General features: G+C 72.2%; 87 protein-coding genes, 4 tRNA genes and 3 pseudogenes. 66 read left to right on the forward strand and 28 right to left on the reverse strand.

The window, feature by feature from the left end; all coding sequences use genetic code 11:
• A pseudogene (locus ACXR2U_RS10325) lies at positions 1-280 on the reverse strand (hypothetical protein); the annotation flags it as partial.
• A gap of 19 nt (positions 281-299) precedes the next feature.
• Here ACXR2U_RS10325 and ACXR2U_RS10330 point away from each other — a divergent pair.
• Positions 300-1,187, forward strand: a complete 888-nt coding sequence (locus ACXR2U_RS10330) for an alpha/beta fold hydrolase (RefSeq protein ID WP_458824935.1) — start codon at positions 300-302, stop codon at positions 1,185-1,187.
• Positions 1,188-1,197: 10 nt separating this feature from the next.
• Here the strand turns inward: ACXR2U_RS10330 and ACXR2U_RS10335 are convergent, their stop codons facing one another.
• Complete coding sequence (locus ACXR2U_RS10335; protein WP_458824936.1) at positions 1,198-1,551, reverse strand: nuclear transport factor 2 family protein; 354 nt, start codon at positions 1,549-1,551, stop codon at positions 1,198-1,200.
• 117 nt (positions 1,552-1,668) lie between these two features.
• Here ACXR2U_RS10335 and ACXR2U_RS10340 point away from each other — a divergent pair, with 117 nt between their 5' ends.
• Positions 1,669-2,457 (forward strand): helix-turn-helix domain-containing protein, encoded by a 789-nt coding sequence (locus ACXR2U_RS10340; RefSeq protein WP_458824937.1) that lies wholly within the window; start codon positions 1,669-1,671, stop codon positions 2,455-2,457.
• A gap of 4 nt (positions 2,458-2,461) precedes the next feature.
• Here the strand turns inward: ACXR2U_RS10340 and ACXR2U_RS10345 are convergent, their stop codons facing one another.
• Genes ACXR2U_RS10345 through ACXR2U_RS10355 form a run of 3 tightly spaced genes read right to left on the reverse strand, consistent with a single transcriptional unit; the run spans position 2,462 to position 5,884 of the window.
• Positions 2,462-3,748, reverse strand: a complete 1,287-nt coding sequence (locus ACXR2U_RS10345; protein WP_458824938.1) for a dihydrolipoamide acetyltransferase family protein — start codon at positions 3,746-3,748, stop codon at positions 2,462-2,464.
• Positions 3,741-4,721, reverse strand: a complete 981-nt coding sequence (locus tag ACXR2U_RS10350) for an alpha-ketoacid dehydrogenase subunit beta (RefSeq protein WP_458825013.1) — start codon at positions 4,719-4,721, stop codon at positions 3,741-3,743. The genes ACXR2U_RS10345 and ACXR2U_RS10350 overlap by 8 nt, the downstream gene beginning before the upstream one ends.
• A gap of 44 nt (positions 4,722-4,765) precedes the next feature.
• Positions 4,766-5,884, reverse strand: a complete 1,119-nt coding sequence (locus ACXR2U_RS10355; RefSeq protein ID WP_458824939.1) for a thiamine pyrophosphate-dependent enzyme — start codon at positions 5,882-5,884, stop codon at positions 4,766-4,768.
• 90 nt (positions 5,885-5,974) lie between these two features.
• On the opposite strand from ACXR2U_RS10355, the gene ACXR2U_RS10360 reads away from it, so the two are divergent.
• Together ACXR2U_RS10360 and ACXR2U_RS10365 are read left to right on the forward strand one after the other, a co-directional pair.
• Positions 5,975-6,463, forward strand: a complete 489-nt coding sequence (locus ACXR2U_RS10360; protein WP_458824940.1) for an Lrp/AsnC family transcriptional regulator — start codon at positions 5,975-5,977, stop codon at positions 6,461-6,463.
• A gap of 143 nt (positions 6,464-6,606) precedes the next feature.
• Positions 6,607-8,013, forward strand: coding sequence for a PhoX family protein (locus ACXR2U_RS10365; protein ID WP_458824941.1), 1,407 nt, complete (start codon positions 6,607-6,609; stop codon positions 8,011-8,013).
• Between the two features lie 5 nt (positions 8,014-8,018).
• Here the strand turns inward: ACXR2U_RS10365 and ACXR2U_RS10370 are convergent, their stop codons facing one another.
• The 4 genes from ACXR2U_RS10370 to ACXR2U_RS10385 all read right to left on the reverse strand — a co-directional run bounded on the left by ACXR2U_RS10370 (position 8,019) and on the right by ACXR2U_RS10385 (position 15,590).
• Positions 8,019-10,214, reverse strand: coding sequence for a hypothetical protein (locus ACXR2U_RS10370; RefSeq protein ID WP_458824942.1), 2,196 nt, complete (start codon positions 10,212-10,214; stop codon positions 8,019-8,021).
• Positions 10,215-10,323: 109 nt separating this feature from the next.
• Positions 10,324-10,638: an AzlD domain-containing protein gene (locus ACXR2U_RS10375; RefSeq protein ID WP_458824943.1), complete on the reverse strand. Its 315-nt coding sequence runs from the start codon at positions 10,636-10,638 to the stop codon at positions 10,324-10,326.
• Complete coding sequence (locus tag ACXR2U_RS10380) at positions 10,635-11,312, reverse strand: AzlC family ABC transporter permease (protein ID WP_458824944.1); 678 nt, start codon at positions 11,310-11,312, stop codon at positions 10,635-10,637. The genes ACXR2U_RS10375 and ACXR2U_RS10380 overlap by 4 nt, the downstream gene beginning before the upstream one ends.
• Positions 11,313-11,357: 45 nt before the next feature.
• Positions 11,358-15,590 carry a peptidase S8 gene (locus ACXR2U_RS10385; protein ID WP_458824945.1) on the reverse strand — a complete coding sequence of 1,411 codons (4,233 nt, stop codon included), beginning with the start codon at positions 15,588-15,590 and terminating at the stop codon, positions 11,358-11,360.
• Positions 15,591-15,684: 94 nt separating this feature from the next.
• On the opposite strand from ACXR2U_RS10385, the gene ACXR2U_RS10390 reads away from it, so the two are divergent.
• Complete coding sequence (locus tag ACXR2U_RS10390; RefSeq protein WP_458824946.1) at positions 15,685-16,683, forward strand: helix-turn-helix domain-containing protein; 999 nt, start codon at positions 15,685-15,687, stop codon at positions 16,681-16,683.
• A gap of 10 nt (positions 16,684-16,693) precedes the next feature.
• Here the strand turns inward: ACXR2U_RS10390 and ACXR2U_RS10395 are convergent, their stop codons facing one another.
• Positions 16,694-17,959: an MFS transporter gene (locus ACXR2U_RS10395; RefSeq protein WP_458824947.1), complete on the reverse strand. Its 1,266-nt coding sequence runs from the start codon at positions 17,957-17,959 to the stop codon at positions 16,694-16,696.
• A 59-nt stretch (positions 17,960-18,018) separates the two neighbouring features.
• Here ACXR2U_RS10395 and ACXR2U_RS10400 point away from each other — a divergent pair, with 59 nt between their 5' ends.
• Genes ACXR2U_RS10400 through ACXR2U_RS10420 form a run of 5 tightly spaced genes read left to right on the forward strand, consistent with a single transcriptional unit; the run spans position 18,019 to position 23,593 of the window.
• The gene (locus ACXR2U_RS10400; protein ID WP_458824948.1) at positions 18,019-19,296 is read left to right on the forward strand and encodes a competence/damage-inducible protein A; all 1,278 of its coding nucleotides are present in this window, start codon (positions 18,019-18,021) and stop codon (positions 19,294-19,296) included.
• A 53-nt stretch (positions 19,297-19,349) separates the two neighbouring features.
• The gene (mptB, locus tag ACXR2U_RS10405; protein ID WP_458824949.1) at positions 19,350-20,801 is read left to right on the forward strand and encodes a polyprenol phosphomannose-dependent alpha 1,6 mannosyltransferase MptB; all 1,452 of its coding nucleotides are present in this window, start codon (positions 19,350-19,352) and stop codon (positions 20,799-20,801) included.
• A gap of 27 nt (positions 20,802-20,828) precedes the next feature.
• A complete protein-coding gene (locus tag ACXR2U_RS10410) occupies positions 20,829-21,413 on the forward strand; it encodes a TIGR03086 family metal-binding protein (RefSeq protein ID WP_458824950.1) in 585 nt (194 codons plus the stop codon).
• 27 nt (positions 21,414-21,440) lie between these two features.
• Positions 21,441-23,351 carry a penicillin-binding transpeptidase domain-containing protein gene (locus tag ACXR2U_RS10415; protein ID WP_458824951.1) on the forward strand — a complete coding sequence of 637 codons (1,911 nt, stop codon included), beginning with the start codon at positions 21,441-21,443 and terminating at the stop codon, positions 23,349-23,351.
• Positions 23,348-23,593 carry a DUF5522 domain-containing protein gene (locus ACXR2U_RS10420; RefSeq protein WP_458824952.1) on the forward strand — a complete coding sequence of 82 codons (246 nt, stop codon included), beginning with the start codon at positions 23,348-23,350 and terminating at the stop codon, positions 23,591-23,593. Before ACXR2U_RS10415 ends, ACXR2U_RS10420 begins: the two co-directional genes overlap by 4 nt.
• Before the next feature lie 53 nt (positions 23,594-23,646).
• On the opposite strand, the gene ACXR2U_RS10425 is transcribed toward ACXR2U_RS10420, so the two are convergent.
• Both ACXR2U_RS10425 and ACXR2U_RS10430 read right to left on the reverse strand, forming a co-directional pair.
• Complete coding sequence (locus ACXR2U_RS10425) at positions 23,647-24,114, reverse strand: rhodanese-like domain-containing protein (RefSeq protein WP_458824953.1); 468 nt, start codon at positions 24,112-24,114, stop codon at positions 23,647-23,649.
• Positions 24,111-24,680, reverse strand: a complete 570-nt coding sequence (locus tag ACXR2U_RS10430) for a cysteine dioxygenase (RefSeq protein WP_458824954.1) — start codon at positions 24,678-24,680, stop codon at positions 24,111-24,113. Before ACXR2U_RS10430 ends, ACXR2U_RS10425 begins: the two co-directional genes overlap by 4 nt.
• Positions 24,681-24,913: 233 nt before the next feature.
• Here ACXR2U_RS10430 and ACXR2U_RS10435 point away from each other — a divergent pair, with 233 nt between their 5' ends.
• Genes ACXR2U_RS10435 through ACXR2U_RS10450 form a run of 4 tightly spaced genes read left to right on the forward strand, consistent with a single transcriptional unit; the run spans position 24,914 to position 28,622 of the window.
• Positions 24,914-25,129, forward strand: coding sequence for a hypothetical protein (locus ACXR2U_RS10435; protein ID WP_458824955.1), 216 nt, complete (start codon positions 24,914-24,916; stop codon positions 25,127-25,129).
• A 44-nt stretch (positions 25,130-25,173) separates the two neighbouring features.
• The gene (locus ACXR2U_RS10440) at positions 25,174-25,662 is read left to right on the forward strand and encodes an RNA polymerase sigma factor (RefSeq protein ID WP_458825014.1); all 489 of its coding nucleotides are present in this window, start codon (positions 25,174-25,176) and stop codon (positions 25,660-25,662) included.
• The gene (locus ACXR2U_RS10445; RefSeq protein WP_458824956.1) at positions 25,659-26,288 is read left to right on the forward strand and encodes a methylated-DNA--[protein]-cysteine S-methyltransferase; all 630 of its coding nucleotides are present in this window, start codon (positions 25,659-25,661) and stop codon (positions 26,286-26,288) included. The genes ACXR2U_RS10440 and ACXR2U_RS10445 overlap by 4 nt, the downstream gene beginning before the upstream one ends.
• Before the next feature lie 9 nt (positions 26,289-26,297).
• On the forward strand, positions 26,298-28,622 hold the full coding sequence (locus ACXR2U_RS10450; protein WP_458824957.1) for a SpoIIE family protein phosphatase: 2,325 nt from the start codon (positions 26,298-26,300) through the stop codon (positions 28,620-28,622).
• 48 nt (positions 28,623-28,670) lie between these two features.
• Here the strand turns inward: ACXR2U_RS10450 and ACXR2U_RS10455 are convergent, their stop codons facing one another.
• Positions 28,671-28,979: an STAS domain-containing protein gene (locus ACXR2U_RS10455; RefSeq protein ID WP_458824958.1), complete on the reverse strand. Its 309-nt coding sequence runs from the start codon at positions 28,977-28,979 to the stop codon at positions 28,671-28,673.
• 217 nt (positions 28,980-29,196) lie between these two features.
• Between ACXR2U_RS10455 and ACXR2U_RS10460 the strand changes: the two genes are divergently transcribed.
• The 17 genes from ACXR2U_RS10460 to ACXR2U_RS10540 all read left to right on the forward strand — a co-directional run bounded on the left by ACXR2U_RS10460 (position 29,197) and on the right by ACXR2U_RS10540 (position 48,685).
• Positions 29,197-30,477, forward strand: coding sequence for a geranylgeranyl reductase family protein (locus tag ACXR2U_RS10460; RefSeq protein ID WP_458825015.1), 1,281 nt, complete (start codon positions 29,197-29,199; stop codon positions 30,475-30,477).
• 117 nt (positions 30,478-30,594) lie between these two features.
• The gene (locus tag ACXR2U_RS10465; protein ID WP_458825016.1) at positions 30,595-30,942 is read left to right on the forward strand and encodes an NADH-quinone oxidoreductase subunit A; all 348 of its coding nucleotides are present in this window, start codon (positions 30,595-30,597) and stop codon (positions 30,940-30,942) included.
• Positions 30,943-30,953: 11 nt separating this feature from the next.
• Complete coding sequence (locus tag ACXR2U_RS10470; protein WP_458824959.1) at positions 30,954-31,493, forward strand: NuoB/complex I 20 kDa subunit family protein; 540 nt, start codon at positions 30,954-30,956, stop codon at positions 31,491-31,493.
• Positions 31,493-32,272 carry an NADH-quinone oxidoreductase subunit C gene (locus ACXR2U_RS10475; RefSeq protein WP_458824960.1) on the forward strand — a complete coding sequence of 260 codons (780 nt, stop codon included), beginning with the start codon at positions 31,493-31,495 and terminating at the stop codon, positions 32,270-32,272. The genes ACXR2U_RS10470 and ACXR2U_RS10475 overlap by 1 nt, the downstream gene beginning before the upstream one ends.
• Before the next feature lie 14 nt (positions 32,273-32,286).
• Positions 32,287-33,591, forward strand: a complete 1,305-nt coding sequence (locus ACXR2U_RS10480) for an NADH-quinone oxidoreductase subunit D (RefSeq protein WP_458825017.1) — start codon at positions 32,287-32,289, stop codon at positions 33,589-33,591.
• 77 nt (positions 33,592-33,668) lie between these two features.
• Entirely contained in the window at positions 33,669-34,607 is a 939-nt protein-coding gene (nuoE, locus tag ACXR2U_RS10485; RefSeq protein WP_458825018.1) for an NADH-quinone oxidoreductase subunit NuoE, read from the forward strand.
• 1 nt (position 34,608) lies between these two features.
• Positions 34,609-35,922: an NADH-quinone oxidoreductase subunit NuoF gene (nuoF, locus tag ACXR2U_RS10490; protein ID WP_458824961.1), complete on the forward strand. Its 1,314-nt coding sequence runs from the start codon at positions 34,609-34,611 to the stop codon at positions 35,920-35,922.
• A 3-nt stretch (positions 35,923-35,925) separates the two neighbouring features.
• Positions 35,926-38,373 (forward strand): NADH-quinone oxidoreductase subunit G, encoded by a 2,448-nt coding sequence (locus ACXR2U_RS10495; RefSeq protein WP_458824962.1) that lies wholly within the window; start codon positions 35,926-35,928, stop codon positions 38,371-38,373.
• Positions 38,370-39,758 carry an NADH-quinone oxidoreductase subunit NuoH gene (gene nuoH, locus ACXR2U_RS10500; RefSeq protein WP_458824963.1) on the forward strand — a complete coding sequence of 463 codons (1,389 nt, stop codon included), beginning with the start codon at positions 38,370-38,372 and terminating at the stop codon, positions 39,756-39,758. The genes ACXR2U_RS10495 and nuoH overlap by 4 nt, the downstream gene beginning before the upstream one ends.
• 171 nt (positions 39,759-39,929) lie before the next feature.
• Positions 39,930-40,472: an NADH-quinone oxidoreductase subunit NuoI gene (gene nuoI, locus ACXR2U_RS10505; protein WP_458825019.1), complete on the forward strand. Its 543-nt coding sequence runs from the start codon at positions 39,930-39,932 to the stop codon at positions 40,470-40,472.
• Entirely contained in the window at positions 40,472-41,353 is an 882-nt protein-coding gene (locus ACXR2U_RS10510; protein WP_458824964.1) for an NADH-quinone oxidoreductase subunit J, read from the forward strand. Before nuoI ends, ACXR2U_RS10510 begins: the two co-directional genes overlap by 1 nt.
• The gene (nuoK, locus tag ACXR2U_RS10515; RefSeq protein WP_458824965.1) at positions 41,350-41,649 is read left to right on the forward strand and encodes an NADH-quinone oxidoreductase subunit NuoK; all 300 of its coding nucleotides are present in this window, start codon (positions 41,350-41,352) and stop codon (positions 41,647-41,649) included. Before ACXR2U_RS10510 ends, nuoK begins: the two co-directional genes overlap by 4 nt.
• Before the next feature lie 79 nt (positions 41,650-41,728).
• Positions 41,729-43,669, forward strand: coding sequence for an NADH-quinone oxidoreductase subunit L (nuoL, locus tag ACXR2U_RS10520; protein WP_458824966.1), 1,941 nt, complete (start codon positions 41,729-41,731; stop codon positions 43,667-43,669).
• A complete protein-coding gene (locus ACXR2U_RS10525) occupies positions 43,669-45,237 on the forward strand; it encodes an NADH-quinone oxidoreductase subunit M (protein ID WP_458824967.1) in 1,569 nt (522 codons plus the stop codon). Before nuoL ends, ACXR2U_RS10525 begins: the two co-directional genes overlap by 1 nt.
• Positions 45,234-46,763 carry an NADH-quinone oxidoreductase subunit NuoN gene (nuoN, locus tag ACXR2U_RS10530; RefSeq protein ID WP_458824968.1) on the forward strand — a complete coding sequence of 510 codons (1,530 nt, stop codon included), beginning with the start codon at positions 45,234-45,236 and terminating at the stop codon, positions 46,761-46,763. Before ACXR2U_RS10525 ends, nuoN begins: the two co-directional genes overlap by 4 nt.
• On the forward strand, positions 46,760-47,770 hold the full coding sequence (locus tag ACXR2U_RS10535) for a polyprenyl synthetase family protein (RefSeq protein WP_458824969.1): 1,011 nt from the start codon (positions 46,760-46,762) through the stop codon (positions 47,768-47,770). The genes nuoN and ACXR2U_RS10535 overlap by 4 nt, the downstream gene beginning before the upstream one ends.
• A gap of 72 nt (positions 47,771-47,842) precedes the next feature.
• Complete coding sequence (locus ACXR2U_RS10540; protein ID WP_458824970.1) at positions 47,843-48,685, forward strand: class I SAM-dependent methyltransferase; 843 nt, start codon at positions 47,843-47,845, stop codon at positions 48,683-48,685.
• Positions 48,686-48,914: 229 nt separating this feature from the next.
• On the opposite strand, the gene ACXR2U_RS10545 is transcribed toward ACXR2U_RS10540, so the two are convergent.
• Together ACXR2U_RS10545 and ACXR2U_RS10550 are read right to left on the reverse strand one after the other, a co-directional pair.
• Positions 48,915-50,513 carry a solute symporter family protein gene (locus ACXR2U_RS10545; RefSeq protein ID WP_458824971.1) on the reverse strand — a complete coding sequence of 533 codons (1,599 nt, stop codon included), beginning with the start codon at positions 50,511-50,513 and terminating at the stop codon, positions 48,915-48,917.
• Positions 50,510-50,827 (reverse strand): DUF485 domain-containing protein, encoded by a 318-nt coding sequence (locus ACXR2U_RS10550; protein WP_458825020.1) that lies wholly within the window; start codon positions 50,825-50,827, stop codon positions 50,510-50,512. Before ACXR2U_RS10550 ends, ACXR2U_RS10545 begins: the two co-directional genes overlap by 4 nt.
• Before the next feature lie 340 nt (positions 50,828-51,167).
• Here ACXR2U_RS10550 and ACXR2U_RS10555 point away from each other — a divergent pair.
• A pseudogene (locus ACXR2U_RS10555) lies at positions 51,168-52,280 on the forward strand (DHA2 family efflux MFS transporter permease subunit); the annotation flags it as partial.
• A gap of 114 nt (positions 52,281-52,394) precedes the next feature.
• Here the strand turns inward: ACXR2U_RS10555 and yczE are convergent.
• Entirely contained in the window at positions 52,395-53,135 is a 741-nt protein-coding gene (gene yczE / locus ACXR2U_RS10560; RefSeq protein ID WP_458824972.1) for a membrane protein YczE, read from the reverse strand.
• Positions 53,136-53,193: 58 nt separating this feature from the next.
• On the opposite strand from yczE, the gene ACXR2U_RS10565 reads away from it, so the two are divergent.
• On the forward strand, positions 53,194-54,591 hold the full coding sequence (locus tag ACXR2U_RS10565) for an aminotransferase-like domain-containing protein (protein WP_458824973.1): 1,398 nt from the start codon (positions 53,194-53,196) through the stop codon (positions 54,589-54,591).
• 30 nt (positions 54,592-54,621) lie between these two features.
• Here ACXR2U_RS10565 and ACXR2U_RS10570 read toward each other — a convergent pair whose 3' ends face one another.
• Positions 54,622-55,299 (reverse strand): MOSC domain-containing protein, encoded by a 678-nt coding sequence (locus ACXR2U_RS10570; protein WP_458824974.1) that lies wholly within the window; start codon positions 55,297-55,299, stop codon positions 54,622-54,624.
• 54 nt (positions 55,300-55,353) lie between these two features.
• Here ACXR2U_RS10570 and ACXR2U_RS10575 point away from each other — a divergent pair, with 54 nt between their 5' ends.
• A complete protein-coding gene (locus tag ACXR2U_RS10575; RefSeq protein WP_458824975.1) occupies positions 55,354-55,776 on the forward strand; it encodes a VOC family protein in 423 nt (140 codons plus the stop codon).
• Position 55,777: 1 nt separating this feature from the next.
• Here the strand turns inward: ACXR2U_RS10575 and ACXR2U_RS10580 are convergent, their stop codons facing one another.
• Together ACXR2U_RS10580 and ACXR2U_RS10585 are read right to left on the reverse strand one after the other, a co-directional pair.
• The gene (locus ACXR2U_RS10580; protein WP_458824976.1) at positions 55,778-56,539 is read right to left on the reverse strand and encodes a sortase domain-containing protein; all 762 of its coding nucleotides are present in this window, start codon (positions 56,537-56,539) and stop codon (positions 55,778-55,780) included.
• Between the two features lie 83 nt (positions 56,540-56,622).
• Positions 56,623-57,090 (reverse strand): YybH family protein, encoded by a 468-nt coding sequence (locus tag ACXR2U_RS10585; RefSeq protein WP_458824977.1) that lies wholly within the window; start codon positions 57,088-57,090, stop codon positions 56,623-56,625.
• A 139-nt stretch (positions 57,091-57,229) separates the two neighbouring features.
• On the opposite strand from ACXR2U_RS10585, the gene ACXR2U_RS10590 reads away from it, so the two are divergent.
• Genes ACXR2U_RS10590 through ACXR2U_RS10600 form a run of 3 tightly spaced genes read left to right on the forward strand, consistent with a single transcriptional unit; the run spans position 57,230 to position 60,153 of the window.
• The gene (locus tag ACXR2U_RS10590) at positions 57,230-57,619 is read left to right on the forward strand and encodes a YciI family protein (RefSeq protein WP_458824978.1); all 390 of its coding nucleotides are present in this window, start codon (positions 57,230-57,232) and stop codon (positions 57,617-57,619) included.
• On the forward strand, positions 57,616-58,833 hold the full coding sequence (locus ACXR2U_RS10595; RefSeq protein WP_458824979.1) for an RNA polymerase sigma factor: 1,218 nt from the start codon (positions 57,616-57,618) through the stop codon (positions 58,831-58,833). The genes ACXR2U_RS10590 and ACXR2U_RS10595 overlap by 4 nt, the downstream gene beginning before the upstream one ends.
• 45 nt (positions 58,834-58,878) lie before the next feature.
• On the forward strand, positions 58,879-60,153 hold the full coding sequence (locus ACXR2U_RS10600; protein ID WP_458824980.1) for an FAD-binding protein: 1,275 nt from the start codon (positions 58,879-58,881) through the stop codon (positions 60,151-60,153).
• A 10-nt stretch (positions 60,154-60,163) separates the two neighbouring features.
• Here ACXR2U_RS10600 and rarD read toward each other — a convergent pair whose 3' ends face one another.
• The 3 genes from rarD to ACXR2U_RS10615 are packed head-to-tail and all read right to left on the reverse strand — an operon-like array spanning position 60,164 to position 64,037.
• The gene (gene rarD, locus ACXR2U_RS10605; RefSeq protein ID WP_458825021.1) at positions 60,164-61,123 is read right to left on the reverse strand and encodes an EamA family transporter RarD; all 960 of its coding nucleotides are present in this window, start codon (positions 61,121-61,123) and stop codon (positions 60,164-60,166) included.
• On the reverse strand, positions 61,108-62,163 hold the full coding sequence (locus tag ACXR2U_RS10610; protein ID WP_458824981.1) for a 2-oxoacid:ferredoxin oxidoreductase subunit beta: 1,056 nt from the start codon (positions 62,161-62,163) through the stop codon (positions 61,108-61,110). Before ACXR2U_RS10610 ends, rarD begins: the two co-directional genes overlap by 16 nt.
• A complete protein-coding gene (locus ACXR2U_RS10615) occupies positions 62,160-64,037 on the reverse strand; it encodes a 2-oxoacid:acceptor oxidoreductase subunit alpha (RefSeq protein ID WP_458824982.1) in 1,878 nt (625 codons plus the stop codon). The genes ACXR2U_RS10610 and ACXR2U_RS10615 overlap by 4 nt, the downstream gene beginning before the upstream one ends.
• Positions 64,038-64,461: 424 nt before the next feature.
• Between ACXR2U_RS10615 and ACXR2U_RS10620 the strand changes: the two genes are divergently transcribed.
• A complete protein-coding gene (locus tag ACXR2U_RS10620; protein ID WP_458824983.1) occupies positions 64,462-64,911 on the forward strand; it encodes a hypothetical protein in 450 nt (149 codons plus the stop codon).
• Positions 64,912-64,989: 78 nt separating this feature from the next.
• Here ACXR2U_RS10620 and ACXR2U_RS10625 read toward each other — a convergent pair whose 3' ends face one another.
• Positions 64,990-65,481: a YajQ family cyclic di-GMP-binding protein gene (locus ACXR2U_RS10625; RefSeq protein ID WP_458824984.1), complete on the reverse strand. Its 492-nt coding sequence runs from the start codon at positions 65,479-65,481 to the stop codon at positions 64,990-64,992.
• Between the two features lie 94 nt (positions 65,482-65,575).
• Between ACXR2U_RS10625 and ACXR2U_RS10630 the strand changes: the two genes are divergently transcribed.
• From ACXR2U_RS10630 to ACXR2U_RS10660, 7 genes are all read left to right on the forward strand, one after another.
• A tRNA-Tyr gene (locus ACXR2U_RS10630) sits at positions 65,576-65,657 on the forward strand.
• Positions 65,658-66,030: 373 nt separating this feature from the next.
• A tRNA-Thr gene (locus ACXR2U_RS10635) sits at positions 66,031-66,103 on the forward strand.
• 79 nt (positions 66,104-66,182) lie between these two features.
• Positions 66,183-66,256: transfer RNA gene (locus ACXR2U_RS10640), tRNA-Met, on the forward strand.
• A 66-nt stretch (positions 66,257-66,322) separates the two neighbouring features.
• Positions 66,323-66,487 (forward strand): 50S ribosomal protein L33, encoded by a 165-nt coding sequence (rpmG, locus tag ACXR2U_RS10645; RefSeq protein ID WP_458824985.1) that lies wholly within the window; start codon positions 66,323-66,325, stop codon positions 66,485-66,487.
• Positions 66,488-66,519: 32 nt separating this feature from the next.
• Positions 66,520-66,966, forward strand: a complete 447-nt coding sequence (locus ACXR2U_RS10650) for an FAS1-like dehydratase domain-containing protein (RefSeq protein WP_458824986.1) — start codon at positions 66,520-66,522, stop codon at positions 66,964-66,966.
• Complete coding sequence (locus ACXR2U_RS10655; protein ID WP_458824987.1) at positions 66,963-67,397, forward strand: MaoC/PaaZ C-terminal domain-containing protein; 435 nt, start codon at positions 66,963-66,965, stop codon at positions 67,395-67,397. Before ACXR2U_RS10650 ends, ACXR2U_RS10655 begins: the two co-directional genes overlap by 4 nt.
• On the forward strand, positions 67,375-68,883 hold the full coding sequence (locus ACXR2U_RS10660; RefSeq protein ID WP_458824988.1) for a M1 family aminopeptidase: 1,509 nt from the start codon (positions 67,375-67,377) through the stop codon (positions 68,881-68,883). The genes ACXR2U_RS10655 and ACXR2U_RS10660 overlap by 23 nt, the downstream gene beginning before the upstream one ends.
• A 115-nt stretch (positions 68,884-68,998) precedes the next feature.
• Here ACXR2U_RS10660 and ACXR2U_RS10665 read toward each other — a convergent pair whose 3' ends face one another.
• Positions 68,999-70,243 (reverse strand): pyridoxal phosphate-dependent aminotransferase, encoded by a 1,245-nt coding sequence (locus tag ACXR2U_RS10665; RefSeq protein ID WP_458824989.1) that lies wholly within the window; start codon positions 70,241-70,243, stop codon positions 68,999-69,001.
• 169 nt (positions 70,244-70,412) lie between these two features.
• On the opposite strand from ACXR2U_RS10665, the gene ACXR2U_RS10670 reads away from it, so the two are divergent.
• From ACXR2U_RS10670 to ACXR2U_RS10705, 8 genes are all read left to right on the forward strand, one after another.
• Positions 70,413-70,485: transfer RNA gene (locus ACXR2U_RS10670), tRNA-Trp, on the forward strand.
• Positions 70,486-70,578: 93 nt separating this feature from the next.
• Positions 70,579-71,115, forward strand: coding sequence for a preprotein translocase subunit SecE (gene secE, locus ACXR2U_RS10675; RefSeq protein WP_458824990.1), 537 nt, complete (start codon positions 70,579-70,581; stop codon positions 71,113-71,115).
• A gap of 57 nt (positions 71,116-71,172) precedes the next feature.
• The gene (gene nusG, locus ACXR2U_RS10680) at positions 71,173-72,054 is read left to right on the forward strand and encodes a transcription termination/antitermination protein NusG (protein WP_458824991.1); all 882 of its coding nucleotides are present in this window, start codon (positions 71,173-71,175) and stop codon (positions 72,052-72,054) included.
• A gap of 50 nt (positions 72,055-72,104) precedes the next feature.
• The gene (gene rplK / locus ACXR2U_RS10685; protein ID WP_458824992.1) at positions 72,105-72,536 is read left to right on the forward strand and encodes a 50S ribosomal protein L11; all 432 of its coding nucleotides are present in this window, start codon (positions 72,105-72,107) and stop codon (positions 72,534-72,536) included.
• Positions 72,537-72,654: 118 nt separating this feature from the next.
• Positions 72,655-73,368 carry a 50S ribosomal protein L1 gene (gene rplA, locus ACXR2U_RS10690; protein WP_458824993.1) on the forward strand — a complete coding sequence of 238 codons (714 nt, stop codon included), beginning with the start codon at positions 72,655-72,657 and terminating at the stop codon, positions 73,366-73,368.
• 156 nt (positions 73,369-73,524) lie between these two features.
• The gene (locus ACXR2U_RS10695) at positions 73,525-76,851 is read left to right on the forward strand and encodes a glucodextranase DOMON-like domain-containing protein (protein ID WP_458824994.1); all 3,327 of its coding nucleotides are present in this window, start codon (positions 73,525-73,527) and stop codon (positions 76,849-76,851) included.
• 209 nt (positions 76,852-77,060) lie between these two features.
• Entirely contained in the window at positions 77,061-77,387 is a 327-nt protein-coding gene (locus ACXR2U_RS10700) for a PadR family transcriptional regulator (RefSeq protein WP_458824995.1), read from the forward strand.
• Positions 77,384-78,331, forward strand: a complete 948-nt coding sequence (locus ACXR2U_RS10705; protein WP_458824996.1) for an HAAS signaling domain-containing protein — start codon at positions 77,384-77,386, stop codon at positions 78,329-78,331. The genes ACXR2U_RS10700 and ACXR2U_RS10705 overlap by 4 nt, the downstream gene beginning before the upstream one ends.
• Before the next feature lies 1 nt (position 78,332).
• Here ACXR2U_RS10705 and rraA read toward each other — a convergent pair whose 3' ends face one another.
• The 3 genes from rraA to ACXR2U_RS10720 are packed head-to-tail and all read right to left on the reverse strand — an operon-like array spanning position 78,333 to position 80,640.
• A complete protein-coding gene (gene rraA / locus ACXR2U_RS10710; RefSeq protein ID WP_458824997.1) occupies positions 78,333-78,818 on the reverse strand; it encodes a ribonuclease E activity regulator RraA in 486 nt (161 codons plus the stop codon).
• A 10-nt stretch (positions 78,819-78,828) separates the two neighbouring features.
• Positions 78,829-79,437, reverse strand: coding sequence for a hypothetical protein (locus ACXR2U_RS10715; RefSeq protein ID WP_458824998.1), 609 nt, complete (start codon positions 79,435-79,437; stop codon positions 78,829-78,831).
• Between the two features lie 18 nt (positions 79,438-79,455).
• Positions 79,456-80,640: a low temperature requirement protein A gene (locus ACXR2U_RS10720; RefSeq protein WP_458824999.1), complete on the reverse strand. Its 1,185-nt coding sequence runs from the start codon at positions 80,638-80,640 to the stop codon at positions 79,456-79,458.
• A 112-nt stretch (positions 80,641-80,752) separates the two neighbouring features.
• Here ACXR2U_RS10720 and ACXR2U_RS10725 point away from each other — a divergent pair, with 112 nt between their 5' ends.
• Positions 80,753-81,478 (forward strand): PP2C family protein-serine/threonine phosphatase, encoded by a 726-nt coding sequence (locus tag ACXR2U_RS10725; RefSeq protein ID WP_458825000.1) that lies wholly within the window; start codon positions 80,753-80,755, stop codon positions 81,476-81,478.
• A gap of 3 nt (positions 81,479-81,481) precedes the next feature.
• On the opposite strand, the gene ACXR2U_RS10730 is transcribed toward ACXR2U_RS10725, so the two are convergent.
• Entirely contained in the window at positions 81,482-82,690 is a 1,209-nt protein-coding gene (locus ACXR2U_RS10730) for a cysteine desulfurase-like protein (RefSeq protein WP_458825001.1), read from the reverse strand.
• A 267-nt stretch (positions 82,691-82,957) separates the two neighbouring features.
• Here ACXR2U_RS10730 and rplJ point away from each other — a divergent pair, with 267 nt between their 5' ends.
• The 12 genes and pseudogenes from rplJ to ACXR2U_RS10790 all read left to right on the forward strand — a co-directional run bounded on the left by rplJ (position 82,958) and on the right by ACXR2U_RS10790 (position 95,992).
• On the forward strand, positions 82,958-83,683 hold the full coding sequence (gene rplJ, locus ACXR2U_RS10735; RefSeq protein ID WP_458825002.1) for a 50S ribosomal protein L10: 726 nt from the start codon (positions 82,958-82,960) through the stop codon (positions 83,681-83,683).
• 109 nt (positions 83,684-83,792) lie between these two features.
• Entirely contained in the window at positions 83,793-84,182 is a 390-nt protein-coding gene (gene rplL / locus ACXR2U_RS10740) for a 50S ribosomal protein L7/L12 (protein WP_458825003.1), read from the forward strand.
• A gap of 438 nt (positions 84,183-84,620) precedes the next feature.
• Positions 84,621-85,748: pseudogene (locus ACXR2U_RS10745) on the forward strand (ABC transporter ATP-binding protein); the annotation flags it as partial.
• A 429-nt stretch (positions 85,749-86,177) separates the two neighbouring features.
• Positions 86,178-86,954: an MlaE family ABC transporter permease gene (locus tag ACXR2U_RS10750; RefSeq protein ID WP_458825004.1), complete on the forward strand. Its 777-nt coding sequence runs from the start codon at positions 86,178-86,180 to the stop codon at positions 86,952-86,954.
• Positions 86,955-87,120: 166 nt separating this feature from the next.
• On the forward strand, positions 87,121-87,978 hold the full coding sequence (locus tag ACXR2U_RS10755) for an MlaE family ABC transporter permease (protein WP_458825005.1): 858 nt from the start codon (positions 87,121-87,123) through the stop codon (positions 87,976-87,978).
• A 2-nt stretch (positions 87,979-87,980) separates the two neighbouring features.
• The gene (locus ACXR2U_RS10760; protein WP_458825006.1) at positions 87,981-89,330 is read left to right on the forward strand and encodes an MCE family protein; all 1,350 of its coding nucleotides are present in this window, start codon (positions 87,981-87,983) and stop codon (positions 89,328-89,330) included.
• Positions 89,327-90,355: an MCE family protein gene (locus ACXR2U_RS10765; RefSeq protein WP_458825007.1), complete on the forward strand. Its 1,029-nt coding sequence runs from the start codon at positions 89,327-89,329 to the stop codon at positions 90,353-90,355. The genes ACXR2U_RS10760 and ACXR2U_RS10765 overlap by 4 nt, the downstream gene beginning before the upstream one ends.
• 5 nt (positions 90,356-90,360) lie before the next feature.
• On the forward strand, positions 90,361-91,383 hold the full coding sequence (locus tag ACXR2U_RS10770) for an MCE family protein (RefSeq protein ID WP_458825008.1): 1,023 nt from the start codon (positions 90,361-90,363) through the stop codon (positions 91,381-91,383).
• Positions 91,380-92,651 carry an MCE family protein gene (locus ACXR2U_RS10775; protein WP_458825009.1) on the forward strand — a complete coding sequence of 424 codons (1,272 nt, stop codon included), beginning with the start codon at positions 91,380-91,382 and terminating at the stop codon, positions 92,649-92,651. The genes ACXR2U_RS10770 and ACXR2U_RS10775 overlap by 4 nt, the downstream gene beginning before the upstream one ends.
• 5 nt (positions 92,652-92,656) lie before the next feature.
• Positions 92,657-93,799 carry an MCE family protein gene (locus ACXR2U_RS10780; protein WP_458825010.1) on the forward strand — a complete coding sequence of 381 codons (1,143 nt, stop codon included), beginning with the start codon at positions 92,657-92,659 and terminating at the stop codon, positions 93,797-93,799.
• Positions 93,796-95,115: an MCE family protein gene (locus ACXR2U_RS10785; RefSeq protein WP_458825011.1), complete on the forward strand. Its 1,320-nt coding sequence runs from the start codon at positions 93,796-93,798 to the stop codon at positions 95,113-95,115. Before ACXR2U_RS10780 ends, ACXR2U_RS10785 begins: the two co-directional genes overlap by 4 nt.
• A gap of 91 nt (positions 95,116-95,206) precedes the next feature.
• Positions 95,207-95,992, forward strand: coding sequence for a hypothetical protein (locus tag ACXR2U_RS10790; protein ID WP_458825012.1), 786 nt, complete (start codon positions 95,207-95,209; stop codon positions 95,990-95,992).
• Positions 95,993-96,155: the final 163 nt, after the last annotated feature.

Consider the following 96,155-nt stretch of genomic DNA (forward strand, 5'->3'; position numbering starts at 1 on the left):
CGGCGCGGGCGCCGGCGCCGGCGCAGGCCCGCGAGCGGCCGGCCCCGAACGCGGCGGCGTGGGCGGCCGCGAAGCGGGCCGCCTGGTCGTCACCCCAACGGGACGGCAGGACCTCGACCCCGAGGCCCACCGCGACGCTCACGGTGGTGGTGAACGACAGGACGTCGACGACCACGACCGTGTCGGCGCCGGTGGCGACGACCGCCCCGCCGGTCGGACCCCACTCGAGACGCACGGCGTACGCCCCCTGGCTCCAGGCATCGGCCGGCCCCGGGTCCACGGGACGTAGCGTCTCGCACGTGACCGAGTACGACACGTTCGACATCCCGGTGCGTGGCGGCGGACTGCGGGTCGGGGCGTGGGCGAGCACCGACGTCACACGCGGCGCCGTGCCGACCCGGGTGGTGGTGGCCGCCCACGGCATCACCGCGAACCACACGGCGTGGTGGCCGCTGGCGCGGGAACTGACCGCGCACAGCGGCACCGTGTTGCTCGCCCCCGACCTGCGCGGGCGGGGCCACAGCGCCGACCTGCCCGGCCCGTGGGGCGTGGCGACGCACGCCGACGACCTCGCGAGCGTGCTCGACCACCGCAGCCTCGAACGCGTCGACGTCGTCGGCCACTCGATGGGCGGGTTCGTGGCGGTGGAGTTCGCGGCCCGGCACCCCGACCGGGTCGGCCGGGTCGTGGTGGTCGACGGTGGGGTACCGCTGCCGCGACCGGCAGGGGTGAGTGCGGAGGAGGCCCTCGCGGCGGCGCTCGGCCCGGCGGCCGCCCGGTTGTCGACGACCTTCGAGTCGGGGGAGGCGTACCGGGACCTGTTCCGCTCCCACCCTGCTCTCGGACCGCTGTGGAACGAGGACGTCGAGCGCTACGTCGACTACGACTACCACGACGGTCGCAGCCGGGTCGTCCGGGACGCGGTCGCGCAGGACTCCGCCGAGCTCGGCGAGGACGGTCCCGCACCGGCGGCGTGGGCGCGGATCGAGCAGTCGGTCCGGTTCCTGCGCGCCCCGCGGGGCCTGCTCGCCGAACCGCCCGGGCTCTACCCGCCTCCGGTGGTCGCGGCGTTCGTCGCCGACCACCCGAACCTGCAGGTCCGGGAGGTCGGCGACGTCGACCACTACGGCATCACGTTGTCCGAACGCGGCGCCGCCGCGACGGTCGCCGCGCTGGTCGAGGACTGAGGCCCGCAGCTCAGCCGGGCACGACGTCCAGGAAGCCGAGGACGGTCGTGATGCGCCCGTCGTCGTCGGTGAGGACGACGTCTGCGCCCTCCACCACGGGCGCGGAGTCGACCGGCCCGAGCCCCCAGCGGAACCGGGCCTGCCGGTGGTGGGCGTCGGTCGCGCCCAGCGGCGTGAACACGAAGCCCGGGAACATCCGTTGGACGGCCCCGATGGTCGCGTCGAGTTCGTCGCGGCCGTGGACCTCGGCGGTCGGGTCGACGTACGTGACGTCGGCGGCGAACACGTCGTCGAGCCGTGCGCGTCGTGCTGCGGCGTCGGTCTCGTTCCACGCGTCGAGGTAGGTGGTGGCGATGGTGGACATCGGTGGTTCCTCTCGTCGTCCGGTCGGTGACGGAGGAATCCTGGGGCGCGGCAGGCGGGTCGTCGATGACCTCGCAGGTCATGGTCGGACCGCGGCCCGGTCACTAGCGTTCGAGGCGTGACCACGACCGCGCCCGAACGTCCGGTGGGCGAACTCCTGCGCGGGTGGCGGGAGCGCCGGCGTCTGAGCCAACTCGAACTCGCGCTGCGGGTCGACGTCTCGACCCGGCACCTCAGCTACGTCGAGAACGGGAGGGCGCGGCCGTCGTCGGAGATGATCCTGCGCCTCACCGAACACCTGGAGGTCCCGCTGCGGGAACGGAACGAGGTCCTGCTCGCCGGGGGTTACGCGCCGGCCTACCCGCAGCGGGCCCTCGACGCCCCTGCGTTGGCCCGGGTGTCGGACGCGCTCCGGCGGGTGCTGGACGCGCACCTGCCGTACCCCGCGCTCGTGCTCAACCGGTGGTGGGAGATGGTCGACGCCAACGCGGCGATCACCCCGCTGCTGCAGGGGGTTTCTCCACAGTTGCTCGAACCGCCGGTCAACGTCCTACGGCTCACGCTGCACCCCGACGGCCTCGCCCCACGCATCGTCAACCTCGGCCGGTGGCGGGCGCACCTACTCACCCAGTTGCGCCAGCGCATGGAGACGACCGGTGACGACCAGTTACGATCGTTGCACTCCGAACTGATCGGCTACCCGGGTGCGGACGACAGCCGGGCCACGCCGCTCGACGTCGTGCTGCCGATGGTGCTCCGGGTCGGCGAGGTCGAGCTGTCGATGTTCACCGTCGCCGCCACCGTGGCGACCGCGGGGGACGTCACGGTCGAGGAACTGGTGGTCGAGTCGTTCTACCCCGCTGACGACGCGACGGCGACGATCCTGCGTTCCGCGAAGGGGTTCTGAGCGGTCAGAGGTCGGCGAGGGCGCGGACCGGTGACTCGATGCAGTCGGCGACGTACCGCAGGAACCCGCCGGCGGTGCCGCCGTCGCAGGCCCGGTGGTCGAAGGCCAACGTCAGCTCGGTGACCTTGCGGACCGCGAGCTCGCCGTCGACGACCCACGGCCGGTCGATGATGCGACCCATGCCGACGATCGCCACCTGCGGGTGGTTGATGATCGCTGCCGAGCCGTCGACTCCGAACACGCCGTAGTTGTTGACGGTGACGGTGCCCCCGGTCAGCTGCGCCGGGGTCAGTCGGCCGTCGCGGGCGCTGGTGGTGAGCTCGCCGAGCGCGGCGGCGAGTTCGGCCGTCGTCATGGCCTGGGCCCCGTGCACGACCGGCACGACCAGCCCCCGCGGGGTCTGGGCGGCGAACCCGACGTCGACGCTCTCGTGCAGCACCACCGCGTCGGGCTCGACGCGGGCGTTGAGTTCCGGGAACTTCCGCAGGCCGAGCACGACGAAGCGGGCCAGCAGCGCCACGACCGGCAGCCCGAGTTCGCGGCGCGCTGCGAGGAAGGCGGTGGCGTCGACGTCGACCCACACCGTGGCCTCGGGGATCTCACGCCGCGACCGCGACAGGGCGTCCGCCATCGTGCGGTGCAGCGGCGTGAACGGCACCCGCGTTCCACCCGATCCTGTGTCTTCGTGCGGCCTGGTGACGCGAGAAGACACAGGATTCGGCTGTTGCTCGAGGTCGCGGCGCAGGACCATGCCGTCGGGGCCGGAGCCGTGGACGGTCGCGAGGTCGACGCCGCGGTCGCGGGCCAGTTTGCGTACGAGTGGGGAGATGACCGGCCGTACGGTGACCGGGTGGCGCGCGGGGGTGTCGAGTGGCGCGTCCAGCTGCGCCGCTCGAGCGGTCGGTGCGCCGCTCGACGCGGGGGCAGTGGTCGCCGAGACCCGCCGGCGGCGGTGGGTCGGTTCGCGCGTGCCGTAGCCGATGAGGACGTTTCCCGAGTACTCCGACGAGTCGGCGTCGGCGGCGGTCGGGGCCGGGCTGTCAGCGGAATCGGCGGGGTCGGCGGCGACGCTGATGAGCGGGGTGCCGACGGCTACGGTGCCGCCGGGCTCGGCGTGCAGGGCGGTGACGACACCCGCGAAGGGCACCGGCACCTCGACCGCGGCCTTGGCCGTCTCGACCTCGGCCACGGGTTGGTCGACGGTGACCTCGTCGCCGACCGCGACCAGCCACGAGACGACCATCGCCTCGGTGAGGCCTTCGCCGAGGTCGGGCAGCCGGAAGTCAGGCACCGAACGCGCCGGGGGTGTCGTCCCACTGCAGCCGGGAGATCGCGTCGAGGACCCGACCGGTGTCGGGCAGGTGGTGCTCCTCGAGCATCGGCGGCGGGTACGGGATGTCGTGTCCGGTCACGCGCAGCACGGGCGCCTGCAGGTGGTGGAAGCACTGCTCGGACAGTCGCGCCGCGACCTCGGCGCCGTAGCCGCCGAAGCCCGAGGCCTCGTGGACGACGACGGCCCGGCCGGTGGCCCGGACGATCGGGACCACCGTGGCGTCGTCGAACGGTGCGAGCGTGCGCAGGTCGACCACGCCGACGTCGCGGCCGAGTTCGTCGGCGGCCGCCTGCGCGGCGTCGAGGCACACGTCGACCATCGCGCCGTAGCCGAGCAGCACAGCGTCGGTGCCGGGCCGGACGACCCGGGCGCGGTCGAGCGGGACCGGCTCGGTGCCGAGCGGCGCCTTGGCCCAGTAGCGGCGCTTGGGCTCGAGGAAGATCACGGGGTCGGGGGAGGCGATGGCCGCGCGCAGCAGGCCGTACGCCTCGGCGGGGGTCGAGGGCGTGACGACCCGCAGCCCCGCGGTGTGCGTGTAGTAGACCTCGGACGAGTCGCTGTGGTGCTCGACCCCACCGATGCCGCCGCCGTAGGGGATCCGGATGACGACGGGGAGTTCGATCGCGCCGCGGGTGCGGTTGTGGAGCTTGGCCAGGTGCGAGGTGATCTGCTCGAAGGCCGGGTAGGCGAACGCGTCGAACTGCATCTCCACCACGGGTCGCATGCCGTTCATCGCCATCCCGATCGCGGTGCCGACGATCGCCGATTCCGCGAGCGGGGCGTCGAAGACCCGTTCCTCGCCGAACCGTGCGGTCAGGCCGTCGGTGACGCGGAAGACTCCGCCGAGCGTGCCCACGTCCTCGCCGTAGACCAGCACGGTCGGGTCCTCGGCCAGGGCGTCGGCCAGGGCCAGGTTCAGCGCCTGGGCCATGGTCACCGGCGCCGACCGGTCGACCGTGGGCTGGAGAACCGCCGTCACGCGACGAACTCCGCGACATCGGCGGCCTGGGCGTGCAACGCCGGCGTGGGCTCGGACAACACGTGCTCGAACAGCAGTGCCGGGTCGAGCACGGGATCGGCGTTCATGACGTCGCGCAGTTCCGCGGCGCGGGCCTCGGCCTCGGCACTGATGTCGGCTGCAACGGTCTCGGTGAGCACGCCGCGGGCGGTGAGGTACGCGGTGGAACGTTGCACCGGGTCACGGTCGCGCCACGCCTCGACGTCGGCCTCCGTGCGGTACCGCGTGGCGTCGTCGGCGTTGGTGTGGGCCTGCATGCGGTAGGTCATGGCCTCGATCAGGGTCGGACCCTCACCGGCGACGGCGGACTCGATCGCGGCGCGGACGCTGGCGTGGACCGCCGCGACGTCGTTGCCGTCGACCCGGCGCCCCGGCATGCCGTAGCCGATGCCCTTGGCGGCGAGCGACGGGGCGGCGGTCTGCTTGGCGAGCGGCACGCTGATCGCGAACCCGTTGTTGACGACCACGAACACGACCGGCGCCTTCCACACCGCCGCGACGTTGAACGCCTCGTGGGTGTCGCCCTCGCTGGTGGCGCCGTCACCAACGAACACGACCGCGACGGTGTCCTCGCCGCGCAGCCGCGCCGCGTGCGCGAGCCCGACGGCGTGCAGGGTGTTGGTGGCGAGCGGCGTGCACTGGGGCGCGACGCGGTGCGCGTACGGGTCGTAGCCGCAGTGCCAGCTGCCGCGGAGCAGTTCGAGCGCGTCCGCCACCGGGACGCCGCGGTCGAGCACGGCGACGGTGTCGCGGTAGGTCGGGAACAGCCAGTCCTGGTCGCGCAGGGCGGCGGTCACGCCGATCTCGCACGCCTCCTGGCCGGCCGAGCTCGGGTAGACCGCGAGCCGCCCCTGCTTGGTGAGGGCGGTGCACTGGGTGTCCAGCCGGCGCCCGACCACCATCCGCCGGTGCAGGTCGAGCAGCGTCGCGTCGTCGGGGCGCCGGATGCCGTCGCCCGGTCCACCGACCTCGGGGTGGGCCTCGGTGCCGTCGGCCGCGACGAAGGCGAACGGCTCGTCGCCGGGCAGCAGGTGCTGGGCCGCGGTGACGGGGTGCAACGGCTGCGTGGTGGTCACGGGCTCAGTGTGTCCCCGTCTGGACGTCCGGAGTGGATCTCGCCGGATGTCCTGGACGAGTGGTCGCGCGAACCGCGCTAGCCTCGCCACGTGGCCTCCACCGACCCGCCCCGGCCGGACGTCCGTGGACGAACGGCCGGGCCCGCCGAGCTCGACGACACCGACCGCCGGATCGTCGAGGCCCTGCGGCACGACGGCCGGGCCTCCATGCGGGCGCTCGCCGAGCGGTTGCACGTCTCGCGGGCCGGCCTCTACGCCCGGGTGGAGCGCCTGCACGAGGCGGGCGTGGTCACGGGGTACCGCGCCGAGGTCGACCCCGAGCGGTACGGGTTCGGGCTGTCGGCCTACGTCCACGTCTCGATCAGCCAGCACTCGTGGAAGGACGTGCGGCGCCGGGTCGCCGAGATCCCCGAGGTGTGGCACGCCGCCCTGGTCAGCGGTCAGGACGACCTGGTGCTGCTGGTCCGCACGGTCGACGCCGCCCACCTGCGCGACCTGGTGCTGAACCGGCTGCAGACGATGCCCGACGTCCTCTCGACGAACACGGTGCTGATCCTCGACGAGATCCACGCCGGCTGAGCGGGCCGACGGCGTCGTCCCGGGTCGTCCCCTGTCGTCCCCGGTCGTCCCGGCTCGTCGCGCACTGTTCCCATCGCGTTCATCCCACGGGGCCGCGCCCGGTGCGACCGTTCTCGCCGTCGGTCACGAGGGAGGACAGCTCAATGGTGGTCAGTCGTCGGGAGATGCTCGCGGTGTCGGGTCTCGGCCTCATGGGGGCGGGACTGTCGGGCGCCTTCGCCGGGACGGCCGAGGCGGCGCCGTCGGCACCGGCACCGTTCGGGTCGCCCGCGGTGGACGGCTGGGGCCCGTTGGTACCCGCCGGTCCCGAGCTGGACCTCCCGCGCGGGTTCTCCTACCGCTCGTTCGGTGCGTCGGGTTCGACCATGTCCGACGGCCGCCCCACCCCGGGCTGCCACGACGGCCAGGGGTTGTTCGCCGCCGGGGCGAACCGCTACCGGTTGATCCGCAACCACGAACTCGACCTCGACATCCCGGGTGTCACCCAGAAGTCCCTCGCCGGACAGAAGGCCTACGACCGGGCCGCGCCCGCCGGGTGCACGTCGTCGCTCTACGACGTCAAGCAGGGCCGGCTGATCGAGAGTTTCCTCGTCCTCAACGGCACCCTGGACAACTGCAGCGGTGCGGTCACGCCATGGGGTTCGTGGCTCACCTGCGAGGAGACCACCGACGGCGTGGACGCCGGTTACGAGAAGCCGCACGGGTACGTGTTCGAGGTCCCGTACCTGTCGACCGGACTGGTGAACCCGGTGCCGCTCAAGGCCATGGGACGTTTCGAGCACGAGACCGCCCCGGTGGACCCCGCGACCGGGATCGTCTACATGACCGAGGACAACGGCGATCCCGGCGACGGTTTCTACCGCTTCCTGCCGACCCGCCCGGGGCAGCTCGCCCGCGGCGGTGTGCTGCAGATGCTCGCGGTCACCGGCGACCCCGAGTACGACACCGCGACCGGCCAGCGGGTCGGCGAGGTGCTCCCGGTGCACTGGGTGACGATCGACGAGCCGGACCCCAGCGACGCCGAGAGCAACCCGGGCGCGGTCTACGTGCAGGGACGCGCCAAGGGTGGCGCGAGGTTCCTCGGCCTCGAGGGTTCCGCCTGGTCCCGCGGCTGCGTCACGTTCGTCGCGAGTGAGGCGGGCGATTCCGAGAACGGCCAGATCTGGCGGTTCGAGCCCACCGGGACCGACACCGGCCGGCTGCGGTTGCTGTTCGAGTCGCCGAACCCGCGGACGCTCAACCAGCCCGACTCGGTGACCGTCGACCCGCACGGCCGGTTGTTCATGGCCGAGGACGGCGACGGCGAGGACGAGGCGGGCGGCGACAACTGGATCCGCACCCTCACCCCCACCGGCGGGATCGCCAACCTGGCGCGGATCGTCCCCTCGCTGGACCTGCACTTCTGGGATCCCGAGGACTTCCCCCGGCCCGGCCCGATCGGTGCGAGCGAGGCGGCCGGCCCGGTGTTCACCCCCGACGGCCGCTACCTGTTCGTCAACGTGCAGTACCCCGGCATCACCTGCGTGGTCACGGGTCCCTGGGCCGGCTGAGCGGCTCAGCCCGCGCGGACCTCCAGGACGCCACGACCGCCGAACGTCCCGACCGCGACGCACGAGGTGGCGTCCGTGCACGCGACGTCGCTCAACCCGCCGGCACCGGACGGGGTGACGGCCGCTTCGAGCGTCCACGTCCCGGGCGTCACTGAGCGGGCGACGAGTGCCTTGTCGGCCGTCCCGACCGCCGTGCAGGTGGCGGCGACGCAGGAGACGCCGGCCAGGAACGCGGTGCCGCCCGGCGTGGGGACCGACTCCCGTCGCCAGACCCCGCCGCGCAAGCTGGCGACGACGACCGCCTGCGCTCCCGGGTCGGCCCTGCCCACCGCGGTGCACCGGGTCGTGGTCGCGCAGCTGACCGCGTCGACACCGGGCACCGCCGGCCCGGACTTCCAGGTCGTGCCGTTCCAGACCAGGTCGACGTGGGCGATCCCGCCGCCGTCCTGCGGGCCGTTCCCCACCGCGTGACACGTGGTCGCGACGCACGACACCCCGGTCAGGCTGAGCCCGACCACGCCGGCCGGTGTCGGGACCGGCTCCGCCGTCCAGGTCGTCCCCCGCAGCACGTACGACAGCGAGCCGCCCGTGCCGAAGCGCCACCCGACCGCCACGCACGAGGTCACGGAGGTGCAGGACACCGACGTCAGCTGCCCCTCGACCGCGGGACCGGGTGCCGGGACCGTGGTCCACGTGCCGCCTTCCCACCGCAACAGGAGGGGTCGGACCCCGCTCACGCCGTCGGGGTCGTCGCCGTCGGCGCCGACCGCCCAGCACGTCGACGCGCTCGGGCACGCGACGTCGAGCAGATCGGTGAGCGGGGCGGTGTTGCGTGCCGGGACGGGTTGACGGGTCCAGGTCGTCCCGTCCCACCGCTCGACCAGGGCCCGGGTGGCACCGGCTGTGCGGAAGGTGCCGACGGCCGTGCAGGCCGACGCTGCGGAACAGGAGACCGCGCCCAGTCTCGAGCCGAACACGCCGGCGGGCGCGACCGTGGGCTCGACCGTCCAGGTGCCGGTGAACCGTTCGACGAACGGCACGCCGCCGCCGTTGCCGACCGCCGTGCAGGCCTTCGCGCCGGTGCACGAGATCCCGGTGAGGGCGCCGTAGTCCGCCACCGGCGTGGGCTCGGGCAGCGTCGTCACCGACCAGGTGCCGGCGGCGTTGCGCCGGGCGACGGCCGGGACGGGCACGCCTCCGGAGGTGCGGGTGGTCGTGGCCGTGCAGCTGGCGGTGGTGGGGCACGAGACCTCGCCGAGGGCGCGTACGCCCGGCGGCGTGTCCGCGGTCCACGCCGCACCGCTCGACCGCAACGCCCGCGGAACGTCCTTCCCGCTGTCGAGGTCGTAGTAGTAGCCGACGGCGGTGCAGGTCGTGGTCGTCGGGCACGCGACGCCGGACAGCTCGCTGATGCCTGCGGACTCCGGCACCGCCGGTGCGTGCTGCCGCTTCCAGTTCGTGCCGTCCCACCCCAGGATCAGCCCGGCGGCGTCGGCGCCCTGACCCGTCGCGACGCAGGTGGTCGCGGCGGCGCAACTGACCGCCTCCAGGCCCTCGTAGGTGTGGTCCGACGGCGTGACGACCGGCACCGGCACCGACCGCCACCCCGCGGCGCCGTACGCGTAGGCCAGCGAGGCCCGGCTGCCGTCGGACGCCTCGGTGTCGCCGACCGCGAGGCACGAGGTCGCCGTCGCGCAGGAGACCGCCGAGAGCCGGCCGGTCGCGCGTCCGGACGGCAGGGCCAGGTCGGACCGCCGCCAGGTCGAGCCGTTCCAGACGTAGGCGAGCGGCCGGTCGTCGGCGGGGTCGAACCCGCCGCCCGCGCCGGTCGGGCTCCAGCGACCGACCGCGGTGCACGCGGTCGCCGTCGCGCACGAGACGCCGGCCAGCTCGATGGTCACCGCGCCGTCGGGCGTCGTGACGGTGATCGGCCGCCAGGTCGAGCCCCTGCGCTGCGCGATCAACGCCCGCTGCCGCCCGGACGGGTCGTGGTAGCTGCCGACCTCGGTGCAGACGGTGCCGTCGGGTGCACACCCCACGGCCTCGACGTCGCCGTTCGGTGCCGTCGGCACGGTCGGCGTGACGAGCGTCCACGGGGACGCGGCCGCCGGACCCGGCGCCGCGGCGGCCGGTGGCGTGACGGCAGCGAGCCCGGCCGCGACGACGGCGGCGACGAGCAGGCCGGTGTGGCGTGATGGCATCGAACGAACCCCCGTCGTCCCGCGGCCACCCGACGCGGCCGGTCGTATCGTGCTCGCCCGGCGGGTCCCGGCACAACAACTCGCCGCGGAACTTTCACGGCGGTAGGCGTCAGCCCCAACCGGCCACACGGGTGAGGGCCGCGGCCACGGCGGCGACGACCACGACGACGATGAACGGGGCGCGCAGCACGAGGGCGACCACGGCTGCTCCGATGCCGACGACCCGGGCGTCAACGGTCAGGTGGTCGCCGGTGGCGACGGTCTGCACGACGACCAGGGCGGCGAGCAGGGCGACCGGGAGCAGGGTGGTCACCCGGACGGCCACGGGGTGGTCGAGCCACCGGGCCGGGACGAGATGACCCAGCAGCTTCAGGGCGTACGCCGCGGCGCTCGCCGCGAGCACCGCGATCCACGCCGCCGTCACGGGGCGCTCCGACGTGGACGCAACCCGGCGAGCACGGCGACGCCCGCGGCCGCGACGACCGGGAGGCCCGGCGGGACCACCGGTACCAGCGCCGCGGCCACCCCGCCCGCGACGACCGCCACCGCGACCGGTTCCCGCCGGCGCAGGCGGGGCCACAGCAGGGCGAGGAAGGCGGCGGCCGCTGCGGCGTCGAGGCCGTAGCGGCGGGGATCGCCCAGGGCGTCACCCGCCAGGGCGCCGACCAGCGTCATGAGGTTCCACGCGACGAACACCGTGACACCGGTGACCCAGAAACCACGGCGCCGCGATGCGGTGTCGGGCTGCGCCACCGCGACCGCCGTCGACTCGTCGATCGTGAGGTGGGCGGCGAGCGGCTTGTTCCTGGTCCGCAACCGCAGCAGCGGTGAGAGCTGCAGGCCGTACAGGGCGTTGCGCACACCCAGCAGGGTGGAGGCCGCGATCGCCGCTCCGGCGCTGCCGCCCGCGCCGAGCACGCCGACCAGCGCGAACTGCGAGCCGCCGCTGAACAGCAGCAGCGACGTGAGGCACGCCTGCCAGACCGTCAGGCCGTTGGCGACCGCGAGCGCACCGAGGCTGACGCCGTAGAGCCCGGTCGCGACGCCGACCGACAACCCCTGCCGGGTCGCCTGGCGCGACGCCTCGTCCCGGTCCACCCGCGCACCATAGGCCGCGTCGCGCGGGTGGACCGGACGGTGGTCTCACCCCACCGGGTAGCTGAACCGTTGCACCTGCGAACCGTCGAGCGACAGCGTCCAGCCGGTGTGCGTCGCCGGGTCGAGCTGCACCCGCCGGACCGTGCCGCCGTCCCACTCGCCCAACGGCGCGGAGAAGCCGAAGCCACGCAGCGTGGCGGTCGGAGCGCCGAGCGCCGTCAACGGGGCGACGTCGAACTGCGCGGTGGCGTTGTTGTCGGTCTGGATGCCCGCCGCCGAACCGAACCGCGGGTGCCCGAGGGGATAGGGGTAGCCCTCGAGCGCCACCCCGGCGGCACCGTCGGCCGCGAGAGTGCGCGGGGTCTCGACGCGGGCGAGGACCGGGGTGCCCTGCGTGAGCGTGGTCAGGTCGACCGGCACGAGTGAACTCTGACCGGCGGCGTTGAGACTGAACGACCGGTAGCTGAACTCCAGCAGTTGCTCGTGGCCGGCCACGACCGCGGCGGCGGCCGAGCACTTCACGCTGGAGCCGGGCGTCACCGTGCCGGTCGCGGCGTCGAAGCGGGCGAGCGGCGCCGGGGCGCCGAAGGCGAAGCAGATGCCGCCCACCCGCAGCTGCTCGAACAGGAAGGCCCCGGTGTCGGGGTCGACGTCGACCCGGTCGAAGCTCCCGGCCGGCACGTCGGTGCCGTCGAGCGCGACCGGCTTGCCGACCACACCGGTGCGCAGTGCAACGGTCAGGGCGAGGTCCGCGCCGTCGGCCGCGGCGTCCTGTGCGAGCAGCACCGCCCGGTGGCGCGTGCCGTCGACCGCGCCGCCCAGCACCAGCGTCTTCGAGCTGGTGAAGGTCTGACGCCGGACCAGTTGGCGGGTGTTCGTCGCCCAGGTCTCGACCGCGAGCTGCTTGCCGCCTCCCAGGTAGTGCATCACCACGGCGCGGTGCAACGCGGCGTCGACCCCGACGAGTTGGAACCCGCCGCCGGTGGTGCCGTCGCTGGTGAGCGCCGCGCCCGTCGTCCCGGTCGAGGCGTTGAAGCGCACGACGCTGGACCCGGTCGCGCCGGCCGGTCGGACCACCGCCAGCGAGTCGGCTCCGGCCACCGCGAAGTCCGTGACGCTGCCGCCGCCCGGCACACCGACTCCGGGGACGACGAGCGACGAGGTCGGCGAGGCCTGACCGAGCAGGGATCCGTCGCCGGCGGTGGCGAGGACGCGGACGTTGAACGTGACCGCGTCGAGCCCGAGGGGGGCGGCGTCCAGTGTGACGCTGCCCGACCGGCCGGCGAGCGACCCGTGGGCGACCGAACCGGAGTTCACGCCGTCCTGGTCGAGGGTGGTGCCGTTCTGGTTGGTCACGGTGTTGAGCGCGTTGTAGAGCGTCGGCCCCGCGGCCGAGATCTCGTAGACCGCGCCGGTCGCGCCGGCCACCGACCCCACGTTCCACGACAGGCGGTAGGTCGAGTCGGTGTGGCTCACGGTCGTGGTGTGGCCACCGTCGAGCAGCGGGGCCGCCGGACGCTGCGCCGGGCCGGACCCGACCACGCGCACCGAGGCGAACTCCGAGTAGATGTCGTAGGCCCAGTCGTCGGTTCCTTCCGTCTGCTGGGCGATCCCGATGCCGTACACGCCCCCGCCGCCGGTGAACGCCGACGCCGGCACGTGCGCCGTGCCGTGGTCGCCCTCGAGCGGGACGCGGTAGGCCGGGCTGAACACCGGGCCGAGGGCCGGGTTCCAGTGACCGACGTGCGAGACCACGAGCATCGGGTGCGTGACCACGCGCGCACCGCGCAGGTCCCAGGTCACCGACGTCCCCGAACCGGCGGCCACCGTGGGCGCCGTGATCGGGGCGAGTCCCTCGGCGTAGGTGCCGTCGGTCGGTCCGACCACGACGGTCCGGGTCGCCGAGGACTTCGTGGTGCCCTGTGCAACGGTCACGGTGTACGTCACCGTCCGGTCCGTCGTGGCGACGACGGGCAGCCCTGCCGCGGTCAGCAGTTCGGTGGGGGTGATGCGGATCGACGGTGTCGACGACTTCCACGTCTTCGTCCCGACGCGGAGGCTGTAGGTGGCCGCCGCGGGACGCAGGCCGGTGACGTCCAGGCCGAACGTGACGGGGCCGACCAGGCCCTCGCCCGAGGTGGTCTCGAGGTCGATGCGGCCCGGGTCCGTGGCCTCGGTGAACGAGCCGCCGAGACGGGACTGGGTGACCCGGTGGGCGAGCGACACCCGCACGATGGCGGGCTTGCTCGCCGGCCCCGACCCGGCCAGCACCTGCGCGACGGCCGCGCCGGCGTCGACCTGGGGACCGACCTGCAGGGTGCGGTCGGTCTGCGCCGGCGAGGCGACCGCCCGCGCCGACGACGTGAGCACCTTCCGGACCTGGTCGGGGGTGTAGGACCGGCCGACGAGCCGCCCGGCCTGGATGACGAGGGCGGAGGTCGCCGCCACCATCGGTGCCGAGGCCGAGGTGCCCCCGGACAACACCGGGCTCACCGCCTGCGCCGAGCCGCCCAGCGTGTGTTCGAACACCGCGATGCCGTCGCCCGGGGCCGACAGGTCGACCCGGGTGCCGAAGCCCGACGAGTACGCCCCCGAGCCGTCCAGGCGGGTCGTCGCGAGCGTGCCGTTCGTCGCGCCGCGACCGGTCCGGCTGAGCGGCGCGGCCAGGGTGTCGTCGAGGGTGGTCGAGCCGATCGCGAGCGCGCCGCTGTCCAGGATCTTCGACGGCGTCGTGGATTCCGCGTCGTCGTCGATGGTGGTGGACGACGCCGGGTCACTGGTGCGGTCGGTCGGCGTGCTGCCGCCGTCGGGCCCGACCGACGCGGGCGTGTAGAGCCGGGTGCCGTCGTTGGCGGAGATGGTCACGACGACGCCGTAGCGGTGCACGATCGCGGCGATGGTGGCCTGCAGGACCGGGTCGTCCTCGAGGTAGCGGCCGGGGTAGCCCTCGGTGTCGGTCCCGAACCCGAGGCTCGCGGTGATGACGTCGGGCTTCGGTGTCTGCCGGGCCGCGGCGACGAGCGCGACGGCGATCTGGTCGTTGGTGGGGACCTGGGGCACGACGAGGCGGTACGACGCGCCGGGGGCGATGCCGAGCAGGTCGGTCGGGCCGTCGCCGGTCGCCCCGGCGCGCTGCGACCCGTGGGGCAGTGGCGCCATGACGCCGAAGTCGAGCAGCACCTCCTCGAGCGCCGGGTCCTGCCCGGTCGTCGAACCCAGCGGGTCGAGCGTGCCCGAGCCGGAGGCCGTGTACGTGGGGATGAGCGGCAGGGACGGCAGGTCGAGGAAGCGCTGGCCGCCGTCGACCACCGTGGTCGGACCGTAGGCCGCCACGTACGGGTCGGACTTCATCGAGGCGTCGGTCAGGTCGCCCACCGAGACGTTGGTGATGCGGGTCCCGGTTCCCGGCAACGCGCCGGTGCGGGCGGCGAGCGTCGACCAGGCCGGGACCGCGTCGACGCCGTTCGCGTTGAGGAAGCTCGCGGCGGAGGTCGTCAGCGCCGCGTTCGGGTAGACGCCGGGTTTCGTGGCGGTCCCGTTGGCCGCGGTCGAGGTGGGCGTCGTGGTGGTCGCGCTCCCGGTCGGCAGCGGTGTCGAGCCGGTGTTCATCCCGACGACCGCCCGGCGGCCCTCGGCGAACGTGACACCCGGGGTGGCACGCAGGATCGCCGCGGCCGCGGCGGGGTCGCCGGTGACGTCGACGACGACGGTGCGCGCGAGGTCGGGCGCGGCGGTGCCCAGCGTCGACGTCGCCGCCGAGGCCACCGCGCCCGCCTCGGCCGCGGAGAGCTGCGGCAACAGGGCGTGGGCGGTCCGGGCGCCGATCCGCGCGAAGGCGGCGTTGACGGCCGTGTTGGACGTGACGGCCGAGCGCTCGCCCGGCACGGCCGGGTGCGGGGTGCTGGCGCCGGTCAACCCGACGGTGGGGGCGAGGGTGGCGATGACCGCCGAGGTGTCCGGGGCCGGGGCGAACGCGGCCCGGATGCGGCTGTCGGACAGCTCGGCGCTGCCGAGGGCGAGGGCGGGCGCGGCCGGGAAGACCCGCTGGGCCGTCTCGTGTCCGGCGGCGTCGACCTCGTGCGCGACGCCGTTCGCGTCGAGGCGGATGGACGCGCCGCGCGGGAGGGTGACGGTGCGCGTGACGGGGGCCGTCGGGGTCGAGGGGGTGGGAGGGCCACCCGGCGCGGCACCGGCGGGTGCGGCGCTCACGACGACGACGGCGAGCGCGACGCTCGCGACGGTCGCGGCGGCGAGGGCGTTCTGGCGGGGACGACGCACGTGGGATCTCTCCGGTTCGGGACGCGGACCGGATGGGACGCCACCCGGCACTCGTATCGGACGCCCCCTGGCGGAGTGCCGCAAGATGGTCAGCGTGACCAGATCCGGACAGGTGGCGGGGTCCCGCCACGAGCAGGGGTGGTCGTCGCTCGGCCTCGACGAGACCGACGCCGCGCTCTACGCCGCGTTGGTCCGCGCACCGCAGTCGGGCGTCGGCGAACTCGCCGCGGCGACCGGTCTCGACCCGGCCGGGACGGAGGCGGCGGTCGCACGCCTGGTGGCCGCCGGCGCCGCCCGCCGCACGCCCGGCGGCGGCCTGCGGTACCGCGCGGTGTCGCCGGACCTGCTGTTCGGTCCGCGCCTCGCCGAGCGGGAGGCGGAGATCCGTACGGCGCGGGAAACCGTGCGACGCCTGGAGGACCTGCACCGCGCGGGCGGGCGGTTGCCCTCGCCCTCGGACCTGGTCGAGGTCGTCGTCGGGTCCGAGGAGATCGGAGCGTGTGTCGACCGGTTGATGGAGCAGAGCCGTCGGCGCATCTGCGGTTTCGACAAGCCCCCGTACGTGCACGAACCCGGGTCGAGCTTCATGGCCGAGGTGCGCCGCCTGCACGACGGCGTGGCGCTGCAGGTCGTCTACGACCCGGAGGCGGCGGCGTGGCCCGGCCGGATGGAGCGGGACATCCTGCCCTCGGTGCGGGCGGGGGAGCAGGCACGGATCAGCGACGCCGTCCCGATCAAGCTCATGCTCTTCGACGACGAGGTGGCGGTCCTGCCCGTGGTGTCCGGCGGCGCGGTCGGGCAGGCCGCGTTCGTGGTGCGCTCGACGGCGATGGTCGCGGGTCTGCGGGCGCTGTTCGAGATGGTGTGGGCGGGCGCGTCACCGGTGTCGACCGAGCCCGTCGGCGACGACGTCGACTTCGGGCCGGTGCTGACGCTCCTCGCCGCGGGTCAGACCGACGCCGGCATCGCGCGGGCGATGGGGTGGAGCGAGCGGACCACCCAACGCCGGGTGCAACGGTTGCTCGTCGAACTCGGGGTGCGGACGCGGTTCCAGGCCGGGTTGGCGGCGCGCGACCGGGGCTGGCTGGGCTGACGCTCCCGGCTCAGCCGGCGGCGTCGGACTCGGCCTGCGCCCGCCGGTGCGCGAGCGTCGAGGCACGGGTGGCGAACGGGGAGTAGCGCGGGACCCAGCGACCGAGCGCGGCGGCGGCGAGCAGCCCGACCGACCCGATCGCGACGATCCCGGTGGCGAGGGTGCTGGCCAGGGCGACGAGTGAGACCACGACGGGCCCGACGGCGTTGCCGGAGTCGTTGTACAGCCGCCAGACGGCGAGGAACCGGGTGCGGCCGTCGGCGGGGGCGACGTCGGCGCCGAGGGTCATCATGATCCCCGAGCCGATGCCGTTGCCGAAGCTCATCGTCATCGCGACGATCGTCAACGTCACCACGCCGTGGGTCAGCGGCAGGGCGACCATGGCGCCGCCCAGGACGATCATCGACGGCAGGGCGACGGCGAGGCGCCCGAACTGGTCCATCACCTTGCCGGACGGGTAGAAGAGGGCCATGTCCACGGCGCTGGCGATGCCGAAGACGATGCTGGTCGTGCTCGCGGACAACCCGATGTGCTCGGCCCACAACGGCAACACGGTCTGCCGCGCGGCCCGCACCGCCCCGACCGCGAACACCGCCAGGCCGAGGGTGACGAACAGCCGCCGGTAGCGGACGAACATCTGCGACGAGCTCATCGCCCCGCGCACGGCCCGCTGCGCCTCGGGCGAGGAGGGGACGTCCTTGATGACCAGCACCAACGTCCCCGACGCCAGGACGGCCGCGATCGCCACGAGGTAGGCGCTGCGCAGACCGCCGACCGAGATGGCCGCGGCACCGAGGAACGGCCCGATGAACAGCCCGATGCGGTGCGAGCCGCCGAGGGTCGACAGCGCCCGGGCGCGCAGGTGCAGGGGCGCGACCTCGGTGAGGTACGACTGCCGCGCCAGGTAGTACGTCGAGTTCGAGGCGCCGACGAGCAGCAGGCACAGGCCCAGCAGCCACAACGAGCCCGTGAAGAAGCAGCCGAGCAGACCGAGCGCCGCCAGCGAACTCGCGACGGCCATGGCGTGGCGGTCACCGATGCGGTCGGCGACACGGCCGGCGGGGATGTCACCGAGGATCTGCCCGATACCAAGCAGGGCCAGCATGAACCCGGCCGTGCCCGGCGAGGCCCCGACGTCGAGCGCGGTGAGGGCGATGATCGGCGCGATGGCGCCGTCGCCGATCTCGTACACCAGCGCGGGCAGGAACACCGACGGCGCGATCTTGCGCAACGTGACGGGTGCGTCGTCGCCGCTCCCGCTCCCGCTCCTCGCCACGTCGCTCCACCATCCTCCTGTGGCCGCGGTCACCGGACCCGCTCCCTAGGATCGACCGGGTGACGGTGCGCGCGGCGGTCGTGGTGACGGGCACCGAGGTGCTCACCGGGAGAGTGGCCGACCGCAACGGGCCGTGGCTCGCCGAGGCCCTGCGTGCCGTCGGAGTCGACGTCGCACAGATCGTGGTGGTCGGCGACCGGCCCGAGGACCTCCGCGCCACGTTGGGCTTCCTGTCCGGCAGCGGCGTCGACCTGGTGCTGACCTCGGGTGGGCTCGGCCCGACCGCCGACGACCTCACCGCGGTCGTCGTGGGCGACTTCCAGGGCCGGCCCTCCGCCCTCGACACCGATCTCGAGGCCCGGATCGGCGCGATCGTGGCGCGGCTCGCCGCCGGGCGAGGGTGGCGGATGGACCCGGAGACCACGGCCGTCGCCACGCGCAAGCAGGCGATGGTGCCGCGGGGTGCCACAGTCCTGGAGCCGGTCGGCACCGCACCGGGACTGGTCGTGCCACCGGCCGAGGGCGACGGCCCGCCCGTGGTGGTCCTGCCCGGACCGCCGCGTGAGCTGCAGGGCATGTGGCCGGCCGTGTTGTCGGATGCAACGGTCCGTGCCGTGCTGGCGCGCGCGGGTGAGATCCGCCAGTCGACCGTGCGGATGTGGGGCACGCCGGAGTCGGAGATCGCGGCGACCCTGCGCGATCTCGACACCGCGTTGGACGGACTCGAGATCACCACCTGCCTGCGCGACGGCGGTGAGCTCGAGGTCGTCACCCGCTACGACCCGTCGGCCCAGCCGACCTACGACGCGTTCGTCGAGAGGCTCGAACAGGCGTACCCGCGGACGGTGTTCTCGCCGGGCGGCGCCACGGTCGACGAACTCGTCGTGGCCGCGCTCACCGCCCGGGGCTGGACGCTCGGGGTGGGGGAGTCGTGCACCGGCGGGTTGCTGACCGGTCGCCTGTCGGAGCGCGCCGGTTCGTCCGCGTACCTGCAGGGCGGGACCGTTGCGTACAGCAACGATGCCAAGGTCGACCTGCTCGGCGTCGACCCCGCGCTGTTCGAGAGCGTCGGCGCCGTGAGTGCCGAGGTGGCCGAGGCGATGGCCCGCGGTGCTGCCGCCCGCTTCGGCGCCGACGTCGGCCTCGGCGTCACCGGCATCGCCGGGCCCGGCGGGGGCACCGCCGAGAAGCCGGTCGGCCTCGTCCACCTCTGCGTCGTCACGCCCGCGAACACCCTGGCGCGTCGGCTGAACATCCCCGGCGCCCGCCCGGACGTCCGCTCCCGCGCCGTGTCGGCCGCCCTGCACCTGCTGCTGGACGTGCTCACCGCGCCGTGACGACTGCCGGGTCGTGGGCGCGCCCGGTGCTCCCGAACCGTCATCATGGGCGCGTGGACGGGCTCGGGGTGCAGCGGCCGTCACCGCGCACGCTCGTGGCCGGTGGCGTGGCCGGTGGCGTGGCCGGGTCGGCGCTCGTCACCGTTGCCTCGTACTGGGTCGGCGCGACGCCGCTGGCGTTCCGCACCGACCCGCCCGCCGTCGTCGAGGCGCTGCCGCAGGGCTCGCCGGTCGCGCTGGTCGGCTGGTACGTCGGCGTCGGGCTGGTGGTCCTCGCCTGGCTCGGCCTCGGACGACACCTCTGGCGGGGCACGGACGTCGACGTCCGGGTGCTGCGCGCGTTCGGACTGGCGACAGCCGCGCCGCTGCTGCTCGCGATGCCCGCCATGAGCCGTGACCTGTGGGCGTACGCCGCGCAGGCTCGCATCACGGCTTCCGGGCTGGACCCGTACACCGTGGCGCCCAGCGCGTTCGGCGGCCCGACGCTCGCCAACGTGTCCGCGCGGTGGGTCGACGCGCCGTCGCCCTACGGGCCGTTGTGGACCGTGCTCGCCCGCGGCCTCGACGCCGTCACCGGCGACCACGAGCTGTTGCAGGTGGTGGTGCTGCGGTTGCCGGCGGTGCTGGGGTTCGTCCTGCTCGCGGCCGTCGTGCCCGTCCTGGCGCGCCGGGTGGGCGCCTCGGCGCGGACCGCCACCTGGCTCGTCGTGGCCAACCCGCTCGTCGTCCTGCACGGTGTGGGCGGCGGCCACAACGACACCCTCATGGTCGGGCTGCTCGCTGCGGGCCTGCTCGTCGCGGTGTCGTCCGGGTCGCGGGTCCGCGCGTTGCTTCTCGGCGGCGTGCTGGTCGGGCTGGCCGCGGCGATCAAGATCCCGGCTGTCGTGGCCGCGCCCTTCCTGCCGCTGCTGTGGGCCCGCTACGCCCCCGACGGTCCGCACCGCGGCGCCGCGTCGTGGCGGGTGGTGCCCCGGGAGCGGGCGGCCGACGCCCTCGGCGGCGCGGCGCTCGCACTCCTCGGCGCCCTCGCCGCCCTCGGGCTGTCCACGCTCGCGGCCGGCCGGGGACTCGCGTGGCTGACCGCGGCGAACACCGACGAACACGGCGGTGGCCCGGTCGTCACCGCGGTGCTGGCGGCGGTCCTGGTCGTGCTCTGGGTGCTCGCGGTGCGTGACGCGCCGCTGCCCCTGCTCGCCGCCGCGCTGCTGGCGCCCGCGTTGATCTCCACGCTCTCGCTGGCCTGGTACTGGTTCTGGCCGCTCGTGCCGGCGGCGCTCGCGGTGCGAGGGCGGCTCGCCGCCTACCTGCTCGCGGTCGGATCGATCACAGCGATCCTGCACGTCCGGCCGAACGGTTTGGACCTCGCCCTGCGCCCGGAGTTGCTGGTGGTGCTGGCGGCGGTCGTCGCGTGGCTGACGCTCGACCGCCGGTGGCGCCCGTTCGCTGGGGCAGTCGAGCCGGAGGCCGTCGCGGACCCCGCCGTGTCGCGTTCGTCCAAGACCTGAGGTCCCGCCGGGTGGGACGGTCGGGCCATGACGACGACCGCCGACCTGCTCCGTCCCGTCCTCGACGACCTCGCCGTGGTGGTCGAGGGCACCCGGGGCCACGAGTCCGACCCGACCCCCTGCACCGAGCTCGACGTGGCGGGGGTGCGCCACCACGCGGCCAGCTGGCTCGCGAACTTCGCCGACGGCTACAGCGACCCGAGCGGTCAGGCCGCCGCGGCCGGGGCCGAGGTGCCGGACGACGTCGACGGACTGGTCGACAGCGTCCGCGACTCCACCGTCCGGCTCGCCACCGCCGTGCGCGACGGCGCCCTCGAACGGGAGCTGAAGCTCGGCGGGAACGGCCTGCCCGGCGACGTGGCGCTGTCCATGATCCTGTGGGAGTACGTGGTCCACGGCTGGGACCTCGCCGCCGCCACCGGCCAACGCTGGGCGCCGTCGGACGAGGCGTGCGAGGCCTCGCTGCAGTTCGCGCCGGCCATGCTCACCGACGAGTTCCAGGGCGAGGGCAAACCGTTCGGTCCGCCCGTCCCGGTCCCGGACGACGCACCGGCGCTCGACCGGTTGCTCGGCCTGTCCGGCCGCGACCCCGGCTGGTCCCCAGCGTCCTGACATCGCGGCGGGTTACCGTCGCACCCCGTGCCGCGACCTCCCGCTCTCCGCCGGTCCGCCGGCGTCCTGGCCGCGACCGTGGTGCTGGTGTCGACGCTGGTCGCCTGCACCTCGGACGACCGCCCCGACCGCGACGCCGCCCAGGAGTTCCTCGACGCCTACGCCGCGCGCAACGCGGCCGACGCGGGGCTCGCGACCGATGACCCCACGGCGGCGAAGACCGCGCTGGCCGCGACGCTCGCGGCCATGCCGGGCGCGACGCCGACGTTCACCGTCACCGGCTCGACGAAGGACCCGAAGACCACCTCGACGGTCGACTACCGGGCCTCGTGGAAGTTCGCGGGCGTGACGCGGACGTGGGACTACACGGGCACGCTGACGGTCCAGGCGGGCGGGAAGGACGACGACCCGTGGAAGGTGCGGTGGACCACGACCGACGTCGCACCCGCGGTGACCCAGGCCGGGCAGTACCTCGCGACCACGCGGACCGCGCCGACCCGCGGCGGGTTGCTCGACAGCGACGGCACCCCCTTGTTCACGCAGCAGGAGGTCGTCACCGTCGGCATCGACCGGACGCAGGCGGGTGACCTGGGCACGCTCGCCGCCCAGCTGGCCGCCGTGCCGCAACTGCAGACCACCGCGGCCCAGATCATCGCCGATGCCGAGGCGACGCCCACCGGTCAGCTCGTCACGGTCGTGACCCTGCGTCGCGCGGTCTACGACCAGGTCAAGGCCCGCATCTACGACCTGCCCGGCGTGCAGTTCCCCTCCAGCACCGCGCTGCTCGGTCCGACCAGCACCTTCGCGCAGCCGCTGCTCGGCCGCGTCGGACCCGCCACCGCCGACCAGGTGCAGGCCTCGAAGGGGGCGATCACCGCCGGTGACGTCGTGGGTCAGGGCGGTCTGCAGGAGGCGCTGAACGCCACGCTCGGCGGCACACCCGGCCTCTCGGTCGACCTGCGTGACAGCACAGACCGGAAGGTCAGGTCGGTCGCGACCGTGGCCGGGCCGGCCGCCGGGAAGGACGTCACGCTCACCCTGGACCGGGCGGTGCAGACCGCCGCGGAGAACACGCTGGCGGACGTCGCCCTCCCGGCGACCATCGTCGTCACCCGCCCCTCGACCGGCGCCGTGCTCGCGGTGGCGAACAACGCCGCCGCGGCGGCGCAGGGCGACCTGGCGCTGACCGGGCAGTTCCCGCCCGGCTCGACGTTCAAGATCGCCACGTACACCGGGGTCTTCTCGCAGCTGTCCGGCATCACGCCCGACACCCCGGTCGACTGCCCCGCGACGACGACCGTCAACGGCCAGACCGTCCGCAACGAGGACGAGTTCACCAAGGGCACGATCCCGGTCGCGCAGGCGTTCGCGTTCTCCTGCAACACCAGCGCCGCCGCGTTCGCGCTGAAGCTGCCGGCCGGCGGGCTGGCCCGGGCCGCGGCGTCGCTGGGGCTGGGGCAGAAGTGGGAGCTGCCGGTCGACGCGTTCTCCGGGTCGATGCCGAACGACGCCCAGAGCAACGAACTGGCCGCCGAGGGCTACGGGCAGGGGCAGGTGCTGGTCAGCCCGCTGCTCATGGCGGAGATGGCGGGCGGTGCTGCGACCGGCACCGCCGTCGCGCCGTCACTCGTGGCAGGCACGCCGGGGCAGAAGCTCGCCACCGCGTCCCCGGCGGTGACCGCCGCGATGAACACCCTCATGCGTGACGTCGTCACTGTCCCCGGGGCGACCGGGCGTGGCCTCGCCGACCTGCCCGGCGAGGTCGAGGGCAAGACCGGCACCGCCGAGTACGGCACCGACGACCCGCCGAAGGCGCACTCGTGGTTCGCCGGGGTGCGCGGCGACCTCGCGTTCTCGGTGTTCGTCCTCGGCGGGGAACGCTCGACCGACACCTCGGTGCCGATCAGCCGCACGTTGCTGCAGGCGCTGCCGCAGTGACCCCGCGTGCGGACCTGCCGCTCGCCGACCGTGACCTCACCGAGCCGCACCCGCTCCGGCTGCCGGCGGACCACCCGCGCCGGGCGGAGGTCCTCGCCGCGCACGCCGCGGCCATGGCGGCGGACGAGGCGCTCTACCGCGACCCCGAGACCGGCCTGTTCGTCATGACCGCCCGCTACCTCGCCGGCCGCGGCTGGTGCTGTGGCAACGGCTGCCGGCACTGCCCCTACCTCGCGAGTTGATCAAGGAGCTGTGATCGTGCGACACGCCGGGCGCCACGACCACAGCTCCTTGATCAACGACGGGGGTGGGGTGGCGTCCGGGCCGGGACGACGTGCTCCACGGGGGTCGCGGGGGAGTCGGCCGGGGTGACGGGCAGGCCCGCGGCGGACCAGGCGTGGAAGCCGCCGTCGAGGTCGGTGGCGGGCAGGCCCAGTGAGCGCAGGGCGGCGGCGGCGAGCGACGAGGTGTAGCCCTCGGAGCAGACGACGACCCACTCCTGACCCGCGACCGCCTGCGGCAGCCGGGCCGACGAGCCCGGGTGCAGGCGCCACTCGAGGTGGTTGCGTTCGACCACGACGGCGCCCGGGATCTCGCCCTCGCGGCCGCGCTGCCAGGCCGGGCGGATGTCGACCAGCAACGCGCCGCGGCGCACCGCCTCCGCGGCGGCGCCCGGTCCGAGGCGGGGGAGTCCACCCCGCGCGGCGGCCAGCAGTTCCTCGACACTCGCGTACAGCGCGGGCGGTGCAGCGACGGCCGTCACGACGCCGGCTCCGGATCGGTCGTGTCGAGGACCGATGTCAGCTGCAACGATCCGTCCTGCACGTCGAAGTAGCCCATGCGACGCAAGGGTCGCGAGTACACGTGCACCGACACTGCGGGTTCCGTGCCGAGGTTGCGGACGTCGTGGACGCGATCGGTGCCGAAGGCAACGGTCGTCCGCGCGCGGTGCTCGCGGTCGTGCAGCCCGCCGTGGCGCCGACCGGACGGGTCGCGGCGGCCTGGCGACCAGACCGACTCGGTGAGCACGCCGCGCACGACGGTGAACGCGCCGGCGGAGCCGCCGTGGTCGTGCAACTGGGTGCTCTGGGACGGCAGCCAGCTGATGACCCACACGTCGATGAGGTCGTCGGCGTGGACGCGCACGTGCCAGCGGGCGTCGGGATCGCCCGGTCGGGCCGGGTCGCCGTAGCGGACGGGACCGAACCGGCCGGCGGCCAGTTCGGCCGCGTACCAGCGGGTGAGTTCGCCGAGTCGACGGCCGGCGAGCGGCTGGTCGTCGGCGGGGAGGTGGTGGCCGGCAACGGCCGGGAGCAGGGTGGAGGTCACGGGTCGACTCCGGGAGGACGGGCGGACGAGGGTCAGCGGGACGTGACCCGGGGACACCACTCGTCGAACAAGCCCGCGCGTCGTCCCGACCAGAACCGGTCCAGCAGCGCACCCTCGTGGGTGGCGGGAGAACCTGACCGGGACGTCACTCCACCATTGTGCACCATGTCCACCGTTCTTGTGGAGTACCTCGGCCCAGGGGCCGCGAGGGGGCATCCCCTAAGCTCCGAGGTGTGAGCCGTACCGCCCTGTTCGAGTGGACCGCCGTCGCCATCCTGCTGCTCGGGTGCGCGGTGGCCACGGCGGGCGTCATCACCATCGTCTTCGACGGGGGCCTCGCCGCCGTCCTGCTCGTGGCCGGTGGCGTCATCGCGCTGCTCGGCGCCCTCGTCTGGACGATCGTCGTCAAGCGGGCCACCCGCGGACGCAGCACCGCCGACGCGCACTGACCTCACAGATCTGATCCCTCGTACGTTCACCCTCCGTGGAGGGTCTGCCGCCGTTCGAGTCCGTCGTCGCCGCACACGGCGCCGTCGTGCTGCGGGTGTGCCGGGCGGTGGTCGGGCCGGTCGACGCCGACGACGCCTGGTCCGAGACCTTCCTCTCCGCCCTGCGCGCCTACCCGCGCCTGCGGCCGGACTCCGACGTCCGCGCCTGGCTCGTCACCATCGCCCACCGTCGCGCCCTGGACGTCGTCCGGGCCCGGGGCCGGGCCCCGCTGCCGGTGGCCGAACCGGCTCCTGACGCGGTCGCGCGGGAGACCGCCGATCCCGACCCGACCGACCCCGCGCTCGCCGCGGCGGTCGCCGCCCTGCCGGACCGGCAACGCCACGCCGTCGCGTACCGCTACCTCGCCGACCTCGCCTACGCCGACATCGCCGCGCTGCTCGGCAGCACCGAGGCGGCCGCCCGCCGCAGCGCCGCCGACGGCATCGCCACCCTGCGCCGCACCACCGCGGCCCGACCACGGGAGACGTCGTGACCGACCCCGCCCAGACCACGGACCCGGCCTCCGACACCGCCGCGCTCGCGAGCCTGCACGCCCGGCTGGTGACCGCGGCCGCGGAGCAGGACCTGCTCGACCTCGCCTACCGCACCGTCGACTCCCCGCTCGGCCCGCTGCTCGTCGCCGCGACGCCCGCGGGAGTCGTGCGCGTCGCGTTCGCCAGCGAGGGCCACGACGACGTCCTGACCGCCCTCGCGGCCGCCGTGAGCCCCCGCGTGCTGCACGCGCCCGGACGGCTCGACGCGGCCGCCCGCGAGCTCGACGAGTACTTCGCCGGCGACCGGCACGACTTCGACCTGCCGCTGGACCTGCGCCTCACCCGCGGTTTCCGCCGCACGGTGGTCGAGCACCTGCGCGCCATCCCGTACGGAACCCGCGCGAGCTACGGGGCCGTCGCCGCCGGGGTCGGCCACCCGGCGGCGGTGCGCGCGGTCGGCACCGCGTGCGCCACCAACCCGGTGCCGCTCGTGGTCCCATGCCACCGCGTCGTGCGCTCCGACGGCACCACCGGCGCCTACCGCGGCGGTGCCGAGGCCAAGGCGCGCCTGCTCGCCTGGGAGCAGACCGCGCCGTTGAGTCCGCGGGCGCTCGGTACCGGTTAGGTTCGGTGGGTGCCCCCGCCGCCCTCGGCCGTCCCTGACACCGGTGCCGCCGCGCTCGCCCCCGAGCCCGGCAGCGCCGACGACGTCTGCGCCCGCGAGCCGATCAGGGTCCCGGGGTCGATCCAGCCGCACGGGGTCCTGCTCGGCCTGGACGAGCAGAACCGGATCGTCGTCGTCTCGGACAACGTCGACACCCTCCTCGGCCGCTCGGTCGCGTCCCTGCACGGGGTCGACGCCGCCACGGTCATCGGCCCGGGTCAGCTCGCGAGCGTCCTGTCGGCGATGAACCCGGCCGATCCCGAGGGGGTCGGCGGACCGCTGCGGTTGCGCCTGCCCACGGCCTCCGACGGCGGGGGGCTCGGCATGCTCGCGGGTGCCGAGGTCGACGTGCTCGTGCACCGCTCGACCGGGATGCGGGTGGTCGAACTCGAACCGGTGCTCGACGCCCTCGGTGCCGGCGCGATGTCCTACCGCACCGCCCGGGAGGCGCTCGCCCGGATCACCGCCGCGGGCAGCATCACCACGCTCTGTGACGTGCTCGCCGCCGAGGTCCACGCGCTGACCGGCTTCGACCGCGTCATGGTCTACCGCTTCGACGCGAACTGGAACGGCGAGGTCGTCGCCGAGCGGTGCCTGCCGGAGCAGGAGCCCTACCTCGGCCTGCACTACCCGGCCAGCGACATCCCGGCCCAGGCGCGGGAGCTGTACGTCCGCAACTGGACCCGGCTCATCGCCGACGCCACCTACACGCCCAGCGCGCTGGTGCCGGACCACGACCCGGCCACCGGCGCGCCCATCGACCTCTCGCGGGCCGCCCTGCGCAGCGTCTCGCCGGTGCACCTGCAGTACCTCGCCAACATGGGCGTGCACGCGTCGATGTCGCTGTCGCTCGTCATCGACGGCCGGCTCTGGGGCCTGGTGGCCTGCCACCACAACAGCCCGCACCGGCCCTCGTTCGACGCCCGGTCCGCCGCCGAGTTCCTCGCCCAGGTCGCGTCGTCGGCCATCGACGACCGGGAGCAGGCCGACCGCCGCGAGGCCGAACTGCGTGCGCAGCAGCGGGTCGCGGCGCTGACCGATCGCATCAGTCACGACGACACCACGCTCGACGTCGCGCTCGTGCTCGCGGCCGAGGAGATGCGCGAGCTGTTCGAGGCGGACTCGTTGGTGGTGGAGGTGGTCGTCGACGACACCCCCTCACGGCAGACGTTCGGCGCGCCCGTCGCCCCCGACCTCGCGGAGCGGATCGTGGACCTGCTGCGGCGCACGGTGCCGGACGACCCGGTCGTCACGTCCGACGGCCTCGCAGCGCTCGACCCGGACCTCGACCCCTCGTACGCCGGCGCGATGGTCGTCGACCTCGGCGACGGCCGCTGGCTGCTCGCGCTGCGCCACGAACTCGCCCGCGCCGTCACGTGGGGTGGCGAGCCGACGGTCAAGGTCGTGCACCCGCCCACCCGCGACGGTGACCTGCCGACCTACGGCCCCCGCGAGTCGTTCGCGCAGTGGCAGGAGGTCGAGCGGGGACGCAGCACCCCGTGGCAGCCCCCTCAGGTCGACGCCGCGGACACGCTGCGCCAGTTCGTCGACCGCATCCGGGTCCGGCGGGCCCGTGACCAGCTGTTCGTGGCCGAGTCGTTGCAGCGTGCACTGGTCATGCCGGTCGCGCCGACGATCCCGGGGGTCGACCTCGCGACCCGCTACAACCCGTCGGAGTCGGGCATCCTCGGCGGCGACTGGTGGGACGTCGTCCCGACCGCGAGTGGCCGGTACGCGCTCGTCGTCGGCGACGTCAGCGGTCACGGCCTCGACGCCGCCGCGACCATGGCGCAGATCCGGACCTCGCTGCGCACCTACCTGCTCGACGGCACACCGCCGGGGGAGGCGTTGGACCGCCTCGACCGCGCCGTGGCCACGCTCATGCGCCGCACGATCGCGACCTGCGCCATCGTCGAGATCGACCCGGTGGCGAGCGAGGTGTCGGTGCTCGGCGCGGCGCACCTGCCCCCGGTCCTGGTCCCGGCCGACCCGACCGCGCCGGCGCGGGCGTTGCAGACCGCGACCCGCCCGCCGCTCGGGGTGCAACTCGCGGCCGCGCTGCAGCCCACCGTCGTCGCCCTGGAGCCGGGCGACACCCTGCTGACGTTCTCCGACGGCCTGGTGGAGCGGCGTGACACCGCGATCGACACCACGATGGCGACCCTGCTGGCGCTGGTGGAGCAGCGTCGTCCCGACCCGGGCCTGCTCGACGGCTGGCTCGGCGGGGTGGTCCAGGCCGGGGTCGGCGACGGCAGCGACGACACCACGGCCCTGGCGGCACGCGTCCGCGCCTGAGGCTCAGCAGCGAGCTCCCGGAGCCGGGAGGCGCGAGCCGGTGGCGCCTCAGGCGTCGATGGTGAAGACGGTGTCGAGGGCGGTGATCTCCAGCAGCCGCCGGGTGCGTGCGCTCGGGCGGCGCAGCACCAGCTGACCCCCGGTGTCGGTGGCGACGTTGCGCAACTCGACCAGGGTCCCGATGCCGCTCGAGTCGAGGAACGAGACCCCGGACAGGTCGAGGACGAGCGTCGAGCCCTCGCGGGACCGGAGGGCCTCGTGGGCGTCCCGGAACAGGTGGTCGGCGGTGGCGATGTCGAGGTCGCCCGCGACGGCGATCACGACGGCCCCGTCCACGTCGTCGCGTGTCAGTTCCACGGCGACGGATTCAACCACGGCGCACCCGCTCGTGCGCGGACGAGGCCGTCCCGCGGGCCCACGACGCCGGGCCCCGCAGCTTGTGAACACGTTCACGAGCGCGCGTAACCTCGGGGACGTGACCACCACCGCCCCGATCTCCGGCACGGCGGGGGCGACGCCCGACTCCGCGCCGGAGGGCACCGCACGGCCCAGCGCCGCACTGCCCAGCGCCGATCTGCCCGAGCGCAGCACCGCCGACGTCGTCGTCGTGGGGGCGGGGCCGTCCGGCAGCGCCGCCGCGTACTGGATGGCGCAGGCGGGCCTCGACGTCGCGCTCGTCGAGAAGAGCCGGTTCCCTCGCGAGAAGGTCTGCGGCGACGGCCTCACCCCGCGCGGCACCCGGGCGCTCCTCGACATGGGCGTCGACGTCTCCGAGGAGGCGGGCTGGCTGCACAACAAGGGCTTGCGCGTGGTCGGCGGTGGACTGCGGCTGCACCTGGACTGGCCCGAGCTGACGTCGTTCCCCTCCTACGGTCTGGTCCGCCCGCGCGCCGACCTCGACTCGCTGCTGGCCGGTCGGGCCGTCTCCGCCGGCGCCCGGTTGTACCAAGAGGGCACGGTCGGCGACCCGCTCGAGGACGCCACCGGCCGCGTGGTCGGGGTCAGCGGTAAGCAGGGTCCGGACAAGCGCCCGTTCGAGATCACCGCGCCCATCGTCGTCGCCTGCGACGGCGTGTCCGGCCGGATGGCGCTCAAGCGCGGCATCAACCGCGACGACAAGCGCCCGATGGGTGTGGCCGTGCGCCGCTACTACGAGAGCCCGCGCACCCACGACGACTACCTCGAGTCCTGGCTCGAACTCTGGGACGGCCCGCCCGGCGCCGACGACGCCAAGCTGCTGCCCGGCTACGGCTGGATCTTCGGCATGGGCGACGGCACGGTCAACGTCGGGCTCGGCGTGCTCAACTCGAGCGCGGGCTTCCAGAAGACCGACTACCGCGCGCTGCTCACCACCTGGCTCGACAACACGCCCGAGGAGTGGGGACTGCGCGAGGCCAACGCCACCGGCCCGACCCGCGGCGCGGGCCTGCCGATGGGTTTCAACCGGACGCCGCACTACCGCGACGGTCTCATGCTGGTCGGCGACTCCGGCGGGTCGGTCAACCCGTTCAACGGCGAGGGCATCCCGTACGCGATGGAGTCCGGCAAGTTCGCGGCCGAGGCGGTCGTGCAGGCGCTGGGCCGGCCCGAGGGCAGCAGCCGGGAGAAGGCGTTCGCAGGTTACCCCGCGGCGATGGCGGCCGAGTGGGGCAGCTACTACCGCCTCGGCGGGGTGTTCGTGAAGCTCATCGGCAACCCCGCGGTGATGCGCGCGTGCACCCGGCACGGTCTGCCGCACCCGGGCCTCATGCGGTTCGTGCTCAAACTGCTGGCGAACCTCCACGACCCGCACGGTGGTGACCTGTCCGACCGCGCCATCGAGGTGCTCACGAAGATCACCCCGGCGGTGCGGTGACCGTTTCCAGGTAAGGCGACCCTTATCCCGTCCGGGGCGGCACCCCGGAGCTAGCCTCGTAGCGCTCGAGCAGGCCCCATCCCCGGAGGAGGACAGGCAGTGCCCATCGCCCCGTACATGCCGATCGTGCTGCTGTTCGTCCTCGCGTTCGGCTTCGCGGGTTTCTCGGTGGGCATCGCGCCCTTCACCGGCCCGAAGCGGTACAACCGGGTGAAGCTCGACTCCTACGAGTGCGGCATCGAACCGACGCCACAGCCGGTCGGTCCGCAGCGGTTCCCGATCAAGTACTTCCTGACGGCGATGCTGTTCATCGTCTTCGACATCGAGATCATCTTCCTGTACCCGTACGCGGTCGCCAACGGGGTGCTGGGCCTGTTCGGGCTCGTCGAGATGGTCATCTTCATCGTCACCGTGTTCATCGTCTACATGTACGTGTGGCGACGCGGTGGACTCGACTGGGACTGAGGTAGGAAACCGTGGGACTCGAGGAGAAACTCCCGGAAGGCGTGCTGCTCACCTCGGTGGAGGCAGTCGTCAACTGGACCCGTAAGTCGTCGTTGTGGCCGGTCACGTTCGGCCTCGCCTGCTGCGCCATCGAGATGATGACCTTCGGCGCCCCGCGGTACGACTCCGCGCGGTTCGGCATGGAGGTCTTCCGCCCCTCGCCGCGCCAGGCCGACCTCATGATCGTCGCCGGCCGCGTGACGCAGAAGATGGCGCCGGTCCTGCGCACCATCTACGACCAGATGGCCGAGCCCCGCTGGGTCCTCGCCATGGGCGTCTGCGCGAGCTCGGGCGGCATGTTCAACAACTACGCGGTGGTCCAGGGTGTCGACCACGTCGTCCCGGTCGACATGTACCTGCCCGGCTGTCCGCCGCGGCCGGAGATGCTGATCGACGCGATCCTCAAGCTGCACCACAAGATCCAGAACGAGCCGCTCGGCCCCCGCCGCGCGAAGACCCTGCGCGACCAGGACGTCGAGCTGGTCCCCTCGAGCTACAAGTACGCCCGCTGATGTCGACCGGCAACCCCCAGGACGGGACGACCAACTCGCAGGCGGCCGTCACGCCGACGGCGGCCGCGAAGGACGCCGTGGCCACGGACCTGCCGACCCCGGTCCAGGTCGACCACGACCGCGGAGCCGACGAGGCGACGTTCGGCCGTGAGCGTCACGGCTCGTTCGGCGTGCAGGGCTACGGCGACACCACCGGCTTCTCCCGCCTGGTCCGCGAACCATGGACCGCCCCGGCGGCCGAGCGGCCGTACGGCAGCTACTTCGACGCCGTCGTCGACGCCCTCATCGCCGCCTACCCCGAGTACGACGCCGCGGTCGACCGCGTCGTCGTCGACCGCGGCGAACTCACGCTGTACGTGGCGCGCGAGCACCTCGTGGGGTTGTGCAAGGCCCTGCGCGACGACCAGTTCCTGCGCTTCGAGCTGCTCTCGAACCTCTCGGGTGTCGACTACCTCGGCAGCGAGAAGCGGTTCCACTCGGTCGTCAACCTGACCTCGATGACGTGGCGGCGCCGGATCCGGCTCGAGGTCGCGGTGCCGGAGTCCGACCCGCACGTGCCGAGCGTGACCTCCGTCTACCCCACGGCGGACTGGCAGGAACGCGAGACCTGGGACCTGCTGGGGATCGTCTACGACGGTCACCCCGGCCTGACGCGGATCATGATGCCGGACGACTGGCCGGGTCACCCGCAGCGCAAGGACTACCCGTTGGGTGGTGTGCCGGTCCAGTACAAGGGCGCGAGCATCCCGCCGCCGGACGAGCGGAGGGCCTACAAGTGACGACGTCCGAGGACATGTACGCGGGGAGTCGCGAGACCACCGAGGGTCGCGTCTTCACCGTCACCGGCGGTGACTGGGACGAGGTCATCGGCACCGACCCCATCAACGAGGAACGCATCGTCCTCAACATGGGGCCGCAGCACCCGTCGACCCACGGCGTGCTCCGGCTGGTGCTGGAGCTCGAGGGCGAGACCGTCACCGACGCCCGCATCGTCGTGGGCTACCTGCACACCGGCATCGAGAAGAACACTGAGTACCGCACGTGGACCCAGGGCGTCACGTTCCTGACCCGCGCCGACTACCTCTCGCCGATCTTCAACGAGACCGTCTACTCGATGGGTGTCGAGCGCCTGCTCGGCGTCGAGGTGCCCGAGCGCACCAAGCTCATCCGCATCCTGATGATGGAGATCAACCGCGTCTCCTCGCACTGGGTGTGGCTCGCCACCGGCGGCATGGAGATGGGCGCGCTCACCGCCATGACCAACGGCTTCCGCGCCCGCGAGAAGTGCCTCGACGTCCTCGAGGCCATCACCGGCCTGCGGATGAACCACGCGTACGTGCGGCCCGGCGGCGTCGCGCAGGACCTCCCCGAGAACGGCGTGGAGAAGATCGAGGAGTGGCTCGGCCTCATGCGCGAGGAGCTCGCCGGGGTCGACAAGCTCCTGCGCGGGCAGCCGATCTGGGTGCAGCGGCTCAAGGACGTCGGGTGGATCGGGGTCGAGGGCTGCCTGCAGCTTGGCGTCACCGGTCCGCTGCTGCGCGCCGCAGGTCTGCCCTGGGACCTCCGCAAGACCGACCCGTACCTCGGCTACGAGACCTTCGACTTCGAGATCCCGACCGACGACCGCGGTGACTCCTGGGCGCGGTTCCTCGTCCGCGTCGCGGAGATGCACGAGTCGCTCAAGATCGTCGAGCAGGTGCTCGACCGGCTCGAGCCCGGACCGGTCTGGGTCGACGACCCCAAGATCGCCTGGCCCGCGCGGCTCTCGCTCGGCCCGGACGGCCTGGGCAACTCCCTCGCCCACGTGCAGAAGATCATGAACGGCTCGATGGAGTCGCTCATCCACCACTTCAAGCTCGTGACCGAGGGCTTCCGTGTCCCGCCGGGGCAGGTGTACCAGGCGATCGAGAGCCCCCGCGGTGAACTCGGCGCCCACATCGTCTCCGACGGCGGCACCCGCCCGTACCGCGTGCACCTGCGCGAACCCTCCTTCATCAACCTGCAGGCGGCGCCGGCGATGTCGGTCGGTGGCATGGTCGCCGACGTCATCGCGTCCGTCGCCTCGATCGATCCCGTCATGGGGGGATGCGACCGATGACCACCGACCGCGCACTCACCGCCACCGTCGGCGGCGGCGAGGGCCTGGACCGCACCACGAACCACCGCACCACGGTCATGCAGCTGGATCGCCCGGGCGACGCCTCGGTGTTCGAGCCGTCGGTCTGGGCGGACGCCCGCGCGTTGGCGGCCCGCTACCCCGCGGGCCGCGAGCGTTCGGCGCTGCTGCCGCTGCTGCACCTCGTGCAGTCGGTCCAGGACTGCATCACCCCCGACGGCATCGCCTTCTGCAGCGAGGTCCTCGGCATCACCAAGGCGCAGGTCGCCGCGGTCGCGACGTTCTACACGATGTACAAGCGCAAGCCGGTCGGCGAGTACCTCGTCAGCGTCTGCACCAACACCCTGTGCGGGCTCATGGGTGGCGACGACATCTACGAGACGGTCAGCGACGAGCTCGGCATCGGGATGAACGAGACCCTCGAGGACGGCACCATCACCCTCGAGCACGCCGAGTGCCTGGCCGCGTGCGACTACGCGCCGGTCGTCACCGTGAACTACGAGTTCTTCGACAACCAGACGGTCGACTCCACCCGCGAGCTGATCTCGCAGCTGCGCGCCGGCAACCGGCCGCTGCCGACCCGCGGTGCGCCGCTGTGCTCGTTCAAGGAGACCTCGCGCCAGATCGCGGGTCTGGGTGACCCGCGACCCGAGGCGCGCACCGCCTCGGCAGCGGGCGTCCCCACCGAGATCGGTGTCAAGCTCGCGACCGCCCGGGGCGAGAGTGCGCCGGGCTACCAGGAGAGCGACCAGGTCGCTGCGGCGCGGGCCGAGGTCGAGGGCGCTCCGCGTCGTCGCGCCAACGGTGCAGGCAACAACGGTTCCGGCCGGGATGACACGTCGGGGTCGTCGGGCTCCGCCCCCGCGCCGCAGACCGGTGCCCAGTACGGCGGTTCCGGCGGCGACGGCCGTGGGACCAGCGCCAACGACCAGGGGGCCTCGACCTCCGAGTCCGATCCGAACGCCGGAACCGACGCGACGCCCGGAGGGGACCGCTGACATGCCCTTGACCCCCGTGCTCACCAAGCGCTTCGGCACCCAGCAGCCGTGGCTGATCGACAACTACGAACAGCTCGACGGCTACGTCGGCCTGCGCGCGGCCCTGAAGTACCAGCCCGCGGAACTCATCGACATGGTCAAGGCCTCCGGGCTGCGCGGTCGTGGCGGCGCGGGCTTCCCGACCGGCGTGAAGTGGCAGTTCATCCCGCAGGACAACCCGAAGCCCAAGTACGTCGTCGTCAACGCCGACGAGTCCGAGCCCGGCACCTGCCGCGACCTGCCGATCATGATGAACGACCCGCACTCGGCCATCGAGGGCATCATCATCACCTGCTACGCGGTGCGCTCGAACCTCGCGTACGTCTACATCCGGGGCGAGGCCGCGCACGCGATCCGCCGGATGACCCAGGCCGTCGAGGAGGCGCGCGAGCGCGGTTACCTCGGCACCGACATCCTCGGCTCGGGGTTCGACTGCGACATCGTCGTGCACTCCGGCGCCGGCGCCTACATCTGCGGCGAGGAGACCGCCCTGCTCGACTCGCTGGAGGGCAAGCGTGGTCAGCCGCGGCTCAAGCCGCCCTTCCCGGCGGTCGAGGGCCTCTACGCCTCGCCCACGGTCGTCAACAACCTGGGCTCGCTCGCCTCGGTGCCCTACATCGTGCTCGGCGGCGCCGAGTGGTTCGCGGGGCTGGTGGCGGGTACCCCCGGCGACGACAACCCCAGCAAGGGTTCGCCGGGTTCGTGCATCTACTCGCTGTCGGGCCGGGTGAAGCAGCCCGGGCAGTACGAGGCGCCGATGGGCACCACACTGCGCGAGCTCATCGACATGGCGGGCGGCATGAGCCGGGACCTGCCGTTGAAGTTCTGGACGCCGGGCGGTTCGTCGACCCCCATGTTCGGTGCCGACCACCTCGACATCCCGCTCGACTTCGACTCGGTCGCCAAGGCCGGCTCGATGCAGGGCACCTCGGCGCTGATGATCTTCGACGAGGGCGACAACGTCGTGCGCGCGGTCTACAAGTGGACCAAGTTCTACGAGCACGAGTCGTGCGGGAAGTGCACGCCGTGTCGCGAGGGCAACTACTGGACCGCGCAGATCCTCGAACGCATCCTCGAGGGACGCGGCACCGAGGAGGACCTCGACACCCTCGCCGACGTCGGTGACAACATCCTGGGCCGGTCGTTCTGCGCCCTCGGCGACGGTGCCGTCAGCCCCATCGCCAGTTCCCTCAAGCTGTTCCGCGACGACTACCTCGACCTCATCCGCAGCGGCGAGCCGGCCCCCGGCTTCCGCGTGCTGGCCGGAGCCCACTGAGACATGACTGCCGTAGCGAACACCCCCGGCGCGGGCGCGCCCCCCAAGCCCGAGGACCTCGTCACCGTCACCATCGACGGTCTGGAGATCTCGGTGCCCAAGGGCACGCTGCTCATCCGGGCCGCCGAGATGCTGGGCATCCAGATCCCGCGCTTCTGTGACCACCCGCTGCTCGCGCCCGCCGGGGCGTGCCGCCAGTGCCTGGTCGAGGTGCCCGACATGGGCAACGGGCGCGGGATGCCCAAGCCCGCGGCGTCCTGCACCACCACGGTCATGCCGGGCATGGTGATCAACACCCAGCTGACCTCCGAGGTGGCCGACAAGGCGCAGCAGGGCGTCATGGAGCTGCTGCTCATCAACCACCCGCTCGACTGCCCGGTCTGCGACAAGGGCGGCGAGTGCCCGCTGCAGAACCAGGCGATGAGCAACGGCCGGGCCGAGTCCCGGTTCCTCGAGACCAAGCGGACGTTCGCCAAGCCGATCGCGGTGAGCGAGAACGTCCTGCTCGACCGCGAGCGGTGCGTCCTGTGCCAGCGCTGCACCCGGTTCTCGAGCGAGATCGCGGGCGACCCGTTCATCGACCTGCTCGAGCGCGGTGCCAACCAGCAGATCGGCATCTCCTCGGAGCAGCCGTTCCAGTCCTACTTCTCCGGCAACACCGTGCAGATCTGCCCGGTCGGTGCGCTGACCGGTGCGTCGTACCGCTTCCGCGCCCGCCCGTTCGACCTCATGAGCACGCCCTCGATCGACCCGCACGACTCGTCGGGCTCGGCCGTCCGTGTCGACTGGCGCCGCGGCAAGGTGACCCGGGTGCTCTCGGGTGAGGACGCCACGGTCAACGAGGAGTGGATCAGCGACAAGACCCGCTGGGCGTTCCACGGCGGCGAGCAGACCGACCGCATCCTCGCGCCTCAGGTGCGCGGCGACGACGGTGAACTGCACGAGGCGAGCTGGCCCGAGGCGCTCGAGGCCGCGGCGGCCGGTCTGCGGCGGGCGGTCGACGCCGGCGGGGTCGGAGTGCTCCCCGGCGGCCGGATCACCGAGGAGGACGCCTACGCCTACGCGAAGTTCGCGCGGACGGCGCTCGGCACCAACGACGTCGACATGCGCGCCCGGCCGGGTAGCGACGAGGAACTCGCGTTCCTGGCCGCCCAGGTCGCAGGCGTGACCCCGGCCCGCGGCGGCGTCTCGTTCGCCTCGCTCGAGGTGGCCCCGACCGTGCTCGTGGTCGGCCTGGAGCCCGAGGAGGAGGCGCCGATCGTGTTCCTCCGCCTCCGCAAGGCCATCAAGCGCGGCACCGCCGTCCTGGGCATCGCGCCGTACCTCTCGCGCGGCATGGCCAAGCTCGACGCCGAACTGTTGCCGTGTGCACCGTCGGCCGAGGCCGACGTGCTGCACGGGCTGTCGGAAGCGACCCACACGGCGCTGCGCGCGCCGGGTGCGGTCATCCTCCTCGGCGAGCGGCTCGCGACCTCCCCGGGTGCGCTCACCGCGGCGGCCGACCTCGCCGAGTCGACCGGAGCCACGCTGGCCTGGATCCCGCGTCGCGCCGGTGAGCGCGGTGCCGTCGAGGCGGGCGCCCTGCCGAACCTGCTCCCCGGCGGTGGTCTCGTCACCGACAGCACCGCTCGCGCGGCTGTCGAGTCGCTCTGGGAGGCGCCGGTCCCGGCTGAGCCCGGCCGTGACCTCGCCGCCATGCTCTCGGCCGCGGTCGACGGTTCGTTGGGTGGCCTGCTCATCGGCGGCGTCGAGGTCGGCGACCTGGCGGACCCCGCGTTCGCCCGGGTCGCGCTGGCCGCCGTGCCGTTCGTCGTCAGCCTCGAGCTGCGTGAGAGCGAGGTGACGGCCGCGGCCGACGTCGTCCTCCCCGTCGCCTCGGTCCACGAGAAGTCCGGCCGGTTCGTCAACTGGGAGGGTCGCGAGCGGCCGTTCGGCTTCGCGCTCCCGACCGGCGCGATGGGCGACGCCCGCGTGCTCGACGCCCTGGCCGACGAGCTCGACGTCTTCCTCGACACCGGCAACGAGATCGCGGTGCGCACCGAACTCCGTGCGCTGCCCGAGGGCACCTCGCCCGCGCTGCCGCGCACCTGGGCGACCCCGGCCCCACTGGCGCCGCTCCCGGCGGCCACCGGCGGTCTGCCGCTGCGCCTCGCGACCTGGCACGAGCTGCTCGACGCCGGCCGCATGCAGGACGGCGACGCCAACCTCGCGGCGACGGCCAAGCCCGCCCGCGCGGTCATCTCGTCCGGCACCGCGGCCCAGCTCGGCATCGCCGACGGCGACCCGGTGACGATCGCCGGCCCGGCCGGTGCGGTCACCGTCCCCGCGGTCGTCGACGTCATCGCCGACACCGTGGTGTGGGTGCCCACCAACGCCCGTGGGTGCGCCGTGCGCGACACCCTCGGTGCCGTCAACGGGTCCGTCGTGACCGTCACGGGAGGTGCGGCGTGACCACCAACCTCGCGGCCGGCGAGACGCTGCCCATCGACGACTTCGGTCAGGGGCCGTTCTGGCTGACCCTGATCAAGGTCGTCATGGTGTTCGCGTTCCTCGTCGTCATGACGTTGTTCTCGATCGTCTTCGAGCGCAAGGTCGTCGGCCGGATGCAGAACCGCATCGGCCCGAACCGCACCGGACCGTGGGGCACCCTGCAGTCGCTCGCCGACGGCGTGAAGCTCGCCTTCAAGGAGGAGGTCGTCCCCCTCCTCGCCGACAAGAAGGTCTACTTCATCGCGCCGATCCTCTCGGCCGTGCCGGCGTTCCTCGCGTTCAGCGTCATCCCGTTCGGGCCGGTCGTGTCGATGTTCGGACACAAGACGCCCCTGCAGCTGACGGACCTCCCGGTGGGCGTGCTGGTCATCCTCTCGACCTCGGCCCTCGGCGTGTACGGGCTGATCCTGTCCGGCTGGGCGTCGGGTTCGACCTACCCGCTGCTCGGATCGTTGCGCAGTGCCGCCCAGGTGATCTCGTACGAGGTCGCGATGGGGCTGTCGCTTGTGAGCGTGTTCCTGCTGACCGGCACGATGTCGACGTCGGGGATCGTGCAGTACCAGGGCGGCCCGGGCAGCGACCACCTGTGGAACGTCATCCCGCTCATCGTCCCGTTCTGCATCTACTGCATCGCGATCGTCGGTGAGACCAACCGCGCCCCGTTCGACCTCCCCGAGGCCGAGTCCGAGCTGGTCGGTGGGTTCCACACCGAGTACTCGTCGTTCAAGTTCGCGATGTTCTTCCTGGCCGAGTACATCAACATGGTCACGGTCTCCGCGCTCGGCACGACGTTGTTCCTCGGCGGGTGGCGCGCCCCGTGGCCGATCTCGCTGTGGGAGGGCGCGAACTCCGGCTGGTGGCCGGTCCTGTGGTTCACCGGCAAGGTCGTGGCGTTCCTGTTCGTCTTCGTCTGGCTGCGTGGCACGCTGCCCCGCCTGCGCTACGACCAGTTCATGAGCCTGGGCTGGAAGTGGCTCATCCCGATCAACCTGCTGACGATCATGGCCGTCGCCACCGTCGTGACGCTGAAGAACCGCGGCACCGAGTGGTACATCAGCGCGCTGGTGCTCGCCGTCCCGCTCGTCATCATCGTCATCTCGGCGACGTTGGCGTACGAGACCGCCCAGGCGAGGAAGAAGGCCGTGGCCGAGGCCGACGACCTCGAGGAGGCCCGGCTCGGCCCGGCCTTCCCGATCCCGCCGCTCGACCTCCGGGTGCCGGCCAGCGCCCGGGCGACCCGGTCGCCCACGGCGGGCCTGTCCCGCGAGCAGCGGCGCAAGGCCCTGGCCGGAGCCCGCACGGGCGACGACACCACCGAGTCCGACGACACCACCGACGAGGACTGATTCCCCATGGCCGACGAGAACCTCCCCGCCGAGCGGTCGGGATCCACGCCCGCCCGGCGGGAGAGCTCGCCCGCGCTGCGCACGCCGCCCGCGGTCCACGTGGGCTCGCCCGGCGAGCCCAACGGCACCGCCGCGGGCTTCGCGAAGGGCTTCGGCCTGACCTTCTCGACGATGTTCAAGAAGGTCTACACGCAGCAGTACCCGTTCGACGTCTACCCGACGGCGCCGCGCTACCACGGCCGGCACGTGCTGAACCGGCACCCCGACGGCCTGGAGAAGTGCGTCGGGTGCGAGCTGTGCGCGTGGGCGTGCCCCGCCGACGCCATCTACGTCGAAGGCGGCGACAACACCGAGACCGAGCGCTACTCGCCCGGCGAGCGGTACGGCCGCGTCTACCAGATCAACTACCTGCGGTGCATCTTCTGCGGTCTGTGCATCGAGGCCTGCCCGACCCGCTCGCTCACGATGAGCAACGAGTACGAGCTCGCGCTCGACGACCGCCAGCAGCTGATCTACACCAAGGACCAGCTCATGGCGCCGCTGCTGCCCGGCATGGAGGCCCCGCCCCACCCGATGCGTCTGGGTGACGACGAGAAGGCCTACTACGTCGAGGCGGCCCAGGCCCCGCTGCAGGAAGGCGCCGTGCAGAGCACGGCCAAGGTCGCCGGCAAGCCCATCACCGGGCGCGCGATCGAGGTCGGGGGTCACCACTGATGAGTGCCACCGCCGTCACGCTGCTCGCCGACGGACCTCTCATGCACAACGACGTGCCGCTGGGGGAGGCCATCGCGTTCTGGATCCTCGGCCCGGTCGCGCTCGCGGGTGGCATCGGCATGGTGCTCGCCCGCAACGCCGTGCACTCGGCGCTGTCGCTGGTCGCGACGATGATGAGTCTCGGTGCGATGTACCTGATCCAGCAGGGGCCGTTCCTCGGTCTGGTGCAGATCATCGTCTACACCGGCGCGATCATGATCCTGTTCCTGTTCGTCCTCATGCTGGTCGGTCGCGACTCCTCGGACTCGTTGGTCGAGGTGCTCCGCGGCCAGCGCTGGGCGGCCGCACTGTTCGGCATCGGCTTCGCGCTGCTGGTCGCGATCGGTGTCGGCAAGGCCGTCGCCGGGACCAAGCCGGTCGACCTCGCCGGCCCCAACACCAACGGCCAGAACGTCAACGAGATCGCCAAGTTGCTGTTCAGCCGGTACCTGTTCGTCTTCGAGCTGACCTCGGCGCTGCTCATCGTCGCGGCGATGGGCGCGATGGTGCTCGCCCACGTCGAGCGCGAGGGCCCCAAGATCACCCAGAAGCAGTTGGCGCGGGCCCGCTTCCGCACCAACCGCCCGCAGTCGCACGCCGGCCCCGGCGTCTACGCCTCGGGTGACTCGATCGCCACGCCGGCGATGCTGCCCGACGGCACGCCCACCATGGACTCCGTCGTCGCCGCGGTCCGTGACGGCTACGAGTTCACCGAGGCGGGCGCGGAGACCACCCGCCGCCGCTACATCGACCACCCGATCAGTGAGTCCGACGTGCCCAACAGCGCCGGGTCGGGCGTCGCAGGCGGGGCCGAGATCGAGACGGAGGACGGCCGGCGATGAGCCCGACCTACTACCTGGTGCTGTCCGCCGCTCTGTTCACGATCGGGGCGGTGGGGTTCCTGGTCCGCCGCAACGCCATCGTGGTGTTCATGTGCGTCGAGCTGATGCTCAACGCCGTGAACCTGACCCTCGTCACGTTCTCGCGCATCAACGGCAGCCTGGACGGCCAGATCATCGCGTTCTTCGTGATGGTCGTGGCGGCCGCCGAGGTCGTCGTCGGCCTCGCGATCATCATGTCGATCTTCCGTACCCGACGCTCCGCGAACGTCGACGACTCGAACCTGCTGAAGTACTGACGCACGTGCCCGATAGCCTGCTCGACCGGCAGTTGTTCAACTGCGTGCCCGTGCTCGTCGATCTGAAGGGAACCGACCGGTGACCGCTGCCTCCGGCATCCAGAGCGCCGCCTGGCTGCTCATAGCGATCCCGGCCGTCTCAGCGATCCTGCTGTTGTCGTTCGGCAAGTACGTCAACAAGGTCGCGGCGGCCATCGGCACGCTCGTGCCGGTCGGTCTGTTCGTCCTCACCGTCGCGATCTTCTTCTCCGTCGACGGTCAGCCCGAGGACGAGCGCGAGATCGGGCTGAAGCTGTTCGACTGGATCAGCGTCGGCAGCTTCAACGTCGACGCCGGCCTGCGGATCGACCCGCTCTCGCTGACGTTCGCCCTGCTCATCACCGGCGTCGGATCGCTCATCCACGTCTACGCCATCGGCTACATGGCGGGCGACCCCGGCAAGCGGCGGTTCTTCGGCTACTTCAACCTGTTCATCGCGGCCATGTTGCTGCTGGTGCTGTCCGACAACTACCTCTCGCTCTACGTGGGCTGGGAGGGCGTGGGTGTCGCGTCGTACCTGCTGATCGGCTTCTACTACGAGCGCCCCGACGCCGCGACCGCCGCGAAGAAGGCGTTCATCTTCAACCGCGTCGGCGACGTCGGGCTCTCGGTCGCGATCATGCTGATGTTCGCGTACTTCGGGACCTCCTCGTTCGACGGCGTCTTCGCGGTCGTGGGCAACGGCAGCACCGGCATCGCGCTGGCGATCGGGCTGATGCTCCTGCTCGGCGCGTGCGGCAAGTCCGGCCAGTTCCCGTTGCAGAGCTGGCTCGCCGACGCCATGGCCGGCCCGACCCCGGTGTCCGCGCTCATCCACGCGGCGACGATGGTCACCGCCGGCGTCTACCTCATCGCGCGGTCGTTCCCGATCTTCGACCACTCGTCGGCGGCGCGCACGGTGGTCGTGATCGTCGCGGCGATCACGATCCTCTACGGGTGCATCTCGGCCTGCGGCCAGGACGACCTCAAGCGGGTGCTGGCCTACTCGACGGTGAGCCAGATCGGCTACATGTTCCTCGCGGCCGGTCTCGGCCCAGGTGTCTACGCGATCGCCATCGCCCACCTGGTCGGCCACGGCTTCTTCAAGGCGGCACTGTTCCTCTCGGCGGGGTCGGTCATGCACGGCATGAACGACACCATCGACATGCGCCGGTTCGGAGGGCTGTGGCGCAAGATGCCCATCACCTACGGCGTGTTCCTCTGCGGCTTCCTCGCCATCATCGGCTTCCCGTTCTTCACGGGGTACTTCACGAAGGACAAGATCATCGAGGCCGCGTTCGACCACGGTGGGACGAGCGGCTGGATCCTCGGCATCGTCGGGGTCGTGGGCGCCGCCCTGACCGCGTTCTACATGACCCGCGCCTTCATCATGACCTTCCACGGCAAGCCGCGCTGGGAGGACGACCACGGCCACGGCATCGAGCTGAACGGCGCGCCCGCCCACCCGCACGAGTCCAAGCCGGTCATGACCGTGCCGATGATCGTGCTCGCGGCGCTCTCGGTGGTCGGCGGTGGCTTCCTGGTCACCGGCAACCGCCTGGCCGACTTCCTCACGCCGTCGGTCGGCGCGCCCGAGGAGGCGGCCGACCACACCATCGCCCCGCTGACGCTCACCATCATCACGCTCGTGCTGGTCGCGCTCGGTGTGCTGGTGGCCGTGTTCTGGTTCGGCCGTCGCCCGGTCCCGGACGTCGCGCCGGAGCGGGTCTCGGTGTTCACCAAGGCGGCACGGAAGCGACTCTGGGCCGACGACTTCAACGAGGCGGTGCTCATGCGCCCCGGCCAGTGGCTGACTGCGGCTCTGGTGTTCTTCGACAACAAGGTCGTCGACGGCGCGGTCAACGGCGCCGCCGCGGGCTTCGGAGGCGGGTCGGCGCGCTTGCGCCGCAGTCAGACCGGCTTCGTCCGCAGCTACGCGCTGACCATGCTCGGCGGCACGGTCGCGGTCGTCGCGGCCCTGCTCGCGGTGAGGTTCAGCTGATGCACACGAACAGTTACGAGCTGCTCGTCCTGCTCCTGCTGCCGCTGGTCGGCGCGGGCGCGGTCATGTTGGTGCCGGCGGCCGACAAGAGGCTCGCCAAGCAGATCGGGTTCCTCTTCTCGATCGCCACCCTGGTCGACCTCATCGTCGTCGCGCTGCGGTTCGAGGCGGGCGGTGACCGCTTCCAGTTCACCGCGAGCTGGAACTGGATCAAGGCGTTCGGCGCGCACATCGCGTTCGGCGTCGACGGCATCGCGTTGGTGCTGGTCGCGATGACGGTGGTCCTCGTGCCGTGCGTGCTGCTGTTCTCCTGGAACAGCTTCGACAAGCGCTCGGACATGGAGGAGAAGGGCGAGAACCCGGGCGACCGCGACAGCCGGACCTTCTTCGCCCTGGTCCTGTTGCTCGAGTTCTTCGTGATCGGCGTGTTCATCGCGACCGACGTGTTCCTGTTCTACGTCTTCTTCGAGGCGATGCTCATCCCGATGTACTTCCTCATCGGGAGCTTCGGCGGTCCGCGTCGCCAGTACGCCGCGGTGAAGTTCTTCCTGTACTCGCTGCTCGGCGGCCTCGTGATGCTGGCGTCGGTCATCGGCCTCTACGTCACCACCGGCACCAGCAGCTTCGCCTTCACCGACCTGGTCGGCAAGGTGCCCGACGACGCGACGCAGAAGTGGCTGTTCCTGGGCTTCTTCCTGGCCTTCGCCATCAAGGCGCCGCTGGTGCCGTTCCACACCTGGCTGCCCGACGCCGGCGCCGAGGCTCCGATCGGGGCCGGGGTGCTGCTCGTGGGCGTGCTCGACAAGGTGGGCATCTTCGGGTTCCTGCGTTACTGCATCCCGCTGTTCCCGGACGCCTCGAAGTTCTTCGCGCCGACCATCCTGATCCTGTCGCTGATCGGCATCCTGTACGCGTCGTTCCAGGCGTTCGGGCAACGCGACATGAAACGCCTGGTCGCCTACACCTCGGTGGCCCACTTCGGGTTCATCGGCCTCGGGACGTTCGCGTTCACCACGCAGGGACAGACCGGCGCGGTGTTCTACATGGTCAACCACGGCCTCTCCACCGGCGCGCTGTTCCTCGTCGTCGGCATGCTCGTGGTGCGCGGCAAGTCGCGCACCATCGCCGAGTACAGCGGCACGGCGAAGAAGACGCCGATCCTCGGTGGCCTGTTCCTGCTCGCCGGTCTCTCGGCGCTCGCCCTGCCGGGCATGAGCACCTTCACCAGCGAGTTCCTCGTGCTGCTGGGCACGTTCACGCGGCACAAGGGCATCGCGGTGGTCGGCACCACCGGCATCATCCTGGCCGCGCTCTACATCCTGCTGGTCTACCAACGCACGATGCAGGGGACGTTGTCGAACAAGGTCAAGGCGTTCAAGGACGTCAAGGCGCGCGAGGTGTTCGCCGTCGCACCCCTGCTGGTGCTGATCATCGTGCTGGGCTTCTGGCCGAAGCCCGTGACCGATGTCGTCAACCCGGCGGTCACCGCGACCCTGCAGGACCTCAACACCACCGACCCGCTGCCCGCCTCGCCGGCTGCGGTCACCGCGAACGGACCCGGACGATGAAGCCCTTCGACGCACCGGCGATCGCCTACGGGGCGTTGCTGCCGATCCTGGTGATGCTGGCCGCCGCGCTGCTCGGCGTGCTGGTCGAGGCGTTCGCGCCGCGCGAGTCCCGCTACAGCGCCCAGGTCGGCCTCTCCGTCCTGGCCACGATCGTCGCGTTCGTGTGCCTGGTGCTCAAGCGTGACGACCAGACCGTGACCGTCGGCGGCGCGCTCGCCATCGACGGCTTCGGCCAGTTCATGATGGGCCTGATCCTGCTGCTGGCCCTGCTCGCCGTGATGCTCATGGCCGAGCGGTCGGTCGAGGGCTCGAGCGGCATCGTCGCGCAGGCCTCGCTGGTCGCAGGCTCCGCGGCCGACCGGCGGTTGGCCGAGAGCACCCGGGTCCAGACCGAGATCTTCCCGCTCACCTCGTTCGCGGTGTCGGGCATGTTGATCTTCTCGGTCGCGAACAACCTGCTGCTCATGTTCGTCGCCCTCGAGGTGCTGTCGCTGCCGCTGTACCTCATGGCGGGGTTGTCGCGCCGTCGCCGCCTGCTCTCGCAGGAGGCGGCCGTCAAGTACTTCCTGCTGGGCGCGTTCGCCTCGGCGTTCTTCCTCTACGGCCTGGCGCTGCTCTACGGCTACGCCGACACCGTGGACCTCGCGGGCATCTTCCGGGCGACCAGCGCCGGCAGCCGCTCCGACGTCCTGTTGTTCCTCGGCCTGGCCCTGCTGCTCGTCGGCCTGCTGTTCAAGGCCGGCATCGCGCCATTCCACAGCTGGACCCCGGACGTCTACCAGGGCGCTCCCACCTCGGTGACGGCGTTCTTCGCCGCCTGCACCAAGGTGGCCGCGTTCGCCGCGATCCTGCGCGTGCTCTACGTCGGGTTCGGCAGCACGTCCTGGGACTGGAAGCCGGTGCTCTGGGCCGTGGCCATCGTCTCGATGGTGGTGGGCGCGGTCTTCGGGCTGACCCAGACCGACGTCAAGCGGGTGCTCGCCTACAGCTCGATCGCCCACGCCGGGTTCATCCTGGTCGGCCTGATCTCGCTGTCGAAGGACGGCATCGCGAGCGTGCTGTTCTACCTGTCGGGCTACGGCTTCTCCACGATCGCGGCCTTCGGGCTCGTCACCCTCGTGCGTGACCCGAACGGTGAGGCGACCCGCATCTCGCAGTGGTCGGGCATGGCCAAGCGCAGCCCGTTCGTGGCGACGATCATGACCGTGCTGCTGCTGTCGATGGCGGGGATCCCGCTGACGGCGGGCTTCACCGGCAAGTTCTACGTGTTCCGGGCGGCGTACGACTCGGCCCCGCAGCTGGTCGTCATCGCCCTGGTCACCTCGGCCGTGGCCGCGTTCTTCTACCTGCGCATCATCGTGCTGATGTTCTTCGCGCCGCTGCCCGACGAGCCGCCGGACATCGCCGTGCCGTCCCCGCTCACCACGATCGCGCTGACCGCGGGCGTCGTCGTGACCGTGCTGCTGGGCGTCGTCCCGCAGCCGCTCATCGACATCGCCACCGGGGCTGCCACACTGCGAGGGTGAGCGGACCGACCACGGAGGCGCTGGGGCTCGACCTCGGCGACCCCGTCCTCGACGCCGACCTCCGGCGGGGCCTCGCCGAGGTCGAGCGGCTGCTGCACAGCAGCGTGCAGTCCGACGACCCCTTCATCGCCGAGGCGGCCCGGTTCCTGGTCGACGCCGGCGGCAAGCGGCTGCGGCCGCTCATGACGCTGATGTGCGCCCACCTGGGGTCGCCCGCGGTGCCCGAGGTCGTCACCGCCGCGGCGGTCGTCGAGCTCACCCACCTCGCGACGCTCTACCACGACGACGTCATGGACGAGGCCGAGGTGCGCCGCGGCTCCGCCTCGGCCAACGCCCGGTGGGACAACACGGTCGCGATCCTCACCGGCGACTACCTGTTCTCCCGCGCCTCGGAACTGCTGGCCGACCTCGGCCCCTGGGCGGTCCGGCTGCAGGCGACGACGTTCGCGCGGCTGGTGTCCGGGCAGATCCGCGAGACGGTCGGGCCCCGCGAGGGTGAGGACCCGGTGGCCCACCACCTGGGTGTGCTCGCCGACAAGACCGGCTCCCTGATCGCGACCTCGGCCGAGTTCGGCGCCCGCTTCGGCGGCGCCCCGGACGCCTCGATCGAACTGGTGCGCCGCTACGCCGAGCAGTTGGGTGTGGCGTTCCAGATCTCCGACGACATCATCGACATCGCCTCGGACACCACCGACTCCGGCAAGACGCCCGGCACCGACCTGCGGGAGGGTGTGGCGACCCTGCCCGTGCTGTTCGCCCTGCGCGACGAGTCGCCCGATCCCGCCGCCGCCCGCCTGCGGGTCCTGGTGTCCAAGCCCCTGGTCGACGACGACGAGCACGCCGAGGCCCTCGACCTGCTGCGCCGCTCGCCCGCCCTGGCCCAGGCCCGGCAGACCCTGCAGACCTACGCCGACTCGGCCCTGTCGATCCTGTCCGGCCTGCCCGAGGGTCCGGCCCGCCGGGCGCTGGTCGCGATCGTGCACGGGGTCGTCGAGCGCACCGGCTGAGCGGCGTCGGCGGTCGTTGCAGTTCTGCACGGATCCATGCGGTTCTGGGACGTCCCACCTAGCCTCGGCGGCATGACCCACCACCGGCACGAGCACGCCGCCCACGAGCACGCCGCCCACGAGCACGGCGCCCACGAGCACGACGACGACGCCGGCCTGGGCGAGTTGCTGGACCTGGACGCGGTCGCCCTGGCGGCGTCCTGGGCGCAGGTGCACGCGCTGGTCGCGCAGGCGGCACCGGCGTCGGTGCGGACCGTCGTCGACCTCGGCGCGGGGACTGGCACCGGCACGGCGGCGCTCGCCCGGCTGTTCCCCGATGCCACGGTGGTCGCGGTCGACAGCAACCCCGCCCTGCCCACCCGGCTGGCCGGCAAGGCGCTGGGGGAGCGGGTGCGGGCCGTGGTCGCCGACCTCGACCACGGCTGGCCCGACCTCGGACCGGTCGACGTGGTGTGGGCCTCGATGGCCCTGCACCACCTCGGCGAGCCGGACCGCTCCCTGCGTGAGGTGTTCGAGGCCGTCGTCCCGGGCGGTCTGCTGGTGGCGGTCGAGTTCGACGAACCGGTGCGCGTCCTCGGGGCGGGCGTCGCGGGCGACGTCGAGGACCGCGCCATGGCCGTGCTCCGCCGCGTCCACGAGCGTGAGGTGCCGGAGATCGGGTCGCACTGGGCCGACCGGTTCGCCGCCGCCAGCTTCGAGGTCGTGGGCGAGGAGGCCGTCGCCGTCGACGTCGCCCCACCGGTGTCGCCCGAGGCCGTGCGGTACGCGCAGCTGTGGCTGGGCCGCATCGCCGCCCGCGCGGGCGACCTCGACCCCGTCGACCGGACGACCCTCCAGCACCTGGCGGCCGACCTCGACCCGGCGCTGGTCCACCTGCGCGGCGTCCGCACCGTCACCCTCGCCCGCCGCCCCTGACCCGCCCCTCCTGTCCTGTTCCGTCCCGTCCTGTCCCGTCCTGTCCCGTCCCGCCCCGCCCCGCCCCGTCCCGTCCCGTCCGCCTCGCCCCGTCCTGGTGAGTGGGCACCTTCCCCGTCGAGTGGTCAGCATTTTCTGACCACTCGTGGGGAGAAGTGACCACTCGCCAGAACTCCCGGGGCGGCAGGAGCAGATGTTCACCAGCTGACGCCCCGCCACCCCTGAACCGTCAGTGCGCGACCGTCTTCTCGACGCCGTAGCCCGTCAGTTCGCGGACCTCCATCTCGGCCTGCTTGACCGGGTCGGCCGGGCGGCGGGAGGCGTAGGTGCCGGCGACCGCGGCCAGGAACCCGATCGGGATCGAGACGATGCCCGGGTTGGCGAGCGGGAACCAGGCGAAGTCGCTGTCGGGCAGCATCGAGGTGGCCGAACCCGACACGGCGGGGGAGAAGACGATCAGGACCAGCGCACTGAGCAGGCCGCCGTAGATGCTCCAGAGCGCTCCGGTGGTGTTGAACCGCTTCCAGAACAGCGAGAACAGGATCGTGGGCAGGTTGGCCGACGCCGCGATCGCGAAGGCCAGAGCCACGAGGAACGCGACGTTCTGGCCGTTGGCCAGGATGCCGAGCCCGATGGCCACGATGCCGATCACCACCGCGGCGATGCGGGACACGCGGACCTGCTTGCGCTCGTCGACCTCGCCCTTCTTCACCACGTTGGCGTAGATGTCGTGCGCGAACGACGCCGAGGCGGTGATCGTGAGGCCGGCGACGACGGCGAGGATCGTCGCGAACGCCACCGCCGCGATGATGCCGAGCAGCACGGTCCCGCCGAGTTCGAACGCCAGCAGCGGCGCGGCCGAGTTGACCTTGCCGGGCGCGGCCAGGATCTTGTCCGGGCCGACCAGCGCCGCGGCGCCGTAGCCCAGCACGAGCGTGAGCAGGTAGAACAAGCCGATCAGGCCGATCGCCCACACCACCGAGCGGCGCGCCTCGCGGGCGGTGGGCACCGTGTAGAAGCGCATGAGCACGTGTGGGAGCCCGGCGGTGCCGAGCACCAGCGCGATCGCCAGCGAGAGGAAGTTCAGCTTCGAGGTGCCGTCGAGCCCGTACTGGGCGCCGGGCGCGAGCACGTCGAGCGGCTTCTTCGCAGCGTCGGCGGCGGTCTGGGCGTTCCCGAGCAGTTCGGACAGATTGAACCCGACCTTGGCCAGCACCATCACCGTCATCAGGATGGCGCCGGCGATGAGCAGCGTGGCCTTGATGATCTGCACCCAGGTGGTGCCCTTCATCCCGCCGATGAGGACGTAGGCGATCATCACCAGGCCGACGGCGGCGATGACGACGGCCTGCCCGCCCTCGTCGTCGATGCCGAGCAGCAGCGCGACCAGGCCGCCGGCACCCGCCATCTGGGCCAGCAGGTAGAACAGCGACACCGTGAGCGTCGAGATCGCCGCCGCCATCCGCACGGGTCGTTGCTGCAGGCGGAACGACAGCACGTCGGCCATCGTGAACCGGCCGGTGTTGCGCAGCAGTTCCGCGACCAGCAGCAGCGCGACCAGCCAGGCCACGAGGAAGCCGATCGAGTAGAGGAAGCCGTCGTAGCCGTAGACGGCGATGGCGCCGGCGATGCCGAGGAAGCTCGCCGCCGACAGGTAGTCGCCCGAGATCGCGACGCCGTTCTGCACGCCGGAGAACGAGGCGTCGCCGGTGTAGTACCCGCTCGCGGTGCTGTTGTTCCGGCTGGCGCGGAACACCACGACCAGGGTGACGACGACGAAGCCGACGAAGATCCCGATGTTGACGGCGGGGTTGCCCAGGTCGGTCACCGGTGGCCCCCGTCGGTGGGGAGGTCCGCCCGCTGGGCGGCGAGCCGCTCCCGGAGGTGTTCGGCGGCCGGGTCGACGTGCCGGTCGGCGAAGCGGACGTAGAGCCCGGTGATGACGAACGTCGACACGAACTGCAGCAGCCCGAACACCAGGCCGACGTTCACGTTGCCGACCACCTCGGTCGCCATGAAGTCGTGGGCGTAATCGGCGAGCAGGACGTAGAGCAGGTACCAGACGAGGAACAGCCCGGTCATGGGGAACACGAAGCGGCGGAACCGGCGGCGCAGGGCCTGGAACTCCGGGTCGCGTTGCATGCCGACGTAGGCGTCGCCGGTCAGGGGCGGCGACGTGGCCTCCGCCCCGGAGGAGGGCTTGGACAGGTCGGTCACGGGTGGTCCCTTCGTCGTGGTGACCCGGGTCACGGGACAACTCACCCTAACCGGACGCGAACCGTCGGGGAACCGTCGGCTGACACGGACCCGACGACGGATCACGACGGATCGGGGACAGAGCAGTCGGGTGACGGGTGCGCGACCGCCACCCCCACGGCAGGATCACCGGGTGACCACGACGACGCCCCCGCCCGAGACCGGCCTGCGGCTCGCCACCGGCCGGGGGCGGGCGGTCGTCGCCGCGACCGTGCTCGCGTCGGGCATGGCACAACTGGACGGCACCATCGTCAACGTCGCCCTGCCGCGCATCGGTGAGGACCTCGACATCGGGCTCACCAGCCTGCAGTGGGTGGTCAACGCGTACACGCTGACCCTCGCCGGGCTGCTGCTGCTGGGCGGGTCGCTCGGCGACCGCCTCGGGCGTCGCAAGATCTTCCAGATCGGCGTGGTCTGGTTCGCCGTCGCCTCGGTCGGCTGCGCCGTCGCGCCCACGGGGGAGTTCCTCATCGCGATCCGCGCGCTGCAGGGCATGGGTGCGGCGTTGCTGACCCCGGGCTCGCTCGCCATCCTCGAGGCGGTCTTCCGCCGCGAGGACCGCGCCGCGGCGGTCGGGTCGTGGTCGGGCTTCGGAGCGATCGCGGGCGCGCTCGGCCCGATCCTCGGCGGCGTCCTCGTCAGCATCGGCACGTGGGGCTGGCGGCTCGCGTTCCTCATCAACGTCCCGCTGGGCGTCGCGGTGCTGGTGGCCGCCCGGCGCATCCCCGAGACCCGTGACCCCGCGGCGGCCGGTCGCCTCGACGTCACCGGCGCCGTGCTCGCGGCCCTCGGCCTCGCCGGGGTGGTGTTCGGGCTGACGTACGGGCCGTCGGCCGGGTGGGGCGTCGCCACGGTGACCACGCTCGTCGTCGGCATCGCCCTGGTCGTGGCGTTCGTCGGGTGGGAGATCCGCACCCCGCACCCGATGCTGCCGATGTCGCTGTTCCGCGACCGCACCTTCTCGGCCGGCAACGTCCTGACGTTCGTGCTGTACGCGGCGCTCGCCGGCGCGTTGTTCCTGCTGCCGGTGCAGCTGCAGCAGGTCAGCGGCTACAGCCCGTTCCAGGCCGGGATCTCGCTGCTGCCGATGACCGCCATGCTGTTCCTGATCTCGTCCCGCGCGGGCCGGCTCGCCACCCGCTACGGCCCGAAGTGGTTCATGACGATCGGCCCGGTGATCGCCGGGGTCGGGTTGATCCTGCTCTCGCGGGTGGGGGCGGACGCGAACTACGTCGCCGACGTGCTCCCGGCGATCCTCGTGTTCGGGCTCGGCATGTCGATCACCGTGGCGCCGCTGACCGCGACCGTCCTCGCCGCCGCGCCCGACGGTGAGGCGGGCGTCGCCTCGGCCGTCAACAACGACGTCGCGCGGACCGCCGGTCTGATCGCGGTCGCGGTCCTGCCGGGCCTCGCCGGCATCACCAACGCGGCCTACCGGAACCCGGCGGCGCTGTCAGCGGGCTTCGACCGCGCGGTGGTCATCGCGGGTGTCGCCGCCATCGCCTCCGGACTGGTGTCGGCCCTGTTCGTCCACAACCGCGTCCTGCACGACGACGGGGGCGACCGCGCCGTCCCGCTCACGCAACCGCATCCGCGGTAGCAGCGTGTGCAACGCGACGCCGATGGTCACGGCGTACGCGAGCGTGCCCCAGCCGACCTCCCCGCCGAGCAACCAACCGACGACGAGAACCGTGAGTTCGAGGCCGGTGCGGACCACCCGCACCGGGTGACCACGCGCGGCGAGCCCGGTCATCAGGCCGTCGCGCGGTCCGGGGCCGAGCCCCGCTCCGACGTAGAGCGCGGTGGCGACGGCGTTGAGCGCGATGCCCGCGACCAGCACCGCGATCCGTGACGCGAGCGCCGACGGCGTGGGCAGCACGTCCAGGGTGACGTCGATGGCGGTCCCGACCAGGACGACGTTGAGCAGGGACCCGATGCCCGGCCGCTGGCGCAACGGGATCCACAGCAGCAGGACGGCCGCGCCCACGATCACGGACCACAGCCCGACACTCCCGCCGACCGTGACCGACAGCCCCTGGTCGAGCACGCCCCACGGCGCGAGGCCCAGACCGGCGAGCAGCATCAGACCCATGCTGACGCCGTAGAGCACGAGCCCGACCAGCAGCGCGGTGAAGCGTGCGGTGCGGCGGTCGGGCGGCAGCGGCAACAGCACGCGGGTCAGCCGTGACGTCATGGCGTACAGCGTGACAAGATTGGTCTGCTCCCGACAAGGCCAATCCTGAGGAGGTGGCATGGACCGCGAGCAGCTGCTCGAGGCCCTCCGGCCGGTGGTCGCCGGCGGCGGCCCGGCCTACCTCGCCCTGGCCGACGCGCTGCGCGGTCTGGTGCTCGACGGCCGGCTGCTCGTCGGCGACACCCTGCCCGCCGAACGGCGCCTGGCCGTCGACCTCGGCGCCAGCCGGACGACCGTCACCGCGGCGCTCGACCTGCTCCGTGGTGAGGGCCTGCTGGTGAGCCGACAGGGGAGCGGCACGGTGGTGGCCGCGGTGCCCGACACCGTCGACCGGCCCGACGAGACGTCGTCGGTGCGAGGCGTCCTCCGACCCGACGACATCGACCTCACCGTGGCCGCGCCCGCGGCGCCCGCCCTGCTCGGGCCACTCGCGTTCGAGGCGGCGGCCCGGCTCCCCGCCCTGCTCGCGGCGCCGGGGTTGCACCCGCTGGGGCTGCGCGACCTGCGCCAGGCCATCGCGCGGCGGTACCGGCAGCGGGGCGTGCCGACCACCCCCGACCAGGTCCTCATCACGCAGGGCGCGCTGCACGGGTGGGACCTGGTGCTGCGCACCTTCGCCTCACCGGGCGAGCTGGTCGGGCTCGAGGTCCCGACCTACGCGGGCTGCACCGACGCCGCCCGGGCGCACCACGTGCGGCTGTCACCCATCGGGGTCGACGAGCGTGGCTGGTCGCTCCCGCGCGGCGGGACCCCGCCGGTGCTCGCGATCGTGACCCCCGACCACCACAACCCGACCGGGGCGCACGCGTCGGAGAGCCAGCGGCGTGGCCTGGTCCGCGCGCTGCCGGACACCCTGCTGGTCGCCGACGAGACCTTCGCCGAGCTCACCCTCGACGACGACGTGCCCGACCGCCGACCGCTCGCGAGCTTCGGCCCGGACGTCGTCAGCGTCGGGTCGCTGTCCAAGCTCGTCTGGGGCGGTCTGCGGCTGGGGTGGATCCGGGCGTCGGCGGGGACGGTCGCCCGGCTGGGGTCGGTGCGGGCCTCCCAGGACATCGCGGCCCCGGTGCTCGACCAGCTGCTCGGCGTGGAGGTGTTCGCGCACCTCGACGCGATCCGCGCCGAACGGGTCGCGTTGCTCCGTGCCCGCCGCGACCACCTGCTCGCTCTGCTCGACGGCGCCGGGTGGCCCGCGGCCCGGCCGTCGGGCGGGATGGTGCTGTGGGCGGACCTCGGCGAGGGGGCGTCCAGCACGCGCCTCGCCGCCGCCGCGCGGGCCCACGGGGTGCGGGTCGCGCCCGGCCCCCGCTTCGCCCTCGCCGGCACCCACGAGCGCTACCTGCGGCTGCCGTTCGCCAAGCCCGAGCCGGTGCTCACCGAGGCGGTCGAGCGTCTGCGCCGCGCCGCCGCCGACCCCCACCGCCCCACCGCCGACGCACCCCGCTGGACGGCCTGACCGCGGAGCGGGAGGGACAAACCGGCTGCCCTACTCGTCGACCGTGATCGTGGTGCGGGACCGCGCGAACTCGCGGATGTCGTCGGGGAGGTCGTCGCCCGCGGCGAGCAGGGACGGCAGCAGGTCCCGCTCACCCATCTCGGCGCGGTAGACCAGGGAGACGGTGACCTCGTGCTCAGGACGCCGGACGACCGTGAGCGGGTCGCCGGAGCGGATCGTGCCGGGCACCAGCACCCGCAGGTACGCGCCGGGGCGGGCGTCGGCGGTGAAGAGCTTGAGCCACCCGGTCTCGCCGACCCAGCCGCGGAACGTCGAGCACGGCACGCGCGGCGCGGTCACCTGCAGCTCGACGGTGTCGCCGATGCGCCAGACCTCGCCGATCCGGGCGTCGTCGACGTCGATGCCGACCGTGGTGAGGTTCTCGCCGAAGAACCCGTTCGGCAGCTCCCGGCCGAGCCGCCCCGCCCAACGGTCCAGGTTCTCGCGGGAGAAGGCGTAGACGGCCTGTTCGTCGCCGCCGTGGGCGCCGACGTCGCCGATGAAGTCGCCGACCAGCCCGCTGCCCAGCCCACCGTGCTTCGGCCCCGGGTCACGGACCTCGACCGGGCCGTCCTGCGGGCGCTTGTCGATCCCCGTCGAGTCGACCGCCTTGTACGGGTTGGGCTCCGGGGAACCGAGGTTGACGGTGTCGACGCGCGGCTGCTCCACGGCTCCAGTGTGCCGGGGCTGTCGCCCGGGTTCGGAGCACGGCAGGATGCCCGCGTGGATCTGCGCTTCGAGGCCGTCACGTTGCGGGTGGCCGACGTCGACCGGGCCAAGGCCTACTACGAGCAGGTGGGGTTCGGCCTCGACGTCGACCACGCCGCGGGTGAGGGGTTCCGGGTCGTGCAGTTCACCCCGCCCGGCTCGCCCGCCTCGGTGATGTTCGGCATCGGGCTCGGCACCGCTCCGGGCGGTCCGGTGACCGGCCTCTACCTCGTGGTCACCGACCTCGCGGCGGCGGTCGCGGACCTCACCGACCGCGGGGTGACGCTCGACCCCGTCCGGCACATGACGCCCGAGGGCTGGGCCGACGGCGTCGACCCGGCCCACGCCGACTACAACACCTTCTCCGGGTTCACCGACCCCGACGGCAACGGCTGGCTGCTGCAGGAACGCGGCCACCCCGACCGGGCGCCCGCCTGAGTCAGGCCTTCTGCGACGACGTCAGGGTGGCGTTGACGATGATGTTGACGTCGACGTCCTGGCCGTCGTCCACGCCGCAGGTGATGATGACGACCCGGTTCGGCGTCTTCTCGGCCATGAGCGGTGCGACGTTCGCCGCCTGCGACTTCGACACCGCGTAGGCGCTGTCGACCGTGTAGGTCAGCACGCCGTTCGGCGTGGTGAGGATGATCTTGTAGCCGTTGATCGCCGTGGTCGGGTACGTCGGCACGCCCGCGAGCGCCACCGGCTTCGCCATGTCCATGTGGGCCATGGCCGTGGTCGACAGCGGGGTCAGCACCAGCGGCGCCTGGGCCCAGGAGTGGCCGAGGATGTAGCTCGTCCCGCCCGAGCCGACGCCCGGCGCGACCCCGAAGCCCTCCTGCACCCAGCAGACGGTGTGGTACTGGTCGCCGGGCGGGTCGAGCGGTCGCACGTTGTCCATCCCGCAGACCTTCGCGGGGATGTCGAACGCCGGACCGGTGATGCGGAACCCGGTGGGGGCTGCCGGGGCGACGAGGTCGTGCGGGACGGGAGGCGTCTTGGTCTTCGGCGCGGCAAGCTTCGGGAACACCGCGAGTTCGACCGTGTGGGTGACCGCCCGCTGGGCGGCCGGCCCCGCCCCCGCTTCCTCGGCGCCCGAACTCGGGCTCGCGACGAGGGCGACGGCGGCGGCGAGGACGAGGGCGACCGCCACGACCAGCGCGGTCAGACGCGACCGACGGGTCGACAGGTTCGCGGTCATGTCCACCCTGCAGGGTCGGCGTCACGGGGCGCGGCCAGCGTAACCCGGCCCGGACAGATCGGACCACGCCAGACGCCGGCCGTTCAGGGCCGCAGGTCGGTCGCCGCCCGGAACGAGCCGTCCATGAGGAACGGCACGGAGGTGTGCTCGTGGGTGACGAGCCAGGTGCCGTCGACCCGCCGCAGCCCGAGCGTGGTGCGGAACCACAGCTCGAACCCCGCACCCGCGGGGTCGGCCATCCGCTCGAGCGCGGTCACGAAGGCGACGTCGCCGCCCACGGTCACCTGCACGTCGCGGACCCCCGAACCCACCCGGCCACCCTTGCCGTCGAACCACTCCTGCAGCGCCTCGACGTCGCGGGCGCCGTCGGCCGGCTGCACCAGCGGAGGCGCCAGGCTGAAGACGACGGCACCGGGGGCGTACTGCGCGACGATCGCGGCGGCGTCGCCCCGCTCCATCGCGGCGACCCGCGTGTCGACGACCGCCCGGATCGCGGTCTCGTCGGTGTCGGTACTGGTGTCGGTGCTGGCGGTGTCGCTGCTGCTGGTCATGGCCTGGTCCCGTCCTCGGTCGTCGGCGCTGCGTCCTGCGGCGTCGTCCACCCCGGTGTCGAAGCCGGGCGCGCGGTTTCGACACCGGGCTGAGGGCCGTCGTCGGTGGGACGATGTCCACGACCGATCGGAGACGACCGTGCGATTCCTGCTCATGGTGCAGAGCAACGCGACCTCGCTGGCACGCTGGGAGACCCTCAGCGACGAGGAACGCGCCGCGTTCGGAGCGGCCCACTACCGGCTGACCGACGAGCTGATGGAGTCCGGCCAGCTGGTGGTCTCGGGCGGGCTGATGGGCCCGGAGGCCGCGAGGCGGGTGACGGTGCGCGACGGCGAGATCACCGCGACCGACGGCCCGTTCGCCGAGATCAAGGAGCACCTCGCGGGCTTCTACCTCGTGGAGTGCGCCGACCTCGCCGAGGCCGAGGCGATCGCCGCGCGCATCCCCGACGCCGCGTTCAACCACGTCGAGGTCCGTCCGTTGTGGGATCCGAAGGCCTTCGGGCAGGGGGAGGACGCCACGTCGTGACCGCCGCGGTCGACGCGCTCCTGCGGGAACTCGCGCCGCGGGTGCTCGCCACGCTCGCGCGCGGCCACGAGGGCTTCGACCGGTGCGAGGACGCCGTCCAGGAGGCGCTGCTCGCGGCCGCCACCCAGTGGCCGGTCGAGGGCGTCCCCGACAACCCCGCCGGGTGGTTGGTGCGGGTGGCCTCGCGTCGGTGGATCGAGGGCCGTCGCCAGGACGACGCCCGCCGGCGCCGGGAGGACGCGGTCGCGGTCGCGGACCCGACCGGGGACGTCGTGGCCCCCAGCGCGCGCGACGACTCGCTGACGCTGCTGACCCTGTGCTGCCACCCGGCGCTGACGCAACCGGCGCAGGTGGCCCTGACCTTGCGGGCCGTGGGTGGGCTCACCACCGGCGAGATCGCGCGGGCCCTGCTGGTGCCGGAGGCGACGGTCGGGCAACGCATCAGCCGGGCGAAGGCCCGGATCCGCGCGAGCGGGCTCGGGTTCGCCCCGCCGAGCGCGGACGAACGGGACGCGCGCGTCGCGGCCGTCCTCCGCGTGCTGTACCTCGTGTTCACCGAGGGCCACACGGCCAGTAGCGGGGCGTCCCTGCACCGTGTCGACCTCGCCCGGGAGGCGATCCGGCTGACCCGGATGCTCCGCGCGGAGGTCCCGGAAGACGGCGAGGTCGCGGGGTTGCTCGCTCTGATGCTGCTCACCGACGCCCGCCGCGCGGCCCGCACCGACGCGCTCGGACGGCTGGTGCCCCTCGCCGCGCAGGACCGGAACCGGTGGGACCACGACCAGATCGCCGAGGGTGTCTCGCTGCTCGAAGCAACGTTGCCTGTTGCAACGATCGGTCCGTACCAGTTGCAGGCGGCGATCGCGGCGGTGCACGCCGAAGCGCGGACGGCCGCCGACACCGACTGGCGCGAGATCCTCGGCCTGTACGGCCACCTCGCCGCCGTCGCACCGGGTCCGATGGTGACGCTCAGCCACGTGGTCGCCCTGGCCGCGGTCGACGGCCCCACGATCGGGCTGCAGGCGCTGGCGGCGGCGACCGCGGCCGACCCGGTCCTCGCCCGCCACCACCGGGTCGACGCCGTCCGGGCGCACCTGCTGGCGGAGTCCGGGGACGCCGCTGCCGCCCGGGCCGCCTACACGCGCGCGGCGGCCGCGACCTCGAACCTCGCCGAGCGCGACCATCTGCTGACGCGCGCCCGTGATCTCGGGTGAACCCCGGGCGTCGGGCGGGTGCGCGGCGCGGGGCACCATGCAGGAGTGCTGCCTCCTCTCGCCGGGCCCCTCCACAACTGGGCCGGCAACGTCACGTTCACCCCGACGGAGCTGATCCGTCCGACCGAGGTCTCCGAGTTGCAGGAGCTGGTGGCGTCGAGCCGCCGCATCCGGGCGCTGGGTTCCGGACACTCGTTCAATCGGATCGTCGACACCGACGGCGTCCTCGTGGCCGTGCGTGACCTCGCCGGCGGGATCGAGATCGACGCCGAGACCGGTGCGGCGACGGTCCCGGCCGGGGCGACGTACGCCGTCGTCGGCGCCGCGCTGCAGGAGGCCGGGCGGGCCCTGCACAACACCGGGTCGCTGCCGCACATCGCCGTGGCCGGGGCGTGCGCCACCGGCACGCACGGTTCGGGCAACACCAACCGCAACCTGCCGACGGCCGTGAGCGCCGTGGAGTTCGTCGACGCCACCGGTGAACTCGTGACGCTCTCGCGCTCCGGGAACCCCGACGTCTTCGGCGGTGCCGTGCTCGCCCTCGGCGCGCTCGGCATCGTCACCCGCATCACGCTGGACACCCAGCCGACCTACGACGTGCGTCAGGACCTCTGGCAGGACGTCCCGTTCGAGCGGTTGCTCGCCGAGGTCGACGACGTGATGGCGAGCGCCTACAGCGTCAGCGTGTTCACCGACTGGAGCCGCCCCGACGTCGTCGACAAGGTGTGGACCAAGAGCCGGGTCGACGCCTTCACCGACCACCCCGACGACTGGCTGGGTGGACGCCGGGCCGCCGAGCCCCAGCACCCGATCGTCGGGGAGGACACCGCCGGCGCGACCGAGCAACTCGGCGTGCCGGGCCCGTGGAACGCGCGGCTGCCGCACTTCCGGATCGAGTTCACGCCCAGCAGTGGGGAGGAGATCCAGGCCGAGTACCTGCTCCCGCGTGAGCACACCGCCGCCGCCCTGGTCGCGCTGCGCGGGCTCGCCGACCGGTTCCCCGGCGTGCTGATGGTGTTCGAGCTGCGGACCATCGCCGCGGACGACCTGTGGTTGTCACCCAGCCACGGCCGCGACACCGTCGGCCTGCACTTCACGTGGGTCCGCGACATCGACCGGGTCCGTCCGGTGCTGGGCGCGATCGAGGCCGCGATCGCCGACCTGTCCCCGCGTCCGCACTGGGGCAAGGTCGCGACCATCCCCGACGACGTCGTCCGCGCGGCCTACCCGCGCCTCGCCGACTTCACCGCGCTGGTCGCGCGGTTCGACCCCGAGGACAAGTTCGGCAACGCGTTCACCGCGCGGTACCTGCAGCGCTGAGGCCGCCCGCTCAGACCGCGGTGTCGACGGGGTCGAGCGCGGCGGGAGGACGGCGGTGGCGGGTGCGGCGCGACCGGGTCAGGCCCTCGACGACCAGCACGACGAGTGCGATCCAGACCAGCCCGAACCCGACCAGGCGCAGTGTCGACAGCCGCTCACCGTCGATGACCACGCCGTAGAGGAACTGCAGCACCGGGGTCAGGTACTGCAGCAGCCCGACCGTCGAGAGCGGCAGCCGCTTGGCGGCCGCGCCGAAGCAGAGCAGCGGCACGCAGGTCACCAGACCCGCGGACGCCAACAGGGCGCTGTGGCCGAATCCGTCGGTGGTGAAGGTGGAACGTCCCAGGCACGCCATCACGACCAGCGTGGCCACGGCGAACGGGGTCAGCACCAGCGTCTCGACGGTCAGCGACTCGACGGCGTCGACGTCGGCCTGCTTCTTGGCCAGGCCGTACGTGCCGAAGGAGAACGCCAGCACCAGGGCGATCCACGGCAACGTGCCGTACCCGACGGTGAGGACGACGATCGCGGCCGACGCGATCGCGACCGCTACCCACTGCAACGGTCGCAGCCGTTCGCCGAGGACGACCACGCCGAGCAGGATCGTCACCAAGGGGTTGATGAAGTAGCCGAGCGAGGTCTCGACCACGCGGTGCTCGAAGACGCCCCAGATGTAGACACCCCAGTTGACCGCGATGAACGCGGCGCCGACCGAGAGCCACACCAGCTGCCGCCGGTTGCGCAGGACCGCCCGCACCGCCGCGCCGCGGTGGGTGACCACGACGACGACGAGCATCACGACCAGCGACCACACCACGCGGTGCGCCAGCACCTCGAGCGCGCTCGCCGGCCGCAGCAGCGGGAAGTACCCGGGGAACGAACCCCAGAGCAGGTAGGCGAGAACGCCGTAGAGCAGTCCGGCGCGGGCCGTCGATCCCGTGGGCCGGGACTCGTTCAGCCGACGGTCCAGGTGTCGTTGCCGCGCAGCAGCGCGTCGTAGTCGTCGTCGCTCGGCGGGTTGCCCTGTTGGACCGCGTCGATCTGGCCGACGAGCTGCTCGCCGTACGTCGGGCGGGAGACGTCGCGGAACACCCCCATCGGCGTGTACCGCGGCTCGCCCGACGTGAGCCGCGACAGCGCGAACGCCGCGGTGGGGTCGTCGGCGTGCGAGTCGTGGACGACCACACGCGGGTCGTCGTCGGCGACGCCTTCCTCGACGGTGAGCGAACCGTCGGGCCGGCGGACGACGGCCTTGTCGCCGTCGGCGCCGAACCGCACCGGGGCGCCGTCCTCCATCGGGACGATCCAGTCGGCCCGGGTGGCGGAGTCCTTCAGCAGGTCGAACGCGCCGTCGTTGAAGATGTTGCAGTTCTGGTAGATCTCCACCAGCGACGTGCCCTTGTGCTCGGCCGCGCGGCGCAGGACCGACTGCAGGTGCTTGCGGTCGGAGTCCAGCGTGCGCGCCACGAACGTCGCCTCGGCGCCGAGTGCGACCGACACGGGGTTGAAGGGCTGGTCCAGCGACCCGTAGGGGGTCGACTTGGTGACCTTGCCGATCTCCGACGTGGGGGAGTACTGCCCCTTGGTCAGACCGTAGATCTGGTTGTTGAACAACAGGATCGTCATGTCGACGTTGCGGCGCAGCGCGTGGATGAGGTGGTTGCCGCCGATCGACAGGGCGTCACCGTCGCCGGTGACGACCCAGACCGAGAGGTCCGGACGCGCCGAGGCGAGGCCCGTGGCGATCGCCGGGGCCCGACCGTGGATCGAGTGCATCCCGTAGGTGTTCATGTAGTACGGGAAGCGCGACGAGCAGCCGATGCCCGACACGAACACGATGTCGTGGCGGGGGATCTCCAGCTCGGGCATGAAGCCCTGCACGGCGGCGAGCACGGCGTAGTCACCGCACCCGGGGCACCAGCGGACCTCCTGGTCGGTCTTGAAGTCCTTGGCCTTGAGGCCGAGCGGCGCGCGGCCTGACCCGGCGTCGGTCGTCGAGAGGTCGGTCATCGGTCGATCACTCCCTGCAGTTGCTCGGCCAGTTCCGCAGCCTTGAACGGCATGCCACGGACCTGCGTGACGGAGATGGCGTCGACCAGGTAGCGGCCGCGGATGAGCAGCGCGAGCTGGCCCATGTTCATCTCCGGGATGACGACCCGCTCGTACCGGGCGAGGACCTCGCCCAGATCGGCGGGGAACGGGTTGAGGTTGCGCAGGTGGGCCTGCGCGATCGGCTGGCCCGCGCGGCGCACCCGGCGGACCGCGGCACCGATCGGGCCGAAGGTCGAACCCCAGCCGAGCACCAGTGTGGTGGCGGTGCCGTCGGGGTCCTCGACCCACGTGGGGTCGACGCGCACGCCGTCGACCTTGGCCTGGCGGGTCCGGACCATGAAGTCGTGGTTGTCGGGGTCGTACGAGATGTTGCCGGTGCGGTCGGCCTTCTCGATACCGCCGATGCGGTGCTCGAGGCCCGGTGTGCCCGGCACGGCCCACGGCCGCGCCAGGGTCTCGGTGTCGCGCAGGTAGGGCAGGAAGTTGCCCTCGTCGTCGGGGTCGTTCGGGCCGGTCGCGAACTGCGCTCCCGGCGAGAGGTCCGGCAGCGTCGCCATCGAGGGCAGCTGCCACGGCTCGGAGCCGTTGGCGAGGTAGCCGTCGGAGAGCAGGAACACCGGCGTGCGGTAGGTCGTCGCGATCCGGACGGCCTCCAGCGCGGCGTCGAAGCAGTCGCCGGGTGATCGCGGCGCGATCACCGGCACCGGCGCCTCGCCGTTGCGGCCGTACATCGCCTGCAGCAGGTCGCTCTGCTCGGTCTTGGTGGGCAGGCCGGTCGACGGCCCGCCGCGCTGGATGTCGACGATGACCAGCGGCAGTTCGAGGGAGACCGCGAGGCCGATGGTCTCGGACTTCAGCGCGATGCCGGGGCCCGAGCTCGTCGTGACGCCGAGCGCACCGCCGAAGCTCGCGCCCAGAGCGGCGCCGACACCGGCGATCTCGTCCTCGGCCTGGAAGGTCTTCACGCCGAGCTTCTTGTGCTTGGACAGCTCGTGCAGGATGTCCGACGCCGGGGTGATCGGGTAGGCGCCGAGGAACAGCGGGAGCTTCGCGAGGCGGGCCCCGACGATGAGCCCGTAGGCGAGCGCCGTGTTGCCGGTGATGTTGCGGTAGAGCCCCGCGGGCATGGCCGCCGGCTTGATCTCGTAGGAGACCGCGAACGCCTCGGTGGTCTCGCCGTAGTTCCAGCCGGCCTTGAACGCCAACTCGTTGGCCTGGGCGACCATCGGCTTGTTGCCGAACCGGCGGGCGAGGAACGCGAGCGTGCCCTCGGTCGGCCGGTGGTACATCCACGACAGCAGCCCCAGCGCGAACATGTTCTTCGACCGCGACGCCTCCTTGCGGCCCAGCTGCGACGACAGCTCGCCCGCGGCGAGGGCGTCGACGGTGAGCTGGGTGAGGTCGACGGCGTGGACCGTGAAGCCCTCGAGCCGGCCGTCCTCGAGCGGGTTGGTCGCCTGTCCGACCTTGGCGAGCGCCCGCTCGGTGAAGTCGTGGGTGTCGACGATGATCGTCGCGCCGCGGGGGAGGTCCGCGAGGTTGCTCATCAACGCGGCCGGGTTCATCGCCACCAGGACGTCGGGGCGGTCACCGGGGGTGAGGATGTCGTGGTCGGCGAAGTGCAGCTGGAACGACGACACCCCGGCCGCGGTGCCGGCAGGTGCCCGGATCTCGGCCGGGAAGTTGGGCAGCGTCGACAGGTCGTTGCCGAACGACGCGGTCTCCGCCGTGAACCGGTCACCGGTCAGCTGCATGCCGTCGCCGGAGTCGCCCGCGATGCGGATGACCACCCGGTCGAGGGTCTGGGTCGGGGCGGGCGCGTACGTGTCCATGGTTACCTCGATCTTAGGAGCAGGTGACGGTCGTGTTGTGTCTGGTGGCTCACCGGTCGCCGCGTCCACCCGGGCGGTCCCCGGCCGTCCTCGGCCGACTCCGGCTGTCTCGAGGCCGTCCGCCAGCCCTCTCCCGCCCCTCGCCGGTGGGTGTGGACCGGACGTACCGGACGTCTTCCTCTGTCCGGTCACTGCGGTGCAGGAAGTTGCGTCGTGGGATATCGCGACGAGTGCCCGGGAATGTCCGGAAATGCGGGGGGCCTGGCGCAAGACACCCGCAAGTTCTTGAGTTTACGGGCGGTCCCCGAGCTGCCACGTTGGGTAACACGACCCATGCCGGAGGACGGAGTGCTTCCTACGGTCGTCAAGGGTGGTCGCAGTCCGCGGTCACCGTGAATCGTGCAAGTCGACACGGGGGTGTGCTGTGCACGGAGACGTCGTCCTGCCGGCGTTCGAGATGGACTGCCGGGACTGGCTGGTCGCCACGCCCGACGAGGCCGGGCTGCCCGAGGAGGTCGAGGGTGCGCCGCTGCTCGCGGTGCTGTCGTCGGCCGTGGTCGACGAGGGTGACCTGCAGTCGGTGAGCGCCGTCATCACCGTGGGCCTGCTCGACGAGGACGCCCCGCTCGCGGTCCCGCTGCACGACGACTGCGTCGCCGCCGAGGTCGTCGACGGCTTCGGCGACCCCGAGGACGACGACGTCGCGGTCCGGTACATCGTCCCGGCCCCGGACGGTCAACTCGCGCTGCTCGCCGAGTTCTCGGTGCGCACCGGCGCCGGTGTCAGCACCGGTGGTCACGGCCGCGTGCCGACCGACCCCGAACTCTCGCGCCGCATCGAGGCGCTCATGTCGAGCTTCCGGTGGGCCGCCTGAGGCGCTCCACCTTGCGAACGCACCGACGGCCGCGACCCTGCTGGGGTCGCGGCCGTCGTCGTCTGCGGGTGAGCCCGGCTACCGGTAGTTCTCGAACTGCAGGGCGACGCCGAAGTCCTCGCCCTTGAGCATGGCGATGACCGCCTGCAGGTCGTCACGCTTCTTGCCGCTGACGCGCAACTGGTCGCCCTGGATCTGCGCCTGGACGCCCTTGGGGAAGTCGTCCCGGATCCTCTTGCCGATCTTCTTCGCGACCTCGGACTCGATGCCCTGCTTGATCGAGGCCCGCAGCACGTAGGACTTGCCCGACGAACTCGGGTCGCCGGCGTCGAGGGCCTTGAGCGAGATCGACCGCTTGACCAGCTTGTCCTTGAACACGTCGAGGGCGGCCCGCACCCGCTCCTCGGTGTCGGCGCGCAGGGTCACGGCGTCGTCGCCCGACCACTCGATCGTGGCGTTCGTGCCCCGGAAGTCGAAGCGCTGGTTCAACTCCTTCGCGGCCTGGTTGAGGGCGTTGTCGATCTCCTGGTGGTCGACCTTGCTCACGACGTCGAACGACGCGTCGGCCATGGCGGTGTGTCTCCTCGTGTCAGCGGAGCGGGGCGGTCGGGCACTGTCTCCGACACGCGCCAGCCGCTCCGGTAGAGTTCCCGACCGTTGTCACGGCGGGTTGCCCGAGTGGTCAAAGGGAACGGTCTGTAAAACCGTCGGCTCAGCCTACGTTGGTTCGAACCCAACACCCGCCACCCAGCACGACCGACGAGCCGCCTCCGCCACCGGGGGCGGCTCGAGTCGTCTGAGGGTCGCCGAGCGTGCGTCGGGCAGTGCGGAGTCCGTCTGGACAAGCAGAGCCCGGGCGCGACGCGCCAGTCGCCACGCCCGGCCGTGACCTGATCGTGACTTGCTGGGTTCGTGGGGAACGTGTGAAGATCACCCCGAAGCCTTGATGATCATCCCCCCGTGCGGTCGTCAAGGCTTTCTTCCTGCCCGGGCCCGGTCTGGTCCGCGCCGGGCCCGCGCCCGGCTCGGACCGGGTGCAACCCCTCGTGTGCGACGCGAGGTGGGGGCTCGTGTAGCCTCGTCGTTCGGCTCGACCGGAGAGATCCGGTTGCTGCTGCCGCCCCCTTAGCTCAGTCGGCAGAGCGTCTCCATGGTAAGGAGAAGGTCTACGGTTCGATTCCGTAAGGGGGCTCGACCCGCGTCGTGACCGAGGGCGCCGAGCGTGGCCCGCGAGGCCGTGGAATCGGTGCCTCGGGCCCGGCGTTGGCCATGGCGGGGTAGCTCAGTCTGGTAGAGCAAGCGGCTCATAATCGCTGTGTCGCCGGTTCAAGTCCGGCCCTCGCTACTGCCAGTCCCAGGACCGCAGGTTCCGACCCGCAGGTCCGTCCGTTCCAACGAGAGAGGGCCTCCCGTGGCCGCCACCGACGTCCGTCCGAAGATCACCCTGGCCTGCCAGGTGTGCAAGCACCGCAACTACATCACCAAGAAGAACCGCCGCAACGACCCCGACCGTCTCGAGCTGCAGAAGTTCTGCCCGAACTGCGGCAAGCACACCGAGCACCGCGAGACCCGCTGACCGCGGATCGCTGACGACGGAGCGGGCGCGGCGTGGCGCTGTCGGAGGAGTTCGTCGGCCGGACCTACCCGGCCGTCGGCTCCTACCAGGTCGGTCGCGAGAAGGTGCGCGAGTTCGCCACCGCCACCGGTGAGACCTCCCCGCTCTGCCACGACCTCGACGCCGCCCGCGCCGCGGGTCACCCCGACCTGGTCGCCCCGGTCACCTTCGGGATCGTGGTGACGACGCCCAGCGCCGCCCGCGTCATCGAGGACCCCGACCTCGGCCTCGACTGGTCGCGGGTGGTGCACGGCGAGCAGCGGTTCGAGTACTCGCGCCCGGTCCACGCCGGCGACGAGCTCGCGGCCACCGTCACGGTCGAGTCGATCTCCGCCATGGCGGGCAACGACCTCATCACCAGTCGCACCGACGTCACCGACGCCGCGGGTGCCCCCGTGTTCTCCGCCTGGTCGACCCTGGTCGCGCGGGGCACGGCGTGAGCGCGCCCGCCCTCTCGGACCTCGCGGTCGGCGACCCGCTGCCGTCGATCACCGTCACGCTGCACCGCGCGGACCTGGTCCGCTACGCCGGGGCGTCCGGCGACTTCAACGTCATCCACTGGAACGACCGCGTCGCCACCGAGGTCGGACTGCCGGGCGTCATCGCCCACGGCATGCTCACCATGGCCCACGCCGTCCGCGTCGTGACCGCCTGGGCGGGCGACCCCTCCCGGGTCGAGAGCTACGGCGTCCGCTTCACCCGCCCCGTGCCCGTGCCCGACGACGGCCCCGCGGGCGCCGACGGGGCGACCGTCGAGTTCGGCGGCAAGATCCGGTCGATCGACGGCGACCGCGTGACCGTCGACCTCGACGCCCGGTTCGACGGCAAGACCGTGCTCGCCAAGGCCCGTGCGGTCGTCCGGCTCGGCTGACGCCCGCCCGGGGCGCCGGGCGGCCCTCGCCGCGGCCGCCGCGGCCTGCCTGCTCGCGGGCTGCACCGCGACCGTCGACGGTTCCGGGAGCGCCCGGCGCACCGCGGGTCCCGCGGCCTCGGGCGCGCCCACCGACCCGTCGTCGGCTGCGCCGTCCTCGCCGTCGGCCACCACCTCGCCGCAACCCGCGAACGGGTGCGCCACCTACACCGCACCCGACCCGGACCGCCCGGTCCTCGACCTGAAATACGTGTTGGCGGCCGACCACGCGAGCGTCGAGGGCGTCGAGACCATCGCGTTCACCCCCGACGCGCAGATCGACCGACTGGTCTTCCGCCTGACCGCGAACACCGCACCGTCGGTCCAGGAGGGCAACCGCATCCAGGTCACGGCGGCCGAGGCCGACCACGGCGGCGGCGCCGCCACCTACGAGCGGGCGGGGGCCGACCCGGACACGCAGGGCGGCCTGCTCACGATCCCCTTCGCCGACCCCGTCGCCGCGGGCACCACGGTCACCGCGCGGATCTCGTTCACGACCACCCTCGGGCAGGGCTCGTTCGACCGTTTCGGTCGGCAGGAGGGCTTCGCGTGGTGGGCCTCGGCGCACCCGTTGCTCGCCTGGGAGCGGGGGTACGGCTGGCACGACGAGCCGCTGATCCAGTTCACCGCCGAGAGCGCCACGAGCGAGGCGATGGACACCACGCTCACCGTCACCGCGCCGGCGGCCGACGTCGTGATCATGAGCGGCAACCCCACGACGTCCAGCGGATCGGGCTCGACGCGCACCTGGTCGGCCCAGCTCGACGCCGCCCGGGACGTCTCGGTCGCGGCCGGACCGTTCGAGACCGCGGACGCCACGGTCGACATCGGCGGCGGCCGCTCGGTCGCACTGCGGATCGGCGCCCCGAGCTCGGCCCTGGTGTCGGAGCTGCAGCCGGAGTTCGAGCGGGCCCTGACCGGGTTGTCACGACAGTTCGGCCCGTTCCCGTTCCCGTCGCTGGCCGTCGCCCGGCTGCCGGCGTCAGGCGGCGGCATCGAGTACCCCGGCGCGATCCTCATGCTGGACGGTTCGCGGCTGGTCGCGGTGCACGAGACCGCCCACCAGTGGTTCTACGCGATGGTCGGCAACTCGCAGGCCCAGCACGCGTGGCTGGACGAGGCGTTCGCGAGCTTCGGGGAGCAGGTCCTCGACTCCGACCCGCCACCTCCGGCGATCCTCACGACCGACGACACCCCGGTCGACAAGCCCACCGCCGACTACGGCGACGACGTCAGCGGCTACTACTCGACCACGTACGACAAGGGCTCGGCCGCCCTGTTCGCCGCCCGCGCCGCCGCCGGTGCGCCGGCGTTCGACGCCGCGATCCAGTGCTACGTCGCGGAGAACGCGTGGACGGTCGCCGACCCCGCCGACCTGCAGAAGGCGCTCGCCGACCTCCCGGCCGCCGTCCGGGTGCTGCAGCAGGCCGGAGCCCTCGCGCGCTGATCCGGCGAGTGGTCACCTCTCCCGTCGAGTGGTCGGAAATTTCCGCCCACTCGGCGCAGGAGGTGCCCACTCACCAGTTCCCCCCGGACGCGGGGGGTGAGCCCGGCCGTGGGCCTCAGCTCTCGGCGACCAGCTTCTGGAACCGGCTGATGCCCTCGACCAGGTCGTCGTCGGACAGCGCGTAGGAGACCCGCAGGTAGCCCGGGGTGCCGAAGGCCTCGCCCGGGACGAACGCGACCTCGGCCTCGTCGAGGACGATCTCCGAGAGCTCGAGGGTGTTGGAGGCGACCCGGCCCCGCAGCGGCCGGCCGTAGAGGCCCTTCACCTGGGGGTAGGCGTAGAACGCGCCCTCGGGTGTCGGGCAGGTGACGCCGGGGATCTCGTTGAGCATCGAGGTGACCAGTCCGCGGCGCCGCTCGTAGGTGCGCTTCATCTCGGCCACGGCCGACAGGTCGCCGCGGACCGCGGCGAGCGCGGCCGCCTGCGACACGTTGGCGACGTTGGAGGTCGCGTGCGACTGCAGGTTCGACATCGCCTTGACGACGTCGAGCGGAGCGATGGCCCACCCCACGCGCCAGCCGGTCATGGCGTAGGTCTTCGCGACGCCGTTGAGCACGACGATGCGGTCGGCGAGCTCCGGGACGACCGTGGCCATCGAGACGTGCACGGCGTCGCCGTAGACCAGGTGCTCGTAGATCTCGTCGGTGACGACCCAGAGGCCGTGGGCGTCGGCCCACTTCCCGATCGCCTCGACCTGCTCGGGCGGGTAGACGGCGCCGGTGGGGTTGCTCGGCGAGACGAACAGCAGCACCTTGGTGCGCTCGGTGCGGGCCGCCTCGAGCTGGTCGATGGTGCCCCGGTAGCCGGTGGTCTCGTCGGTCTCGACCGGCACGGTGACGCCGCCGGCGAGGGCGATGGCCTCGGGGTAGGTGGTCCAGTACGGCGCCGGGACGATGACCTCGTCGCCCGGGTCGAGCAGCGCCGCGAAGGTGTTGTAGACGGCCTGCTTGCCGCCGTTGGTGACCAGCACCTGCGCCGAGCCGACCTCGAAGCCGGAGTCGCGGGCGGTCTTCTCGGCGATGGCCTCCCGCAGCTCGGGCAGGCCCGGGACGGGGGAGTAGTGGTGGAAGCGGGGGTCGCGGCAGGCAGCGACGGCGGCCTCGACGATGTAGTCGGGGGTCGCGAAGTCGGGCTCGCCCGCGCCGAACCCGATGACCGGGCGCCCGGCGGCCTTGAGGGCCTTGGCCTTGGCGTCGACCGCGAGGGTCGCGGACTCGGCGATCGCGCCGACGCGGGCTGACACGCGACGGCTGGGGCGGGCACTCTCGGAGGCGGCAGGACTCGCGGACATGGCTCCCATGGTCCCAGACCCCGATGGTCGGACCGGGGTGGGCCAGGGTGGGGACGCGGCCGGTGGCTCGGGGGTGTCCGGAACCCGTACACTGTGGGGCGGAGTCCTGGTGGCTCTGCGTCAGCATGCGCTCGCCGCCAGGGTGACCCGGTGGTGGACGGGGCTCGGCGCGCGCCGAAGGGGCGTGGCTCAAGTGGTAGAGCACCGGTCTCCAAAACCGGCGGTTGCAGGTTCGAGTCCTGTCGCCCCTGCGTAGTCAGCAGTCGTCACGGTTCGTCAGCAGGTCCGTTCGTCCACGCGTCGGATCCGACCACGAGGGTCGGATCACGGAGAGGAGTCACGCGGTGCCCACCGCCTCATCCGGTCTTCCCGACCGCTCCGGCTCCGACAAGGGCCGCAAAGCCCGGCTGTCCAAGGACGACGACCGGCTGCTGTCCGACGGCGCCCTCCCCGAGGACGAGGTGGACGTCGACGAGACCGACGACGACCTCGTCGACGACGACCTGGCCGCCGAGGACTCCTCGGAGCTCGACGAGGCCGACCGCGACGAGGACGACGAGGACGAGGACGACCGCGAGGCGTCCGGCACCACGCTGACCAAGAAGCGCACCGCGAAGGCGGGCGGTGGCACCGCGACCAAGGCCCGCCCCAGCACCCGCGCGCGGCGGCCGAAGGACCAGCGGACCGGCAACCCGTTCGCGGCGCTGCTGCGGTTCGTCCGCGAGGTCGTCGCCGAGGTGCGCAAGGTGCTGTGGCCGACCCGCCGCGAGCTCATCGTCTACACGGTCGCCGTGATCATCTTCGTGGCCGTCCTGATCTCGATCGTCGGAGGACTCGACTTCGGCTTCGCCAAGCTCGTCCTCCTGGTCTTCGGGGAGTAGCGACGCTCCCGTCGCCGCTCCCACCCGCACCCGACGCAAGGAATCGAAACTCCACTCGTGTCTGACTTCGACAACAACAACCCGTTCGCCACCGCCGAGCAGAACCGCAGCGCGGCCGCGCGCGAGGCCTCGGCGCTGCTCGAGGCGAACTCGTCCGAGCTGCCGCCGGTCGACGAGCCCGCGAGCGACCTCACCGGCGCCGAGAGCGAGGACGTCGACGCGACCGACGACGTCGACCTCGGTGGCCCCGCCGACGAGGACGAGACGCCGGACGAGGACGACACCGACGCCGCGGCCGTGACCGCGACGGAGGAGGCCGACCAGGGCGAGGAAGAGGACCCGGTCGAGGTCCTGCGGCGCGAGCTGCGCACGGCGTTCGGTGACTGGTACGTCGTGCACTCGTACGCGGGCTACGAGAACAAGGTCAAGACGAACCTCGAGAGCCGGATCGTCTCCCTCGACATGGAGGACTACATCTTCCAGATCGAGGTCCCGACCGAAGAGGTCGTCGAGATCAAGAACGGCAAGCGCCAGCAGGTGCAGCGCAAGGTCTTCCCGGGCTACATCCTGGTGCGGATGGACCTCAACGACGAGTCGTGGGGCGCCGTCCGGAACACCCCGGGCGTCACCGGCTTCGTCGGCGCGACCTCGCGGCCCTCACCCCTGACCATCGACGAGGTCGTCAAGATCCTCGCGCCGGCCTCCCAGAAGGCCGAGCGGGTCGCCACCGGCGGCAAGGCCGCCGAGGCGGGCGCGCCGGTCGTCGAGGTCGAGTACACGGTCGGCGAGTCGGTCACCGTCATGGACGGCCCGTTCGCCACCCTGCCCGCCACCATCAGCGAGATCGACCCGCTGCACCAGAAGCTGCAGGTGCTGGTGTCGATCTTCGGCCGCGAGACGCCGGTCGAGCTGTCGTTCAACCAGGTCTCCAAGCTCTGACCGTCCGCCCGTCGTCCCGGTAGAAACCGCAACCCAGAAGAAGAAGAGTCATGCCTCCCAAGAAGAAGCTCACCGCCGTCATCAAGCTCCAGATCAAGGCGGGCGCGGCGAACCCGGCGCCGCCGGTCGGCCCCGCGCTCGGACAGCACGGCGTCAACATCATGGAGTTCTGCAAGGCCTACAACGCGGCCACCGAGTCCCAGCGCGGCCAGATCGTGCCCGTCGAGATCTCGGTGTACGAGGACCGCAGCTTCACCTTCGTCACCAAGACCCCGCCGGCCGCGCGCCTGCTGCTCGCCGCCGCGGGTGTCGACAAGGGCAGCGGCGAGCCGCACACCAAGAAGGTCGCCACGGTCACCATGGCCCAGGTCCGCGAGATCGCGCAGACCAAGATGGAGGACCTCAACGCCAACGACATCGACCAGGCCGCGAAGATCATCGCCGGCACCGCCCGGTCGATGGGCATCACCGTCTCCGGCTGAGTCCGGTCACGTCTGACCGTCGCACGAGGCGGTGGTCAGTGGGAGGTCGCCCGCACCCGGTGGGCGGCCGTCAACACCACAGGACCCAGGGATCCCCTGGAAGAGAGGCAGTCGCACCATGAGTTCCAAGGCCTACCGCAAGGCCGCCGAGTCGATCGACCCGGCGAAGGTCTACACCCCGCTCGAGGCGGCCACGCTCGCCACCGAGACCTCGACCACCAAGTTCGACAGCACCGTCGAGGTCGCGATGCGCCTCGGCGTCGACCCCCGCAAGGCCGACCAGATGGTCCGCGGCACGGTCTCGCTGCCCAACGGCACCGGCAAGACGCTGCGCGTCATCGTGTTCGCCACGGGTGACAACGCCGCCGCCGCCGAGGCCGCCGGAGCCGACCGCGTCGGCAGCGACGACCTCATCGCCGACATCACCGGCGGGTTCCTCGACTTCGACGCCGCGATCGCCACCCCGGACCAGATGGCCAAGGTCGGCCGGGTCGCCCGCATCCTCGGCCCGCGTGGCCTGATGCCGAACCCCAAGACCGGCACCGTCACCCCGGACGTCGCCAAGGCCGTCACGGACATCAAGGGCGGCAAGATCAGCTTCCGCGTCGACAAGCAGGCCAACCTGCACATGATCATCGGCAAGGCGTCGTTCTCGCCGCAGCAGTTGGTCGAGAACTACGCGGCCGCCCTCGACGAGGTGCTGCGCTCCAAGCCGTCCGCGGCGAAGGGCCGGTACCTCAAGAAGGTCGTCTTCTCGACGACCATGGGCCCCGGCATCCCGGTCGACGTCAACCGCGTCAAGAACCTCACCGAGGACGCGCCGGTCGCCTGATCCGCCTCCGCTCGACTGCGAGCCCCGATCCGCCACCTCGGATCGGGGCTCGCGTCGTCCCGGGGGACATTCCGCCGGGAACCGGTCGTTGACGAACCGGCACCTGAGGGTTTCTGATGAGCTTCCCTCCCACCGCGTCAACGTCGAGGTCTGCCCATGCTCCGCGCACCGTCGCGCTCCGCCCTGCCCGCCCTGCTCACCACGGCCACGGCCGTCACCGCGCTCGTGGCGGCCACCCTCGTCGGTGCCGCCCCGGCCTCCGCGGCGGAGGCCACGGACGGCCCCGGCGCCCTCTCGCACTTCGACCAGTCGCGCAAGGACTGTGTCGGCACCTCGCGCACCACGACGTCGAAGATCTGGTTCACGGTCGCCGACGGCGTGCTCTCCGACGTCTACGCACCAACCGTCGACACCACGAACGTCGAGACCATGCAGTACCTGGTCACCGACGGCAGCACCTTCACCGATCTGCAGCAACGCGACACCACCTACACGGTGAGCTCCGACGCCACCGGCATGTCGTGCACCGTGGTCGCGACCGCCAAGAGCGGTGCGTACCGGATCACGACGACCTACTTCACCGACCCCGACCGCGCCAGCGTGGTGTCCCGGGTGCGGTACCAGGCCCTGAAGCCCAAGGCGGCGGCCTACAAGCTGTACGTGCGCCTCGACGCGACAGCCGGTGGCAACGGCGGTGGCGGGACCGGCAACGGCGGCAAGGACTCCGCCCTCGTCGACGCCTCCGGTGTCCCGGTCACCTACGACACCGTGACCGCGACGAACGCGGCCAACCGCGACTACGCCCAGCCCACCTACGTCGCCCTGGCCGGCGACCGCACCTTCGGCGCCGTGAGCAGCGGGTTCGTCGGCACCGCGAGCGACGGCCTCACCCAGCTCGACACCGCCCACCAGCTGACGCCGGTCACCGACACCGCGAACGGCGGCAACGTCGAGCAGACCGCGGCGGTCACCCTGGACGACCAGGGCGACAGCACGCTCACCGTCGCCGTCGCGGCCACGCAGGCCCGCGCCGTCGCCACGGCGCGCACCAGCGCGCGGGCCGACACCGCGGCGATGTTGCAGCGCTACGTGCAGGGCTGGACCGACTACGACCAGGTGACGCTGAACCCGCCGTCGTACCACCTGCCCGGTCTGAACCTCACCGACTCCCTCGCCGCGGCGCGGCGGTACTTCATCGCCGCGAACGTCGTGAAGGCCAGCGAGGACAAGACCTTCCCGGGCGCGATCGTGGCGGGCCTCGGCAGCCCGTGGGGGCAGGCCGTCTCGGCGGGCGACCCCGCGAACACCTACTTCGGGTCCTACCGCGAGGTGTTCGCCCGCGACCTGTACCAGACCTGGTCGGCGCTCTACACCGCCGGCGACCTCGCCACCGCCCGCGACACCGTCCGGTTCCTCTTCCTGCGCCAGCAGCAGGCCGACGGCTCGTTCCCCCGCAACTCCCTGCTCAACGGCAAGACCGCGCCGGACTCCTTCAACGTGCAACCCGACGAGGTCGCGTTCCCGATCCTCATGGCCCAGCAGTCCGGCCTCGGCGGCGACAAGACCCTGTGGCCGCACGTGCGGGCCGCCGCCGACTACCTCGTCGCGCACGGTCCGGCGTTCGGTGTCGAACGGTGGGAGGAGCAGAGCGGCTACTCACCGTCGACCATCGCCGCGGAGATCGCCGGGCTGGTCGCCGCCGGCACCATCGCCGCGCAGCAGGGTGACGCCGCGTCGTCGCGCGTCTTCCTCGCGACCGCCGACACCTACCAGCGCTCCGTCCAGGGTTGGGCGGTGACGACGAACGGGCCGCTGTCGAAGAAGCCGTACTTCATCCGGCTGTCGAAGACCGGCGACCCGAACGCCGCGATCAGCTACAACGTGGGCAACGGTGGGCCGACCCTCGACCAGCGCGAGGTCGTCGACGCAGGTTTCCTCGACCTGGTGCGGCTCGGCGCGATGTCGCCGAGCGACCCGGTGCTGGCCAACTCCCTGGAGGTGGTCGACGCGACCATCAAGCGCTCGACCAGGACCGGCCCCGGCTGGCTGCGGTACAACGGCGACGGCTACGGCGACTGCATCCCACGGCCCGACCCGAACCCGCAGGCCGAGTGCTCCGTCCTCGGTGCGCCGTGGGCTCCGAGCGACAAGGGGACCGGCGGCATCTGGCCGGTGCTGGCCTCCGAGCGGGGCGAGTACAGCCTGCTGACCGGCGACGCGGCGGCCGGCGGGGTACTGGCCAAGGCGATCGTGGCGCAGTCCGCGGGCGTCGGGCTCGTGCCCGAGCAGGCGTGGACCGGCCCGGCCGTGCCCCGCGCGCCGTACGGCAGCGACCCCACGACCGCCTCGATCGGGTTCGTCAACGGCAAGCCGAACGGCTCGACCGCTCCACTGACCTGGGGGGTGTCGTCGCTGGTCCGGCTGGTCGCCGACCTCACCGCCGGCGAGGCGCTGGAGAAGCCCACGGTGACCACGGCCCGCTACGTCGACCGCCAGCAGGCGTCGACCACGCTGACCGTGACCTCGCCCGCCGACCAGTCGCCCGGCACCGGCACGATCCGGGTCACAGGCACGGCCGTGCCGGGGGCGAAGGTCGACGTCGCCCGGGTCGCGACCGACCGCAACGGCGTCACCACGATCGCGACGACGAAGGTCGGTGCCCAGGGCCGCTTCTCGGTGCCGGTGACCCTCGCGCCGGGGTCGAACGCGCTGGTCGTGACCTCCACCGCGCCGGACGGCGGTACCGCCTCGCAGCTGCGGACGGTGTTCGCCGACGTCGTCGACGGCACGCTGGTGTACCAGACGTCGGACCCGACCGGTGACGACAACGGCCCGGGCACGTACCAGTACCCGACGGCCGGTGACTTCCACGCCGGCGCCTACGACCTGACGAACTTCCAGGTCTACGACAGCGGCGACACCGTGACCTTCCGGGTGCAGACCCGCGACCTCACCCCGACGTTCGGTTCGGCGCTCGGGGCGCAGTTGGTCGACCTGTACGTCACCCAGCCGGGCGTCACCCCGACCTCGAGCGCCGCGTCCTTCGCGCAGCGCAACCACACCGTCGACCCGGCGTGGACGCAGCTGATCGAGGCGCAGGGCTTCGGACAGCGCTTCGTCGACGCGGCGGGCACGACCCTGGGCTCGCTCACGATCACCGGCAACCAGATCAGCCGGTACATCACGATCGTGGCGCCGAAGTCGGCTTTCGGAGGTGCGACGCCGGGCTCGGGCTGGTCGTTCTCGGTGACCCTCACCGGGCAGGACGGCTTCAGCCCCGACAACGCCCGCGGCTTCCAGTCGACCCCGGGGGCCTACCAGTTCGGCGTCTGCGCCGCGGGTGACACCTCACCGATCTGCGCGGTCGACCCCTCGACCGTGCCGAAGGTGATGGACACCATCCCGCCGGCCGGGGTCTCCCAGGCGGCGGAGCTCGACCCGACCGCGGGTCCGGTCGTCGTCCACGGGTTCACCCTCCCGTAGCGCGGTCGCCCACGCCCGGTCGAGTGGCGCGGGAACGGACAGCTCGCCTTGCGAGGTCGGGCGAGTGGGCACCTTCCCCGTCGAGTGGTCATTCATTCTTGACCATTCGCGGGAGGAGGTGCCCACTCGCTTGTCCGGAACTGTTCGCGTGCCGTTGGTTGCGTAGTACCGCGCGATGCGCTGTACTACGTGAACGGAAGGAGCGGCTCATGGATCGCACGCAGTTGTTGAAAGGGGTCCTCGACCTCGCTGTGCTCGCCGCGCTGCGAGAGGAGGACGGCTACGGCTACGACATCGTCCGACGGCTGCGGGCGGCGGGGATGACGGACGTCGGCGACGCGTCGGTCTACGGAACCCTGCGCCGGCTGTTCCAGGCGGGGGCCCTGAGCTCCTACCTGCAGCCCAGCGAGGAGGGGCCGCACCGCAAGTACTACGCCCTCACCACCACCGGGACGGCACTGTTGCATGAGGCAACGAAGACGTGGCACGAGTTCACCGCGACCGTCGCCCGGTTGCTCGACCAGGAGGCAGCATGACCGCGATGCCCACGCTCGACCAACGGGCGGACTACGTGGCGGCGGTGGCGGCCGGACTCGCCGACCTGGCGCCTGACGATCGGGCGGAGTTGGTCGAGGAACTGGCCGATCACGTCGCCGCCCTGCTCGAGGAGCGGCCGGACGCCGACCTCTCTGCCGAGCTGGGCACCCCGCGGGCGTACGCGGCCGAGCTGCGTGCGGCCGCGGGTCTCGTCGGTGCGCCGGCCGCCGCGCCGACGGTGTCGACCCGACTGCGCGACCTCGTCCGTCACGTCGACTCCGCGCAACCGTGGATCCGTCCGACCGGGCGCTTCCTGCGGCCGGCCTGGTGGGTGCTGCGCGGGGTCGTGGTCGGTGCCGCCGCAGGTCTGGTCCTCGGCTTCGGCTACCCGTCCGGCGGCGCCTACCTGCTGCTGGTCCTCGGGGTGCTGGCCTCGCTCTGGCTCGCCCAACGCGCGCCGGCGACCCCGCCCTGGAAGGTCGGGATCCGCGTGGTCGACGTCGTCGCGGCCGCTCTCGCGCTGTACGTCCTGTCAGTCCTCGGGTCGACCCGGATCCTCACGGAGTACAGCACCCAGTTCGTCAACAGTTGCCCCACGGAGATCGACAACCTCTACGCCTACGACACCGCGGGGCGGCCGATCGACGGCGTGCGCCTGTACGACCAGGACGGGAACCCGTTCGACATCGGGGCCCTGGGCTGCGACACGACCGGCCGGTTCGGCCCGGGTGCGCAGCCGAACGTCTACCCGTGGCCGAGCGCAGCCCCGTTGCCCCAGGAGTTCCCCACCGGCCCGCCGTCGTCGCTCGCTCCATTGCCGGGTGCAACGGTGTCGACGGCCGCGGGATCGACGACCCCCACCGGGACGGGGACGCCGAAGGTCACGTCGACACCGTCCGGATCTTCCTCGGCGACTCCGTCCGCAGCGGCGCCGGCACGCTGACTCAGTCGCCGGCCGCCAGCGGGCGGTCGGCGACGAGGACGCCGTCGGCGTCGGCGTACAGGTTGGCGCCGGGCCGGAAGGTGACGTTGCCGAACGACACGGTGTCGCCGGTGCGGCCCTCACCGCGACGCTCACCGCGGCGGGGCGTGGAGCCGAGGGCGAGGACGCCCAGGTCGAGGCCCGCCAGTGCCACGACGTCGCGCACCGCGCCGTTCAGGACCACGCCGGCCCAGCCGTGTTCGACGGCTGCCGCTCCGAGCATGTCGCCGAGCAGGGCGTGCCGGGTCGACCCACCGCCGTCGACGACCAGGACCTTCCCGGTGCCGGGCGTCGCCACCAGCTCGCGGAGGCGGGAGTTGTCCGTGGAGCACGCCACGGTGACGATCGCGCCGTCGAACGCGGTGCGGCCGCCGTACGACCGCAGGTCGACCTCGAGGACCTGGACCTCGCCCGCGTGCGCGTCGTACAGGTCGCTCGTCCCGGTCACCGCCCGGACGCTAGCCGAGCTTGCCGACGACCGCCTCGAGCACGGTCTTCGACGCGCCCGCCGGTGTCTCGCCGCCGATGACGATCGGGTTGCCCTGCACGAACACGTCCCCCTGGACGGCGAGGAACCCGCCTTCGTCGGGCAGCAGGATCGACTTGTCGCCGACCCCGCCGTCGGTCGATCCCGGGTACAGCGCCGCGCTCTCGTCGAACAGGTCCGCGGCGGACTGGCCGAGGTCGTCGCCGCCGGCGACGGTCTGCAGGACGTAGGACTTCGTCCCGCCGGCGTCGACCCACTTGCAGACCTTGAAGCCGCGGGCGGCCGCCGGGCCCGAGTTGTCGGGCGTGCCCTCGCCGAAGCTCACGCCGTACACCTCGGACAGGTCGGCGGCCGAGGTGAGCGAGCACGGGTCGGGGGCGTCACCGCCGGACCCACCGCCGTCGTCGGTGTCCTCGACGTCCTCGGTGGGCGACGTCGCGTCGGCGCTGGACGCGGACGTGCCGCCGCCCGCGGGTGCGGCCGCGTCGTCGGAGCCCGACGATCCGCCGCAGCCGGTGAGGCCGGCCGCGAGCAGGACGCCGAGAGCGGTGAGGACGGGGCGGAGGTGTCGGGAGGTCACGGTTGAGGATGGTGAGGCTCACGTCCGTGTCAGGTCAATGTCCGATCGTGCAAGGTCGCGCGGGACCGCTGCGACGAGCGTGGCGACCATGACGACCAGCAGACCGGCGATCACGGCCGTGGTGACGAGTGGTGCAGTGGGCAACGCTCCGGCCGCCGCGGCGAGCACCGCGACGACCGGGCAGACCGCACCGGCGCGCGTGGACACGTTCGGGCGGACCAGGAGGAACCACACGACGAGCACGAAGATCGCAACCGGCAGACCGAGCGCCAACCCGGTCACGGTGTCGGAGGCCTCGCTGTGCCCGGCGATCTGCGCGATCTGCACCTCGAGGCCGGCGGACACCGCACCGGCCGCAGCGAACACGAGGTAGTGCAGGTAGCCGAACGTCATGGTGCGGCCGAAGCCGACGAGCGTCTCGACCGTCTCGACCTGGAAGTACTCCCACCACATCGCGGCCACGACGACCAGCCCGAGCGCGGCGAGCACCACGAGCTCGGCCACGTGCTCGCCCTCGTCGACCGCGGCCACGACGGACTTGGCGGTCGCGAGCACGCCTTCGCCCAGGACGATCAGGGTGAACAGTCCGTACCGCTCGGCGATGTGACCGGTGTGGAAGGGCGTCATCTGGCGTTGTTCGGCGAGGAACGGGATCGCGGCCTCGGCCACGGCCAGCACGAAGAACGAGGCGACGGCGAGGTCGTCGGGCAGCCACAACCGCAGCACCCACAGCACCTGCACCGCGGCGACACCCACCGCGTAGGTCAGGGCCACCGTCCGGTGCTCGGGGTCGGAGCGGGCGGCGCGCAACCACTGGAACACCATGGCCAACCGCATGATCAGGTAGCCGACGACGATCACGGTGAAGTCCTCGGACTCCAGCGCCCGGGGCACACCGGCCGCCACCACGAGCGCGCCGGACATCTGCACCAGCGTGACGACGCGGTAGAGCCAGTCGTCGGTGTCGTACGCCGAGGCGAACCAGGTGAAGTTCATCCAGCCCCACCAGATCGCGAAGAACACCATGACGAAGACGAGCAGGCCGTGCCCGCCGTCGCCGATCTCGAGTTCGTGCGCGAAGCCCTCGGCCGCGAACGACACCCCGACGACGAAGGTCAGGTCGAAGAACAGTTCGAGAGGTGTCGACGCCCGGTGGCGCTCGGTCACGTCGCGGCCGCGCATCGGTCGCAGCAGGGTCGTCACGGCGGTCCTCCCGGGGTCGGCACGGTCGTGGCCGCGCGGGTCGGGGTGACGGTAGCGACCCGGCAGGGCAGTGTGGGAGTGTGACGACCCTCCCCGAGCAGAGGCGGCACCGATGAGGTTCACCACCGGCGCCGCCACCGACGTCGGCCTGGTCCGCGCCGGGAACGAGGACTCCTTCTTCGCCGCCCCGCACCTGGTCGCCGTGGCCGACGGCATGGGCGGTCACCTCGGTGGTGGCACCGCGAGCGCCCTGGCCGTCGAGGCCCTCGCCGAGCTCGCCCGCCGCGAGGTCCTCGCCCCCGACGACGTCGTCGCCGCCGTCGGGCGCGCCAACGCCGAGGTGGTGCGGCGGGCCGACGCCGACCCGTCCCTGCACGGCATGGGAACCACGCTCACCGGCGTCGCGATCGTCGACACGGGCGGTGTCGCACGGTTCGCCGTGTTCAACGTGGGGGACTCGCGGGTCTACCGCCTCGACGGTGGCGCGCTCACCCCCGTCACCGTCGACCACTCCGAGGTGCAGGCCCTGGTCGACGCGGGCCGGCTCACCCCGGAGGAGGCGCGCGTCCACCCGGCCCGCAACGTCATCACCCGCTCGATCGGGTCGGCACCGCCGCCCGAGGTCGACGTCGTCATCCTCGAACCGGTCGGCGGCGACCGGTTCGTCGTGTGCTCCGACGGCCTGACCGGCGAGGTGGACGACGCGGCGATCGCGCAGGTCCTGGCTGGTGTCGAGGACCCGCAGGCCGCGGCCGAGGCGCTCGTCGCCGCCGCGCTCGACGGCGGCGGACACGACAACGTCACCGTCGTGGTCGTCGACGCGGTCGACGGCGCGTAGGGCTCAGCCCAGCGCGCGCACGCCGGCCAGCAGACGCTCGACGTCGTCCGCGTTCGTGTACGGCGCGAGGCCCGCGCGGACGGCACCGGCGTCGCCGAGGCCGAGGTGGCGCGACGCCTCGAGCGCGTAGAAGCTGCCGGCCGGGGTGTTGACGCCACGCTCGGCGAGGGCCGCGTGCACCTGCGCGCCGGAGTGGGCGTCGACGCTGAACAGGGCGGTGGGCGTGCGGTGGACCGGTGTACCGTGCAACGTCACGTGCGGCATGGCCGCGAGACCGTCGAGCAGCCGGTCGAACAACGCCTGTTCGTGCGCCTCGAGCGAGGTCATCGAGGTCACCAGGCGTTCGCGGCGGGTGCCGGTCGCCTCCGGGTCCAGGTCGGCCAGCACATCGACCGCCGCGGTGGTGCCCGCCAGCAGCTCGTAGGGCAGCGTGCCGAGTTCGAAGCGTTCGGGCACAGCGTCGCTCGAGGGCAGCAGCTTGTCGGGGTGCAGCGTGTCGAGCAGGGCGGGCGACGCGGCCAACACGCCCAGGTGCGGTCCGAGCCACTTGTACGGCGAACACGCGTAGAAGTCGGCGCCGAACGCCGCGACGTCGACGGACGCGTGCGGGGTGAGGTGGACACCGTCGACGAACACCAGCGCACCGGCGTCGTGCGCGGCCGCGGCGATCGCCGCGACGTCGGGGCGGGTGCCCAGCAGGTTCGACGCGGCGGTGACCGCGACCAACCGGGTCCGCGCGCCGACCAGCGACGTGACGGCCTCGACCGGGAGCTCGCCGGTCGCCGGGTCGAAGTCGGCCCAGCGGACGGTCGCCCCGACCCGCTCGGCGGCCTGCACCCACGGCCGGATGTCGGCGTCGTGGTCCAGGCGGGTGACCACCACCTCGTCACCGGTCGACCACCCGGCGGCGAGCGTCCGCGCGAGGTCGTAGGTCAGTTGGGTCATGGACCGGCCGAAGACCACCCCGCCGGCGTCGGCTCCGAGCAGGTCGGCCACCGCGCGGCGGGCGCCGAGCACGATGTCGTCGGCCAGGCGTTCGGCCGCGGTGACCCGGCCGCGGTTCGCGATCCCGGCGACCAAGGTCCCCGCGACCGCGGCGGCGACCTGTTCCGGCACCTGGGAGCCGCCCGGCCCGTCGAAGTAGGCCGTCCCGCCGGCGAGCGCGGGGAACCAGGAACGGACACGGTCGACGTCGTGGGCCACGTCGGTCATCCTCGCGCGAGCCCCCGGCGACCGGGATTGGCGGGGGAGGGCCCCGCTCGCGTACCGTGGGGAGCGATCCAACCGAAGACCGCTGGTCGTCGCGTGTCCACACGCGGCCGAAGGTCCCTCGTGACAGGGACGTCCCGCGCAGGCTGGGCATGCGGGTCCGACCGTGCTCGTCACGTCGGCCTCCACGCCCCTGGCGCCTGCGCCGGGGGCGTTCGTGTTGTCCGGGCCCGGGAAACGACCGGCCCGAGACACACGAGAGGAGGTCGCATGCCCAACGCCGAGAAGACCGCCGCCGTCGCGGAGATCACCGAGCACTTCAAGTCGTCGTCGGCCGCCGTCGTCACCGAGTACCGCGGGTTGACGGTCAAGCAGATGTCGGAGCTGCGGCGCGCACTGGGTCGGGACACGACCTACGCCGTCGTCAAGAACACGCTCACCAAGCGGGCCGCGACCGAGGCCGGCGTGGAGATCGACGAGTCGTTGCTCGTCGGCCCCACGGCGATCGCGTTCATCAGTGGTGACCCGGTCGATGCCGCCAAGGGACTGCGGGACTTCGCCAAGGCGAACCCCGTCCTGGTCGTCAAGGGCGGTGTCATGGAGGGCAAGACGCTCTCCGCGTCCGAGGTGAGCCGCATCGCCGACCTGGAGTCGCGCGAGGTGCTGCTGGCGAAGTTGGCCGGTGCGCTGGTCGCGCTGCCGACGCGGGCGGCGGGTCTGTTCCAGGCCCCGCTGTCGCAGATGGCGCGGCTCGCCGCGGCCCTGCAGGACAAGAAGCCGGCCGACGCCGGTGCGTCCGACGCCGCCGGGGACACGGACGGGGGCGACCTCACGGCCGCCGCCGCGAGCGTGCCCGAGAGCGACGACCCGTCGACCGACACCGAGGCCGCCAAGGCCGACGTGCCGACCGCCGGTGAGCAGGACACCCCGGAGCTCGGCGACCCGGCCGCTGTCGACGGCGGCGCCGTCGAGGCCGGTGGCGGCGAGATCTCCTAGTTCCACGGTCGGGTGACCGCCCGACAGCACGACCGTGACGCCCGACGGCGTCACACACCCTGACCGCACCACAGACCCGGCCCTCATGGGCCGAATGAGAGGAACCACCATGGCGAAGATCGCCACCAGCGACCTGCTCGACGCGTTCAAGGAGATGACGCTGCTCGAGCTCTCCGAGTTCGTGAAGCAGTTCGAGGAGACCTTCGACGTCACCGCCGCTGCCCCCGTCGCGGTCGCCGCGGCCGGTGGCGGCGCCGGTGCCGCCCCCGCCGAGGAAGCTGCCGAGCAGGACGAGTTCGACGTCATCCTCGAGGCCGCCGGCGACAAGAAGATCCAGGTCATCAAGGAGGTGCGTGCCCTCACGAGCCTCGGCCTGAAGGAGGCCAAGGACCTCGTCGACGGCGCGCCGAAGCCGGTTCTCGAGAAGGCCACCAAGGAGGCCGCCGAGAAGGCCAAGGAGCAGCTCGAGGGCGCCGGCGCCACGGTCACCCTCAAGTAGGACCGCTCGACCTCGGCACCACCTGCACCACACCCGCGGCCGCGGGTCGTCCCACTCCAGTGGGACGGCCCGCGGCCGCTGTGCTGTCCGCTTCCGGCTCCGGACGGCGTCGCCAGGCCTTCCCCGACTCACAGACGTGCAGGGTCTGGTGGCTCGCCGGCTCGACGAGTGACCAGACACTGCACTTCTGTCGTCTGGGGGGTGTGTGGATCACGCGTCGGCGGGTGCTGCCCACCGAGCGCTGACCGCATCGGTATGCGACCGTGACCGCCCCGGCCCGTACCCGGCCGACTCGTGACGTCTACTGGTGCGGGATACCGCCGGTTGCGGGTACGTTGCAGCGACGTGCCCGGCGTGTCACCACCGGGTGGTGGCGTCCTGCCGCCCCCTGGGCACTGATCAGCGTTCGTCGAGACCGGCAGAAGAGGGAGTCCCGCCTTGGGCGTCGAGGTTGCGGTCGAGAACCTGACCAAGTCGTTCGGCAAGCAGATGATCTGGGAGGACGTCACCCTCACGCTGCCGCCGGGCGAGATCTCGGTCCTGCTCGGCCCGTCCGGCACCGGCAAGTCGGTGTTCCTCAAGTCCCTCGTCGGTCTGCTCAAGCCCGACCGCGGCTCGATCTTCATCAAGGACGTCGACCTCGCGCACTGCCGCGAGCACGAGCTCTACGAGACCCGCAAGCTGTTCGGCGTCCTGTTCCAGGACGGCGCGCTGTTCGGCTCGATGAACCTGTTCGACAACATCGCCTTCCCCCTGCGTGAGCACACGAAGAAGGGTGAGAAGGAGATCAAGGACATCGTCCTGGAGAAGATGGACATGGTCGGCCTCGCGGGGTCGGAGTCCAAGCTCCCCGGCGAGATCTCCGGCGGTATGCGCAAGCGTGCGGGCCTCGCCCGCGCCCTGGTCCTCGACCCCGAGATCATCCTGTTCGACGAGCCGGACTCCGGTCTCGACCCGGTCCGCGTGGCCTACCTGAACCAGCTCATCGTCGACCTCAACGCCCAGACCGACGCCACGTTCCTCATCGTCACCCACGACATCGGCACCGCCCGCACCGTGCCGGACAACCTGGGGCTGCTGTTCCGCCGCAACCTGGTGATGTTCGGCCCGCGCGAGGTCCTGCTGACCTCCGAGGAGGCCGTGGTCAAGCAGTTCCTCAACGGCCGCCGCGAAGGACCGATCGGCATGAGCGAGGAGAAGGACGCGAGCCAGGTGGCCGCGGAACTCGCCGCTCTGGAGGACGACGGCCCACCGGCGCCCGGCACCGGTCCCAAGGGCGCGAGCGGCTCCGGTGTGCCGCCCCAGCTCGAGCCGAGCCCCGGCCTGCCGCCGCGGGCCGCGGCCGAACGCCGCAAGGCGCGGGTCATGGAGCTGCTGCACACGCTGCCGGAGAAGGCCCAGGAGGTCATCCGGGCCTCGCTCGACGCCGACGCCCAGGTCGTGCGCGGCGCCGCGAACGGGGTCGCGCCCGACCGCGCCCCGAGCACCTGGCTGAAGGACGGCGACGCCGCGCAGCGCACCGCCCCGCTGCCGCCCCGGAACCAGAACACGCCGCACCGGCGGCCGCAGCCGTGGCCGAGCCAGCCCGACCGCGCCGCCGCCCCCGTGGGCAGCGACCAGGGGCAGGGCCTCGGGCAGGTCCAGGACTACGGCCAGCAGAACGGGCAGCCCCAGCAGAACGGGCAGCCCCAGCAGAACGGGCAGCCCCAGCAGAACGGGCAGTCGGAGCTCGACCACCCCGAGGGCACCCTCGTGCTGCCGCCGGCGGACGAGGAACTGGGCACGTACGGCACCGACGGTGGTCCGGTCGGTCCGGCCGCCGTGGGCAGCGGCCAGCCGCCGCACACGCCTCAGAACGAGGGCGTCCAGAACGAGGGCGTCCAGAACGACGCTGCCCACGACGACGCTGCACGGGACCAGGCTCCGGCCACCCAGTCCGACGGTCAGTCCCGCTGAGCCGCAGCCCGAGTCGACGACGACCCTGATGCGCCGCGCATGAGCAGCTTCTCCCCGACCGCCGGGGTGGCGAACACCGGACGCCTGTTCGCGTTGTTCCTCGACGTCGTCCGGTTGACGTTCAAGCGCCCGTTCCAGCTGCGCGAGTTCATCCAGCAGGCGTGGTTCATCGCGAGCGTGACGATCCTGCCGACCGCGCTGGTCGCCATCCCGTTCGGCGCCGTCATCGCCCTGCAGCTCGGCGGCCTCACCCGCCAGCTCGGCGCGCAGAGCTTCACCGGCGCCGCGAGCGTGCTGGCGATCCTGCGTGAAGCCAGCCCGATCGTCTGCGCGCTGCTCATCGCGGGCGCCGGCGGTTCGGCCATCTGCGCCGACATCGGCAGCCGGAAGATCCGCGACGAGATCGACGCCATGGAGGTGCTCGGCATCTCCGCGGTGCAGCGCCTCGTCGTCCCCCGGGTGCTCGCCTGCATGCTGGTCTCGACGCTGCTCAACGGCCTGGTGTCGGTCGTCGGCGTCGCAGGCGGCTACTTCTTCAACGTCATCCTGCAGGGCGGCACGCCCGGCGCGTACCTCGCGAGCTTCTCGGCGTTGGCGCAGCTGTCCGACCTCTGGACGGCCGAGATCAAGGCCCTGTTGTTCGGTCTGATCGCCGGCGTGGTCGCGAGCTACAAGGGTCTCAACGCCGGCGGCGGCCCCAAGGGCGTCGGCGACGCCGTGAACCAGGCCGTCGTCATCACGTTCCTGCTGCTGTTCTTCGTCAACTTCGTCATCACGGCCGTGTACTTCCAGCTCGTGCCGCCGAAGGGGTCGTGATGACCACGACCCCTGAGCGCATGCTCTGCTGCGCGACGCCCAGGCACACCGCTGGCTGCGTTGTCGTCGTCGCAGGTACAACCGCGGTACCTGACTCCTCCTCCGCCTTGCCTTCGGCGCACCTGACCAACGCTCGCGACGAGCGGCGCCCAGGGGGCGCGGTCTGATGGCCCTCTCCGACGTCCGCGTGCGGACCTTCGCCGTCGGCCGCAAGGTCGTGGACAAGCCGTTGTCGGTCCTCGACGACCTCGGCGACCAGATGGCCTTCTACGTCAAGGCGATCGCGTGGACCCCGCGCACGCTGCGTCGCTACAAGAAGGAGGTCCTGCGGCTGCTGTCGGAGGTCACCTTCGGCACCGGCGCACTCGCGGTCATCGGCGGCACCGTCGGCGTCATCACGTTCCTCGCGTTCTTCACCGGCACGGAGGTCGGCCTGCAGGGCTTCCAGGCCCTCGACCAGCTCGGCACCGGCGCGTTCACCGGGTTCCTCTCCGCGTACTTCAACACCCGCGAGATCGCCCCGCTCGTCGCGGGCCTCGCGCTCTCGGCCACGGTCGGGTGCGGCTTCACCGCCCAGCTGGGCGCCATGCGGATCAGCGAGGAGATCGACGCGCTCGAGGTCATGGCCGTGCCGTCGCTGCCGTTCCTCGTGACCTCGCGGATCATCGCCGGGTTCGTCGCGGTCATCCCGCTCTACGTCATCGGCCTGCTGAGTTCCTACTTCGCGACCAGGTTCGTGGCCACCGTGCAGTACGGGCAGTCCACGGGCACCTACGACCACTACTTCCGGCTGTTCCTGCCACCGCAGGACGTCTTGTGGTCGTTCATGAAGGTGCTCGTCTTCGCCGTGGTCATCATCCTGACCCACTGCTACTACGGCTACACGGCCAAGGGTGGTCCCGCGGGGGTGGGCGTCGCCGTCGGTCGCGCGGTGCGCACCTCGATCGTCACGGTCAACGTCCTCGACCTGTTCCTCTCGTTGGCCATCTGGGGTGCCAACACCAGCGTGCGGATCGCGGGGTAGCGATGGCCGCGGAATCGGTGGGGAGGGTCCTCAAGCGCCGCTCGCTCGGCGTGCTGCTGATCGTCGTCGTGCTGGCCTTGCTGTCGTTGTCGGTCGCGTTCTACAAGAAGGCGTTCACCTCGACGACCGACGTCACGCTGCAGACCGACAGCGTCGGCAACCAGCTGCAGCCGCAGTCGGACGTCAAGCTGCGCGGCATCATCGTCGGCGAGGTGCGTTCGGTGAGCTCCCGCGGCGAGGGCGCCGACATCACGTTGTCGCTCAAGCCCGACATGACCAAGCTGATCCCCGCGAACGTCTCGGCGCAGCTGCTGCCCAAGACCCTGTTCGGGGAGCGGTACGTCGCCCTGATCCTGCCGTCCGCACCCGACGCGGCGATCAAGGCGGGCGACGTCATCCCGCAGGACCGTTCGAGTTCCGCCATCGAGCTGGAGAAGGTCTTCAACGACGTCCTGCCGTTGCTGCAGGCGGTGAAGCCCGCCGAGCTCAACGCCACCCTCAACGCCCTCGCCACCGCCCTCTCCGGCCGAGGCGCGGAGCTCGGCGCCAACCTCGCGGCGCTCGACGAGTACCTCAAGGGCATCGAACCGGCCGTCCCGCAGTTGCTCGACGACCTCGGCAAGCTGGGTGAGGTCTCGACGCTCTACAACCGGGTCGCGCCCGACCTGCTCGCGACGCTGTCGAACCTGCAGACCACCTCGCGCACGATCTCGGAGAAGGCCACCCAGCTCGACGGTCTGCTGGTCAACGGCACCCAGACCGCCCAGACCCTGAAGGACTTCCTCGACGCCAACGGCGACCGGTTGATCACGGTGGCCGACGGCTCGGCCAAGCTGCTCGACGTCCTCGCGGAGTACTCGCCCGAGTACCCGTGCCTCGCCGCCGGTCTCGCCCTCAGCGAGAAGCGCCTCGAGTCGGCGTTCGGCGGTCAGAGCTCCGGTCCGCGGGCCCTCAACATCACCCTCGAGGTCGTCAAGCCGCGGGGCAAGTACGTCCCGGCCGACGCCCCGCGGTTCGGCACCATCCCGGGCCCGGACTGCCAGGGACTGCCCAACCCGACCGTGCCGTTCCCGGCCGAGGGCTACGGCGAGGGCCGTGGGCTCGACGGCGCCGCCGCGGTCGGCGACGCCAGTTCCGGCGCGCTGCCCAGCGTCCTGCGCGCAGCGCAGGGAGGCGGCGCCCTCTCGACGGCCGAACAGGCCTCGATCGCCACCAGCGGCTCGACCTCGGAGACCCGCACGATCAACGCGCTCATCGCGGGCCCGCTGGGTGTCAGCCCGGGCGCGGTGCCGCCGATCGCGACCGTGCTCGCCGGCCCGATCCTGCGGGGGAGCGAGGTGAGCGGATCATGAGCAACGCCCGAGGGATCCTGGCGCCGCTGATCAAGCTCATCGCGTTCGTCGTGGTGACGGTGCTGGCCACCTACGTGCTCGTCGCGACCATCGGCAACACCGGCGGTGAGGACGCCTCGACCTACCGGGCTCGGTTCACCGACGTCACGGGGCTGCTGGTCGGCGACGACGTCCGCGTCGCCGGTGTGCAGGTCGGCAAGATCGAGCGCATCGCGGTGGTCGACCACAACCAGGCCGAGGTGTCGTTCTCGGTCGTCAAGAGCCGGCCGTTGCCGACCTCCGTGATCGCCGCGATCAAGTACCGCAACCTGGTCGGTCAGCGTTACCTCGACATCTCGCAGGGCGCGGGCGCGCCGGGCACGACGCTCGCGGCGAACGCCGAGATCCCCGTGTCGCAGACCCGCAACGCGCTCGACCTCACGGTGCTGTTCGCCGGGTTCAAGCCGTTGTTCGAGGGTCTCGACGCCACCTCGATCAACGACCTGTCCAAGGAGATCATCGACATCTTCCAGGGGCAGGGCGGCACGATCAGCGCGTTGTTCGAGCAGACCGCGCAGCTGACCGACGCCATCGCCGACAAGGACGCGGTGATCGGCAACCTCATCACCAACCTCGACTCGCTGCTCACCACCGTCAACAGCCGCGACACCCAGCTCAACAGCCTCATCACGCAGCTGCGCAGCTGGGTGGGCGGCCTCGCGCAGGACCGCGTGCAGATCGGGCAGAGCCTCGACGGCATCAACGCGTTGACCTCGACCACGGCGGGCTTCCTGCAGGTCATCCGCCCGCCGCTCGCCCAGGACATCAAGGACGTCCAGGCGTTGTCGAAGAACATCAACGCGCAGTCCGACGTCTACTCGGGTGTCCTGCAGCGGTTGCCGGTCAAGGTCGCGGCGCTGACCCGCACCGCCACCTACGGCTCGTGGTTCAACTTCTACCTCTGCGAGTTCAACGCCACGCTCACGCTGGGGCCGATCTCGCTGTCGCCCAACATCACGACCGCCTCGAGTCGGTGCAACGGATGACCGGCATGAAGACGCGCAAGGCGCCGACCGGGCGGTCGTTCAGCTCGCGCAACCCCGTCGTCATCGGCGCGGTGAGCATCGTGGTCATCGCGATCCTGGTGTTCGGCGCGTTCAACTCCGACGACCTGCCGATCATCGGCGGCGGCACCGTCTACACCGCCGCGTTCACCGAGGCCGCGGGTCTGCGCGCGGGCGACGAGGTCCGCATCGCCGGGGTGCGCGTCGGCAAGGTCGACGCGGTCGAGCTCGGGGACACCACCGTGGACGTGACGTTCCGGGTCAAGAACCAGTTCGTCGGCGACGAGACCACCGCGTCGATCGAGATCAAGACGCTGCTCGGGCGCAAGTACCTCGCACTCGACGTGCGGGGCGGCAAGGAGCAGAACCCCGACTCCACCATCCCGGTCGACCGCACCGTGTCGCCGTTCGACATCTACCCGGCGTTCCAGCAGCTGACCGAGACCACCGACGCCATCGACAGCGACCAGCTGGCGAAGGCGTTCACGTCCCTGTCGTCGGCGTTCCAGGACACCCCGGAGTCGATCCGCGGCGTGCTCGACGGGTTGTCACGCCTCTCGCAGACCGTCGCCTCCCGCGACGCCCAGCTGCGCTCGCTGCTCGCCGCCGCGAACAACGTCACCGGGATCCTCGCCGACCGCAGCGCGGACCTGCAGCGCCTCATCGACGACGGCAGCCTGCTGCTCGACGAGCTCAACCAACGTCGGGACGCCATCCGCATGTTGCTGACCAACACCTCGGCGCTGGCCATCCAGCTCGAGGGACTGGTCGCCGACAACGACGCCACCCTGGGGCCGGCGCTCGACCAGCTCTCGGGCGTCATCGGCATCCTCACCAGCAACCTCGACAGCATCGACCGCGGGCTCGGGCTGCTCGCGCCCTTCTACCGGGTGTTCGCCAACACCCTGGGCAGCGGCCGCTGGTTCGACACCTACATCCAGAACTTCAACGCGAGCTTCGTGTTGCAGGGTCTGCCGGGTCTCGGCGTGAGCGGGGTGCCGACCGGATGAGTCTCAAGGACAGACTGCTGCCCTCCGGCACCCGCATCGCGCGGATCATCGGGTTGCTCCTCGTGGTCGTCGTGGTGGCCGGTGGGTTGATCTACCTGCTCGCGGGTTCGCCGACCAAGAAGGTCAGCGCCCAGTTCTCCAGCGCGGTCGGGATGTACCCCGGGTCCGACGTCCGGATGCTCGGCGTCAAGATCGGCAAGGTCACGAAGGTGACGCCGAAGGGCACCGGGGTCGACATCGCCATGGAGGTCGAGAAGGACCGCGCGCTCCCGGCCAACGCCATCGCCACCATCGTGCCGCCGAGCCTGGTCAGCGACCGGTACGTCCAGCTGGCGCCGGTGTACACGGGCGGCCCGCAACTGGCCGACGGCGCCGTGATCCCGCGCAACCGCACCGCGACCCCGGTCGAACTCGACGACATCTACAAAGCGCTGAACCAGGTCACGACCGCCCTCGGTCCGGCCGGCGCCAACAAGAACGGTGCGTTGTCCGAGTTGCTCGCCACCAGTGCGAAGAACCTCGACGGCAACGGCACCGCCCTCGGCCAGACGATCACCAACCTCTCGCAGGCCGTGACCACGCTCGCCACCAGCCGCGACGACCTGTTCGGGACCGTCGCGAACCTGCAGACCTTCACCAAGGCGCTGCAGGACAGCGACGCCCAGGTGGTGAAGGTCAACCAGCTGCTGGACACCGTCGCGGGCGACCTCGCCGACGAACGGGCCTCGCTCGCCTCGGCCATCACCAACCTGCGGCAGGCTCTGACCCAGGTGGCGGCGTTCCTGCAGAAGAACCAGGACGTGTTCGCCAAGGACGTGCGCGGGCTGGCCCAGGTGACCGGTGTGCTGTCGAAGAAGCAGGCGGCACTGCGGGAGATCCTCGCCGTCGCGCCGGTCGCGCTGTCGAACCTCGCCCACACCTACAACCCGAGCTCGGGCACGCTCGACGTCCGCGCCAACATCGCGAGCCTGTTCGACCCGGGTCAGATCTGCCAGGCCCTGCTGGACGGCACGGCGCTCAGCGGCATCCAGCTCGTCGGCGGCATCTACAAGATCATCGCCGGGGCCACCCGCCTCGACGCCATCTGTGCGGCCGTCCTCAACGCACTGCCGGCCACGCCGACCATCCCCGGCCTGCCCGTCGGCCTGCCGCCGCTTCCGTCGATCCCGGGGTTGCCGCCGCTGCTGTCGAGCACCGAGTCGGGTTCCACGACCGGGGGCGGCACCCTGCCGCGCATCGGTCTGCCCACGGTCCCGGGGCTGGGGTGACGGCCGTGACCAAGCGTGTCCTGGGCGCACTGGGCGTCACCCTGCTCGCCGTGCTCTCCCTGACCGGGTGCGGGTTCCGTGGCCTCTACAGCGTCACGCTCCCCGGCGGCGCCGACGTCGGCGACCACCCGATCCGTGTCACGGTCCAGTTCGTCAACGTCCTCGACCTCGTGCCGCAGTCGGCCGTCAAGGTCAACGACGTCGCGGTCGGGCGGGTCGAGAGCGTGATGCTGTCGGACTGGCACGCCACCGTGACCGTGCTGGTCAACGGCGACGTCGACCTGCCGGCCAACGCCCGCGCCGAGATCAGCCAGACCTCGCTGCTGGGCGAGAAGTACGTGGCCCTCGAACAGCCGACCGACGGCGCCCCGAGCGGCCGGCTCGAGAGCGGTGACGACATCCCGCTGACCCGGACCGGCGCCAACACCCAGATCGAGGAGGTGCTCGGCGCACTGTCGCTGCTGCTGAACGGCGGCGGGCTCAACCAGATCCAGACCATCACCAAGGAACTCGACGCAGCACTCGGTGGCGAGAACACGGCCAAGATCCGTGACCTGTTCACCCGGCTGGACACCATCACGCGCGAGCTGAACGACCAGCGCACCGTCATCACCGGCGCGATCGAGAAGCTGAACACCCTCGCGGCGACCCTCAACACGCAGAAGCAGATCCTCGTCGGCACGCTCGACACGCTGCCGGGGGCGCTGCAGGTGCTGGCCTCCGAGCGCGACAACCTGGTGGGTCTGCTCACCGGGCTCGACCGGTTGTCCGGGACCGCCACCCGGGTCATCAACGGCTCGACCGACAACCTGCTCTCGGCCCTCAACTCGTTGCAGCCGACCCTGGAGCAGCTGACCAAGGCCGGCGACGACCTCGGGAAGGGCTTCGAGGTGCTCGGCACCTACCCGTTCCCGCGGACCGCGACCAACGCGGTCGGCGGCGACTACACCAACCTCATCGTCAGCCTCGACGCCAACCTCGCCGACCTGCTGTCGAACCTGCTGAGCTCGACCTGCCCGCCGGACGCCACCTCCGAGTGCGGGCTCGACAGCCCGGTGCCGACCTCGGCCGCCGCGAGGAGCGGACAGGCTGCGGGCGTGGGCGCCCTGCCGGCCGTCCCGGGCGTCGCGGCGGTGAGCGGCCGATGATCACCCGCACCGTCCGCATCCAGCTGCTGGCGTTCGTCGTCATCGCGCTGCTCGGCGTCACCTACGTCGGGGCGAGCTACGCCGGCATCGGCACCTCGCTGTTCCAGACGTCGTCGTGCACGATCAAGGCCGACTTCCCCGACTCGGGCGGCATCTTCACCGGCGCCGAGGTCACCTACAACGGCGTCACGGTCGGGCGGGTCGGCGAGCTGACCCTGCTCCCCGACGGCGTGCAGGTGGCGCTCGACATCGAGAACTGCCGCAAGCCCGAGATCCCGGTGAACACCATCGCCGCGGTGTCGAACCGGTCGGCCGTGGGCGAGCAGTACGTCGACCTGCGCCCGCAGACCGACAACGGCCCGTACCTCGACGACGGCGCCACCCTGCCGATGAACCGGAACATCCTGCCGGTGCCGACCCAGGTGCTGCTGTCGAACCTCGACTCGCTGGTGACCTCGGTGGACACCGACGACGTGTCGACGGTCGTCGGCGAACTCGGGCAGGCGTTCAACGGCCGCGGGCCGGCCCTGCAGGCGCTCCTGGACCAGGGATCGAAGCTGCAGCAGGCGGCGACCGCCAACCTCGACAAGACGATCGCGCTCATCAACCAGAGCGGGCCGGTGCTCCAGACCCAGCTCGAGGTCGGCACCAACTTCGCCAGCTGGGCCAAGAGCCTCAACCTGCTGAGCTCGACGCTGAAGTCGTCGGACAACGACCTGCGTGGTCTGCTCGACGACGGCCCGAGCGACCTGCAGATCATCTCCCAGTTCGTGAAGAGCAACCAGGACGACCTCGGGGTGCTGCTGGCCAACCTGGTGACGGTCAACGGGGTCGTGGTGCCCAAGCTCGACTCGGTGCGGGCGATCCTCTACATCTACCCCCTGGCGGTGGCCGGCGGGCTCACGGTGCTGCCGGGCGACGGCACCGCCCACTTCGGGCTCGTGCTCAACCTCGGTGACCCACCCGACTGCACCGCGGGCTACCAGGGCACCGACAAGCGCTACCCGAACGACACCTCGCCCGCGACCGTGAACACCTCGGCCCGGTGCACGTCGTCGGCGAGCGCCGGCATCAACGTGCGCGGCGCCCAGAACGCGCCCGGTGGCGACCCGATCTACACCGGCGACACCGGCCGCTACGTCTACCCGAAGGTCGACGCCGCGGCGGCGCGGGCCGCGGGCATCCAGACCATCCCCGGGACGTCCCTGCCGGGCGTCGCGGTGGGTGGCGACGCGTCGGGGTCGTCGTCGCCGGCCGCCGCGGGCGTGTTGGGCGACAAGTCCTGGCTGTCCCTGTTGACCGGACCGCTGTCCTGAGCGCACCTGGCGGCGCGCCGTGGCGACGCTGCGAACCCACGCGTGATGCGCTATCCATGACGGCGCCCGCCCGCCCGACACGAAGGGACCGATGACCACCCGCGACACCGCGACCGACACCGACACGACCGACGAGGTCGCGCCGGACGACGCCGCGACCTCCGAGGGCGGCACGGACCCGGCGGCGGTCGAGCCGACGACACCCGGCGCCTCGGACCGGTCACGGCGGCACCGGCGTCGGCACGCCGCCGACGACACCGACGAGGTGGCCGACACCGACACGGACACCGACACCGACACCGACAGCCGGGACGAGCCGACCGGAGCCCACGCAGCCTCCGGTCGTGCGGCCGGGCGCCGGCGCCGGGAGCGCCCGACCGGTCGGCGCCGCCGCTGGCCGCTGATGGCCGCGGTCGTGGTGGCGGCACTGTTCGCCGGGGCCATGGTGGGCCTCTGGGCGGCGACCCGACCCGACCCCATCGCCGGGCTGACCGGCCAGCAGCAGGCCGCGGTCACCGCGGCGAGCCAGGCCGCGGTCAACCTGCAGACCTTCCGGCGGGCGTCGTTCGACCAGGACTTCGCCAACGCGCTCGCGAGCCTCACCCCGGACTACGGCAAGGAGCAGTTCGCGCCCCGCAAGGCCGAGCTGGAGAAGCAGCTGGTCGCCGGCAAGCGGGACGCCACCGCCACGGTGCAGAGTGCCGGTCTGGTGTCGTCGACCGCGTCGCAGGCCGTGGTCCTGGTGGTCACCAACACCGTGCAGACGGCGGACGACGGCACCAGCACCCCGTTCGTGTTCTCCCGGTTGCAGCTGACCCTGCAGCGCATCGACGGGAAGTGGCTGGTCTCCGACCTCAAGAGCGTGGGGCTGTCGTGAGCGACGAGACCACCAGCCCGGAGCCGGGCCGGGACGCGGGCGGGACCGCCGACACCCCCGGTGCCCGTCACCATCGACCTGGGGAGTCAGCCCGAGGGGACGATGCCCGAGTCGTACGCGGGTTTCTCGTTCGAGAAGACCGATCTCAAGAGCGGGCTGTTCG

The organism is Jatrophihabitans sp. YIM 134969 (genome assembly GCF_054456675.1).

Excerpts from the sequence above, each read along its gene's own strand:
- ACXR2U_RS10335 (WP_458824936.1), bottom strand. The coding sequence starts at position 1,551 with ATGTCCACCATCGCCACCACCTACCTCGACGCGTGGAACGAGACCGAC.
- ACXR2U_RS10350 (WP_458825013.1), bottom strand. The coding sequence starts at position 4,721 with ATGGCCCAGGCGCTGAACCTGGCCCTGGCCGACGCCCTGGCCGAGGAC.
- ACXR2U_RS10365 (WP_458824941.1), top strand. The coding sequence starts at position 6,607 with ATGGTGGTCAGTCGTCGGGAGATGCTCGCGGTGTCGGGTCTCGGCCTC.
- ACXR2U_RS10370 (WP_458824942.1), bottom strand. The coding sequence starts at position 10,214 with ATGCCATCACGCCACACCGGCCTGCTCGTCGCCGCCGTCGTCGCGGCC.
- ACXR2U_RS10410 (WP_458824950.1), top strand. The coding sequence starts at position 20,829 with ATGACGACGACCGCCGACCTGCTCCGTCCCGTCCTCGACGACCTCGCC.
- ACXR2U_RS10465 (WP_458825016.1), top strand. The coding sequence starts at position 30,595 with ATGCCGATCGTGCTGCTGTTCGTCCTCGCGTTCGGCTTCGCGGGTTTC.
- ACXR2U_RS10475 (WP_458824960.1), top strand. The coding sequence starts at position 31,493 with ATGTCGACCGGCAACCCCCAGGACGGGACGACCAACTCGCAGGCGGCC.
- ACXR2U_RS10480 (WP_458825017.1), top strand. The coding sequence starts at position 32,287 with ATGTACGCGGGGAGTCGCGAGACCACCGAGGGTCGCGTCTTCACCGTC.
- nuoE (WP_458825018.1), top strand. The coding sequence starts at position 33,669 with ATGCAGCTGGATCGCCCGGGCGACGCCTCGGTGTTCGAGCCGTCGGTC.
- nuoF (WP_458824961.1), top strand. The coding sequence starts at position 34,609 with ATGCCCTTGACCCCCGTGCTCACCAAGCGCTTCGGCACCCAGCAGCCG.
- ACXR2U_RS10495 (WP_458824962.1), top strand. The coding sequence starts at position 35,926 with ATGACTGCCGTAGCGAACACCCCCGGCGCGGGCGCGCCCCCCAAGCCC.
- nuoI (WP_458825019.1), top strand. The coding sequence starts at position 39,930 with ATGTTCAAGAAGGTCTACACGCAGCAGTACCCGTTCGACGTCTACCCG.
- ACXR2U_RS10510 (WP_458824964.1), top strand. The coding sequence starts at position 40,472 with ATGAGTGCCACCGCCGTCACGCTGCTCGCCGACGGACCTCTCATGCAC.
- nuoK (WP_458824965.1), top strand. The coding sequence starts at position 41,350 with ATGAGCCCGACCTACTACCTGGTGCTGTCCGCCGCTCTGTTCACGATC.
- ACXR2U_RS10525 (WP_458824967.1), top strand. The coding sequence starts at position 43,669 with ATGCACACGAACAGTTACGAGCTGCTCGTCCTGCTCCTGCTGCCGCTG.
- nuoN (WP_458824968.1), top strand. The coding sequence starts at position 45,234 with ATGAAGCCCTTCGACGCACCGGCGATCGCCTACGGGGCGTTGCTGCCG.
- ACXR2U_RS10540 (WP_458824970.1), top strand. The coding sequence starts at position 47,843 with ATGACCCACCACCGGCACGAGCACGCCGCCCACGAGCACGCCGCCCAC.
- ACXR2U_RS10550 (WP_458825020.1), bottom strand. The coding sequence starts at position 50,827 with ATGCAACGCGACCCGGAGTTCCAGGCCCTGCGCCGCCGGTTCCGCCGC.
- yczE (WP_458824972.1), bottom strand. The coding sequence starts at position 53,135 with ATGACGTCACGGCTGACCCGCGTGCTGTTGCCGCTGCCGCCCGACCGC.
- ACXR2U_RS10565 (WP_458824973.1), top strand. The coding sequence starts at position 53,194 with ATGGACCGCGAGCAGCTGCTCGAGGCCCTCCGGCCGGTGGTCGCCGGC.
- ACXR2U_RS10580 (WP_458824976.1), bottom strand. The coding sequence starts at position 56,539 with ATGACCGCGAACCTGTCGACCCGTCGGTCGCGTCTGACCGCGCTGGTC.
- ACXR2U_RS10585 (WP_458824977.1), bottom strand. The coding sequence starts at position 57,090 with ATGACCAGCAGCAGCGACACCGCCAGCACCGACACCAGTACCGACACC.
- ACXR2U_RS10610 (WP_458824981.1), bottom strand. The coding sequence starts at position 62,163 with ATGACCGACCTCTCGACGACCGACGCCGGGTCAGGCCGCGCGCCGCTC.
- ACXR2U_RS10615 (WP_458824982.1), bottom strand. The coding sequence starts at position 64,037 with ATGGACACGTACGCGCCCGCCCCGACCCAGACCCTCGACCGGGTGGTC.
- ACXR2U_RS10625 (WP_458824984.1), bottom strand. The coding sequence starts at position 65,481 with ATGGCCGACGCGTCGTTCGACGTCGTGAGCAAGGTCGACCACCAGGAG.
- ACXR2U_RS10665 (WP_458824989.1), bottom strand. The coding sequence starts at position 70,243 with ATGGGAGCCATGTCCGCGAGTCCTGCCGCCTCCGAGAGTGCCCGCCCC.
- rplK (WP_458824992.1), top strand. The coding sequence starts at position 72,105 with ATGCCTCCCAAGAAGAAGCTCACCGCCGTCATCAAGCTCCAGATCAAG.
- rplA (WP_458824993.1), top strand. The coding sequence starts at position 72,655 with ATGAGTTCCAAGGCCTACCGCAAGGCCGCCGAGTCGATCGACCCGGCG.
- ACXR2U_RS10695 (WP_458824994.1), top strand. The coding sequence starts at position 73,525 with ATGCTCCGCGCACCGTCGCGCTCCGCCCTGCCCGCCCTGCTCACCACG.
- ACXR2U_RS10700 (WP_458824995.1), top strand. The coding sequence starts at position 77,061 with ATGGATCGCACGCAGTTGTTGAAAGGGGTCCTCGACCTCGCTGTGCTC.
- ACXR2U_RS10705 (WP_458824996.1), top strand. The coding sequence starts at position 77,384 with ATGACCGCGATGCCCACGCTCGACCAACGGGCGGACTACGTGGCGGCG.
- ACXR2U_RS10725 (WP_458825000.1), top strand. The coding sequence starts at position 80,753 with ATGAGGTTCACCACCGGCGCCGCCACCGACGTCGGCCTGGTCCGCGCC.
- ACXR2U_RS10730 (WP_458825001.1), bottom strand. The coding sequence starts at position 82,690 with ATGACCGACGTGGCCCACGACGTCGACCGTGTCCGTTCCTGGTTCCCC.
- rplJ (WP_458825002.1), top strand. The coding sequence starts at position 82,958 with ATGCCCAACGCCGAGAAGACCGCCGCCGTCGCGGAGATCACCGAGCAC.
- rplL (WP_458825003.1), top strand. The coding sequence starts at position 83,793 with ATGGCGAAGATCGCCACCAGCGACCTGCTCGACGCGTTCAAGGAGATG.
- ACXR2U_RS10750 (WP_458825004.1), top strand. The coding sequence starts at position 86,178 with ATGAGCAGCTTCTCCCCGACCGCCGGGGTGGCGAACACCGGACGCCTG.
- ACXR2U_RS10755 (WP_458825005.1), top strand. The coding sequence starts at position 87,121 with ATGGCCCTCTCCGACGTCCGCGTGCGGACCTTCGCCGTCGGCCGCAAG.
- ACXR2U_RS10760 (WP_458825006.1), top strand. The coding sequence starts at position 87,981 with ATGGCCGCGGAATCGGTGGGGAGGGTCCTCAAGCGCCGCTCGCTCGGC.
- ACXR2U_RS10765 (WP_458825007.1), top strand. The coding sequence starts at position 89,327 with ATGAGCAACGCCCGAGGGATCCTGGCGCCGCTGATCAAGCTCATCGCG.
- ACXR2U_RS10770 (WP_458825008.1), top strand. The coding sequence starts at position 90,361 with ATGAAGACGCGCAAGGCGCCGACCGGGCGGTCGTTCAGCTCGCGCAAC.
- ACXR2U_RS10775 (WP_458825009.1), top strand. The coding sequence starts at position 91,380 with ATGAGTCTCAAGGACAGACTGCTGCCCTCCGGCACCCGCATCGCGCGG.
- ACXR2U_RS10785 (WP_458825011.1), top strand. The coding sequence starts at position 93,796 with ATGATCACCCGCACCGTCCGCATCCAGCTGCTGGCGTTCGTCGTCATC.
- ACXR2U_RS10790 (WP_458825012.1), top strand. The coding sequence starts at position 95,207 with ATGACCACCCGCGACACCGCGACCGACACCGACACGACCGACGAGGTC.